This is a genomic window from Pseudomonas sp. ASL8 (genome assembly GCF_056680355.1).
Genome location: NZ_CM155278.1, coordinates 5,532,121 through 5,647,463, shown reverse-complemented (window position 1 = coordinate 5,647,463; position 115,343 = coordinate 5,532,121). Strand labels below are relative to the sequence as shown.

Sequence of the window (115,343 nt, the reverse complement as noted above, 5' to 3'; positions counted from 1 at the left end):
ACTTGCAGCGAATGGTCGAAGAGGGCAAGAAGCCTGAAGAGGAGTTTCTGATGATGATTTCAGACATCGAAATGCCCGAGATGGATGGGTATACCTTGACCTCGGCAATTCGCAACGATCCGCGCATGCAAAAAATACACATCATCCTGCATACTTCCTTGTCGGGCGTATTCAACCAGGCGATGGTCAAGAAAGTCGGTGCAGATGATTTTCTTGCCAAGTTCCGGCCTGATGAGCTCGCCGCCCGGGTAGTTGATCGGATCAACGCAGTGAAATAATCGCCAAAGGGCGCCGCCCTTTGGCTGTACGCAAGATTGTAAGAGGCGGTTTCTTTGTCTACAGGTAATTTGGATTTCGAACAGTTCCGGGTCTTCCTGGAAAAAGCCTGTGGCATTTTGCTCGGTGAGAATAAGCAGTATCTGGTCTCAAGCCGTCTCAACAAACTCATGGACCAGCAAGGCATCAAGTCGCTGGGGGAGTTGATTCAGCGAATCCAGGCTCAGCCTCGCAGTGGTCTGCGCGAGCAGGTCGTGGACGCAATGACCACCAACGAGACGCTCTGGTTTCGCGACACCTATCCGTTCGAAGTCATGAAGAACAAAGTGCTTCCAGAAGCGATCAAGGCCAGCCCGAACCAGCGCCTGCGTATCTGGTCAGCGGCATGTTCTTCAGGTCAGGAACCGTACTCGCTATCGATGACTATCGACGAGTTCGAGCGTAGCAACCTCGGTCAGCTGAAGCAGGGCGTGCAGATCATCGCTACCGATCTTTCGGGGTTGATGTTGAACAACTGCAAGACGGGTGAATACGACAGTCTGGCGCTGGGTCGTGGGCTATCCCAAGAGCGTCTGCAACGCTTTTTCGATCCCAAGGAAGCGGGGCGTTGGGCAGTCAAGGCGCCCATCAAGAGCCGGGTCGAGTTTCGCTCTTTCAACCTGCTCGACAGCTATGCAAGCCTGGGAAAATTCGACATCGTTTTTTGCCGCAACGTGCTGATCTATTTCTCGGCAGAGGTGAAGAAGGACATTCTGTTGCGTATCCACAGTACGCTTAAGCCCGGTGGCTACCTGTTTCTCGGGGCATCGGAAGCACTCAATGGTTTACCTGACCATTATCAGATGGTCCAGTGCAGCCCTGGGATCATTTACCAGGCGAAGTGATCGCTGCGCTAACAAAAGAGACCTTCGGGTCTCTTTTTTTGCATCAAGTAAACCGTTACGGCCCTTCTGGGAGGAAACGGCAATGGCGAGAAAACGGCGCTGTGATTGCCGCTTTACCCCCGCATAGCGGAAATGCCTTGCCGCTTTTCTGTCGTTGCCGCCCCCCGATAGCCCGCAAGCCCTTGGTTTATGGCACTGGCGAAGCTGGCACGCGGATTGCTTTGTGACTGATACGAAATTCAGGTCAGCCGCTAAAGGTTTCCCGACATGAGCATCAGCTTCGATAAAGCGTTAGGCATCCATGAGCAAGCCCTTGGCTTTCGCGCTCAGCGTGCAGAAGTCCTGGCCAATAACATCGCCAACGCCGACACGCCGAACTATAAGGCGCGAGACCTTGAGTTCTCGGCCGTGCTCGCAGCGCAAAGCGATAAAACCAAAAATGGCGCGTTTGGTCTTAAAACGACCAACACTCGGCACATTGACGCCGAAGGTCTGAGCGGTGGTGACGGGGCGCTGCTGTATCGCACGCCTAGCCAGCCTTCGCTTGACCAGAACACCGTCGATACGCAGGTTGAACAGGCCAGCTACGCGCAGAACGCCGTAGGCTTCCAGGCCAGTTTCACCCTGCTCAACAGCAAATTCAAAGGGTTGGTATCAGCCCTTCGTGGAGAGTAATCCATGTCCCTTGCAAGTGTTTTCAACATTGCCGGCAGTGGCATGAGTGCTCAGACCACGCGCCTGAATACCGTGGCCAGTAACATTGCCAACGCCGAGACGGTCTCGTCGAGCATGGATCAGACCTACCGCACCCGTCACCCCGTGTTTGCGACCGTGCTCCAGGGGCAGGGCAGCGGCGACAGCGGTTCGCTGTTCGGCAGTCAGGACGAAGCGGGTCAGGGTGTTCAGGTCAGCGGGATCATCGAAGATCCGAGCAACCTCGAAGCACGTTATGAGCCCACGCATCCGGCGGCTGACAAGAACGGTTATGTCTACTACCCCAACGTCAATGTTGTTTCGGAGATGGCCGACATGATCTCGGCCAGCCGCTCGTTTCAGACCAACGCGGACATTATGAATACCGCCAAAACCATGATGCAGAAGGTCCTGACCCTCGGTCAGTGATAAGAGGCGCAGTCGATGACAACTACTAGTAGCGTCGGTCAGTCGGTTCTGGATCAGCTTCAGAAGACGGCAAGCTCGAGCAGCACCAGCACTAGCACCACCAGCACAACGGGGACTGCTTCGCTGGGCAAGGATTCGTTCCTGCAACTGCTGGTCACGCAGATGAAGAATCAAGACCCTCTCAGTCCGCAGGACAACACGCAGTTTGTGTCCCAACTGGCCCAGTTCAGCAGCCTTGAGAGCATGCAGAACCTGAGCAGTACGGTTGATACGATTGCCAGCACTTATCAGTCGTCCCAAGCCTTGCAGGCTTCTTCTCTGGTAGGACGTTCGGTGATCGTCAGCAGCGGTTCGGCAGTGGTCGATACCACAAAAGGTCTGACCGGTTCAGTGGTCATCCCGGCGTCGAACTCGTCGACCACGGTCAAAATCTCCGATGCGAGTGGGAACCTGGTCGACACCATCGATCTGGGCGCGCAGGCGGCTGGCACTACCAGCTTTACCTGGAACGGTCAGAACAGCGATGGCACGACGGCGGCGTCCGGTACTTACAGTGTCGTCGCCACCGGTACTGCCAATGGTACGGCTACTGCCTTGAGCACCTACCTGCCAGCCACCGTCAACAGTGTGACGATGGGGGTCAGCGGTGCGGAAATGACGCTCAACCTGGCAGGCGGCAGCAGTGTTGGCTTGTCCAAAGTGCAAACAATCGGAATATAGAGCCGACTAGACGGCAAAGGAGTTGAGCATGTCATTCAATATCGGCCTCAGTGGGCTCTATGCGGCAAACAAAAGTCTCGACGTTACCGGCAACAACATTGCCAACGTTGCGACCACAGGTTTCAAGTCGTCCCGTACCGAGTTCCAGGACCAGTACGCCGCTTCGATTCGCGGTACTTCCGGCGGTACCACTGCAGGTAGCGGCGTTACCACGGCCGCCGTGTCCCAGCAATTCACGCAGGGCACTTTGACCACCGGCACCGGCCGCAGCCTTGATTTGGCGATTAACGGCAACGGCTTCTTCATGGTCAGCAATAACGGCGAAAAGCTTTATACCCGTGCCGGTGCGTTCTACCCTGACAAGAATGGTAACGTCGTCGACGCCTCCGGCAACAAGCTGCAGGGCTACGGTGTTAATGCTGCTGGCAATGTCGTGAGCGGTGTATTGACCGACCTGAAAATCGACTCGTCGAATCTGGCACCTAGCCCGACAGGTACCGTCACCATTGCGTCCAACCTGAATTCTTCTTCGGCAGTTCCGACCGTTGCGACGTTCGACCCGAGTGACGTGAACAGCTACACCAGCACGTTCAGCACGCCGCTCTACGACAGTCAGGGCAACGAGCACTCCATGAGCCAGTATTTCGCCAAGACGGGCACTAACGCCTGGACGATGTACACGTTGGTTGATGGTCGCAATGCCGCTGACCCTACGAGTACGGTGGCGGACTCGATGAACCTGACCTTCAAATCGGACGGCTCGCTGGACACCAGTACGCTGGCCACGACGGGTAATCTGACTGTCAATACTGACGGAACCTTTACCCTCGACAACTGGATGCCAGCGGCACAAGTGGGTACTACCGGCGTCTGGGCGGGCAACGGTGCTGCGGCCAAAGTGGCCGGTGTCAAGCTGGACATGCTCGCTACCACCCAAACCAACTCGGTCTCGGGCGCGATCACCAAGACTCAGGATGGCTTCTCAACAGGCCAGTTATCGGCCATGTCGGTTGACCCAACCGGTAACCTGTTTGCCACCTATACCAATGGTCAGTCGAAGGTCATTGGGCAAGTGTCGTTGACCAACTTCGCGAACGTTCAAGGCTTGGCTCCAGCAGGCGGTACGAGCTGGCGTGAAACCTACGCATCTGGGGTGCCGGTCACGGGAGCGCCGGAGTCGGGCACGCTTGGCAGTCTCACGGGTGAGGCGCTGGAGGACTCTAACGTCAATCTGACCAGTGAACTGGTCGACTTGATCAAGGCGCAAAGCAACTATCAGGCGAACGCGAAAACCATTTCGACTCAAAGCACTATCATGCAGACCATCATTCAGATGGCGTGATAAATATGCGTTGATACAGTGATGAATGAAGCCCCTTTTCGAAGGGGTTTTTTATTGGGTGCGATTTAGTACTTTTATCGTTGGTTGTCCAGTTACTATTGAGGCTTGTCGTCACGCCTTGAATGCGATCCAGGTAGGTAATTGCGCTCAAGTTAAGGTGTGGAAGTTATAGCTGATTCCTACTGTATATGTAGAAAATTCCTACTTTCGATAATGCGAGAATAAAAACTCAGAAAGAAACAGGCGGTACTTAAGCTTAAGTATTGCAAAGTTTTGCTGTGAAAAAATGCATTAACGAGAGCGTCGCTCAATACGGCACAGGAGTGTTTATGTCATTCAATGTTTCCCTGAGTGGGCTGCACGCTGCTCATAAAAGACTTGAGGTCGCCGGCAACAACATCGCTAACGTGGGGACTCATGGTTTCAAGTCGTCCCGTGCGGAATTTGCTGCGCTGTATTTAAGCGCGCAACTGGGCAGTGGACACAACGCTGTCGGTGATGGTGTTCGTCTGGCGAATGTCTCGCAAAATTTCAGCCAGGGTGGCGTTGATGCCAGTTCGGGTGGGGTTCTGGACATGCGTATACAGGGTAAAGGCTTTTTCGTGGTAAGCGACAATGGAGCGCTGAGCTATACCCGCGCCGGCGCGTTCAAAATGGACAAGAACGATTATATCGTTGATAACGAAGGCAACCGTTTGCAAGGCGATGGCGTAAACACCAAAGGTGATGTCGTCAATGGTGTACGCACTGACCTGAAGATCGATACCACTAACATGGTACCCAAGGCCACCGCCGAAGTGATCGAAACAATGAACCTTGATTCTTCTCAAGCCGCACTCTCGGCACTTCCAGTGTTTAATCCGGATGACCCGAGCACCTATTCGAAAGTGATAAATAGAACGGTTCAGGATAAAGGAATCGATGCGGTTGCGGAGGTCAGGGGCAAGGATGCGCAAGGGAATGAAATAGTGCTAATCCAGGCCCAGCCTGCCATTCCTCCTGCGGATCATGAGCTAAAACAGTATTTCGCTAAAACCGACGTCAACCAATGGGTTATGTACACCCTTGTTGATGGCCGTAATCCAGTGGATCACTCAGCGACCACGCCGCTGAAGGTAATGATTACGAAAAGCCCTGGCGGCAGCCTGTCATCGGCGGGCGAGGGTGAACATATCAAAAAAACAGGGGACACAGAGTTCACCCTGAACGGTTGGAAACCCGCCCAGCAGCTCAATGGTATTTGGGCTGCCAGTCCTGCGGCTAACAACGGATCGATTGTGCTTTCGTTGGACGATGGTGCAATCAACGGAGTTGACGAGGGTGACGTCGTGATGGGGCGTCGTGTTCCGATGTTCGACCCCAACGATGTCATGACGTTTAACAAGTCATTCGCGACCCCTGTCTACGACAGCTTGGGCAACCAACATGAGATGACTCAATACTTCGTCAAGGATGATACGAACAGTTGGAAAATGCATGTTCTCGTCAACGGTCGAAACCCGGCGGCCCCGGAGAAAACCGATCCGGCCTCGGCGCAGATAACATTCGATTCCTACGGGGCGGTGCAATCAATGACCGGCAGTCAAGGTCTTGCAGTGGCGAACCGGATATTGACCCTGGGGGGGTGGGTACCTGCCAAGGTGATTGACGGGGGTACCCATAACGAAAAGTGGGTATCCAACGGTGCCCGGAGCAGTTCGGGTGGTATTGCCATTGATTTGAACAAGCTCAGCCAACATAACGCGGAGACTGCGCGCGTTTCCGCTCAGCAAGACGGGCATGCGGCAGGCAATATCAACAACATCAGCATCGATATGAATGGCGTCCTGAGTGCTGGTTTCACGAATGGGCTGTATAAAAAAATCGGCCAGGTCACGCTCGCCAGCTTTGCCAATGAGCAAGGTTTACAGCCGGGAAGTCATACCCATTGGCGGGAAACAAATGCCTCAGGTATCGCCAATCTCGATGCGCCCAAGGTCGGTTCGTTGGGTGGTATTGTTTCGGGAGCGCTTGAGGGCTCCAACGTCGAATTGACCAACGAGCTTGTTGAACTGATCCAGGCGCAGGTCGCCTATCAGGCCAACTCTAAAGCCTTGTCTACAGAAGCGACGCTGATGCAGACACTGATTCAGGCGACGTGATTCCGGCCTTTGGCTGTGCTCCGTTCCGAGCGCTGGAGACGTAGCACAGCACACCTGAAGGAGTGGGTAGTACTTAAGCGAGTGAGGAAAGAGTAGAAGGTGCGAGAGAATGAAGGTTGCCCGCTAAGTCAATTGCGCCAGTATGGAGCAGGGCAGGTTGATGATGTCAATGTACCGGTCAGGTCCGAAAAGCCTTCAGTGAGGGACTTCTGTCGATGAATATTTCAAAAGACACTTCCTTAACATGACCCGATACGTTAGCTTTTGTGTGTGTGAGGTTGTAATGTGCTGGTCGGTAAGTAGAGGGGTGTGGTTTTTTGCGTAAGCGCCCAAAAAAACAGATAACTACTGGTTAAGTGTTGCGAGAAAATGAACTCTAAACTGAATATAGTGGATCTTGGTCGGGACGGCCTGCTCGATTATACGGTCCAGCAAATTTCCAATCTGATTCCCGATGGCAGGCATGCGCTGATCAGGCCAGTGCTGGACAGGTATTTTGATGAGGCGCTTGAGCGTGTAAGGCGCTGTGTTAATGCTGTGAAGACGTGGGAAGTAGATAGATTTTATTATTTGCACTCTACGCAATACTGTACGTATTTGTACTTTTTATCGAATACTATTTGGCGTGAGACGGGCAGCGCCGAAGTGCCAACAAAACTATTTCTTTTGAATAAAGCGCTTAATGGAATTGATCTGTTTTATGAAATAGATATGCCAGATATTTTTTTTATAGGGCATTCGACGGGTATCGTCTTGGCGAAGGCAGTGTACAGCGATTACTTTGTGATTTACCAGAATGCCACGGTGGGGAAAAACCATGGGGTTGCCCCGGTTATTGGGGAGGGGGTGATTATGTACCCTAATACTGCTGTTATCGGAAAAAGCGCCATTGGTAAAGGGGCGGTAATTTCTCAGGGCGTCAGTGTTATTAATGATGACGTTGCCAGTGGGTGCATGGTTTTTGCGTGTGCGGATGGACTTTTGTATAAACCCTGCAAGCGGAAAATCATTGAGGACTTTTTTCGTTTTTGATTTTCAAGCGATTTTAATCGAATGACCTCTGAATCGACGTTTTCAAGGTGGTCGTCGTTTCAGTCGCCATTTTATCCCGCCATTTACAGTGCCGACTTTCCCCCTTGCCGCAGCGACGTTTTCGGGTCGCGGTAGGAAGGGGCGCCATCTGCCATTCCTGCCGTGCCGCCCAAACAGTAATGCTGTTAACAGCGGCTGCTTACGTCAGCCTTTTTAGGGCTTTTTCCATTTATTACGCGGTAGGTGGATGATACACTTCTGCGTTTTCACGTAGGCCATAGCGGTCTAGGAATTATGTGTAAAGCACATGGAAACAGCTGGCAGGCTGCGTTAGAAACTTTATTGATGATCGAGGAATGACCGTGCGCCTGTTTCCATGTGTGATGTTGGGAGCGTTGGCACTGCAGATACATGCGGCCGAGCCGAAAACCGCTGAGCCCTCTACGCTAAGGCTGTCTACCTCAAGTGTCAGCGTGAAAGATTACTCTACTGACTTGATGCAACTTTATCGTGAGTCGCGTCTGGAGGACCCTCGTGTGCTGGCGGCCTATGCCCGTGCTGAGGCGGGCAAAGAGCATCAGCGTGAAGCGTTCGGCTCTTTGTTGCCACAAGTTACCGCGAACGCTGGCGCCAACCGTATCAAGCAGACGGATGCGCTCACGGACCAAATCTACAACAGCGAAAACTACAGCGTGGGTTTGAGCCAGGTTATCTATAACAAGGCCGTATGGGAAAACTTTCAGAGATACAAGAGCCTGGCGAAACAATCCGTCTCTGAATCTGAAGAAGCTCAGACTGAAGCCGCTGTCGATCTGGCGCAGCGCTATTTCACCTCCCTAGCAGCCGATGATGAGCTTGAATTGGTCCAGGCCGAGCGCCGTGCGACTCAGAAAAGCCTCGATCGGGTTAACGCCCTGTACCAGAAACAACTCGCCATGATCACCGACGTGCTCGACCTCAAGGCGCGTGTTGATTCCCTGGCAGCCCAGGAAGTGGGTGCCCGTAATCAGGTCAGTTTGAGCCGGGCTGCGCTGTCGGAAATTGTTGGTCGTCCGGTTACGGAAAAACTTAGCCGTATCCGAAGTGACGTGGAGTTGCAGGTTTCCACTGAGAGTCTTCAAAGCTGGGTCAATTTTGGCATGGCTGAAAACCCCACGCTCAAAGCCAACCAAAGCGCTGTCGAGGCTGCAGAGGCAGCCTTGCGCGGAGGTAAGGCCGGGCACTATCCAACCCTTGGTGTGAACCTGAGCGCGCAAAACACGACCGAAGGCTACAACAACACCCTGGCCCCGAAAACGGACAGTTATGTCGCCGGCCTGCAATTGTCCGTGCCCATTTACAGTGGAGGGTCAACGTCGGCGAGAGTGAGGGGGCTTTATCAGGATCACGTCTCTGCGGAGCAGCAACTGGAAGCAACACGTCGGCAGATTGTAAAAGAGATAACCAATGCGTATTTGACCGCTGATTCAAGCGTCGAAAAAATACGTGCCGACCGCAACGCCCTGGCGTCGGCCGAGCAATCGAGCATCGCCTCGCAAAAAGCATTTACCTATGGGGTGGTGAACGCCGTGGACGTCCTGACCAGCGTCCAGAATGAATTCAAGGCGCGTCGCGATTTGCTCAAAGCCCAGTATGACTTCATCACCAACCTGTTCATCCTCAACCGTTGGGCGGGCAAGGTGTCCAGCGAGAGCGTCGAAAGCGTCAATGTTTGGTTGAGTAATAGTAAGCCGGCCCCGGGTCCTCTTTAAAAAGAAAAACCCAAGGGGATCCCCTTGGGTTTTTCGTGCTGGCCCGGTCGAGGACTCCCCCTTCCAATCTATCTTTTCAGAACAATGCCCTGGCCTGTCGGCAGAGGAAATACGCGGTACCCTCTAGCGTCAAACCATTGATCTTCGATGATTTTTTGTTCGCGATAAACGCCGGCCCACTCGTAATCGTCCAAAATGATTACGCCGCCTGGAACCACTCGGTCAAACAGAGCATCCAGCACCGCTATCTCATATTCAGATGAATTCAGATCTATATGAAGATAAGCGATTTTCTCTGGGCTGTTGCCTTCAAGAGACTGTGGCAACAGGCCTTTAACAAGGTTGACCTGTTCGTAGCCATCAAAACGCTCCAGTACACGCTCGTACATGCCGAGCTTTTGCTCCTGGAACTGGTGCCCGGTAGGGTTGGTGTCAAACGTGTCGTAGCCCCAGAATGTTGTGGGGAAACTTTTTCCGCCAACATAATCCATCACCGTCTTGATGGCGGTGCCCATGTATACACCGCACTCGACAAAATCGCCGGGCAAATGCACACAGTGATAAGCCGCGCAGGCCAGGATATAACGACGCCAGGCAATGGCTTCGTCAGACGCATTTGTTTTGTTTTCTGTCCAGGACGTACGGAACGCCTCATCCTCAAAGGCTGAGTTATTTCGGGCCCAGGTAAAAAGATTGTCCCCAAGGTAGAACCCGGGTGCTACAAGCTTGACCACTTCGCCCATGAGTGCAGAGAATTTTTCCGGATCTGATATTCCCCAGCTGGTATCAACCTTAAAATTAAGAATGGCCTCTTTCGAGGCTACGCTTAGTTTTGGCAGCGGTAATTTTTTGCCTTTGGTAACGGTTGCTTTTGGCTTTGGCACATCATTCTCCATTTCAAACTCAGCAATCTGACTAAAGAGGTTATCAATTATGCGTACTTGATGATCCGTGCGAAACAGCGCGCTGTTATCGCGGCCAGTAACCAAGTGGGTTTTAATACGGTCCAGGCGAGCAGGCTGGGTCGCCAGCTCTACTGCCAAATGCTCGTAGTGCTCAAAATTGTTCACCACCAGTTCATTCAGCCCTAGATTGCTTAGCAAACTGCCTGCCATACGTGACGCGAACGCTCGACCCGAGCAAGTCAGAATGGGTAACCCCATCCACAACGCATCATTGGCGGTGGTGCCGCCGTTGAAGGGAAAGCAATCGAGAAACAGATCTGCCACACGGTAGCGAGCCAGGTAATCAGGCGGAAGCACCCGTGGTGCGAAGATCAATCGCTCGGTTGCAATGCCGCGATCTGCACAAAAGGCCAGTAGATTGGACTGGACCGATGCGTTGTCGGCCAGCAGCCACAGTACACTGTCGGGCACACGGAGCAGGATTTTAATCCAGACTTCGAACAGCTCCGGCGTGTATTTGTGATTGTTGTTGAAGGCGCAGAAGACGAAGGCATCTTCGGGTAGGCCACACTCGGCCCGGCTGGGCGTATTTCCAACCAGGCGATGGCGATCGCTCACCTGGAAAACTTCCGGCAGGTACAGTGGTTTTTCGGTGAAGTACGCCTGTTCCTGTTCGGGTAAAACATACTGGTCGCACAGTATGTAGTCGATAAACGGCATGCCACTGGTGCCCGGAAAACCGAGATAGGCTACCTGGACGGGGGCCGGTCGACGAGCCAGAATATTGATGCGTGCGCCGGCTGTCAGTCCCTGCAAGTCCACCAGGATATCGATTTCGGCTTCACGGATGCGTTGGGCAGCGGCCTCATCCGACAAATCACCTATAAGCACGTGGACATCCAGTGCCGAGATGACCCGTTGGCGCAAGGCCGAACCATCATTAGGGCTCCAGCAGAAACCGTAGACCTCGAAACGCTCACGGTCATGCAACTCCAGCATCTCGACGATCAGCATCGATACCGGGTGCAAGGTGAAGTCTGATGACAGGTAGCCTATCCGTAACTTTTTGTGACCATAGCCGGCCGGATTGGCCAAGGGTTCCAGACCCGGTGTGACTTTTTCCGCGATATAGCGTTGGGCCGCCTTCAATTGCAGTGCCGGATCGTCGGAGAGGTCAAGCATAGACAAGGCCGATGCTGCGTTCAGAATTGCTGCGGGTGTCAAACCTGGTAACTCAATCAGCACAGGCCAGCTACATTGTTTCTGGCGCAAATTCACCCAGTGATGGATGACATTGGGTTGATCCGGTTTGAGCAGCAGGCTGCGGGTAAGGGCCACCTCCGCATCGTTATAGCGCTTGCGCGTTTCCAGCAGCCGACCTCTGTTGTTAAGCGCCAGAATCAGCAGGTCGCGTTTGTCACCGCTCACTTCATTGGGTAAAGCCAGAAAGGCATCCCAGCTTTCCAGCGCCTCATCGAAACGTTGCTGTTTTTCCAGCGTCGTACCCAGGTTGAAAGCCGCTTGCAGAAAATCAGGTTGTTGCTTGAGAGCCTCGCGATAACTGTGCTCGGCAGCGATCAGTTCACCCGCCTCTACCTGCAAGACACCAAGATTGAAGAGCACGGCATGGGCCAGTGGCGATACGCCGTGACCGGTCAGCCACCGCTGGTATGCCTGTATGGCGCCAGCGTTATCACCCGCTGCGCTCAGGACAGAGGCTTCGTCAAACAAGGCGGCAACTGACGATTGAATCTGTTTCAGGGTTTTTTTCATCAAGCAATTCCACGTATCAACCCCGGATATCCGGGTAAAAAAACACCGAGCTTAAACTCGGTGTCGTGGAGAGTGAAGTGGTACCCGGCAGTCAGTCTGCCGGATACCGCAGTGTAGCGTCAGGCCGTGTATTCGCTGTTAACGGTATGAAGCCATGTGTGCAGCGCAGTGGTAACCCCTGTCAGAGAAATCATCGTCCCGGTTATCGAGCCGTCGCTTGTCACCTGAGCGGCAGTCAAGCTTTCTGCCTGAGTCTGGTCAAGCGCATTGAGTTGAGCCGATGTCATCGCATTCAACTGCGCAAAGGTGATCCCGTCCATCTGTCCTGTTGTCAGGCTGTGAATGGCGGCGGTTGACAAGGCTGCCACTGTGTTTGTCGTCAGCAGAGCGATCTGAGTAGAGGTCAGAGCAAGTGACTGAGTGTCGCTCAGAGCAACCTTAACTGCGCCAGCCTGAGTCGCGTCATTCAACAATGCACTTACATCCACGCCCAATGCGGCGATGTCGGAAGCCGTTAATGTTCCAACTTGACCTGTTGTCAACGCGTCGATCTGCGTTGTTGTCAGCGCACCCAGTTGAGCATCGGTCAGAGCGGTAATCTGGGTGGTGGTCAGCACTTCAATCTGGGCGGTGCCGAGCTTGGCCAGGTCGGCTGTTTCAATTGCACCCACCTGAGCCGTGGTCAAGGCACCTATCTGATCGGTGGTCAGGCCGGTGATGTTGGCAGTGGTCAGGCCAGCAATTTCGGTGAGGCTGAGCTTGACCAGATCGGCGGTCTCGATTGCACCCACCTGGGCCGAGGTCAAGGCACCCATCTGATCGGTGGTCAGGCCAGTGATATTGGCGGTGGTCAGGCCTGCAATCTGGTCGACGCTGAGTTTAACCAGATCGACCGTCTCGAAAGCACCCACCTGGGCCGAGGTCAAGGCACCCATCTGGTCTACGGTCAGGCCGGTGATGTTGGCGGTGGTCAGGCCAGCAATTTCGGTGAGGCTGAGCTTGACCAGATCGGCGGTCTCGATTGCACCCACCTGGGCTACGGTCAAGGCACCCATCTGATCGGTGGTCAGGCCGATAATGTTGGCGCCGGTCAGGCCGGCAATCTGGTCGACGCTGAGTTTAACCAGATCGACCGTCTCGAAAGCACCCACCTGGGCCGAGGTCAAGGCACCCATCTGGTCTACGGTCAGGCCGGTGATGTTGGCGGTGGTCAGCGCGGCAATCTGCGCGGTACTGAACTTGGCCAGATCGACTGTCTCGATCTCGCCCACTTGGGTCGAGGACAAGGCTGCGACTTGGCCGGCGGTCAGACCGGTGATGTTGGCGGTGGTCAGCGCAGCAATCTGGTCGGCGGTGAGCGCGGCCAGATCAGCAGTGATGATCGCACCCACCTGGGCCGAGCTGAGTTTGGCCACGTTCGCGGCTTCGATGGCACCTACCTGAGCTGAGCTCAAGGCGGCGATTTGCGTAATGGTCAGACCGATGATGTTGGCGGTGCTCAGCGCATCAATCTGGGCGGTGCTGAGCTTGGCCAGATCAGCTACCTCGATCGCGGCCACTTGGGCCGAAGTCAAGGCACCCATTTGATCGACGGTCAGACCGACGATGTTGGCAGTGCTCAGTGCGGCGATCTGGGCGGTGCTGAGTTTGATCAGATCAGCGTTCTCGATCGCGCCCACTTGGGCCACGGTCAAGGCAGCCATCTGGTCGGTGGTCAGGCCGAGGATGTTGGCGGTGCTCAGGCCGGCAATCTGGTCGACGCTGAGCTTGGCCAGGTCAGGGGTTTCGATCGCGGCCACCTGGGCCGAGGTCAAGGCACCCATTTGGTCTGCAGTCAGGCCGGTGATGTTGGCGGTGGTCAGAGCGGCAATCTGCGCGGTGCTGAGTTTGGCCAGATCGGCTGTCTCGATCTCGCCCACTTGGGTCGAGGACAAGGCTGCGACTTGGCCGGCGGTCAGACCGGTGATGTTGGCGGTGGTCAGCGCAGCAATCTGGTCGGCGGTGAGCGCGGCCAGATCAGCAGTGATGATTGCACCCACCTGGGCCGAGCTGAGTTTGGCCACGTTCGCGGCTTCGATGGCACCCACCTGAGCTGAGCTCAAGGCGGCGATTTGCGTGGTGGTCAGACCGGTGATGTTGGCGGTGCTCAGCGCATCAATCTGGGCGGTGCTGAGCTTGGCCAGATCAGCTACCTCGATCGCGGCCACTTGGGCCGAGGTCAAGGCACCCATTTGATCGACGGTCAGACCGACGATGTTGGCAGTGCTCAGTGCGGCGATCTGGGCGGTGCTGAGTTTGATCAGATCAGCGTTCTCGATCGCGCCCACTTGGGCCACGGTCAAGGCAGCCATCTGGTCGGTGGTCAGGCCGAGGATGTTAGCGGTGCTCAGGCCGGCAATCTGGTCGACGCTGAGTTTGACCAGATCGACCGTCTCGAAAGCACCCACCTGGGCCGAGGTCAAGGCACCCATTTGGTCTGCAGTCAGGCCGGTGATGTTGGCGGTGGTCAGCGCGGCAATCTGCGCGGTACTGAGTTTGGCCAGGTCGGCTGTCTCGATCTCGCCCACTTGGGTCGAGGACAAGGCTGCCACTTGGCCGGCGGTCAGACCGGTGATGTTGGCGGTGGTCAGCGCAGCAATCTGGTCGGCGGTGAGCGCGGCCAGATCAGCTGTGATGATTGCACCCACCTGGGCCGAGCTGAGTTTGGCCACGTTCGCGGCTTCGATGGCACCCACCTGAGCCGAGCTCAAGGCGGCGATTTGCGTGGTGGTCAGACCGATGATGTTGGCGGTGCTCAGCGCATCAATCTGGGCGGTGCTGAGCTTGGCCAGATCAGCTACCTCGATTGCACCCACCTGTGCCGAGGTCAAGGCACTCATTTGATCGACGGTCAGACCGACGATGTTGGCGGTGGTCAGTGCGGCGATCTGGGCGGTGCTGAGTTTGATCAGATCAGCGTTCTCGATCGCGCCCACTTGGGCCACGGTCAAGGCGGCTACTTGGCCGGCGGTCAGGCCAGCGATGTTAGCGGTGGTCAGGCCGGCAATTTGGTCGGTGCTGAGCTTGGCCAGGTCGGCGGTTTCGATCGCGGCCACCTGGGCCGAGGTCAGGACGCCCATCTGATCGGCGGTCAGGCCGGTGATGTTGGCGGTGGTCAGTGCGGCAATCTGGGCGGTGCTGAGCGCGGCCAGATCAGCATTCTCGATCGCGCCCACTTGGGTCGAGGTCAAGGCAGCCACTTGGCCGGCGGTCAGACCGGTGATGTTGGCGGTGGTCAGCGCAGCAACCTGATCGGCGGTGAGCGCGGCCAGATCAGCGGTGATGATGGCGCCCACCTGGGCCGAGCTGAGTTTGGCCACATTCGCGGTTTCGATGGCACCCACCTGAGCCGAGCTCAAGGCAGCGATTTGCGCGGTGGTCAGGCCAATGATGTTGGCGGTGGTCAGCGCGTCAATCTGAGCGGTACCGAGTTTGGCCAGGTCGGCAGTTTCAATTGCACCCACCTGGGCCGAGGTCAAGGCACCCATTTGGTCTGCAGTCAGGCCGACGATGTTGGCAGTGGTCAGTGCGGCAATCTGGGCGGTGCTGAGTTTACTCAGATCAGCGTTCTCGATCGCGCCCACTTGGGTCGAGGTCAAGGCAGCGACTTGCGCGGTGGTCAGGCCGAGGATGTTGGCGGCGCTCAGGCCGGCAATCTGGTCGATGCCGAGCTTGGCCAGGTCAGCGGTTTCGATCGCGGCCACCTGGGCCGAGGTCAAGGCACCCATTTGGTCTGCAGTCAGGCCGGTGATGTTGGCGGTGGTCAGCGCGGCAATCTGGGCGGTGCTGAGTTTGGCCAGATCGGCTGTCTCGATCTCGCCCACTTGGGTCGAGGTCAAGGCAGCCACTTGGCCGGCGGTCAGACCGGTGATGTTGGCGGTGGTCAGCGCAGCAATCTGGTCGGCGGTGAGCGCGGCCAGGTCAGCGGTGATGATGGCGCCCACTTGGGCCGAGCTGAGTTTGGCCACATTCGCGGCTTCGATGGCACCCACCTGAGCCGAGCTCAAGGCGGCGATTTGCGCGGTGGTCAGGCCAATGATGTTGGCGGTGGTCAGCGCGTCAATCTGAGCGGTGCCGAGTTTGGCCAGGTCGGCAGTTTCAATTGCACCCACCTGGGCCGAGGTCAAGGCACCCATTTGATCGGCGGTCAGGCCGACGATGTTGGCGGTGGTCAGCGCGGCAATCTGGGCGGTGCTGAGTTTGCTCAGATCAGCGTTCTCGATCGCGCCCACCTGGGCCGAGCTCAAGGCAGCGACTTGCGCGGTGGTCAGGCCAATGATGTTGGCGGTGTTCAGGCCGGCAATCTGGTCGATACCGAGCTTGGCCAGGTCAGCGGTTTCGATTGCGGCCACCTGGGCCGAGGTCAAGGCACCCATTTGATCGGCGGTCAGGCCGGTGATGTTGGCGGTGGTCAGCGCGGCAATCTGGGCGGTAGTCAAAGTAGCCAGATCGACTTTGGTGATCGAGCTCACTTGGGCCGAGGACAAGGCAGCCACTTGGCCGACGGTCAGGCCGGTGATGTTGGCAGTAGTCAGCGCGGCAATCTGGTCGGCGGTGAGCGCGGCCAGATCAGCGGTGATGATGGCGCCGATTTGGGCTGCGCTGAATTTGGCCAGATCGGCCACCTCGATAGCACCCACCTGAGTCGAGCTCAAGGCAGCGATTTGCGCGGTGGTCAGACCGATGATGTTGGCAGTGGTCAGCGCGGCAACCTGGGCAGTGCCGAGCTTGGCCAGATCGGCCGTCTCGATTGCACCCACCTGGGCCGAGGTCAAGGCACCCATTTGATCGGCGGTCAGGCCGACGATGTTGGCGGTGGTCAGTGCGGCAATCTGGGCGGTGCTGAGCTTGCTCAGGTCGGCTGTCTCGATCGCGCCCACCTGGGTCGAACTCAAGGCAGCGACTTGCGCGGTGGTCAGGCCGGTGATATTGGCGGTGCTCAGGCCGGCAATCTGGTCGACGCCGAGCTTGGCCAGGTCAGCGGTTTCGATCGCGGCCACCTGGGCCGAGGTCAAGGCACCTACTTGCGCGGCAGTCAGGCCGGTGATATTTGCGGTGGTCAGTGCGGCAATCTGCGCGGCGCTGAGCTTGCTCAGGTCGGCTGTCTCGATCGCGGCCACTTGGGTCGAGGTCAAGGTAGCCACTTGTGCGGTGGTCAGGCCGGTGATGTTGGTGGTGGTCAGCGCGGCAATTTGGTCGGCACTGAGCGCGGCCAGATCAGCGGTGATGATGGCGCCGACTTGGGCTGCGCTGAATTTGGCCAGATCGGCCACCTCGATAGCACCCACCTGAGTCGAGCTCAAGGCGGCGATTTGCGCGATGGTCAGACCGATGATGTTGGCAGTGGTCAGCGCGGCAACCTGGGCAGTGCCGAGCTTGGTCAGGTCAGCGGTGCCGATTGCACCCACCTGGGCCGAGGTCAAGGCACCCATTTGATCGACGGTCAGGCCCACGATGTTGGCAGTGGTCAGTGCGGCAATCTGGGCGGTGCTGAGCTTGCTCAGGTCAGCGGTCTCGATCGCGCCCACCTGGGCCGAGCTCAAGGCACCCACTTGCGCGGCAGTCAGGCCGGTGATGTTGGCGGTGCTCAGGCCGGCAATCTGGTCGACGCCGAGCTTGGCCAGGTCAGCGGTTTCGATCGCGGCCACCTGGGCCGAGGTCAAGGCACCCACTTGCGCGGCAGTCAGGCCGACGATGTTGGCGGTGGTCAGTGCGGCAATCTGGGCGGCGCTGAGCTTGCTCAGGTCGGCTGTCTCGATCGCGGCCACTTGGGTCGAGGTCAAGGTAGCCACTTGCGCGGTGGTCAGGCCGGTGATGTTGGCGGTGGTCAGCGCGGCAATCTGGTCGGCACTGAGTGCGGCCAGATCAGCCGTGATGATTGCGCCGACTTGGGCTGCGCTGAATTTGGCCAGATCGGCCACCTCGAGAGCACCTACCTGAGTCGAGCTCAAGGTGGCGATTTGCGCGGTGGTCAGACCGATGATGTTGGCAGTGGTCAGCGCGGCAATCTGGGCAGTGCCGAGCTTGGCCAGGTCAGCGGTGCCGATTGCACCCACTTGGGCCGAGGTCAAGGCACCGATTTGATCGGCGCTCAGGCCGACGATGTTGGCGGTGGTCAGTGCGGCAATCTGTGCGGCGCTGAGCTTGCTCAGGTCAGCGGTCTCGATCGCGCCCACCTGGGCCGAGCTCAAGGCACCCACTTGCGCGGCAGTCAGGCCGACGATGTTGGCGGTGGTCAGTGCGGCAATTTTATCGGTCGTCAGGGCAGCCAGATCGGCTGTCTCGATCGCGCCCACCTGAGCAGCGCTGAGTTTGGCCAGATCGGTCGCTTCAATCGCGCCCACTTGGGTCGAGGTCAAGGCTTTCATCTGCGCGGTGGTCAGACCGGCAATGTTGGCCGTGGTCAGCGCGATAATCTGGTTGGTCGTGAGCGTCGCCAGGTCGGCCGTGGTGATCGCGGCCACTTGGGCCGTACTCAAGGCCCCGATTTGATCGGCGGTCAGGCCCGCGATGTTGGCGGTGGTCAATGCAGCTATCTGGGCGATGCTGAGTTTGACCAGATCGGTCGTGGTGATCGCGGCCACTTGGGTCGAGGTCAAGGCACCTATTTGCGCGGCGGTCAGGCCAATGATGTTGGCGGTGGTCAGCGCGGCAATTTTATCGGTCGTCAGAGCAGCCAGGTCGGCTGTCTCGATCGCGCCCACCTGAGCAGCGCTGAGTTTGGCCAGGTCGGCCGTCTCGATTGCGCCGACTTGGGCCGAGGTCAAAGCTTTCATCTGCGCGGTGGTCAGGCCGGTGATGTTGGCGGTGGTCAGTGCGGCAATCTGATCGGTCGAGAGCGTCGCCAGATCAACCGTGGTGATTGCGGCCACTTGGGCCGAACTCAAAGCGGCCACTTGTGCCGTGGTCAGGCCGGCGATGTTGGCAGTGGTCAGGGCGGCAAGCTGTTCGGCGCTGAGCTTAGCCAGATCGGCCGTAGTGATCGCGCCCACCTGAGTCGAGGTCAAGGCTTTCATCTGTGCCGTGGTCAGGCCAGCGATGTTGGCGGTGGTCAGTGCAGCAATTTTATCGGTCGTCAGAGCAGCCAGGTCGGCTGTATCGATCGCCCCCACCTGAGCAGCGCTGAGCTTGGCCAGATCGGCCGTCTCGATTGCGCCCACTTGGGCCGAGGTCAGTGCCTTCATCTGCGCCGTGGTCAGGCCAGAGATGTTGGCGGTGGTCAGTGCGGCAATCTGATCGGTCGAGAGTGCCGCCAGATCGGCTGCGGTGATCGCGGCCAATTGGGCGGCAGTCAGAGCGCCTACTTGTGCGGTGGTGAGGCCAGCGATGCTGGCAGTGGTCAGCGCGGCAATCTGGACGACGCTGAGCTTGGCCAGGTCGGCAGTTTCAATCGCCGCCACTTGGGCGGAGGTCAATGCCTTCACCTGGTCGGTGGTCAGGCCGGTGATGTTAGCGGTGGTCAGCGCAGCAATCTGGTCGGTGGTGAGCGTTGCCAAGTCAGCCTTGGTGATCGCAGCCACTTGGGCGGCAGTCAGAGCGCTCACCTGGTCGGTAGTCAGGCCGGTGATGTTGGCGGTGGTCAGCGCGGCAATCTGGAGGACGCTGAGCTTGGCCAGATCGGCCGTCTCGATTGCGGCCACTTGGGTGGCGGTCAATGCCTTCACCTGCTCGGAGGTCAGGCCGGCGATGTTGGCGGTGGTCAATGCAGCAATTTTATCGGTCGTCAGAGCAGCCAGGTCGGCTGTCTCGATCGCACCCACCTGGGCAGCGCTGAGTTTGGCCAGGTCGGCCGTCTCGATTGCGCCCACTTGGGTCGAGGTCAAGGCTTTCATCTGCGCGGTGGTCAAACCGGCGATGTTGGCGGTGGTCAGCGCAGCAATCTGGTCGGTGGTGAAGGTCGCCAGATCTGCCAGGGTGATTGCGGCCACTTGGGTGGCAGTCAGCGTGGCGACTTGTGCAGTGGTCAGGCCGGCGATGTTGGCGGTGGTCAGCGCAGCAATCTGGACGGCGCTGAGCTTGGCCAGGTCGGCAGTTTCAATCGCCGCCACTTGGGCGGAGGTCAATGCCTTCACCTGGTCGGTGGTCAGGCCGGCGATGTTGGCGGTGGTCAGTGCAGCAATCTGGTCGGTGGTGAAAGTCGCCAGGTCAGCCTTGGTGATCGCGGCTACTTGGGCGGCACTCAGAGCACTCACCTGTGCAGTGGTCAGGCCAGCGATGTTGGTGGTGGTCAGCGCGGCAATCTGGAGGACGCTGAGCTTGGCCAGGTCGGCAGTTTCAATCGCCGCCACTTGGGTGGCGGTCAATGCCTTCACCTGGTCGATGGTCAGGCCAGCGATGTTGGCGGTGGTCAGTGCAGCAATTTTATCGGTCGTCAGAGCAGCCAGATCGGCTGTCTCGATCGCACCCACCTGGGCAGCGCTGAGTTTGGCCAGGTCGGCCGTCTCGATTGCGCCCACTTGGGTCGAGGTCAAAGCTTTCATCTGCGCGGTGGTCAAACCGGCGATGTTGGCGGTGGTCAGCGCAGCAATCTGGTCGGTGGTGAAGGTCGCCAGATCTGCCAGGGTGATTGCGGCCACTTGGGCGGCAGTCAGCGTGGCGACTTGTGCAGTGGTCAGGCCGGCGATGTTGGCGGTGGTCAGCGCAGCAATCTGGACGGCGCTGAGCTTGGCCAGGTCGGCAGTTTCAATCGCCGCCACTTGGGCGGAGGTCAATGCCTTCACCTGGTCGGTGGTCAGGCCGGCGATGTTGGCGGTGGTCAGTGCAGCAATCTGGTCGGTGGTGAAAGTCGCTAGGTCAGCCTTGGTGATCGCGGCTACTTGGGCGGCACTCAGAGCACTCACCTGTGCAGTGGTCAGGCCAGCGATGTTGGTGGTGGTCAGCGCGGCAATCTGGAGGACGCTGAGCTTGGCCAGGTCGGCGGTTTCAATCGCCGCCACTTGGGCGGAGGTCAATGCCTTCACTTGGTCGGCGGTCAGACCGGTGATGTTGGTGACGGTCAGTGCGGCAATTTTATCGGTCGTCAGAGCGGCCAGATCGGCTGTCTCGATCGCACCCACCTGGGCAGCGCTGAGTTTGGCCAGGTCGGCCGTCTCGATTGCGCCCACTTGGGCCGAGGTCAATGCTTTCACCTGCGCGGTGGTCAAACCGGCGATGTTGGCGGTGGTCAGCGCAGCAATCTGGTCGGTGGTGAAGGTCGCCAGATCTGCCAGGGTGATTGCGGCCACTTGGGTGGCAGTCAGCGTGGCGACTTGTGCAGTGGTCAGGCCGGCGATGTTGGCGGTGGTCAGCGCAGCAATCTGGACGGCGCTGAGCTTGGCCAGGTCGGCAGTTTCAATCGCCGCCACTTGGGCGGAGGTCAATGCCTTCACCTGGTCGGTGGTCAGACCGGTGATGTTGGCGGTGGTCAGCGCAGCAATCTGGTCGGTCGTCAGGGTTGCTAGGTCAGCCACTGTGATCGCGCCCACTTGGGCGGCACTCAGCGCGCCCACTTGGGCGCTGGTCAGGCCTGCGATATTGCCGGTAGTCAGCGAGGCAATCTGGACGGCGCTGAGCTTGGCCAGATCGGCAGTTTCGATCGCGGCCACCTGGGCCGAACTCAAGGCCTTTACTTGCGCGGTGGTCAGGCCGGTGATATTGGCGGTGGTCAGTGCGGCAACTTTATCGACAGTCAGGGCTGCCAGATCGGCTGTATCGATCGCACCCACCTGGGCAGCGCTGAGTTTGGCCAGGTCGGCCGTCTCGATTGCGCCCACTTGGGCCGAGGTCAAAGCTTTCATCTGCGCGGTGGTCAGGCCGGCAATGTTGCTGGTGGTCAGCGCAGCAATCTGATCGGTCGTCAGGGTCGCCAGATCTGTGGCAGTGATCGCGCCCACTTGAGCGGCGGTCAGAATGGCCACCTGCGCGGCGCTCAGGCCAGCGATGTTGGCGGTAGTCAGCGCAGCAATCTGGACGGCGCTGAGCTTGGCCAGGTCGGCAGTTTCAATCGCCGCCACTTGGGCGGAGGTCAATGCTTTCACCTGGTCGGTGGTCAGACCGGTGATGTTGGCGGTGGTCAGTGCGGCAACCTGGTCGGTGCCAAGCGCCGAAACCTGACTGGCCGTCAGTGAGGCGGTCTGGGCTTTGGACATCCAGCTAATTTGATCGGTCAAACCGGTAAAGTCGAGGTGGCTGATCTGAGCAGCAGTCAAGCCTGCAAACTGGGCCTGCGTCAGAGTAGCCAGTCCGTAAGTATTAATCTCGGTAATCGTGGCTGAGACGATCTGGGCGGCGGTTGTCGCTGTGGTAATTGCTGCCATTTTGCAACTCCTAGAAAAGCACGAAAATCAGGAATAAAGGGAAGGTAAAGAGTGGTTGCAGGCGCTGAGTGCGATACCTAGCCGTAATCGTCAGTGCCTGTCGCGAGGCTCTGGCGATCACGTTCTATAGCTAAGGGCAGCTGCATGAGATTACTCGCGAGTGAAGTGCAAACTCGCCTAAACATTTCGAGTAGAAGTGCTCGACTGAAGTCATGGAAGTAGGGAGGTTGAAGCCTGGTACTGCCTGCTTTAATCCAGTAACCGTATCGCATTCAGCTTCTTCAACCGCAGCGGTCTTGATGGCGTGCATGTTAGACATCCTTTGTTACGGTTGAAGATGGGCGTCAGTGGGTAACACTAAAAAGCACACTGGCAGCAATGGACGTACGTTCTCTGTTTATCTATCGGCCATCATTGTGCCTTCTTTAGGCCTTGGCGAAAAAATCTCGACGGATTTTGTATGGGCGTGTTCTGGGGTATGGGCCAGCGCTGCCGGGGCCCATTCGCCGGTCGATGGTTCGAATCTGGAGGGGGGCGCAGCACGTCCAGGCAGGGTTTTCGCGAGACTCGCAAGCAGCCTTCAGGCTCTTGTTATTGCTTCGGTTCTATCGTGCTATTCTCCCGCGCTTGCTTATCCAGACTGGCTGCCGAGTACGAGTAGTAGAAAATGACCTCCCCAAAGACAGATCTTCAGGCTGCCATTGCAGCCTGCAAAGGTAGCTTCATCTCGGTTGGCTTCTTCAGCCTGTTTGTTAATTTTCTGATGCTCGTTCCTTCCTTCTATATGCTTCAAGTCTACGATCGGGTGATGGGCGCGGGCAGCGAGTCGACGTTGTTAATGTTGACCTTGATCCTCATCTTGCTGCTGGCGACCATGGGCGCTCTGGAGTGGGTTCGCTCGCGGATCATGGTGCGTATCAGTACTCGCCTGGATAGTCTTCTTGGTGGGCGGCTGTACGATGCCAGCTTCAAACAGGCGCTGTATTCCGGGGGTATGAATGCTTCGGCGCAGCCGTTAAGTGACATGACCGGGTTGCGCCAGTTCCTCACAGGCAACGGGCTGTTTGCATTTTTTGACGCCCCTTGGCTGCCAATCTATCTAGCAGTGATGTTCATGTTTCATCCTTGGTTTGGCTGGTTTGCAGTCATTTGTGCCGGTCTGTTGATAGGTCTGGCCTACGTCAATGAACGGCTGACCAATAAGACCCTGGGGGATGCCAATAAGGAGAACCTCGCGGCCACCGCCTTCACTAACAAGAACTTGCGCAATGCTGAGGTGGTGGCGTCGATGGGCATGCTGCCGCAGTTGCGGCGCCGCTGGCAGGAAAAGAACAACAGGGTGCTGGAACTGCAAGGCCTGGCCAGTGACAGTGCTGGCACTATCACGGCTTTCTCCAAGACATTTCGCCTGCTTGTGCAGTCGCTGATTCTCGGCTTGGGCGCTTACCTGTCGCTAAAACAGGAAATCAGTGCAGGCATGATGACCGCCAGTTCTATTTTGCTCGGTCGTGCGCTGGGGCCAATCGATTTGATGATCGGTTCCTGGAAGGGTTTTATTTCGGCACGTTCGCAATATGGCCGACTTAACGAATTGCTGCTTAAGATCGACGCCGAGCCGGAGCGTATGCCGCTGCCGCCTCCGAAGGGTGATGTGAGTGTCGAATCACTGATCGTGACCCCGCCTGGCTCCCAGCAGGCGGTAATCCGTGGGGTGACTTTTCGTGTCGAACCTGGCGAGTCGGTGGGCATTATCGGCCCTAGTGGTGCTGGCAAGTCGACCTTGGCCCGTGCGCTGCTAGGCATCTGGCCGGCCTCTCATGGCAAGGTTCGCCTGGACGGCGCTGACGTGTCCAGCTGGAATCGCGACGAGCTCGGCCCTCACATCGGTTACCTGCCGCAAGATATTGAGCTGTTCGAGGGTACCATCAGCGAGAACATCGCTCGCTTCGGCGTGTTGGACCCGGCAGCGGTGGTTGAAGCTGCATGCATTGCCGGGGTGCATGAGCTGATCCTGCGCTTGCCGCAGGGTTACGACACGGTAATCGGCGTTAGTGGTGGTGCGCTCTCCGGTGGGCAGCGTCAGCGCGTTGGTCTGGCGCGAGCCGTCTATGGGAAACCAAAGCTGGTGGTGCTGGATGAGCCCAATTCCAACCTTGACGATCAGGGTGAGCAGGCACTGGCCGTGGCCTTGCAACAGCTTAAAGTGTCGGGCACGACATTGTTCGTGATCACTCACCGCCCGAGCATTTTGGCTGAAGTCGATAAACTGATGGTGCTGCGCGATGGCGCGTTGGTGATATTCGGGCCGAGGGTTCAGGTTCTGCTCGAGCTGCAGAAGGCTCAGCAGGCGGCCGCAGCATCGCAGCTTGCGGTCAGTCATGTGTAACGGGTGGGTGTGATGGGAGTAGACATGGACAAATCCGTACAGGCGGTCATGCCAAACGGGGTGCCGCAGCCGCAGATCAATGACGTACCTATTCGTCGCATTGGTTACCTGATCGTTTTCCTGACCTTTGGCCTGTTCGGTTCTTGGGCGGTTTTTGCCCAATTGGACAGTGCTGCATTGGCGCCGGGCGTAGTGACGGTGAAAACTCACCGCAAGACGGTGCAGCACCTTGAGGGCGGCATTATTAAAGCGTTGAATGTGCGTGATGGCGATGTCGTGCGGGCAGGAGATGTTCTGATCGAACTGGACGGCACCCAGACCCTGGCAGAGCTACAAGTGGTGCACAGCCAGCTGATTGCGGCTCGTGCCATGGGGGCGCGTCTGACCGCAGAGCGTGATGCTCTGGGAATGGTCACCTTTGCTCCGACGCCGGAGGGTAATGATCCGCGGGTTGTTGAGGCGCAGGAAAACGAACGGCACATCTTCATCGCGCGGCGTAACGCTCACTCGGGCGAGATCGACGTACTGAAAAAGCGCGTGATGCAGCTCAACCAGCAGATCCGTGGTTTTCAAGAGCTGATTGCCAGCAAGCAGCAGTTGGCTGACTCCTATAAGGAAGAGGTTGGCGATCTGAGTGCCCTGCTCAAGGAGGGCTTCGTCGACAAGCAGCGTCTGCGTGAAAAGGAGCGCAGCATGACCGGCCTGCATTCCGAGGTGGCGGATCTGAAGTCCTCCATTGCCCAAGCCAATCTGCACATCGGTGAAACCGAGCTACAAATCGCTCAGCAGCAGAAAAACTTCGTTTCTGAAGTGGTCAACCAGCTGGCTGAAGTGCAAACCCGGGTCTTCGACATGAGCGAACACTTGGCCACCTTGCAGGATCGTGCAAACCGCATCCAGATCCGTGCGCCTGAATCCGGCATGGTGCTAGGCATGAGGGTGCATACCTTGGGCGGCGTAATCGGACCTGGCACGCCACTGCTGGATATCGTTCCAGCCAGCGAGGGTATGATTGTAGAGGTGCAGATTTCGCCGATGGATATTGATCGTGTAGCGCTCGGCAAGTCGGCAAAAATTCGTTTCAGTGCCTTCAAGAAAGCCAGCACGCTTGTGATCATGGGGCAGTTGACGCGTGTTTCGGGAGATCGTCTGATCAACGAGCAGACGGGCGCTTCTTATTATCTGGGGCGTGTCGAGCTGACCGATAAGGGGCGAAAGGATCTTGGTGACTTGAAGCTGGTACCGGGGATGCCGGCAGAAGTCTTGATCAATACGGGCACGCACACCCTGCTGAGTTATTTGGTGCAGCCGGCGAGCAATGCTTTCGCCCGTTCGTTGCTCGAAGACTGAGCGCGTGAGTTGGGCCGCTCCTGCTAGATGGCGTGGGCGACGGACAGTCTTGGCGGGGGAGGCTGCTATTCAGGCCCAGTCCTGGGAGCTATTTAGCTCGGCCGCCCCCGATATCGGCAACTCGCGTCTCTGTAGGGGCCGTCAATCAGCTTGAATGCCGATTTTGGATTGACCCACTGCTTGCAGATAACCCGTGTCGCGCCTTGCCATTTGTACCAGGGCGCGGTGGCGGCTTGGGCCTGGATCGGGATGAAGGTCAGGCCGGCCACAAGTGAAAAAATCAAGCGGGTTTGAAGGGGCATATAAACCTCGTTGCAAGTCGATCGAATGTTATCGCGTCGGCCTCTTAGTATCCTGCTTTTGTTGCTGTCTCCCTCGGTGAGGGTTTTCTGACGGCAACATCCCCATCATTCGGCCAAATGCGGCAGTCCGCCGCCGCGTACGCCTGAACTGCGCTCTCTGTTCTGGCGTTTTCCCTCGTTAATGCTGGAAAATCAAGACGTTGTATGGTGAAAGATTAGTTGGTTCGAATATTGCTATAACGTTTTTAGAACAGCTACAGGCGGCAAACGTCTGTCAGGGGAGGAAAGACTGTGGACAAGTTGCTTTACGTGGCAATGAGCGGTGCGTCTGAGAACGCCATTGCACAGAAGGCTCATGCGAACAACCTGGCGAACGTCTCGACCAACGGTTTTCAGCGTGACCTTGAACAGGCGCGCTCGATCCCCGTGTTTGGTGAGGTCATGCCTTCGCGTGCCTATGCCATGAGTGAGCGTCCAGGGACTGATTTCTCAGGCGGCGCGATGATCGACACGGGGCGGGATCTGGATGTTGCCGTGAAAGGGGATGGCTGGATCGCGGTGCAGACCGCCGACGGCGGTGAGGCATACACGCGCTCCGCCAGTCTGAATGTCGATGCACTCGGTGTTTTGCGGGCTGGCAATGGTTTGCCGGTCATGGGCAATGGCGGGCCGATTGCCGTGCCGCCCGAGGAGCAAATCGAGATCGGTGCCGACGGTACTATCAGCGTTCGCTCGATGGGTGAAGGTCCAAAGGTGATGGCGCAGGTGGACCGGATCAAGCTGGTCAACCCTGACATGAAAAACATGGAGAAGGGTGCTGATGGCCTGATCCACACCAAGGACGGCAAGGCTGCGGGTGCCGACGGCACCGTTCAGGTCGAGTCGGGATTTCTGCAGGCGAGCAACGTCAATGCCGTCGAGGAAATGACATCGGTACTGACACTGTCCCGTCAATTTGAATTGCACATCAAGATGATGAAGACAGCTGAAACAAACGACGAGTCGATGGCTCGGGTCTTGCAGAACAGCTAAATATTGACAGCTTGCGCCGATAATCAGGCGCTTGAGGAGAGAAAGAATGCTTCCGGCACTTTATGTAAGCAAGACCGGTCTGGCCGCTCAGGACATCAACCTGACGACGATCTCCAACAACCTGGCGAACGTATCGACCACAGGTTTCAAACGTGATCGCGCCGAGTTTCAGGACTTGCTCTATCAGATCAAGCGTCAACCAGGCGCTCAGTCGACTCAGGACAGCGAGCTGCCATCCGGTCTGCAGCTGGGTACCGGTGTGCGCATTGTCGGAACGCAGAAAAACTTTTCGGCCGGCAGCCTGCAAACGACGGATCAGCCGCTCGATCTGGCAGTCAACGGACGTGGCTTTTTCCAGGTCATGCAGCCCGATGGCACCGTGGCCTACAGCCGCGACGGTACGTTCCACCTGGATAGCAACGGCCAGATCGTGACCGCCAATGGTTATGCCCTGGAGCCAGCGATTGTCGTCCCTGCCCAGGCACAGACGTTCACCGTAGGCCAGGACGGCACGGTGTCGGTGACCCTGGCAGGCGCCAACGCCACCTCTCAGGTGATCGGCAACCTGCAGACCGCCGACTTCGTCAACCCGTCCGGTCTGCAAGCGGTGGGCAGCAACCTGTTCCTGGAGACCGCTTCAAGCGGTGCTCCTCAAGTGGGTACACCGGGGCTGAACGGTTTTGGTACGACACAGCAGAACACCCTGGAAGCCTCCAACGTGAGCACCGTCGAGGAAATGGTCAACATGATCACCACTCAGCGCGCCTACGAGATGAACTCCAAAGTGATCTCCACCGCTGACCAGATGCTGCAATACGTGACGCAAAATCTGTAAGGCTCTGATGGGCCTGTTCGGCCTGTCGATACACCTGATCAATTGGATGGGGTGCCCGGTCGGCACCTGCTACACCGCGAGGTTTTAAGTGTCATGAAACGGCTTCTTGTTCTGCGGCTTTCCGTGCTGGTCGCTTCGCTCTGCGGAATCGCTCTCCTGGCGGGCTGCGTCGCGCCTGTGGCCAAGCCCAATGACCCTTATTACGCGCCGGTGTTGCCGCGCACGCCACTGGCCGCCGCCGCGAACAACGGTTCGATTTATCAGGCCGGTTTTGAGCAAAATCTCTACGACGACCGCAAGGCTTATCGGGTCGGCGACATTATTACCATCACGCTTTCCGAAAAAACCGCAGCGAGCAAGGCAGCCAGTTCCGGGCTGACCAAAAACAGCACTAACAGCATAGGTCTGACGTCGTTGTTCGGCGCTGGGGTGACCACCAATAACCCGGTGGGCAGTGGCGATCTGAGTCTGAACGCGGGCTATAACGGCGCGCGCACCAGCAAGGGTGATGGCAAGGCAGCCCAAAGCAACAGCCTGACGGGTTCGGTGACGGTCACGGTGGCTGACGTCCTGCCCAACGGTATCCTCGCGGTTCGCGGCGAGAAATGGTTGACCCTTAACACGGGGGATGAGCTGGTGCGTATCGCGGGCTTGATCCGTGCTGACGATATCGCCACGGATAACACGGTGTCCTCCACTCGAGTGGCCGATGCACGCATTACATATTCGGGTACCGGTTCGTTCGCCGATACCAGTCAACCGGGGTGGTTCGATCGGTTCTTCCTCAGCCCGTTGTTCCCTTTCTGATCGCGGGATAGACATGAATACGTTCAAGCAACTGATGGCTGCGGTACTGCTGTTATCCACAACATTCGGCGTTCATGCCGAGCGTTTGAAGGACATCGCCAGCATTTCCGGGGTTCGGACCAACCAATTGATCGGCTACGGCCTGGTGGTCGGTCTCAACGGTACCGGCGACCAGACCACGCAGACCCCGTTTACGCTGCAGACGTTTAACAACATGCTGGCCCAGTTCGGTATCAAGGTGCCGAGCGGCTCAGGCACCGTACAGCTGAAGAACGTCGCAGCGGTGGCGATATATGCTGATCTGCCGCCATTCGCCAAACCGGGTCAGATGGTCGACATCACCGTGTCGTCCATCGGTAACTCGAAAAGCTTGCGCGGCGGCAGCCTGTTGATGACCCCCATGAAAGGTATCGATGGCAACGTCTACGCCATCGCCCAAGGCAACCTGGTGGTGGGTGGTTTCGACGCCGAAGGCCGCGACGGTTCGAAGATTACGGTCAACGTTCCTTCGTCCGGCCGTATTCCGGGTGGCGCTTCGGTCGAGCGTTCGGTGCCAAGTGGATTCAATCAGGGCAATAGCCTGACCTTGAACCTCAACCGATCCGACTTCACCACCGCCAAGCGTGTCGTCGACAAAATCAACGACATGCTCGGTCCAGGCGTGGCTAAAGCGCTGGACGGTGGATCGGTGCGGGTGACTGCGCCACTGGACCCGAGTCAGCGGGTCGACTACTTGTCGATTCTCGAGAACCTGGAGATCGATCCGGGTCAGGCGGCGGCCAAGGTCATTATCAATTCGCGTACAGGCACGATCGTGATCGGCCAGAACGTCAAGGTTTCACCGGCAGCCGTGACTCACGGCAGCCTGACCGTGACCATCACCGAAGACCCGATTGTCAGCCAGCCGGGTGCGTTGTCCGGCGGTCAAACGGCTGTGGTGCCGCGTTCGCGGATCAACGCGGCGCAAGAGTTGCACCCGATGTTCAAGTTCGGCCCGGGTACCACGCTGGATGAGATCGTGCGAGCGGTCAATCAGGTCGGCGCAGCGCCAGGTGACTTGATGGCGATTCTCGAAGCCCTGAAGCAGGCCGGCGCGCTGCAAGCCGACCTGATCGTCATCTGAGGAGCTGAGTATGGACATGCCGAAAAGCGGAGTGTCGTCGGCTAGCGACTCAGGCGCTTATACCGACCTGAATCGTCTGAACGCCCTGAAAACGGGGGACAAGAACAGTGACGCTAACCTGAAGAAGGTGGCTCAGGAGTTCGAGTCGCTGTTCGTCAGTCAGATGCTCAAGTCCATGCGTTCTGCCAACGAGGTGATGGCCAAGGACAACCCGATGAATACGGCGGCGACTCGGCATTACCAGGACATGTACGACCAGCAGTTGTCGGTGAGCTTGTCCAAGCAGGGTCGTGGTATCGGCTTGCAGGATGTGTTGATGCGACAGCTGTCTAAAACCAAGGGTACTCATCCCTCTGAGTCTGCGGCTGGCAATCTGACAGCGACTACGTCGCTCAATAGGAGTCCGGCTTCGACGGTTTCGGATCAGAACAGTACAGCCCTGGCGACCAAAATCGCTCAGCGGCCGCTGTGGGCAACGCGTTCGGTTGCAGTGGACCATGCGCACGCTGCGACGACTGCCGCCGCTTCCGCCAGCGGCGCGGAGCGCAATGATGTGGCGATGCTCAACCAGCGCCGACTGTCGTTGCCAAGCAAGCTTGCTGACCGTTTGCTGGCGGGCATTGTCCCGGCCACAACAGTCGCAAGCGAAAGCAGTGTGAAAAATCGTATTGCGGCACCGGGTGCTGCTGGCGGCAGCGCCACATTCGCCGGCAACGGCGATTGGACTCAGGACCCGAACCTTTCCCTGTCGGCGCGTGCGCAGGGTCGCACAATAGCTCAGCCACCGCTGGCGCCGGGTGGTAAAGCGTTCCGTACTGCTGACGACTTTGTCGCGACCATGTTGCCGCTGGCCAAGGATGCTGCGGCGCGCATTGGCGTCGATCCGACCGTGTTGGTGGCACAGGCGGCCCTAGAAACCGGTTGGGGCAAATCGGTCATGCGTCAGCAGGATGGCAGCAGCAGCCATAACCTGTTTGGCATCAAAGCGCAGGGTAACTGGCAGGGCCCCGAAGCGCGGGCCATCACCAGTGAGTTTCGTGATGGGCAGATGGTCAAGGAGACGGCGGACTTCCGTTCTTACGACTCTTACTCCGACAGCTTCCATGACTTGGTCACCCTGTTGCAGAGCAACAATCGCTATCAAGGTGTGCTGAAGTCGGCCGATAACCCTGAACAGTTTGTGAAAGAGCTGCAGAAGGCCGGTTACGCCACGGACCCGGACTACGCCAGCAAGATTTCGCAAATTGCCAAGCAGATGAAGAGCTACCAAAACTACGCGGTAGTGAGCTCTTCCACGACTTTATAAGGCTTGAATCATGTCACTGATTTCAATTGGGCTCTCAGGGCTGACTGCTAGTAGTGCGGCGATCAACACGATCGGTAACAACACCGCCAACGTTGATACCGCAGGTTATTCTCGTCAGCAGACGATGACCGTTGCTTCGGCATCGCAGAGCATCGGCTCGGGCTTTATCGGCACCGGGACGACGCTGTCTGACGTACGTCGAATCTACAACAGTTACCTCGACAGCCAGTTGCAATCCAGTACTGCGCTCAACTCAGACGCTACGGCTTTCCAGGGGCAGGCCAGTGCGACTGATACGTTGCTGTCTGACAGCAGCACCAGTGTCTCGACCGTGCTGGCCACTTTTTTTACTCAGTTGCAGGGTGTCTCGACAACGGCAACCGATTCGAGTGCTCGAGCACAGTTTCTTACGACCGCCACAGCCCTCAGCGCCCGGTTCAATTCCACTTCGGCGCAATTGACCGCGCAGAACGCCTCGATCAATAGCCAACTAACCAGCCTGGCGGGGCAGGTCAATACGCTTTCGTCATCGATTGCGAGCTTGAACCAGCAGATCACTCAGGCCTCTGCCAGCGGCTCAACGCCCAATAGCCTGCTTGATGCGCGTAACGAGTCGGTACGGCAGCTCAATCAGCTGGTCGGCGCGAAAGTGGTGGATAACAACGGCAGTTACGATGTGTACATCGGTACTGGTCAGTCGCTGGTCAGTGGCACGACCGCTAATAGCTTGTCTGCGGTGCCAGGCACGAGCGATCCTTCGCAGTACAGTTTGAAGGTGAACTACTCACAGACCAGTTCTGACGTGACGTCGGTCGTGACCGGCGGCACCATCGGCGGTCTGTTGCGCTACCGCAGCGATGTATTGGCACCTGCCATCAATGAGTTGGGGCGTGTGGCGATGGTCGTTTCAGACCAGGTCAACAGTCAGCTGAACCAGGGCATCGACAGCAACGGCAACTTTGGTACCAATCTGTTCAACAGTATCAATGCTGCCGATCAGATCAATCAGCGCAGCCTTGCTTCGTCAGGCAATAGCGCTGGGTCGGGCAACCTTGACGTGACTATTGCGGACACTGGCAAACTGACTGCAAGCGACTATCAAGTCACCTTCACCAGCAGCACCGGTTACAACGTCAAGCGCCTGCCTGATGGTTCAAGTGTGGGGTCCTATGACCTCAGTACAACACCGCCTCCGGTGATCGACGGCTTTTCACTGTCGCTCAATGGCGGTGGTGCGAGCACGATGAACACGGGGGACAGTTTCAAAATCACCCCAACCCGTAATGCGGCGGCGGGTATTGCGACCGTGATGACAGACCCCAAGACCATCGCGGCGGCTGCGCCTCTGACCGCGACAGCAGGTGCGAGCAATCTGGGGACTGGCGTGATCACTCAGCCGACCCTGACCAGCAGTCTGGATATCTACAATTCGACCACCAGCGCAGACTTGCGCACTGCGTTGAAGGGTTCGACCCCGGTCAAGCTGGTCTTTGATGCAGCCAGCGGCGGAGCTCAAAGTTATCAGTTACTGGACGCCAAGGGGCAGCCGGTGCTCGACGGCTCAGGCACTGCCGTTACCGGCTCTATTGTGCCGGGGCAGAGTAATACGCTGAGTTTGTCAGTGGGATATACCGATGCCTCCGGCGCGGCACAGGCTTACAAATTCGAGATGACGGTGGCGGGTTCTCCGAGCCAGAACGACACCTATAGCATCAACCTGACCGGGGCGGGTTCTGCGGATAACCGCAACGCCCTGTCTGCATTGGATTTGCAGACCAGGCAGACGGTCGATGTCTCTTCGGCAAATAACGGAATGAGCCTGTCCGGTGCCTACGGCAAGCTGGTTGGAAACGTGGGTGCTCAAGCGAGTCAGGCCAAAAACGACAGCACCGCGACCACGGCAGTCCTGACTCAGGCCAAAGGCGCACGTGACGCGGTTTCTGGCGTATCGCTCGATGAAGAGGCTGCCAACCTGATCAAGTATCAGCAGTACTACACCGCTTCTTCGCAGATCATCAAGGCTGCGCAGAGCATTTTCAGCACGCTGATCAACAGTCTTTAAGGAGTCGTAAACCATGCGTATTTCAACTGCCCAGTTTTACGAAACCAGCGCCACAAACTACCAGCGCACGTATAACAATGTCATCACTACCGGTAACGAGGTCGCCAGTGAGGTCAAACTCAATACTGCGGGTGATGATCCAGTCGGCGCAGCGCGGGTTCTTCAGCTCTCGCAACAAAGCTCGATGCTGGACCAGTACAAGACCAACATCAGCACCGTCAACTCCAATATGACTCAGGCCGAAACTGCGCTGAGCAGCATCAATGATGCATTGCAGACGGCCAGAGAATTGGTGATCCGGGCCAGTAACGGCACGTTTACAGATGCCGATCGTAAAGCTAACGCGTCTGAACTCACCCAGCTCCAGGCCCAGATATTGGGCGTGATGAACAGCCAGGATGCTAATGGCCAGTATCTATTTTCCGGCGCTAAATCCACGACGGCGCCTTACGCGCTAAACAGCAACGGTAGCTACAGTTATCAGGGTGACCAGACCTCGATCAACCTGCCCATCGGCGACGGGCTCTCGGTGGCGGGCAATACCACGGGCTGGGATGCTTTCGAGCAGGCGATCAATACCACGCGCACATCGAGCACTCTGACGTCGCCAGCGGTGAATGACGGCAAAGTGAGTTTGTCGGGGGGGGTTGTCGTTTCCAGTTCAACCTACAATGACAAATTTGTTGCAGGTCAACCCTATTCAGTGGCGTTTCTCAGCAGTTCGCAGTTGAAGATCACCGATGCAGCAGGCAATGATGTAACTGCTGAAGCCAGTCAGGCAGGTGCTTTCAGTTCTGCAGATGCCTCGAATCAGCCCATCAGTTTTCGTGGCGTCAATTTGAACTTGAACATCAACCTGACGGACGCCGAGCGCACGACCACCGCCACCGCAGATACCGCCCTAGCAGGCCACAGCTTTCAATTGGCTGCCACGCCGAGCAGTATCAGTACGTCGCGTAGCCCGGGTAATCCTTCGGCCGCAACGATCACCGATGCATCTGTGGGCAGTACACCCGCGGACATGACTGCATACAACAACAGTTTCCCGGCGGGGGGGGCGATTCTCAAGTTCAGCAGCGCCACCGACTACGATCTCTATGCATCACCGTACACGTCAAGCAGCACACCGGTTTCCAGCGGCAGCTTGAGTGGTTCGACCGCTAACGCGTCTGGCGTCAATTTCACCGTCAGCGGCACGCCAGCGGCAGGCGATCAGTTTGTGGTCCAGACCAATACCCATCAGACTCAGAATATTCTAAATACGCTGACGTCCGTTATTACCGCGCTGAACACGCCTGCCGATGGCAATCCGGTTGCCATGCAGAAATTGAGCAGCTCGCTTGATTCAGCATTGGGTAACCTGACCAGTGGCACCGAGCAGATAAGTACTGCGATCAGCTCCGGAGGGGCACGTCAAAACGCGGCAACCAATCAAGGCGTCACCAATGACAGCCTGCAGGCATCCAACTCGACTAACCAGTCTGCGATTACTGCCTCCGACCCGGTAGACGCCATCGCTCGCCTGACGATGCAGAAGACCATGTTGCAGGCTATGCAATTGGTATTTACCCAGGTCTCCCAATTGAACCTGTTCAGCAAAATTTAAACGTCTGCCCGGAAGGTAGCGCGACCGTCGCTATCGCTACCGAGCGATAACCGTTCTTCAGCGGTTCAGGGGTTCACTCGACTGAGTGGGCGCCGACCGCTCGTGAGTCTGCGCCGTGAATCCAGTCCCCCTCGTCAGTATTGTCATCCCCGCTTTCAACCCGCGTTTCTTTAAAAAAGCATTGGGTGGCGCTTTAAAGCAAAGCTACGGCAACCTGGAAATCATCGTTTGCGACGACAGCCGCAGTGATGAGATCAAGGATATTGTCGAGTCATTTGCGGGATGTACTACGGTCTCCTTGCGCTACGTGCAAAACCCACAGCATTTGGGTTTTGCCGGTAACCTACAGGCTGGACTGAGGGAAGCGACAGGCGAGTTCATCAAGTTTCTGTGTGACGATGATCAGCTATTCCCTGCATGCATTGAGCGCCAGGCGCAAGTATTGGTCGAGCATGCGGATGTCAACTTGGTGTTTGCTCAACGGTTGTTCTGGGATGCTGATGATATTCAGCTGTCTGCCCGTCTGGAGAATACGCCGCTGGCGCCCACCAGTGGTTTGTTCAAGGGTGAGGATTTACTGGCGATTTTTGAGGCATTCCCCGTCAATTTCCTGGGCGGCCTCAGCAGTGCCCTGCTGCGCCGTCTGGATGTTCTGGAGTTTTTGCCGGCCTTGACCCAGCCCGGTCAGGGCTTTACGGCGCTGCTCGATTTTGCTCTGTACATTTGTCTGTTGCGACGCGGAAATATGGTTTCGTTGAACCTGATTCTAAGTGTCGAGCGTCTGTACCCGGAGCGCCTGAGTCGGCAGCAGCCAATGAGGGACGCGGCGACGACTGAAATGCAGTGGTTGGTACAAATGCTTAAAGCGCGTAGCGGTGAGTCGGCACCGGCTAGCGGTTGGGTTCGTTACGTGCCATTGAAGCGTGCTGGCGGGTTGTCGCGAGACTGGGAAGAGCTGCCTTTGAGCCGCATGCTCGGTACCAGGCAGTCCGCCCTGAAATGGCGTGTGGGCATCACCAGCGAGAGTTTTGCCGAGCTTTATGCGCAATGGCTGGTGTGCCGTACGCTTTCTGAACCTCAGCGCAAACTGTTGCCGGACATCCTTGCTGGTTGGCCGCAGCAGCCGAAAATTGTTCCGGTTATTATCGATGAACAGGCCAGCAGCGCCGGCCTTGAAACCACCCTCCAGAGCCTTGCCGGGCAGCTCTATCCTCCAGAGCTGGTGCTGGTGTTGTCCAGCGCCTGTGTTGAGGCCTCGCTCGATGGACGGGTTTTCAGCGTGCCACTGCAGGACAATTGGCAGCAGCAACTCAATGAACTCCTGCCACAACTCGAAGGCGCGCACTGGTTCTATTTACTGGGCGCCGGGGATCGTCTGGTGGAGTCTGCGTTGCTGGTGCTGGCCGAACGCATTGCCATGTCCCCGGGCGTCCTGTGCGTCTACAGCGACGAAGGCGCCCTGCGTGAGGGAGAGTCCCGCGAGCCGGTATTCAAGCCTGACTTCAACCTGGACATGCTGCGCAGCTATCCCTACGTGGGTCGGAATTTAGCCTTTCAGCGTCAGTGCGTCCTCGACTTGGGGGGCTTCAACCCGCTCTATGGCGCGCTTGCTGCCCAGGATTTACTCTGGCGCGTGGTCGAGAGTAAAGGCCCGCAGGCCATAGAGCATATTGCCGAGATTCTGCTGGAGTCGTCGTTTGCCCTTTCCCAGTGGCTGTCTTTGCCGGAAGTGGTCGAGCAAAATCCTCTGGTGTTGGCGGCGCATCTGCAGCGTATGGGTATTGCTCATGAAATTCGGTGCGGCAGCCTGCCGTTGCTCAATCGGATCGATTACCTTCACGCCACGCGGCCTCTGGTGTCGATCATCATCTCCAGCAGGGATCAGTTGGCGGTGCTGCAACGTTGTGTTGAAAGCCTGCTGGAAAAAACCGCCTATAACGAATACGAATTGTTGATCGTTGACAATGCCAGTGAAAGTGCCGACACCCGCGCCTGGCTGGCCAGTATGGCGCAGTTAGGCAGCGACAAATTACGTGTCCTGAACTATCTGCAGGAGCCCAATGTCGCGGCGATCCGCAATTTTGCAGCGCAGCAGGCACGTGGTGAGTACCTGCTGATGCTCAGCCCCTATGCGGTGATCACCAATGCTGACTGGCTGGATGCGTTGCTCAACCATGCGCAACGCCCAGAAGTCGGGGTGGTAGGCGCCAAGCTGTTCAATCCCGATGGCTGTGTGCTGCATGCCGGTTTGATTCTCGGTCTTCAAGGTCCGGTCGGTGTCCCGTTTTTCGGGGAGCCACTGTATGCCGCTGGCTACATGCAACGGTTGCAAGTGGCTCACGATTTGAGCGCCGTTGGTGACGCTTGCCTGATGGTGCGTAAACAGGTCTTCGACACTCTCGGCGGATTGGATAAGGTGAGCTTCGCGCAAACTTTCAGCGAGGTGGATCTGTGCTTGCGGGTGCGCGAAAAGGGTTATCTGGTGGTCTGGACACCCCATGCCCAACTGGCGTTGGGTGCCCAGCCTGTTGCGGTGCAGGATGACATTCTCGAAGAGCAACGGGGCGATGAGCAAAAAAAGTTCTACCAGCGCTGGCTACCGATTATTGCCAAGGATCCGGCTTATAACCCGAACCTGGCTCTCAATAATTCCAGTTTCAGCCTGGAGCCTGGGCTGAATACGGGGTGGAACCCATTCTCCAATCGCCAGTTACCGAATGTCCTTGCTTTGCCAATCAATGCCTCGGCGATTGGGCATTATCGCGTGACCCAACCACTTATCGAGTTGCAAGCGGCGGGCAGGGCAGTTGGGCGGATCAGCTATGACACACCCTCGATTGTAGAGGTTGAACGCCAGTCGCCTGACGTTATCATTTTGCAAGGGCGCTACAGCGAAGGGCCGATCAGTGAAATCATCAACCTTAAAACTTACTCCAACGCGCGGCGTATTTTCGAACTGGATGACTATGTCATCAGCCCTACGAAAAAAAATGCCCATATTCGTAATATGCCGGACAACATGGAGATGGAGCGTCTGGTTCGACGGGGTATCGGCTTGTGTGATCGAGTAGTGGTCTCGACTCAGCCACTGGCCGATGCTCTGTCGGACATGCACCACGACATTCGTGTTGTACCTAACATGTTGGCGCCAGAGTTGTGGGTCGGACTGTCCAGTGAGCGCCGCACGTCAAAAAAACCTCGGGTAGGCTGGGGGGGTGGCACCAGTCACTCGGGTGATCTGGAGATTATTGCCGAGGTCGTTCGCGAGTTGGCGAGTGAAGTGGATTGGGTGTTCTTTGGGATGTGCCCGGACGCGTTGCGGCCTTACCTGCACGAATTCCATGGGGTGATCGACCTTGCTGTTTATCCGGCGAAGCTGGCGAGCCTCAATCTGGATCTGGCGTTGGCGCCCCTGGAATTTCATATTTTCAATGACTGCAAAAGTAACCTGCGCTTGCTGGAGTATGGCGCTTGCGGATATCCGGTGGTGTGTACCGATACCGAGGCCTATCGAGGTTACCTGCCGTGCACCCGGGTAATCAGCAACAGTACCGAGGAATGGCTGCAGGCCATTCGCATGCACCTGGCTGACCCTGATGCCAGCTACCGCATGGGCGACGAGCTCCGTGAGACGGTGCTACGCGATTACATGCTGCGAGGAGATAACTTGCGGTATTGGGAGAATGGCTGGTTGGCGGATTAAGTTCTTCAGATTCCAAATGCAGCGGCACGTTAGCGAGCTGTCGGCTCGGACAGTACGAGCTGGCGCGTTTCCTGCACGTTTCCCCGTATATCGTCATAAAACATGCATTTCCGGCGTTGCCAGAAGAGCCATGAGCGGCGTTGAAGGTTTTATTCAGGTGGCCTGCAAAGCCCGTAAATGCTTGGCTGAGCCCTGTGGCGAACAAAAGGGGACAAGATGAAGGCAGTTATTCTGGCAGGGGGGCTGGGCACACGCATCAGCGAGGAGTCGCATCTCAAGCCCAAGCCGATGATCGAGATTGGCGGCAAGCCAATTCTCTGGCACATCATGAAGCAATATTCCGCCCATGGAATTCACGACTTCGTGATCTGCCTCGGCTACAAGGGTTACGCGATCAAGGACTTTTTCGCCAACTACTTCCTGCATACCTCCGACGTCACCTTCGACATGTGTAATAACCGCATGGACGTCCATCAGAATTACAGTGAGCCATGGCGCGTGACGCTGATCGACACCGGTGAGGACACCATGACCGGCGGCCGCTTACGTCGGGCCAGTCGTTACTTGGAAAACGAAGACGCGTTCTGTTTTACCTACGGCGACGGTGTTTCCGATCTGAATATCGGTGCGCTGGTGGACTTCCATTTTTCCCATGGGAAATTAGCCACCGTCACGGCAGTACAGCCGCCGGGTCGTTATGGCGCGCTGGAGCGCGACGGCAATCTGGTTCGTGGGTTCACCGAAAAGCCCCGTGGCGACGGTGGCTGGATCAATGGCGGCTTCTTTGTATTGTCGCCCAAGGTTCTGTCCCTGATTACCTGCGACGAGATGATCTGGGAGTCAGAGCCCTTGATGGGGCTGGCCGAGCAAGGGCAGTTGACGGCGTTTCAGCACGATGGTTTCTGGCACCCGATGGACACCCTGCGCGACAAGAATTACCTTGAAAACCTGTGGCAAAGCGGGGAGGCCCCGTGGAAGCAATGGGACTGAGCCCGGGGTTCTGGCACGGCAAGCGGGTTTTGCTGACCGGCCATACCGGTTTCAAGGGCAGCTGGTTGACCCTGTGGTTGAAAAACCTTGGTGCCGAGGTCAGCGGGTTTGCTCTGGATCCTTCGACTGAGCCGAGCCTGTTCGAGCTGGCTCGGGTCACTGAAGGCATCAACGATCAGCGCGGCGACTTGCGCGATCTCGGCGCTTTGCTTGAACTGATCGCAGAGGTCCAACCCGAGATTGTCCTGCATCTGGCGGCGCAACCGCTGGTACGTGAAGGCTACCGCGACCCGCTCGGCACCTATTCAAGCAACGTCATGGGCACGCTCAACCTGCTGGAGGCGATTCGCCAGATCGGTGGGGTACGTGCCTGTGTGCTGGTGACGACCGACAAGGTCTACGCCAACCAGGAATGGCTGTGGCCGTATCGTGAAAGTGAACCTCTTGGCGGACATGACCCCTACAGCAGCAGCAAGGCCTGCTGCGAGTTGCTCGCACAGTCGTATGCGGCCTCTTTCTTCCCGTCCGAGCGTTATGCCGAACACGGTTTGGCGTTGGCCACGGCGCGCGCCGGTAACGTACTCGGTGGTGGCGATTTCGCTCCCGAGCGTTTGATCCCTGATGTACTCAAGGCCTGGTCAGCTGGTGAGCCGGTGACCCTGCGCTATCCGAATGCTGTTCGCCCCTGGCAACATGCGCTGGAGCCATTGGCTGGCTACCTGCAATTGGCCGCAGGCCTATACGAACAAGGTCCGCAGTTCTCCGGTGCATGGAACTTCGGACCCGGCGAAAGTGATATGTGCAGTGTCGGCGAAGTGGTTGAGTTACTTGCCAGGCGTTGGCCGCAAGCACCGGGGTTGCGCATCGAGCCAAGCGATTTGCATGAAGCTGGCCTATTACGTCTGGACAGCAGTCGCGCCCGTCAGTTGTTGGCGTGGCAGCCGCGCTGGTCATTGCAACAATGCCTGGAGCAGACGCTGGATTGGCATTTGGCCTGGAAGAATGGCGAGGACATGCGTGAAGTAACACTTACTCAGCTGAATCTGTATCGGGGGCAATTATGAGTGAGTTTTTGTTGACCCCGCTACCGCTGGCCGGACTGTTCAACGTGCAGCACAAGCGCCATGAAGATCAGCGCGGGCACTTCGCCCGGCTGTTCTGTGAAGGCGGTTTGAGTGCCTTTGGCCAGCCGTTTCACATTCGCCAAATCAACCATTCCTGCACCCGCGAGCGGGGCAGTGTGCGCGGCCTGCATTATCAAAAAGCCGAACAACCGGAAGCCAAACTGATTACCTGCCTGCGTGGCGAAGTCTGGGATGTAGCAGTGGATCTGCGGCCGGACTCCGAGACGTTCCTGCACTGGCATGCCCAGCATTTATGCGCAGGGGATGGTCGCAGCCTGCTGATTCCGGCCGGCTTTGCTCACGGTTTTCAGACCTTGACCGATGATGCCGAGTTGCTCTATCTGCACAGTGCAGATTATGCCCCTGACCACGAGGGTGGTCTTTCTGTGCAAGACCCGCGGTTGGCGATAGCCTGGCCGTTGGCTGTCAAAAATCTGTCAGCACGGGATGCCTCGCATCCCGTGCTCGACCCTCAGTTCGTTGGAGTGCGTCTATGAACTGCCGAGGTTGCGGCACCCCATTGACCTTGTCGCTGATCGATCTCGGCACGTCGCCGCCTTCCAACGCCTACTTGCGTGCCGAACAGCTTGAACTGTCAGAGCAATGGGTGCCGTTGAAGGTGCAGGTGTGTCAGGAGTGCTGGCTGGTCCAGACCGAGGACTACACCAGCGCCGACAGCCTGTTCGACGCCGACTATGCCTATTTCAGTTCCTTTTCCAGCACATGGCTTGCGCATGCCGAGCGTTATGTCGCCGCAATGGTCGAGCGCTTTGGCCTGACGACGGACAGTCGGGTGGTGGAAGTCGCAGCCAACGACGGTTACCTGTTGCAATACGTGGCCAAGCGCGGCATCGCCTGCCTCGGCGTCGAGCCGACCCACAGCACGGCTAAAGCTGCGCGGGAAAAGGGGCTGGAGATTCGCGAACTGTTCTTCGGTCGAGAGACCGCTTTGCACTTGCTTGAAGAGGGTTGGTCGGCGGACCTGATGGCGGCCAACAATGTGCTGGCGCATGTCCCGGACATCAATGATTTCCTGAGCGGCTTTGCCACGTTGCTGAAGCCCACCGGTGTCGCAACCTTCGAGTTCCCGCACCTGCTGACGCTGATGGCGGGTGCTCAGTTCGATACCCTCTACCACGAGCATTATTCTTATCTGTCGCTGACGGCCGTGCAGCGTTTGTGCGAACGCAATGGCCTGGAAGTTTTCGATGTCAGCGAACTGCCAACCCATGGCGGCTCGCTGCGGGTCTTTGTCCAGCGCGCTGACGGCGTGCGTCGTACGCTGCAACCGGCGGTGCAGCATGTGCTGGGTGTCGAGCTGGCCGCCGGGGTGAAAACTCCCGGATTCTACGCAACGCTGGCCCCGGCCGCCGAACGCATCAAGCACGAACTGCTGCGTTTCCTGTTGCAGGCCAAAGCGGAAGGCAAACGCGTGGTCGGTTACGGCGCGGCCGCCAAAGGCAACACCTTGCTCAACTATGCCGGGGTCAAACCTGATTTGCTGGCCTGGGTCGCGGATGCCAACCCGCACAAGCAGGGCAAGTTCTTGCCGGGGAGTCGCATCCCTGTGGTTTCTCCCGAGCATATCGAAAAAGAAAAACCGGATTATGTATTGGTGTTGCCCTGGAATCTTCTGCACGAAGTCAGTGAGCAACAGGCGCTGGTTCGCGAGTGGGGTGGGCGCTTTGTCATCGCCGTGCCTGAGTTGATCATACTGTGAAGGGGTTGCATGTACTGGTCACCGGGGCGACGGGCTTTGTCGGTCGTCATCTGGTCAGCGCGTTGCTGGAGCGGGGCTGTTGTGTTCGCGCGGTTGCGCGTAATGCCGAGGTTGCGCAAAGCATGGCGTGGATCGATTCGGTCGAGTTTGTGGCCGCCGATATTCATGCGGCCGACCTGGATGTTGTCGCGCTGACCGAGGGCATTGATGTCCTGGCCCACCTGGCCTGGCCTGGCTTGCCGAACTATCAGGCGCTGTTCCATTTTGAGCACAACCTGTTTGCTGATTACGCGTTTATCAAACGGGTAATCGAGGCAGGGGTTTCTCAGGTGCTGGTCACGGGGACATGTTTCGAGTACGGAATGCAAAACGGTCCTCTCGATGAAGACGTCATACCGCAGCCGAGCAACCCCTATGGGTTGGCAAAAAATACGCTGCGCTTGTTCCTGGAAAGTTTTCAGCAAGAGCATCTGTTTACCCTGCAATGGGTGCGTTTGTTTTATTTACACGGCGCAGGGCAGAACCCCAACAGTTTGTTGGCCAGCCTGGACAGGGCCGTCGAGGCGGGTGATAAGTCTTTCAATATGTCCGCAGGCGAACAGCTGCGGGATTATCTGGCAATTGATACAACCGCCGGCTATCTCGCAGAGATACTGCTCCGGCGTGACTTTTCCGGCGTAATCAATTGTTGCAGTGGCCAGCCAATTTCGGTCAGAGCGCTGGTCGAGCAGCAACTGAGCGCACGGGGTGCTTCAATCGAATTGAATCTGGGCCATTACAGCTATTCGGCGCATGAGCCGATGGCATTTTGGGGCGTGACCGAGCGCCTGCAGCAAGTGCTTGCGCGGCCTTCATCCCTGCAAATGACTTGCTGTGCCGAGCGCGATAATTAAAAAATCACTGAATATGTTGGGCGATTCGTTGGTCGCGAGGAAGGTTATGCTAAATAATTATGCTGCTGAACAAGTATTACCACTGAGTGAGCGAATCACTATTGTGTTGATTACCCACAATAGGCCCGCTTTTCTACGGAGGGCGTTGCAGTTCTATCACGCCTATCCCTGCACGATTCTTGTTCTTGATTCGTCGCCTCAGGCCGCCGAAGGTATCTCTCAAGATTTTGCTTCGGTCAATTATCAGCACCTTCCGCAGTTTGCTTACTCGGGTCTTCAGGCCAAGATCACGTATGGCATGGGGCTGGTCACCACGCCATACATGGTTTTTGCTTCAGACGACGACTTCATGCTGCACAGCGCGCTGACGGAGTCGCTAGAGTTTCTCCAAAGCAATCCAGATTATGGTCTGTGTCATGGTTACTGCCTGATGTACCTGACTCTGGACAATAGGGTGAACTACTACCGACGCGACAAGAAAGTCTGTGAAGACTACGCGTCCGAACGTGGCCAGGACCGTGTGTTCGACTACTTGCATCAGTACATTCCACCTTTCTACGCCGTTCACCGCACTGCTCTATTGCGCGATTGGTATGCTGTTCTGCCAGAAGGCACCAGCTTTCAGTGGCAGGAAATCGGTCATGCGTTCTACATGCTGGCCCGTGCCAAAGCGCGGATCCTGCCGATTCCGTATGTGGTGCGTGAGATCAATTACGGTCAATCCGACCACAAGACCGAGGTGTATCACTCCCTGACATTTACTGATTCCACATCAGTAGCTGAACGCGAAGCTTTTGCCGAATTTCTGGCATCGCTGCCCACTGGCATCAAAGACCTCGACCATGAACAGGGCAAGCAGTTTGCGCTCGAGAGTTTTGCAGCGATGACCGACGCTCTACGGACGGGCAGATCATTGACGGCCGAGTTGATCTTCGATTCGACATGGACAGCCAATAGTGCGGAGCCGGTGCGACGTTTCGGGCCCAGGCAATATGTGGAAATGCCGTTCTACAACCAGGCGTTCTTTGATCAGTTGACTCACTTCGAGTTTCTGCTTCACGCGATGCCGGCTGGCCGCGTGCAGCTTCAGGGGCTGGAAGGTGTGTGGGCCCGGCAGGAGGACTTGCTGCGTGCGCGCAACAATGACACGGCCGAGAGCGTTGTCGACCGGTTGTGGCAGGCGCAGGACTGCAATATGTTCAACCGGCGCGTGGTCAAACGCTTGGCACAACAATTGGAGGATCTTGGTCAGCATGACGAAGCCAGCCTGATACTCGACTTGGGTCAGCGCCTGGACGCGGTGTTGCCTGCTGATTACCGCCAAACATTCGACAACATGCTCTCTGGTCGCTTGCTCAAGTGGCTGGACGCGCGAGGTCCGAATGCCGAAGAGTCGGAGTCGATCACCGAGTATCTGACGGCCCATGACGGAGGCCCTCAGTTCGGAATTTTGTTACTGGATCTGGATAATGACGTCGATAAACTGCAGGTCACTCTCGACAGTCTGGTAGAGGGAGGCTGCAAAAAATTCAAGATCGTGGTGTTCACCACCGGTGAACCACAGGCTGCGACCACCGCGCAAAACGTTCTGCATTTCGTCAAGGTTACTCAGGGCAACTACATTGACAAGTTGAATCAAGTGGCTGGCCAATCGTCCTGTGACTGGATGCTTTTGGTTGAGGCAGGAGACCAGTTTACCGCTGGCGGCTTGTTGCGAACCAGCCTGGAACTGCGGGCTGCCCCCGAGTGTCGTGCCGTGGCTGCGGATGAAATTCACCGTCAGCCCAACGGTGCGCTGGTCGATGTGTTCCGCCCAGGCTTCAACCTCGATTTGTTGCAAAGCCTGCCGACACTCATGGCGCGGCATTGGCTTATACGTCGTGATGTGCTGGTAGAGGCGGGTGGTTATTCGGCGAACTTCAGTAAGGCACTTGAATTCGATTTGCTGCTTCGGGTAATTGAACAGGGCGGTATGGCCGGACTGGCACATCTGGATGAACCATTGCTGATCTGCCAGGCCCCCGTTCTGGAAGACAATAACCATGAGCGCCTGGCGTTGATCCGGCACCTTGTGAACCGTGGCTATAAGGCGCAAATCAGTTCAGAGACGCCCGGAACCTGGCAGATTGATTATCGCCACACTGAACGTCCGCTGGTGTCGATCATTGTGCCGAGTAAGGACAATCTTCCGTTACTGGAACGCTGCCTGAACAGTGTCCTGCAAAGAACACGCTACCTGCGTTACGAAGTACTGATCGCCGACAACCACGGTCAATCCTCGGCGGTCTCGGCCTGGCTCGACGCCCAGCAGCAAAAAAATGGCAAGGTGCGGGTGCTCCGGTCCGAACAGAGTCTCAGTACGTCAGCGCTTTACAATCTGGCCTGCCAGCAGGCTCAGGGTGAATACCTGATCCTGCTGGCGGCGGAAAGTGAAGTGGTCAACCCGAACTGGATCGAGTCGTTGCTTAACCAGGCGCAGCGCCCTGAAGTGGGTGTTGTCGGTGCCAAGCTGGTCGATCGCGACGGCTGTGTGACTCAGGCCGGGCTTATTCTCGGCATGCATGGCGGGGTAGGTTCAGCCTTTGTCGGCGAACCGAAAGAGGCCAAGGGTTATTTGCATCGTCTGGTGGTTGAACAGAACTATTCGGCGGTCTCCGCTGCGTGCTTGATGGTCCGTAAAGAGCTGTATGAATCTGTTGGCGGTCTGGACGAAGCGCACTTCTCTGAGGCTTTCAGTGATGTCGACCTGTGCTTGAAAATCGGCCAGGCTGGCTACCTGACAGTCTGGACACCTCAGGTGCAGATCATTCATCCAGGCAACCTGCCTGAGTCGTCACAAGCCCTTGAGGCATTGCGCGAAAAATGGGCCGGACCGTTCCAGCATGATCAGGCCTATAACAAGAACCTGGCCCTGACCGGCAAGGGTTTTACCCTCGGCACCCCGGCCAGCGTCAACTGGACGCAATTGCTCGGTTAAGCCCGATACAGAAAAAGGACTCACGGCATGTTCAACGGCAAATCAATTTTTATCTCGGGTGGCACTGGCTCGTTCGGTCGCAACTTCATCCGCCGTTTGCTTGAGCAGTATCAGCCCAAGCGTGTCGTGGTGTTCTCTCGTGATGAGCTCAAACAGTACGAGATGCAGCAGACGTTCAACGCGCCGTGCATGCGTTATTTCCTGGGGGATGTGCGCGATGCCGAACGGCTGCGTCTGGCCATGCGCGGGATCGATTATGTGGTGCATGCGGCAGCTTTGAAGCAGGTGCCGGCTGCCGAGTACAACCCGACCGAATGCATCCGCACCAACGTCAACGGCGCGGAAAATATCATTGCTGCGGCCATCGACAACGGGGTGAAAAAGGTCATCGCCTTGTCAACCGACAAGGCTGCCAGCCCGATCAACTTGTATGGCGCAACCAAGCTGCTGTCGGACAAGTTGTTCGTTGCGGCGAATAACATTGCCGGTGACCAGCCAACGCGTTTCGCCGTCGTGCGGTATGGCAATGTGGCCGGTTCTCGCGGATCAGTCGTGCCGTTCTTTAGCAAGCTGATCAGCGACGGTGCGCGGGAGTTACCGATCACCGACGTGCGCATGACGCGTTTCTGGATCACTCTGGATCATGGTGTGCAGTTCGTGCTCGACAGCTTTGCGCGCATGCACGGCGGCGAGGTGTTTGTGCCGAAAATTCCGTCGATCCGGATTATCGATCTGGCTCTGGGCATGGCCGAGCATCTACCGCACAAAAATGTCGGGATTCGTCCCGGTGAAAAACTCCATGAGTTGATGGTGCCGCTCGACGATGCGCGAATGACCCTGGAGTTCTCCGATCACTACACCATCCAGCCGTCGATTCGTTTTACCAACGTCGACGTCGACTATGCCGTTAATGGCCTCGGTGAGTGTGGTGCCCAAGTCGACGAAACCTTTGAGTATCGTTCCGATACCAATCCAGAGTTTTTGAGCGTGGGGCAGATCGCGGATCTGCACGCTGAGCTGCACTCATGACTTCATACTCGATTCCCTATGGGCGACAGAGCATCGACCAGGCGGATATCGACGCGGTGGTGGAGGTTCTCAAGTCGCCGTGGCTGACTCAGGGCCCAACCATTGAGCGCTTTGAAGCGGCAATGGTTGAGCGTTGTCAGGCAGATTTTGCAGTTGCGGTGTGCAATGCCACGGCGGCACTGCATATCGCCTGTCTGGCGGCAGGCTTGGGCCCCGGTGATCGGCTATGGACCACGCCTAATACCTTCGTCGCCTCCGCCAACTGCGGGCGTTACTGCGGCGCCGATGTGGACTTCGTCGATATTGATCCACACACTTGGAACCTCGATGCCGGCTTGCTGGCGCAAAAACTCGAAGCCGCCGAGCGCGTCGGAAAACTGCCAAAGGTGGTGGTGGCGGTGGCATTCTCTGGTCAGAGCTGCGACATGCACGCCATTGCCGGGCTCGCCGAACGTTACGCATTCACCTTGATCGAAGACGCCGCGCACGCGGTCGGGGCGTCTTATGACGGACGCCCAGTGGGTTGTGGCGCGCATGCGACGATGACAGTCTTCAGCTTTCACCCGGTGAAGATTATTACCTCGGGTGAAGGCGGTATGGTCCTGACCAATCGGCCAGAGCTTGCCGAGCGTTTGCGTCGGCTGCGCAGTCATGGCATTACCAGCGATCCGTCGCAGATGTCGGTACCCAGCCAAGGGCTTTGGTACTACCAGCAACTGGAGTTGGGTTTCAATTATCGGATGACCGACCTGCACGCGGCATTGGGCCTTTCGCAGTTGGCCAGGCTCGACGGTTTTATCGCGAGACGGCGCCAATTGGCCGCGCGTTATGAGCGACTGTTGGCTGAACTTCCGTTGGTGTTACCCACTGCGCAGGCAGGCGCCGAATCTGCTTGGCATCTGTATGTGGTGCGTGTGCGGTTTGATCAAGTAAAACTTAGCCAGCGAGACCTTTTCGATGCGTTGAGAGCTGCCGGAATCGGTGTGAACCTGCACTATATTCCGGTGCATTTACAGCCTTACTACCGCGAGTCAGGATTCGCTGATGGCGATTATCCAGAGGCCGAGCGTTATTTCGGCGAGGCGGTCACTTTGCCGCTGTTCCCGGACCTGACTGACGAGCAACAAGACTATGTGATCGAGCAGTTGCATAGCCTGCTTGGCTAAGTGCTTTGCCCCGATCCGTTGATGAGAGCAGTGCATGCGTGAATTAAGTGAGCAAGAGCAGTTCTGGCGGGGTGAGTTTGGTGATCAATACGCGGGGCGCAATCAGGGGCAGCCGCTGATCGCTGCCAATCTGGCGTTGTTTACCAAAGCGCTGGCGCGAACCTCACGGCTAGAGAGTCTGTTGGAGTTGGGCACCAACACGGGCAATAACCTGCAAGCGTTGCATCAGCTATTGCCAACGTGCGTGTTACAGGGGGTCGAGATCAATGCTCAGGCTCAGGCCTGTGCGCAGGCACTGGGGATTGCGGATGTATGGCATGGCTCGTTGTTCGACTATCCACATGATCGGACTTTCCAATTGACCCTGAGCAAAGGCGTACTGATTCACCTGGCGCCTGAACTGCTGCCCGCGGCTTACGCTCAGCTGTACCAACTGAGTCAACGCTATATCCTGATTTGCGAGTATTACAACCCGGTGCCGGTAGAGGTGTCCTATCGCGGTAACAGCGGCAAGTTGTTCAAGCGTGATTTTGCCGGGGAGATGCTTGATCGCTACAGTGATCTGCACCTGCTCGACTATGGGTTCAGTTATCACCGCGATCCGCAGTTTCCGACCGATGACATCAACTGGTTTCTATTGGAAAAGCGTCCGTGACAGCTGTAGCGATCATCCCTGCGCGGGGCGGCAGCAAGCGGATCCCGCGCAAGAATCTCAAGCTGTTCAACGGCCAGCCGATGATTGTCTGGTCGATTCTGGCTGCGCTGCGGAGTGGCCTGTTCGATCAGGTTGTGGTCAGTACCGACGATGAAGAAATCGCTGCGATCGCCAGGACTCACGGTGCGTGGGTGCCCTTCATGCGCCCGGCACAATTGGCCGACGACTTCACCGGGACGGCGGCGGTGATCATGCATGGGCTGGCGACACTGCAGGAGCAGGGGCACTCCTTCGATTACGCCTGTTGTATCTATGCCACAGCGCCTTTGCTGCAAGGGCGCTATCTGCGTGAAGGCTTGACGACCCTCGAGCAGAATCCGGGAAAATCCTTTGCCTTTTCCGTGTGCGAATTTGGCTTTGCCGTGCAGCGCGCCCTGAGCCTGAATGAGCAGGGTGCCCTGGAGCCACTGTATCCGCAGTACCGGGAAACCCGATCCCAGGATCTGCCCGTGGCCTATCAGGACGCCGGACAGTTTTATTGGGGTCGTACCGAGGCGTGGTTGCGTGGCGATGTAGTGTTTTCTGAGCAGAGTTTGCCGGTGATCTTGCCCCGGCATCTGGTCCAGGACATCGACAGCGAAGAAGACTGGACCCGCGCCGAGTACCTTTATGCGGCGTTGCTGGCTGGCGGGGAGTTGGAGTCGTGAGAGTGCTGATCCGCGCGGATGCTTCACACGCCATCGGCAGCGGCCATATTGCGCGGTGCCTGACCTTGGCCAAGGTGTTGCGTGATGGCGGGCACGACGTGGCTTTTGCCTGTCGCTTATTGCCTGGGCATTTGCTCGATCATCTCGCGACTCAAGGGTGGCGCGCTTATGGGTTGCCTGCGACGTACGCTGAGCAAGCCAATGCCGGGCAAGACATCGAAGCTGCGTTGCCTTGGCAGGCGGACATTGCGGCACTGCAGCGGTTGCTGACGGTAGAGGAGGCGTTCGACTGGATCATCGTCGATCACTATGGCCTCGATCATCATTGGCAGACCGCCGCCCGACAATGGGCACCACGGATCGCCGCAATCGATGATCTGGCCAACCGCCGTCATGCCGTTGATCTGTTGCTCGACCAGAACTTCAGCGGTACGCCGAGCGCTTATGCATCGTGGGTGGGGTCCGAGTGCCGAACGTTATTCGGCCCACGCTTTGCCATGATTCGCGATGAGTTCAAGCGCGATCCCGTGCCGATTCAGGCCCGGGCGCGTCGGGTTTTGGTGAATTTCGGCGGCTTCGATGTCGCAGGGGAAACCTGGAAAGCGATGTTGGCGCTGAGTGAACTCGATGTGCTGGAAGTCGACTTTATTGCGGGCACCGGTAACCCCGAGTGGGCGCGGATGCAGGCACTGGCCTCAGGACGTCCCACTTGGCGATTGCAAACCCACACGGACCAGTTCGCTGAATTGATGGCGCACGCTGATCTGTTTGTCGGCGCGGGCGGCGGTACCAGTTGGGAGCGTGCAGCGTTGGGACTGCCAACGATCTGTATCGCGGTGGCGGCCAATCAACAGGCCAACGCTGAACGTTTGGCTGAGGTCGGCGCGCACCTGTACCTGGGGCCGCGTGACCAGGTTTCTGTTGAGTCATTGCGTCAATCGATCAGTGTGTTGTTGGCCAACCAGGGTTTGCGCCGGAGTTTTGCCGAGCGCTCTCGCCAGTTGGTCGATGGCCGTGGCGCACGTCGTGTGGCAGCGGCCTTGGCTGGAGAGGTTCTGCAATTGCGCCCGGCGACGATGGACGACGCACGTCTGCTGTTCGATGGGCGCAACGCTGAGGAGGTCCGGCGCTGGTCGGTGGAGTCGCACGCCATTGATTGGGCCAGTCATCTGATCTGGTTGGCTGCCACCCTCGTGAATGACCAACGCCTGCTGCTGGTTGCAGAAACGGTCGATGGGCCGGTGGGCGTGCTGCGCTATGACAGGGTGGATACAAGGGCCGAAGTATCGATCTACCTGTTCGAAGGGCGGTTCGGTCTAGGCTGGGGCAGGGCGCTACTGGCCGGAGGGGCGCGATTCATCAAGCGTCACTGGCCGCAACTACGAGTGATCGATGCGCAGGTGCTGCCGGCCAATCAGGCGTCGATCAACCTGTTTCGCGATGCGGGCTATCGGCAGAGTGCCTGCCGTTTCGAGTGCGTCTTAAAGGATCATGCCGATGACTAGTTTCAAGATAGGCTCGCGTTCGATTGGTGCCGATACCGCGCCTTTCATCATCGCCGAGATGAGTGGCAACCATAACCAGTCGCTTGAGTTCGCGCTACAGATTGTCGAGGCGGCGGCCAAGGCCGGTGCTCACGCCTTGAAACTGCAAACCTACACCGCCGACACAATGACCCTGGACCTTGATCACGGCGAGTTTTTTATCAAGGACCCCAATAGTCTGTGGGCGGGGTCGTCCCTCTACGCGTTGTACGAGAAAGCCCACACACCCTGGGAGTGGCACGCGCCGATTTTTGCCCGGGCCAAAGCGCTGGGGATGCTGGCATTTTCGACGCCATTCGATGACAGTTCGGTGGACTTTCTTGAAAGCCTGGATGTGCCAGCTTACAAAATCGCCAGTTTCGAAAATACCGATTTACCGTTGATTCGCCGGGTCGCGTCGACCGGCAAGCCGTTGATCATCTCGACTGGTATGGCGAGCATTGCCGAACTGGACGAGACGGTCCGTGCAGCCCGTGCTGCCGGTTGCAAGGACCTGGTCTTGCTCAAATGCACCAGTACTTATCCGGCCTCGCCAGAAAACAGTCACGTGCGCACTATCCCGCATCTGCGCGATTTGTTTGGTTGCGAAGTGGGGTTGTCCGATCACTCCATGGGCGTTGGCGTTTCCGTGGCAGCCGTGGCGCTCGGGGCGACGGTGATCGAAAAGCATTTCACTCTGGATCGAGCCGCCGGCGGGGTGGACGCCAGCTTCTCTCTTGAGCCAGCCGAAATGGCCAGTCTGGTCATTGAAACCGAACGTGCCTGGCAGGCCATGGGGCACGTGCATTATGGCGTTACCGAGGCCGAGCGCCCGTCACTGGCCTATCGCCGATCACTGTATGTGACTCGGGATATGGTCGCAGGTGAAGTCTTCAGTGCTGACAACCTGAGAGCCATCCGTCCGGGCTTTGGATTAGCCCCAAAACACCGCGATGCGCTCATCGGGCGATGCGCTGGACAAGCCTTGAAACGGGGTACACCTCTTGACTGGTCGTTGGTCGAATAACGGCTTCTGTGGCTGATTCGGCAAAATAGCGTGACCTGCGAGTCATAACGCGCATCTTCACTGTATTGTATTAATAGGGAATGATGGCGCTTGGCTCTTTGTTAGCCTGGCGATAGCCATTTATTCTCTTCACTGTCGGTCCTTGGGGACGACAGGAAATCTCTGTTGGCCAGCGCTCTCGATTGCAGAGAACGGTGATATTCAGCTGTTTATTATTGGGAAGCCATAATGATTGGCATAAAAAGCATAGCGAGTTACGTGCCCGTAGCCGGCGTCGATAACTACGCACAAGGTGCTAAGTTCGCCAAGGATGAAGAGTTCATTCTGGGCAAGATCGGTTCTGCTTTCCTGCCGCGTAAAGATGAAGGCCAGGAAACCTCCGATCTGTGCGTCGAGGCCGTCAACGCCTTGTTTGCAAAGAATCCTGACCTCAAGCGCGAATCCATCGACGTGCTGATCGTCGTTACCCAGAACGGCGACGAAGAGGCCTTGCCCCACACGTCTGCCATCGTTCAGGACAAGCTCGGCCTGTCGACCCATGTGGCCGCGTTCGATATCTCCCTCGGGTGTTCGGGCTACGTCTACGGTCTCTATGCGCTCAAAGGCTTCATGGATGCCGCAGGGCTGAAGAACGGTCTGTTGGTGACCTGCGACCCGTACTCGAAAATTGTCGACCCCGAAGATCGCAATACCACCATGCTGTTTGGCGATGCTGCGACGGCCACGTGGATGGGCGAGGGGGCTGACTGGCAGTTGGGCAAGGCCAAGTTCGGCACCGACGGTTCCGGCGCACCGCACCTGAAAGTCAGCAACGGCGTATTTTTCATGAATGGCCGTCAGGTCTTCAACTTCGCGTTGCTTAAAGTGCCCGCGCACCTGCACGAGTTGCTGGATGAGTCTGGCTTGCACTCGGACGACATCGACGCGTTCTGTATTCACCAGGGCAGTGCGGCGATTGTCGATGCTGTGGCCCGGCGTTTCGAAGGCGACCCAGAGAAGTTTCTCAAGGACATGCTCGAAACCGGTAATACCGTTTCTTCGAGCATTCCTTTGTTGCTGGAAAAACACGTGCTCGACAGCGAGTGGAATCGGGTTGCGTTGAGTGGCTTTGGTGTCGGCTTGTCCTGGGGCTCGGCGATCATTCATAGGTCTTGATCGCATAAGCTTCTAAAATGGCGCTTCAGGTGAGTTAACCTTGAGCGCTATTTTTTTGCGTACGTTTTGAGTGAGGCAGCATGAGCGAGAGCTTTCAGCAAAATGCCGAGGTGCTTCAGGCGCGCTGGCCGGAGGTGTTCTCCCGGTTGTTGGCTGAAGACCGCGAATCATTGCAGGCCGAACTGGTGGAAGGGTTGGGTTCAACCCTGAGGATTTCCGGTATTCAGCTGACCAGCCGCCATGACCGCACCGCCGAAGCCCGCCTGCAAGCGGCCAGTCTGCCACCTGAGAGTCCGATGCTGCATGTGTACGGCACGGGTCTGGGTGATCTGCAGCAGGTCTTGCTGGAAAATCCCGAGCTACTGCGGTTGCAGGTGCACATTCTTAACGGTGGGCTGTTCGCTTTGGTTCTTGGTCTACTTGACCAAACGCCCTGGCTCAGCGATCCGCGGGTCGAACTGAGCTATGCCGCCGATTACCGGGAAATCCAGTTGCCGTTCTTTGCGCTGCCATCCGAGTTGGAATTGGCGGATGAATTTAATGCCCGGATTCGTGATCGACTAATCAGCGAAGTGCACCTGAGCTTCAATAACCGCGAGTTCGATCCGCAATCGCCGCTTATTCTCCAGCGCTTGCAGGACAGCCTGGAGCTGTTGCGCAGTGATCGTGATATCGCTGAGCTGTTCGGCTCGCAGGTGGGCCAGGAAGTCTATGTGATCGGTACGGGGCCGAGCCTTGAACACCACTTCGAAAAGCTTCTGGCTATTCGTGCGCAGGCACAGCGGCCTCTTTTTGTTAGTGTCGATACGGCCTATCGGCCGTTAATTGAGCACGGCATCAAACCGGACCTGGTGGTGAGTATCGATAAGGGGATCACTGCTCGGCACTTGCCGCCGCCGGACTCCGATTCTATCCCCTTGGTGTATATGCCAATGAGTGATCCGCAGGTGCTCCAGGCCTGGAAGGGCCCGCGCTATGTCGGCTATTCCGCCAGTCCGATCTATGCCGCGCTGCGCCAGCAAATTGCCAAAGCGCAGTTGTACGTTGGCGGCAGTGTGCTTCACCCCGCAGTGGATCTGGCGGTGAAGATGGGTGCGGCGAAAATCACCTTGTTCGGAGCCGACTTTGCCTTCCCGATGAACAGAACTCACGCCGGTTGGAATGATGGCGAGCTAGGCCCAGGGGTTGATCTCGCCAAGCACTGGGTGCTCGACGGTCATGGGCAGCGCGTCAAGACGCAGCTCAATTTCCGTCGCTACCTGGGCGAGCTGGAACGTTACATTGCCGGGCATCCAGAGGTGCGCTTTTTTAACAGCAGCCGGGCAGGCGCGATGATCGCCGGTACGGCCTATGACCTGGAGTTCTGCCAATGAGCTCGCATGCGCAGTGTGTCCTCGACTGTCGGCAGTGTGCCGGGCTGTTTCGTCTTGGGCGTAATGTCGAGGCGGCATTGGCTATGGTCGACGTGTTCGACCACGCGCAGAGCCTGTTAAGTCGGGGCTCGCCAGCATTGCAACAACAATGGTTGCAGCTATTGCCGCCGATGCTGGCCTGCCAGGAAGGGCTGGACTGGTTGGGGTTGGCTGACTACCTAGAGTATGAGTTGGTGGCGTTACTCGAGAGTGAATCGTAGTTCGGGCGCGTTCAGGTTGCCCGGTCGACGCTTTTGCATAGATGTGTCCCTTGCTCGACTCCCCATCACGACCCCGTTCCGGATACGTCACGAATTTTTCTCTCGTCCCCGCTCGAAAAATGTGTGAGGGGAGGCTTTTTTCGATTTTTTTTCATCTTTTTTTGCAAAAAAATTCGTAAAAAATAAAACCTTTGAAAATCCACGCTTATAACCGAAACACCCTACAAATGTCGGGTATGTAATTGTTCTAATTCCCAAACAGTCTTAAAAAGCCTGTTAAAGCCGCTTGTAATTTTTCCGATAAACATTTTGTAGGTTTTCAGGGCGTGCCGGATGCAGCCTGTTTTTGGAAGCCCGCAATCTCTTTTTTGCGAGGAATTTCACAATGGCTTTAACCGTAAATACCAATGTCGCGTCGTTGTCTGTTCAGCGAAATCTGAACCGCTCTTCTGATGCCGTCAGTACATCGATGGCGCGTTTGTCTTCAGGCTTAAGGATTAACAGCGCCAAGGACGATGCCGCAGGCATGCAGATCGCGAGTCGCCTGACGACCCAGATTAAAGGGATGACGGTTGCGGCCAGAAATGCGGGCAATGCAATTTCCATTGCGCAAACGGCGGAGGGGGCGTTGCAGGAGTCGACCAACAACCTGCAGCGGATGCGTGAGCTGGCGATTCAATCGAAAAACGGCGACAACAGTCAGAAGGAGCGGGATGCACTCAATTCCGAGTTCAATCAGTCGGTTCAAGAGCTGACCCGTCTTTCGAAGAGCACCACGTTCGGTGGTGGTTTAAAGCTGCTGGATGGCAGTGCCGGGACGATGACGTTTCATGTGGGCGCCAACGTGGGGAGAACTGAGGAGATCAGCCTGTCGCTCTCGGACGACTTTTCTGCCGAATCGTTGTTTATAGCGGCTAAGAGTGCTGCTGCTGTGCTGGGCGATGATAAGACTACCGGCTCGGTAGAGGTTGTAAAGGGCGAGTACACGGCTCTTGCGATTGATGGGCGCGGAAGTCGAAATCTATTGCCGATCAATGTGACGGAAAAAATGACTGATGATGCTCAACAGAAAAATACAGCACTTGCTGCTGCTGAATCTGCGCTGGGTGCGATTGATGCGGTTGCTGATCCTGCTGCCTATACGGCTCAACAAGCCGCTGTGGCTACCGCAAAAACGGAAGCTGATGGTGCGACGACAATTTTAAAGGACGCAACCGAACTGGATAAAAAGAGCAAACCGCTCAACGATCAAGCCATGGCCGACAACATCGAGGCAACTATCATGTCCATCGACAAGGCCCTAGAAACCATTGATGCCGCTCGTTCCAATCTGGGTGCCAAGCAAAACCGCTTCGCCAGCACCATTTCCAACCTCAACAACATGGTAAAGAACACCACGGCTGCGCGCGGCCAAATCGAAGATGTCGACTTCGCCTCGGAAACAGCCGAACTGACCAAGCAGCAAACGCTGCAACAAGCTTCGACGGCCGTCTTGGCTCAAGCCAACCAGCTACCGGCCGCAGTTCTTAAATTGCTGCAATAAAGAGAACGCCTTCGGGCGCATGTTGAATCCTGGTATCCGGTCACGGATGCCAGACCTCAAAACGGTTGGAGATGTGGGGGTGGTGTGAGGTTGCAGGTCGTTGAAGAGAGTGGGGGAGATGCTCTGCAGCCCCCGACAACTGTAGGGATGTCAGAGTGGTGGCAATATTTTTTTAAAAACCCCTCAAGCTCCTTGCTATCTCGACGATAACTATTACGAAGGTTCTCTAGGCCACACCCGGCGGTTGCCAGGGCCGGAAGCCGCAGTACCCAACCATTGAGGAACTCATCATGTCTTTAAGCGTAAACACCAACGTTACATCCTTGGTTGTTCAGAGAAACTTGGGCAACGCAGCGAACGCCCTCTCTACCTCGATGACTCGCTTGTCTTCCGGCCTGAAAATCAACAGCGCTAAAGATGACACCGCCGGCCTGCAGATCGCTACTCGTATGAGCAGCCAGGTTCGTGGTCAGACCGTGGCAGTGAAAAACGCCAACGACGGTATTTCGATGGCTCAGACCGCTGAAGGCGCTCTGCAAGAGTCAACCAACATTCTGCAACGTATGCGTGAACTGGCTGTACAGGCACGTAACGGCACCAACGGCACTGCTGACCAGGCTGCAACCAACTCAGAATTCGCTCAGATGTCTGACGAACTGACCCGTATCTCTGCCAGCACTAACTTGAACGGCAAGAACTTGCTCGACGGTTCTGCCGGTACCATGACCCTGCAAGTGGGTTCCAACGTAGGTACGGCTAACCAGATCAACCTGGTCCTGAGCAGCAAGTTTGACGCTGCCAGCCTCTCCGTTGATAGCGGTACTCTCGTACTGACCGGTACCAGTGGCTCTGCTGGCACTGCTGGTGAAGCAGGCTTCAACATTGACAACGCGATCACTGCAATCGATGCGGCTATCACCTCAATCGGTATAACTCGCGCAAACTTGGGTGCTTCCCAAAACCGTCTGACCAGCACCATTGCCAACCTGCAGAACATCACGGAAAACGTGACCGCTGCACAAGGTCGCGTGCAAGATACCGACTTTGCTGCTGAAACTGCTCAGTTGACTAAAAGTCAAACCCTGCAGCAAGCGTCCACCGCTGTGTTGGCTCAAGCCAACCAGTTGCCTTCTTCTGTACTGAAGCTGCTTCAGTAATTTCAGAATGAGTTTGGCGGGAGGGTGCGCTTGTCGTGCTCTTTCGCTTTTTTACTTTAGGAGGTTATGGACATGGATATGAGTGTCAAGCTGAACGTGTCTTACCCCGCTGCGGCACCGCCGAGCAGTGCTGCTAATAAGCCTGCTGTGACGCCTAGGGCCGATAGTGTGGCGGCGGTGCCTGCGAGTAAGGACGTGGACTCGAGTAAGTTGAAAACAGCTGTTCAAGAGATTGAGAAATTCGTTCAGTCGGTCAAACGCAATCTGGAATTTTCGATTGACGAAACGTCCGGCAAAGTTGTGGTAAAAGTGATCGCCAGTGAAACGGGTGAGGTGGTCAGGCAAATTCCTTCGGAAGAAGTGCTGAAGTTGGCAGACAACTTGAGTAATGCAAGCAGCGTATTGTTCAACGCAAAAGCTTGAAGTTGGCATGAATAATGTCTGCATATTCTTTTGTTCGTTATAGTGGTCAAAAGACCGACGAAAAACTGAAAGGAGACGCACATGGCAAGTCCAATCGTTCCCAGTACAGGTCTTGGCTCGGGCCTTGATATTGGTTCTATTGTCACTGCATTGGTCAATGCCGACAAATCGGCCAAGCAGACGCAGATCAATACTCAGACGACCCTCACGACGTCGAAAATTTCCGGCGTGGGCTCGCTGCAAAGCGCGCTGACTGCCTATCAAACGGCGTTGACTAACCTTGGTAGTGCCACTAGCCCGGCCTTTTCTGGCTTTGCGGCGACCTCATCGACCCCTACAGCCCTGACGGCGACCTCGGACAACACCGCGGTTAATGGCAGTTACAACATTGTTGTTCAGAATTTGGCTACCAGCTCCAAAGTCGCTACGGCGTCTTTCTCTGGAGGTGCTACCAGTGCTATTCCGAGTGGTAACTTGACTATCACTCAAAATAGCACTGCTACCAGCTTCACTATTCCGGCGAACTCAACTCTGCAGTCGGTTCGTGACTTGGTCAATACCCAGACAGCCACCAGCGGCGTCAGTGCCAACATCGTGACGGACAGCACGGGTGCCTCGCGTCTGGTATTTGGCTCTACGACCACGGGTGCTGGCTCGGATATCACCACCACCAGTGATGTCGCAGGGCTGACTATTGTCGCTGATGCCAAGCTCGACTCAACAACCCCTGGCAGTGCTGGCTATATTGGCAGTCAGGCGGTTGATGCAAATCTCACTATTGATGGATTGGCGGTCAAGAGTTCGTCCAATACGGTGAGCAATGCAATCAGTGGCCTGAGCATGACACTGGTTTCGGCTAACAGTTCGACGGTGACGGTTGCGAGCAATACCGATGGCTTGAAAACCTCGCTGCAGTCCTTTGTCGATGCCTACAACACAGTGGTCAAAACCATTACCTCCTTGACTAAGGCCACTGCGGACAGCAATGGCAAGCTCACCGTTGCGGCGGCAATGACCGGTGATTCTCTGCCGCGGACATTGTTGGCTTCTTTGCGTGATGAATTGGTTACGCCTGGTCCGGGTAGTCAGTTGTCGGTACTTTCGCAGTTGGGTATCCAGACGGACCAGAAGGCCGGTACGCTGACCTTCGACAGCACCAAGTTCACGACGGCGATGACCAACAAGAGTCTGGGCGGTCAGGTTCAGCAGCTGTTCAGCGGTACCACCAGTACCAATGGCCTGCTTGCGCGTATGGGCGCGGTCCTTACGCCCTATACCCAGGCTGGCGGCATTCTCGCTACCCGTTCGAGCAGTTTAAATACGCAGAAGAATGCCCTCACCACCCAGCAGGCTGCGCTGGATCTGCGGGTGACCAATATGACTGCCGCGTTGACAGCTAAATACAACGCGATGGACTTGTTGGTGGGCCAGATGAAGGCGACTTCAACCAGTATCACTTCATTCTTCACTGCGTTGAGCGCATCGAAGACGGGCTGATCGCCGTCTCTACGCAAAAAGCCCGGCTGCGTAAATGCAGCTGGGCTTTTTGGCTTCTGGCCTAAAGTTTTGGGGCGTTGCGTCGATACCTTGGGTATATGAACTCTTGAGTTTTGATGAGGTAGAACATGAATCCGATGTTAGCTCTTCGGCAGTATCAGAAGATTGGCGCGCAAGCCCAGACTTCCGAAGCCAGTCCCCACCGTCTCGTGCAAATGCTGATGGAAGGCGGTCTGGATCGTATCGCTCAAGCCAAAGGTGCGATGGAGCGTAAGGACATTCCTGGCAAGGGTATGTTGATCAGTAAGGCCATCGGCATCGTGGGCGGTTTGCGCGAAGGTCTGGATCTGGAGAAGTCGGCTGACTCTCTGGGTAATCTGGACAACCTCTACGTCTATATGATGAAGCGCTTGGCTGAAGCCAATATTTACAGCGACCCGAAAGCCCTGGACGAAGTCAGTGACTTGCTGGGCACGGTCAAGGATGGCTGGGATGCCATCGCGACCCTATAGCCTGCTATGTCGAGGAGATCATCATGAGTGCTGTACTGCAGCGTATCGAAGAAACCCGTGAAGCGTTGGTCGGTGCATTGGCTGAACGCGACTGGGAGGCTATTGGGCAGCTGGATCTGGCTTGCCGCGCTTGTGTTGACGATGTGATCAGCGAGGTTCCGCTAAACGAAACCGAAGTGAGAGGCAATCTGGAGCGCTTGTTGGGGGTATATCGACAGCTGATTGAGGTTGCTACGGGTGAGCGTCAAGCAATCGTCGATGAGATGACGCAGATCCAGCAAGCGAAAACCGCAGCAAAGGTTTACCATCTGTTCGGTTGACGCTTGGTTGATCGAAAAAAATAAATTCGCCATAAATTTGACTGTGCGCGGATTTTTGACTTAACTAGTGCGGTTTACTATTTTCTGACGTCTAAATCGCCATATGGGTCGTAGACGCCAAGCTTGCCCCCATTTCATGGGCATTGAGTTTGACTAGGGAAGTTGCTATTGCATGTGGCGTGAAATCAAGATTCTGCTGATTGATGACGATAGCCTGCGCCGCCGCGATATGGCGGTCATTTTAAATTTTCTTGGCGAAGAAAATTTGTCCTGCTCAAGCCTTGATTGGCAGCAGGTCGTCGGTTCTCTGACCTCTACCCGAGAAGTGCTTTGCGTGCTGGTGGGCGAAGTGAGCGCTCCGGGTACTCTTCAAGGACTGCTTAAGACCATCGCTGCCTGGGATGAGTTCCTTCCTGTCATGTTAATGGGAGAGTTTTCTTCCTCCGACCTGCCAGATGACTTGCGCCGTCGTGTGTTGTCGTCTCTGGAAATGCCGCCCAGCTACAGCAAACTGCTCGATTCCCTGCACCGAGCCCAGGTTTATCGTGAAATGTACGATCATGCCCGTGAGCGTGGTCGTCATCGTGAACCGAACCTGTTTCGCAGCCTGGTGGGTACCAGTCGCGCGATTCAGCATGTTCGGCAAATGATGCAGCAGGTTGCCGACACTGATGCCAGCGTGCTGATCCTCGGCGAGTCCGGTACTGGCAAGGAAGTGGTCGCGCGCAATCTGCACTATCACTCCAAGCGTCGCGATGCGCCGTTCGTTCCCGTCAACTGCGGTGCAATACCCGCCGAGCTGCTGGAAAGCGAACTGTTCGGCCATGAGAAGGGTGCGTTTACCGGGGCGATCACCAGTCGTGCCGGGCGCTTTGAGCTGGCCAATGGCGGCACCTTGTTCCTCGACGAAATTGGCGACATGCCGCTGCCTATGCAGGTCAAGCTGTTGCGTGTGCTGCAAGAGCGCACCTTCGAGCGGGTCGGCAGCAACAAAACGCAGAGCGTCGATGTGCGAATCATTGCGGCGACACACAAGAATCTCGAGCACATGATCGAGATTGGTACGTTCCGTGAAGACCTCTATTACCGTTTGAATGTATTCCCGATCGAAATGGCCCCGTTGCGCGAGCGTGTCGAAGACATTCCGCTGCTGATGAACGAATTGATTTCGCGTATGGAGCACGAAAAGCGTGGCTCGATCCGTTTCAACTCGGCGGCCATCATGTCGCTTTGTCGTCACGCCTGGCCGGGCAATGTTCGCGAGCTGGCCAATCTGGTCGAGCGCATGGCGATCATGCATCCCTATGGGGTGATCGGCGTTGTCGAGTTGCCGAAAAAATTCCGTTATGTCGACGATGAAGACGAGCAGTTGGTTGATAGCTTTCGCACTGACCTGGAAGAGCGGGTCGCTATCAACGGTCACACGCCCAACTTTGCTTCCAGCGCCTTGTTGCCACCTGAAGGTCTTGATCTCAAGGACTATCTGGGTGGGTTGGAGCAGGGCCTGATTCAGCAGGCATTGGACGATGCTGGCGGCATTGTGGCGCGCGCTGCTGAGCGTTTGCGTATTCGCCGTACAACGCTGGTGGAAAAAATGCGCAAATACGGCATGAGCCGGCGTGATGGGGATGAACAGGCGGAGGATTGACGCTTCTATTCTTCTCGGATAATCAAACCCCTGATAAATCAGGGGTTTTTTTTAGGCACGGGTATTGCTATGTCTCTTGCTACATACCGTTTAATGACGGTTCGCCATGCGAGAGACCACTATGCCCCAGGCCGCCCAGATGTCTTCTGCCCTTTCTTCTTATGAAGCGCAGCCGTCCCTCGAGCCGGAAAACCGGACCGGGCTTGAGCAGGCGTTCTCGCGGTTCGATCAGATGTCGAGCCAGTTGAGTGACTCCTACAGCTTGCTTGAAGCACGGGTGACGGAGCTCAAGGGGGAACTGGCAGTCGTCAGCGCTCAGCGAATGCAGGAATTGGCGGAAAAAGAACGTCTGGCTAATCGCCTGCAAAACTTGCTCATGCTGTTGCCCGGTGGGGTCATTGTCATGGACGGTCAGGGCGTGGTGCGTGAGGCCAACCCTGCTGCGCGCGACCTGTTGGGTGAGCCACTGCTGGGCATGCTCTGGCGGCAGGTGATCAGCCGGTGTTTCGCGCCGCGCGAAGATGATGGTCACGAAGTGTCTCTCAAGGATGGGCGACGCCTGTCCATCGCGACGCGTTCACTGGATGCGGAACCGGGGCAGTTGGTGTTGCTCAATGACTTGACCGAAACCCGTCATCTGCAGGGCCAGCTTGCTCGCCACGAGCGCCTGTCTTCGCTGGGGCGGATGGTCACCTCGCTGGCTCATCAGATTCGTACGCCCCTGTCCGCAGCCTTGATCTATGCCAGCCATTTGGCCGAGCAGGAGTTGCCGGTGGCGACTCAGCAACGTTTTGCCGGACGCTTGAAAGAGCGTTTGCACGAGCTTGAGCATCAGGTGCGCGACATGTTGGTCTTCGCGCGTGGCGAGTTGCCGATGACCGATCGTCTTGCACCCGACCTATTGTTCCAGGCCTTGCAGGCGGCGGCGCAAACCCATGTGCAAGGTCTATCGGTACGTTGGCAGTGCGACAGCCGCGAAGGCGCGTTGTTGTGCAATCGCGACACGCTGGTGGGCGCGTTGCTGAATTTGATTGAGAACGCGGTGCAGGCCAGCGCAGGAAAAACGCGCTTGAAAATCCATCTCTACAGCCGCGATAACACGGTGCGTTTATGCATCAGTGACAACGGCAGCGGGATCGACGCCTCGGCACTGGCGCGCATCGGCGAGCCTTTCTTTACCACCAAGTCCACCGGCACCGGACTAGGGTTGGCGGTGGTCAATGCAGTCACCCGTGCACACCAGGGGCAACTGCAATTTCGCTCTCGTCCCGGTCGCGGCACGTGCGCGATTGTCACCTTGCCTTTGATTCCGGGTACCCGTGACGCGGGAGTGAACTGATGGCAATCAAGGTTTTGCTGGTCGAGGATGACCCTTCACTGCGTGAGGCGCTGGGTGAAACCTTGATGTTGGCCGGGCACGACTTCCGTGCCGTCGGTTCGGCTGAAGAGGCGCTTGAGGCCGTGGCTGAGGAGTCCTTCAGTCTGGTGGTAAGTGACGTCAACATGCCTGGCATGGATGGTCATCAATTGTTGAGCGTGTTGCGCAGCCGTCATGCGCAATTGCCCGTGCTGTTGATGACCGCGCACGGCGCGGTCGAGCGTGCGGTGGATGCGATGCGTCAGGGCGCCGCGGATTATCTGGTCAAGCCTTTCGAGCCCAAAGCACTGATGGAGCTGGTAGCACGGCACGCACTGGGTCGCCCCGGACCTGCTGACAGCGAGGGGCCGGTGGCTTTCGAGCCGGCCAGCGCGCAATTGCTGGATCTGGCTGCTCGAGTGGCCAGAAGCGATTCGACGGTGCTGATTTCCGGTGAGTCCGGTACGGGCAAGGAGGTGTTGGCGCGTTTTATTCACCAGCAGTCTACTCGGGCTAACAAACCGTTCATTGCGATCAATTGCGCCGCGATCCCGGACAACATGCTTGAAGCGACGTTGTTCGGTCATGAGAAAGGATCGTTCACCGGCGCCATCGCGGCGCAGGCTGGCAAGTTTGAACAGGCAGATGGCGGCACCATTCTGCTGGATGAGATTTCTGAAATGCCCCTCGGTCTGCAAGCCAAATTGCTGCGTGTGCTTCAGGAGCGGGAAGTGGAGCGGGTGGGTGGACGTAAGCCCATCGTCCTGGATATTCGTGTGCTGGCAACCACCAACCGCGATCTGGCCGCAGAAGTGGCGGCAGGGCGTTTTCGCGAAGATCTTTATTACCGGATTTCGGTGTTTCCGCTGGCTTGGCGACCACTGCGTGAGCGGACTGCCGATATTCTGCCGCTGGCCGAGCGGTTGCTGTCCAAGCACGTCAATAAAATGAAACATGCCGCCGTACGATTGTCGGCGGACGCGCAAGCCTGTCTGATCGGCTACCCGTGGCCAGGCAATGTCCGCGAGCTGGATAACGCGATTCAGCGGGCATTGATCCTGCAGCAAGGTGGAGTGATTCAGGCACAGGATTTCTGTCTGGCGGGCCCGGTAACGGCTTCGCCAGTGCCGGCGTTGGGCGTTCCGACGCAGCCGCGGATTGTCGCGCCGGCACCGATGCCTTCAGTGTCAGTGCCTCCCGTCGATGGTGTGGCGTCACACAACCAAGTCGGCGAATCTGCCGGGGCGTTGGGTGATGACTTGCGGCGTCGCGAGTTCCAGATAATCATCGACACCCTGCGCGCTGAGCACGGCCGCCGCAAAGAAGCTGCGGAACGCTTGGGTATCAGTCCTCGGACCTTGCGCTACAAACTGGCGCAAATGCGCGATGCAGGGATGGATGTTGAAGCGTCTCTATTCGCTACTTGATGCCGTGTGGTGTATAAGGCGCACCGCATCACGCTATTCGCAGGCTGGCGCGTGTTCCTACAGACTTCATACTATTGGATGTGCAGGTTGCGGCTAAAGGCCATCACTTGGCTGGCACTCTTGTTGCTTTGTCATATATAACCGCGTAATGAGTGTCAAAAATCTGCGGCCCCTAGTGAGAGAAACGTCATGAGCCAAGGTGTTGAATTTAATCGCTTGATGTTAGACATGCGCTCCATGCAAATGGACGCCATGGCTATGCCAAAAGCAATAAGCACCCCGGAAATCGGCGCCAGCAGCTTTGCCGATATGCTTGGCCAGGCCGTCAACAAGGTCAACGATACTCAGCAAGCCTCTAATCAATTGTCGAATGCGTTCGAAATCGGCAAAAGCGGCGTTGACCTCACTGACGTGATGATCTCTTCGCAGAAAGCGAGCGTCTCGTTCCAGGCGTTGACCCAGGTCCGCAATAAACTGGTTCAAGCGTATCAAGACATCATGCAGATGCCGGTTTAAGGACGTATTGAGTCATGGCTGAAGCAGTCACCGATAACGTGCCGGCCAAATCGGGTGCCCCTCAAGGTAAGCCGCCGTTGTTTGGTTTGTCCTTTCTGGAAAATCTCTCCGAGATGACCATGTTGCGTCAGGTTGGCCTTATGGTCGGTCTGGCAGCGAGCGTGGCGATTGGTTTTGCCGTGGTGCTCTGGTCCCAGCAGCCTGATTATCGGCCGCTGTACGGCAGTCTGGCCGGTATGGACGCCAAGCAGGTCATGGACACGCTGGCAGCCGCTGATATCCCTTACACCGTCGAGCCGAATTCTGGCGCCTTGCTGGTCAAGGCCGATGACTTGCAGCGTGCCCGGATCAAACTGGCTGGCGCGGGCGTAGCGCCAGGCGACGGCAACATCGGCTTCGAAATTCTCGACAAGGACCAGGGTCTGGGTACCAGCCAGTTCATGGAAGCCACGCGCTATCGTCGCGGGCTTGAAGGCGAGCTTGCCCGGACCATCTCCAGCCTCAATAACGTCAAGGGTGCACGCGTGCATCTGGCGATCCCGAAAAGCTCGGTGTTCGTGCGTGACGAGCGTAAGCCGAGCGCTTCGGTGCTGATCGAGTTGTACGCCGGTCGCTCATTGGAGCCGGGCCAGGTCATGGCGATTATCAACCTGGTGGCAACGGCGGTTCCCGAGCTGAGCAAGTCGCAGATTACCGTGGTCGACCAGAAGGGCACGTTGCTGTCCGACCAGACTGAAAACTCCGAATTGACCATGGCCGGCAAGCAATTTGATTACAGCCGCCGCATGGAAAACATGCTCACCCAACGTGTACAGAACATCCTCCAGCCGATTCTGGGTAATGATCGCTACAAGGCCGAAGTCTCGGCCGATGTGGATTTCAGTGCCGTTGAGTCGACAGCTGAAAGCTTCAACCCTGATCAACCTGCGTTGCGCAGCGAACAGTCGGTCGACGAACAGCGTTCGTCCGGTGGTGGCCCCCAGGGCGTTCCGGGCGCGCTGAGCAATCAGCCGCCTGGTCCGGCCAGCGCGCCTCAGCAGGCGGGTGCGGGTGCTGCGGCCGCAGGCTCCATACAGCCGGGGCAACCGCTGCTCGATGCAAATGGTCAGCAGATCATGGACCCGACGACCGGTCAGCCGATGTTGGCACCTTATCCAGCGGACAAGCGTAAGCAGTCGACCAAGAACTTTGAGCTGGACCGTTCCATCAGCCACACCAAGCAGCAGCAGGGTCGGGTGAACCGCTTGTCTGTGGCGGTGGTGGTGGATGATCGGGTCAAAGTCGATCCCAAGACAGGCGAGACAAGTCTCACGCCTTGGAATGCCGACGAATTGGCGCGTTTCACCCGGCTGGTGCAGGACGCAGTTGGGTTCAATGCCAGTCGCGGCGACAGCGTCAGCGTGGTCAACGTGCCATTCTCCACCGATCGTGGCGAAGTGATTCCTGATATTCCGTTCTATTCCCATCCGTGGTTCTGGGACATCGTCAAACAAGTGCTGGGTGTGTTGTTCATCCTGGTGCTGGTGTTCGGTGTTCTGCGGCCGGTGCTCAACAACATTACCAGTGGCAAGAACCGGCAACTGGTTGGCGCCGACGGTGATGCTGAACTCGGCGGCATGGGCGGTCTGGGCGGCGAACTGTCCAATGATCGCGTCAGCCTTGGCGGCCCGCAAAGTATTTTGTTGCCTAGCCCAAGCGAGGGTTATGACGCACAGTTGAACGCAATCAAGAGCCTGGTGGCTGAAGATCCAGGTCGTGTGGCTCAGGTCGTGAGAGAGTGGATTAACGCAGATGAGTGACAATCGAGCGCTTACCGCCAAGATGACCAAGGTCGACAAGGCTGCCATTCTCTTGCTCTCCCTCGGTGAAACCGATGCCGCTCAGGTGCTCCGGCACATGGGGCCTAAAGAGGTTCAGCGGGTCGGTGTCGCCATGGCGCAAATGCGCAATGTGCACCGCGAGGAAGTCGAGCAGGTGATGAGCGAGTTCGTCGAGATCGTCGGCGACCAGACCAGTCTCGGCGTCGGCTCCGATGGTTATATCCGCAAAATGCTGACCCAGGCCTTGGGCGAAGACAAAGCCAACGGCCTCATCGACCGGATCTTGCTGGGGGGTAATACCAGTGGTCTGGACAGCCTGAAATGGATGGAGCCTCGGGCGGTTGCGGATGTGATCCGCTATGAACACCCGCAAATTCAGGCCATCGTTGTGGCGTATCTCGACCCGGATCAGGCTGGTGAAGTGCTCGGTCATTTCGATCACAAGGTACGTCTGGATATCATTCTGCGTGTCTCCTCGCTCAACACCGTGCAGCCGGCGGCGTTGAAGGAGCTGAACCAGATTTTGGAAAAGCAGTTCTCCGGCAATTCCAACACAGCGCGCACCACCTTGGGCGGCATCAAGCGTGCGGCCGATATCATGAACTTCCTCGACAGCTCCATCGAAGGCCAGTTGATGGACTCGATCCGCGAAGTCGATGGGGACCTGTCCGGTCAGATCGAAGACCTCATGTTCGTGTTCAACAACCTTTCCGATGTCGACGACCGTGGTATCCAGGCGTTGCTGCGCGAAGTGTCTTCCGATGTGCTGGTGTTGGCGCTCAAGGGCTCCGACGAAGCGATCAAGGAAAAAATCTTCAAGAACATGTCCAAACGTGCTGCCGAATTGTTGCGCGACGACCTCGAGGCCAAAGGCCCGGTGCGCGTCAGCGATGTGGAAACCGCGCAGAAAGAAATCCTCACTATTGCTCGCCGTATGGCCGAAGCCGGAGAAATCGTTCTCGGTGGCAAGGGCGGCGAAGAGATGATCTGAGGATCACTACATGTTTAGCTCCAACAAAGAGCCGCCCAGTGATCTGATCCGTGCCAAGGATGTCGGCGGTTTTGATGTCTGGTCGTTGCCCAGTTTCGACCCTCACCGTGAAGCGCCGCCAGAGCCTGAACCGGTTGAGGCAGAGCCGGCGGAGATGGAAGAAGTGCCTCTGGACGAAGTCCAGCCGCTGACCCTTGAAGAGCTGGAAGGCATTCGTCAGGAAGCCTACAACGAAGGTTTTGCCACGGGTGAGAAAGAGGGTTTTCACAGCACCCAGCTCAAGGTCCGGCAAGAGGCCGACGTAGCCTTGAGCGCCAAGCTTGCGAGCCTTGAACAATTGATGGTCCACCTGTTCGAGCCTATCGCCGAGCAGGACACGCAGATTGAAAAGTCGCTGGTCGAACTGGTAGGGCACATTACCCGGCAAGTCATTCAGCGCGAGTTGACCACTGACTCCAGTCATATCGGTCAGGTATTGCGCGACGCCTTGAAGCTGTTGCCAATGGGCGCGCAGAACGTACGCATCTTCATCAATCCTCAGGATTTCGCCCAGGTCAAAGCCCTGCGTGAACGCCATGAAGAAACCTGGCGCATCGTCGAAGACGATACCCTTCAGGCAGGTGGTTGCCGGGTCGAAACCGAGCACAGCCGGATCGACGCGACCATCGAAACCCGTATCTCGCAAGCGTTGGCGAAAATGTTCGATCAGCTGCACGATCAGGCTTTGCACCCTGCGCCTGCTGACATGAGCCTCGATCTGGATGCAGTCGTCGACGCCCCCGTCATTGCAGATGACGCCTCTCCTGAAAAAGCAGGCCCAGATGCGCCTTGACCGAACCAGCTTCGGCAAGCGTCTGGGTTCCTACGTCGAAGCCATCGAACTGGCAGGTCAGCCGGTGGTGGAAGGTCGTTTGTTGCGCATGGTCGGTTTGACCCTGGAAGCCGAAGGCTTGCGGGCTGCGATGGGCAGTCGGTGCCTGGTGATCAACGATGACAGCTATCACCCGATGCAAGTCGAAGCCGAGGTGATGGGTTTTTCCGGGTCCAAAATATTTCTGATGCCGGTGGGCAGTGTTGCCGGCATCGCTCCGGGTGCGCGGGTTGTGCCGCTGGCCGATACCGGTCGTTTGCCGATGGGCATGGGGATGCTGGGTCGGGTCCTCGATGGCGCCGGACGTGCGCTCGATGGCAAAGGCGGAATGAAAGCCGAAGACTGGGTGCCTATGGATGGCCCCACCATTAACCCGCTCAAGCGCAACCCGATCAGCCAGCCCCTGGATGTGGGTATTCGCAGTATCAATGGACTATTGACCGTCGGCCGTGGTCAGCGTCTCGGTCTGTTCGCCGGTACCGGCGTGGGCAAGAGCGTGCTGCTCGGGATGATGACGCGCTTCACCGAAGCCGACATTATCGTGGTTGGCCTGATCGGCGAGCGGGGGCGTGAGGTCAAGGAGTTCATCGAGCATATCCTCGGCGAAGAGGGGCTCAAGCGCTCGGTCGTGGTCGCTTCACCCGCCGATGATGCGCCCTTGATGCGGATGCGGGCGGCCATGTATTGCACGCGCATTGCCGAATACTTTCGCGACAAGGGCAAAAATGTCCTGTTGCTCATGGATTCGTTGACTCGATTCGCTCAGGCTCAGCGGGAAATCGCTTTGGCCATTGGCGAGCCGCCCGCCACCAAAGGTTATCCACCGTCGGTTTTTGCCAAATTGCCCAAACTGGTGGAGCGCGCCGGCAATGCCGAGGCTGGGGGCGGCTCGATTACTGCGTTCTATACCGTGCTGTCTGAAGGTGACGATCAGCAGGATCCGATTGCCGATGCCGCACGGGGTGTGCTCGACGGGCACATCGTGTTGTCCCGTCGTCTGGCCGAAGAAGGGCATTACCCGGCGATCGACATCGAGGCGTCCATCAGTCGGGTCATGCCTTCGGTGGTCAGTCCTGAACACATGGGGCAGGCTCAGCATTTCAAACAATTGTGGTCGCGCTACCAGCAGAGTCGCGACTTGATCAGCGTCGGTGCCTACGTGGCCGGTGGTGATCGGGAAACCGACATGGCGATTGCCTTGCAGCCAACGTTGGTGCGCTACCTGCGCCAAGGGCTCAATGACAACGAGAGCCTGCAGGAGAGCAAGGCGCGTCTCGCCGCGGTGTTCAATCCCGCAGCGGGCGGCTGATAAGCCATGGCCTCAAGTCGAGCGGTACGCCTGGCGCCGGTGGTGGACATGGCTGAAAAGGCAGAGCGCGCAGCGGCTCAGCGCCTGGGGCACTTTCAGGGACAGGTCAGGCTGGCTGAGACCAAACTGGCCGAACTCGAACGTTTTCGTCATGAGTATCAGTTGCAGTGGATCGACAAAGGCGGCAGCGGGGTATCGGGGCAGTGGCTGATAAACTATCAAAGCTTTCTCAATCAGCTGGAAACCGCTGTGGCTCAGCAACAGAAGAGCCTTGCCTGGCATCAGGAAAACCTCGGCAAGGCTCGGGGCGCTTGGCAGCAGTGTTATGCGCGGGTCGAGGGGTTGCGCAAGCTGGTTCAGCGCTACATTGATGAAGCGCGGCAGCTTGAAGACAAGCGCGAACAAAAGCTTCTCGACGAACTTTCCCAGCGCTTGCCCCGCCACGATCAATTTTAGTGCAGGTAATTGAATTCATTAGGGTTGCTGCTAATGCAGCAGAATGCTAAACCTTTCTCACCGTGTCTGTGTTAACCCAAGGAAGCCTCCAATGTCCGTAAACTCCGAGCTCTCTCACGACGGGCAAGAACTGACCATCTTCATCGAGGGGCGCTTTGATTTCGCCGCACATCAAGATTTTCGCGATGCCTATGAGAGCGTTGCCGGGACTCCGCAGCGCATCGTTGTCGATCTAAAGGGCACGAGTTATCTGGACAGTTCCGCGCTGGGCATGCTGTTACTGCTGCGTGACCATGCAGGGGGTGAGCGTGCGAAGATCCGGCTGATCAACTGCAACGCCGACGTGAACACCATTCTGACCATCTCCAATTTCTCAAAACTGTTTCAGATCGGCTGACTTGTGCTAACCCTACCTGAAAGCCTGTGCGTGCTGATTGCTGACGACAACGCCAGTGATCGCCTGCTACTCACGACCATTGTCCGTCGCCAGGGCCATACAGTGCTCAGCGCCAGCAATGGCCTGGAAGCGTTGGCGTTGTTTGAAAAAGAGCGTCCGCAGTTGGTGCTGATGGATGCTTTGATGCCGGTGATGGACGGTTTTGAGGCCGCGCGCCGAATCAAACAGGTGGCAGGCGAAGCGCTGGTGCCCATCATTTTCCTCACCTCGATGAGCGAAAGCGAGGCGTTGGTTCGATGCCTTGACGCAGGGGGCGACGACTTTCTCGCCAAGCCCTACAGCGAGGCGATCCTCACCGCGAAGATCAATGCCATGGAGCGCTTGCGGCGATTGCAGGAAACGGTCCTGGAGCAACGTGACCAAATCGCCAGGCATCATGGCTATTTGCTTAATGAGCAGCGAGTAGCCAAAGCAGTCTTTGATCAGGTAGCGCACTCTGGCTGCCTGAGTGCGCCGAACATCCGCTACCTGCAATCGCCCTATGCCTTGTTCAATGGCGATCTGTTGTTGGCTGCATACACGCCTGCCGGCAACATGCACATTTTATTGGGCGACTTTACCGGCCATGGTTTGCCCGCGGCGGTAGGGGCGATGCCCTTGGCTGAAGTGTTTTACGGCATGACCGCCAAGGGGTACGGCCTGACCCAAACCTTGCGGGAAATGAACGCCAAGCTAAAACGCATTTTGCCCGTGGACATGTTTTGCTGCGCGACCCTGCTGTCCGTGAACTTCAATTTGCAGCAAGTGGAAGTGTGGAACGGTGGTCTGCCTGATGGCTATCTGCATCACGTTGCCAGCGGGGAGCGCACGCCGCTGGTGTCGCGGCATTTGCCATTGGGTGTGTTGGACCCGGCTCGCTTCGATTACAAGACCGAAGTGCACCCGTTGGCCTTGGGTGACCGGATTTTCCTGTTGTCCGACGGCGTACTCGACACCAGCGACAACGATGATCAGCTGTTTGGTGTCGAGCGATTGCAGGCGGTGTTCGCTGCCAATCGCCAGCCGGACGAGCTGATCAATGAAATCCAGCATGCCTTGGACGGCTTCCGTGGGCAGGCCCGGGATGATGTGAGCATGGTCGAAATCAGCCTGGTAGACCCGGCCCTGCTGGGGCCTCCGACGGTGACGTACTCGGACAGCGGTGAGTCCAGCCCACTGGACTGGTCGGCGAGCTTCGAGTATCGCGCCACGACGCTCAAACGTTTCAACCCTTTGCCTTACTTGTTGCAGTTGCTGTTGGAAGTCCATGGTCTGCGCAGTCAGAGCGGGCCGCTGTACAGCGTGCTTGCCGAGTTGTACACCAACGCGCTGGAGCATGGCGTGCTGGGTCTCGACTCGGAGCTAAAGCGCGATGCCTTGGGTTTTGCCCGGTACTACCGGGAGCGCAATGAGCGCCTGGCGAGTCTTGAAGACGGTTATGTGCGCCTGCACTTACAGATTGTGCCGCGCGGGCAGGGCGGTCATTTAACGATACGCGTTGAAGACAGCGGTGCTGGATTCGACGTCGATCGTGTTTTGGCGCTGTCGGCGCAGACGCATGAGTTATCAGGGCGAGGCCTCAACCTGGTACGCGAATTGAGTGAGCATTCCCACTGGTCGGAGGATGGACGCACAGCGTGCGTGGAATTTTCCTGGGGGGCTCTGGCATAATCAAATGATTCTTGATCAAGGAGCGAACAAGTGTCAGTGACTCATCTGGACTACCGTGTATTGGGCGGCTTGCAAGAAGTGATGGAGGCCGAATATCCCATCTTGCTCGATACGTTTCTTAAAGACTCCGAACAGCGTCTGGTGCAACTGCACCATGCACGTGCTGCGCAGGCGCCTGGTTTGCCAGCGCTGGGCATGGCTGCTCACAGCCTCAAGGGCAGCAGCGGCAACATGGGGGCGACACGGTTGGCTGAGCTGTGCCAGCAGCTCGAAGAGCGTGCTCAGTGCAATGAGCTGACCGGAGTCGATGAGCTGCTCAGGAAAATCGACGTTGAATTCATCACGGTCCGGCGTTTGTTCAACGTTGAGCGCCAGCGTTTCATCGGTCAGGGCTGAGGCTAGCTGAAGCTGGCCCGCCCCTTGCTTGGTGACTTGGTAATTGTGCCCGTACGGAGACTGACATGCCCCTTGCCACTCACCCGCTTCTTCAGGCTACTGCCGTAGCCAAATCCCAGTCGGCTGTCGCCAGCAGTGCGGCAAAACCTGCTGAGACCGGCAAGGAAGACACTTCCAGCTTTGCTCGAGTGTTTGCCAGGCATGCGCAGCCCAAGCCTGTGGAGAGCAATGACACCCGCACAAAAGCTGTCCACGACAAGCCCGATGCAGGTAACAGCAAGCAAGCGGTGAGCGATACATCTGCCGCTTCCACCTCGGCGGTTGCCGATAGCGGCAAATCTTTGCCTGCCGATAACGTCAGCGAAAAGGCGGATGATGCGGGTAAGGACGCGTCGGGCGACAAGGCGACCGACCCGGCGCTGAGCGATGTTGCGCCCGTTGATCCGACCCTTGATCCAGCTGCCTTGCAGGCGCTGGTCGTCCAGCCGGCTGCCGAGCCTGTTGTGCCGGTCGCTACCGCTGTTGAGCCTCCGGTCGAAGTGCCGGTAGCCGTGACTGCTGCGGTAGCCACGCTGCCGCCGGCTGTCCCCGTCCCCTTCCCGGTCGCGGACACGGGTTTCGACCCCGCGACTGATCCTCTGGCAGGGTTGCCTGCCGTGCAAATGGCCCTGGAGCAAAGTGCCAGAGCCTCAGGGTCGGCGCCCGTGCCTGCGACATCTACCTCCGCGCAGGCTGCCGCGAAAGCATCTCCCGCTCAAGCCGATGCGGATCCCTTCCAGGTCATCGCCAATAACCTGACAGTCCTCGCGGATCAGCCGTCCACTGATGGCGCAGGTACTGAGGGTGGCGATAAGGCCTTTAAAGGTCTTATTGAAGACGGTTTGAGCGACGTCAAAGCTTCGGCCAGTGACACTCGGATCGATGATTTTGCCAATCGCCTTGCCGCCCTGAGTCAGGCAGTTCAACCCAGGGCGGCGGCAGCTTCGCCTTTGCCGTTGGCCCAGCCATTGGCCATGCACCAGAGCGGTTGGAGTGAGGGGATCGTGGATCGGGTCATGTATCTGTCCAGCCAGAACCTGAAGTCAGCAGACATCCAGCTTGAGCCTGCCGAGCTGGGTCGCCTGAATATTCGCGTCAATATGGCGCCTGACCAGCAGACCCAAGTCACGTTCATGAGTGCCCATGTCGGTGTGCGTGAAGCGCTGGAAGCGCAGATGCCCAAGCTGCGTGATTCGTTTACTCAGCAGGGGTTGGGCCAGGTTGAGGTCAATGTGTCTGACCAGTCCCGTGGCTGGAATGGGCAAGGGCAGGACCAGCAGCAGGCTAGCCAGGGGCAGCGAAGTGGTGGCGTGAGGAATGGTGGTTCTGATCCAGTCAACGGCCTCGATGACGGATCCATTCATGATGTGGCGCATGCTGTCAGTCAGCCAATGCAAGTCATCGGCTCTAGCGAAGTGGATTATTACGCTTGATGCTGTAACGCGCTATGTGAAAGTGCGTTGTAGGCGCGTGCTTGTGGCTGCGCGCGCCGCGACGGCGGTGTGCCGGCACGCCGCATCAAGCCCTTTGTGGATGAGTTTGCGCCTACAGAATGAAACCCTCTGTCGATCCTGTCACGCATCTGGCATAACACTTGCTCTGCCTCTGTCACGCATTGGTGAACCCCCGAATAGTGACGGATTATTGGCATGGCGAAGACCGAAGCAGTGAAAGACCCCGCAGCGAAAGGCAAACTCAAGCTCATTATTATTATTGTTGTGGCATTGTTGCTTGCGATCGGCTTGTCGGTCGGCGCCACATGGTTCTTTTTGCACTCGTCCCAAAGTAAGCCCGAGCCAGCCGTAGCGGCCAGCAACGTCAAGGCGCCTGCGATTTTCGAGCCTATGACGCCAGCCTTTGTGGTCAATTTCAACCAGAACGGTCGTCAGCGTTATATGCAGGTCAGTATCACGCTGCTGGCACGTAACCAGGGTGACCTGGATGCGCTGAAAGTCCATATGCCGGTTATCCGCAACAACCTGGTCATGCTCTTCTCCGGGCAGACTTTCGACTCTTTGGCGACGCCAATCGGTCAGGAAATGCTCCGTCAGAAGGCCACCGCCAGCGTCCAGGAAGTGGCGCAGAAAGAGGTTGGCAAGGTGGTGGTTGAACAATTGCTTTTTACTAACTTCGTACTGCAGTAGGACCACGACATGGCCGTGCAAGACCTGCTGTCACAGGATGAGATCGATGCGCTGCTGCACGGTGTCGACGACGGTCTGGTCCAGACCGAAAGCGTCGCCGAACCCGGCAGCGTCAAAAGTTATGACCTGACCAGTCAGGATCGTATCGTCCGGGGGCGGATGCCGACCCTGGAGATGATCAACGAGCGTTTCGCCCGGTATACCCGTATCAGCATGTTCAACATGCTGCGCCGCTCCGCGGATGTGGCGGTGGGCGGTGTGCAGGTCATGAAATTTGGTGAGTACGTGCACTCGTTGTACGTACCGACCAGTCTCAATCTGGTCAAGATGAAGCCGTTGCGCGGCACTGCGTTGTTCATTCTGGACGCCAAGCTGGTGTTCAAGCTGGTGGACAACTTTTTTGGCGGTGACGGGCGGCATGCCAAGATCGAGGGTCGTGAGTTTACGCCGACCGAATTGCGCGTGGTGCGCATGGTGCTCGAGCAAGCATTCATCGATTTGAAAGAAGCCTGGCAGGCGATCATGGAGGTGAGCTTCGAGTACATCAACTCCGAAGTGAATCCGGCCATGGCCAACATCGTCGGCCCTAGCGAGGCGGTTGTAGTCTCGACGTTCCATATCGAACTCGATGGCGGTGGCGGCGACCTGCACGTGACCATGCCTTACTCGATGATTGAGCCTGTGCGCGAAATGCTCGATGCCGGTTTCCAGTCGGACCTGGATGATCAGGATGAACGCTGGAGCAAAGCCTTGCGTGAGGACCTGCTGGATGTTGCTGTGCCACTGAGTGCCGTCGTCGCCCGTCGCCAATTGCGCCTGCGCGACATTCTGCACATGCAGCCGGGTGACGTGATTCCCGTGGACTTGCCTGAAGAGCTGGTCATGCGTGCCAATGGCGTGCCGTCGTTCAAGGTCAAGCTGGGTTCGCACAAGGGGCATCTGGCGCTGCAAGTTATTGAACCAATTGAACGCCGCTGACCTTTACCGTCAGCGTGAATAATGTGATGTGTTAACGAATCAATGCCCGCCGAGGACAACTGATGGCTGATGAAAACGAAATAACGTCTGCTGAAGATCAGGCATTGGCCGATGAATGGGCAGCTGCGCTGGGTGAATCCGGCGATGCCAGCCAGGATGACATCGACGCGTTGCTTGCAGCCGATACTGGTCGTTCCTCTGCCAGTCGCTTGCAAATGGAAGAGTTTGGCAGCGTGCCAAAGAACAACGCGCCCGTAACGCTGGAGGGTCCAAACCTGGATGTGATTCTGGATATCCCGGTATCGATTTCCATGGAAGTGGGCAGTACCGACATCAATATTCGCAACCTGCTGCAGCTTAACCAGGGTTCGGTGATCGAACTCGACCGGTTGGCCGGTGAGCCGCTGGACGTGCTGGTCAACGGCACGCTGATTGCTCACGGTGAAGTGGTTGTGGTCAACGAAAAGTTCGGCATCCGCCTGACTGACGTGATCAGCCCAAGTGAACGCATCAAGAAGTTGCGTTGAATGAATAGGCTCCTCGGTGTGATGCTCGCCTTGCCGTTAAGCGCGATGGCTGCGGAGCCTGCAGTTCAGGCTGCTGCGCCGCAAGTCAGCAGTGCATTGGGCAGTGGGGTGGGCGGTCAATTGACGCAATTGGTATTGGGCCTGTTGCTGGTGATTGGCCTGATCTTCGGGTTGGCCTGGTTGCTGCGTCGCGCCCAGAGTGCCGGCCCGCGCAACGGTCAACTCATCGAGTTGCTGGGCTCGCGCGCACTGGGTCCGCGTGACCGGCTGGTGCTGGTGCAAGTGGGCAGCGAGCAGATTTTGCTCGGGATTACGCCCGGACGCATCACGCCCTTGCATGTGCTCAAAGAGCCGCTGCAAGTGCCCGATACCTCGCAGGCCACACCGGAGTTTGCCCAGCGTCTGATGGAGCTGCTGGGCAAGGATCATAAGGATAAGAAGTAATGGGCGCGTTGCGCATAGTCTTGACGTTGCTGCTGGTGCTGGCAGCGCCTTTGGTGTTCGCGGCTGATCCACTGTCGATACCTGCGATTACTTTGTCCAGCGGTGCCAACGGTCAGCAGGAATATTCGGTCAGCCTGCAGATCCTGTTGATCATGACGGCGCTGAGCTTCATTCCTGCATTCGTCATGCTGATGACCAGCTTTACCCGGATCATCATCGTTTTTTCGATTTTGCGTCAGGCCCTGGGTTTGCAGCAGACACCGTCGAACCAGATACTCACCGGCATGGCGCTGTTTCTGACCATGTTCATTATGGCGCCGGTGTTTGATCGGGTGAACCAGGATGCATTGCAGCCCTATCTGAGTGAAAAACTTACCGCGCAGGACGCGGTGCTCAAGGCTGAGGTGCCGATCAAGGACTTCATGCTGGCGCAGACTCGACAGAGCGATCTGGATTTGTTCATGCGACTTTCCAAACGCACCGATATTTCCAGTCCTGATCAGGCGCCGCTGACCATCCTGGTCCCGGCGTTCGTGACCTCGGAACTTAAAACCGCGTTCCAGATCGGGTTCATGATCTTCATCCCGTTCCTGATTATCGACCTGGTGGTTGCCAGCGTATTGATGGCGATGGGCATGATGATGCTGTCGCCGCTGATTATCTCTCTGCCCTTCAAGATCATGCTGTTTGTACTGGTGGACGGATGGGCCTTGATCATCGGCACGCTGGCGAGCAGCTTTGGCGGGATCTCGCCATGACTGACGGGGAGCGTGCGCAATGACGCCTGAAGTCGCTGTCGACCTGTTTCGTGAAGCGTTATGGTTGACCACGATGATGGTCGCCATACTGGTGGTGCCCAGTCTGATCGTGGGGTTGTTGGTCGCCATGTTTCAGGCCGCAACGCAGATTAACGAGCAGACGTTGAGCTTTCTGCCTCGTCTGTTGGTAATGCTGATTACCCTGATCGTCGTGGGACCTTGGCTGGTTCGGGTGTTCATGGAGTACATCCTGTCGCTGTACGGCAGTATTCCGCAGTTGATCGGTTAGCAACGTGCCCTCCGTGCTTGCCCTGACTGACGCGCAGATCGGGACGTGGGTAGCGAGTTTCATGCTGCCTTTGTTCCGGGTCGCGGCAGTACTGATGACGATGCCGATCTTTGGCACAACGCTGGTGCCAAAGCGTGTGCGTCTATATTTCTCGGTGGCGATTACCGTAGTGATTGCCCCCAGTCTGCCGCCGATTCCCGAAGTCCATGCGCTGGATCTGAGCGCGCTGCTGCTGATAGGTGAGCAGATCATCGTCGGTGCAATGCTCGGCTTGTCCCTGCAATTATTTTTTCAGGCGTTCGTGATTGCCGGACAGATTGTCGCGGTACAAATGGGCATGGGCTTCGCCTCGATGGTCGATCCTACCAACGGCGTGTCGGTGGCAGTGATCGGGCAGTTTTTTACCATGCTGGTGACCTTGCTGTTCCTGGCTATGAATGGCCATTTGGTGGTTTTTGAAGTGCTGGTGGAAAGCTTTACCACGCTGCCGGTCGGCAGTGGGCTGGATCTCACGCACATTTGGGAGCTGGTTGGTCGCTTAGGGTGGGTGTTGGGCGCCGGCTTGCTGCTGGTCTTGCCAGCCATTACGGCGTTGTTGGTGGTGAACGTTGCATTTGGGGTCATGACGCGTGCTGCGCCGCAGTTGAATATCTTCTCTATCGGCTTTCCGCTGACGCTGGTGCTGGGCATGGTGATCCTGTGGATTACCCTCGGCGACATTCTCAATCAGTATCAGCCGTTGGCGGTGGAAGCCTTGCAGTTGCTACGCAGTCTGGTTAAGGCCCGCTGACATGGCTGAGAACGAGAATGGCCAGGATAAAACAGAAGACCCCACGGCCAAGCGGGTCAAGGAGTCTCGCGACAAGGGTGAGACGACCCGCTCCAAAGAGCTCAACACCCTGGTCATCATGATGGCGGGGGCAGGCGGATTGCTGGCGTTTGGTGGTCAGCTGGCGGAAATGATGCTCGAGTTGATGCGGATCAACTTCACGCTTCCGCGTGAAGTGATCATGGATGACCATTACATGGGGCTGTATTTTCTCAACGCTGGCAAGGCGGCGCTGGTGGCGATCCAGCCGCTGATGCTGACCATGGTTCTGGCGGCGCTCATCGGCCCTATCGCGCTGGGAGGCTGGCTGTTTTCTACTGACACAATGGTGCCCAAGTTCAGTCGAATGAACCCGCTGTCCGGGATCAAGCGCATGTTTTCCGTTCAGGCATTGGTCGAGCTGATCAAGGCATTTGCCAAGTTCTTCATCATTCTGATCGTGGCGTTGGTGGTGCTGTCCAAGGACAGGGGTGATCTGGTCTCCATCGCCCATGAGCCATTGGAGTTGGCGATCATCCACAGCGTGCAGGTGGTAGGTTGGAGTGCGTTATGGATGGCGTGCGGGTTGATCATTATCGCGGCGGTGGATGTGCCATTCCAGCTATGGGAAAGCCATAAAAAGCTGTTGATGACCAAGCAGGAGGTGCGTGACGAGCACCGAGACAGTGATGGGCGGCCAGAGGTCAAACAGCGGATTCGTCAGCTGCAACGTGAGATGTCCCAGCGCCGGATGATGACGAAGATCCCTGATGCCGACGTGATTATCACCAACCCGACGCACTTTGCCGTGGCGCTGAAATATGACCCCGAGCAGGGCGGGGCGCCAATGTTGCTGGCCAAGGGCAGTGATTTTCTGGCGTTGAAAATTCGAGAAATCGGCGCCGAGCACAACATCCTCCTCCTTGAATCGCCCGCTTTGGCGCGTTCGATTTATTACTCCACCGAGCTGGATCAGGAAATTCCTGCTGGCCTGTATCTGGCGGTGGCGCAGGTGTTGGCGTACGTCTATCAAATCCGCCAGCATCGCGCAGGCAAGGGCAAGCGCCCGGACCCATTGGGCGATATGCCGATCCCGAGCGATCTGCGGCGTGATTCATAAGCGCGCACACAAGTTTGCGCAGCGAACCCATAGTTGGAAAGCTTCTTGCACTGACCTCGCTACGTCGCTTGATGGCGTCAAAAGTTTGATTTAGCAGGCAGGAAAAGAATTGGTGGATCGCTCTCAATTAATCAACGCTGCACGCAGCAACCTGCTAGGCCTGGGTCGTGGGCAGTTGGGTGTGCCGTTGCTGCTGTTGGTCATGTTGGCAATGATGATGTTGCCGATGCCTCCATTTCTGCTCGATGTGTTTTTCACGTTCAACATTGCGCTGTCGATCGTCGTCCTGCTGGTCTGCGTGTACGCCCTGCGACCACTGGACTTCTCTGTATTCCCCACCATTTTGCTGGTTGCCACGTTGTTGCGCCTGGCGCTGAACGTGGCGTCGACGCGGGTGGTCATGCTTCACGGTCAAGACGGTCACGCCGCTGCCGGTAAGGTGATTCAGGCCTTTGGTGAGGTGGTGATCGGTGGCAACTACGTCGTCGGTATCGTGGTTTTCGCGATTTTGATGATCATCAACTTCGTCGTTGTGACCAAAGGTGCCGGGCGGATTTCCGAAGTGAGTGCCCGCTTTACCCTCGATGCGATGCCCGGCAAACAGATGGCCATCGACGCAGACCTCAACGCAGGCTTGATCGATCAGCCAGAAGCCAAACGCCGCCGTCTGGAGGTCGCTCAAGAGGCTGAGTTCTATGGTTCGATGGACGGTGCCAGCAAATTCGTGCGCGGCGATGCGATTGCCGGTCTGTTGATTCTGTTCATCAACCTGATTGGTGGCGTGGCCGTCGGTATTTTCCAGCACAACATGTCCTTCGCCGATGCCGGCAAGGTTTACGCGCTGTTGACCATTGGTGACGGTTTGGTGGCGCAATTGCCATCATTGCTACTGTCCACCGCTGCGGCAATCATGGTGACCCGAGCTTCCGGTTCGGAAGAGATGGGCAAGCAGATCAATCGGCAGATGTTTGCGTCCCCCAAGGCGCTGGCCGTGGCCGCAGGCTTGATGATAGTCATGGGGCTGGTGCCGGGCATGCCCCACCTTTCCTTTATCAGTCTGGGGCTGGTGGCCGCTGGAGCTGCTTATCTGCTCTGGAAAAAGCAGAACATGGTCAAGGTCAATGCGTTGCAAGAGGTTCAGCGCCAGCAGGACCTCTTGCCTTCACCAACGCGAGCTCAGGACTCAAAAGAACTCGGTTGGGACGATGTCACGCCGATCGACATGATTGGCCTGGAAGTGGGCTACCGCTTGATTCCTCTGGTGGATCGCAATCAGGGCGGTCAGCTCCTGGCGCGAATCAAGGGCGTGCGTAAAAAGCTTTCCCAGGAGTTGGGCTTTTTGATGCCGACCGTGCATATCCGCGACAACCTTGATCTGGCGCCCAGCGCCTATCGTCTGACACTGATGGGTGTGACCCTGGCTGAAGCCGAGATTTACCCGGATCGCGAACTGGCGATCAATCCGGGGCAGGTCTTTGGCACGCTCAACGGGATTACCGCCAAGGACCCAGCGTTCGGTCTGGAGGCGGTGTGGATCGAAGTCAGCCTGCGCAGCCAGGCGCAATCGCTCGGTTACACCGTGGTGGATGCCAGCACGGTGGTGGCGACTCACCTCAATCAGATTCTGTACAAACATTCTCATGAGCTGATTGGCCATGAAGAAGTTCAGCAATTGATGCAGTTATTGGCCAAAAGCTCGCCCAAACTGGCCGAAGAACTGGTGCCAGGTGTCCTTTCGCTCTCGGCATTGCTCAAGGTGTTGCAGGCGCTGCTTTCCGAACACGTCCCTGTCAGGGATATCCGCAGCATCGCAGAAGCCATCGCGAACGCGGCACCTCGGAGTCAAGATACTGCCGCGCTGGTCGCTGCGGTGCGTGTCGGGCTGTGTCGCGCTATCGTCCAAAGCATTGTAGGGGCTGAGCCGGAGCTGCCTGTCATCACCCTTGAGCCAAGATTGGAACAAATATTGCTAAATAGTCTTCAGAAGGCTGGTCAGGGTCAGGAAGAGGGCGTTCTTCTCGAGCCAAGCATGGCTGAAAAGCTCCAGCGTTCGTTGATTGATGCTGCCCAGCGCCAGGAAATGCAGGGTCAGCCAGTGATTTTGTTAGTCGCAGGCCCGGTTCGCGCCATGCTGTCACGATTTGGACGGTTGGCTGTACCGAACATGCATGTTCTGGCGTATCAGGAAATTCCTGACAATAAGCAAGTCACCATCGTCGCGACTGTCGGGCCCAACGGCTGAGGTAGTGAGTCATGCAAGTTAAGCGTTTTTTCGCCGCCGACATGCGTCAAGCCATGAAACTGGTTCGTGATGAGTTGGGCGCTGACGCCGCTATCATTGGCAACCGGCGGATTGCCGGTGGTGTAGAGCTGACTGCTGCCCTGGATTACAAACTTTCCGCGCTGGCGCCGCGTGTGCCGAACATTGAACTCGAAGACGAGTTGCGCAAAACCCAATCGCGCATCGTCTCGGCTCAGGCTGAACTCGGCACCCGTGGCGACAGTGATTCATCGATCAATCGCCAGCTTTACTCCGGCCTGCCGTTGACCGCTGGAGACTCGCACATCGAGCCTACGTTCAGCGAGCCGCCACGTCCGGCCGCTCCGGCCCCATCCGCTGAGCCCGTCGCCGGGCATCATGCTTACGAGTCCATGCGGTTTGAATTGAACGGCCTGCGCGAACTGCTTGAAGTGCAGCTTGGCTCGCTGGCCTGGAATCAACTGCAGGGCAGCCGGCCGCAGCAAGCCAACCTGTGGCGCCGCCTGCAACGCATTGGCCTGTCGGGTCCGTTGTCGCGGGACCTGTTGGCAATGATTACTGATATTGAAGAACCCCGTCAGGCGTGGCGCATGTTACTGGCCCACCTGGCACGGATGATCGTGACGCCCGACGTCGAACCTCTGGAAGAGGGTGGGGTGATCGCCATGGTCGGTCCGGCCGGCATGGGCAAGACCACGACGCTGGCGAAACTGGCCGCGCGGTATGTCTTGAAATATGGTCCGCAAAATATTGCACTGGTGAGCATGGACAGCTATCGGATTGGTGCCCAGGAACAACTGAAAACCCTGGGACGTATTCTCAATGTGCCGGTCACTCATATCGATCCGGGCCAGTCGCTTGGCCAGGCGCTAGAGCCATTGGTACGCAAGCGCGTGGTCTTGATCGACACCGCCGGCCTGCAGGCCAGCGATCCAGCACTGCGTCTGCAGCTGGAAAGCCTCGCCGGGCGTGGTATCAAGGCGCGTAATTATCTGGTGCTGGCAACAACCAGCCAGAAACAGGTCCTTACTGCGGCATACCACAGCTACAAACGCTGCGGTCTGGCCGGCTGCATTCTCACCAAGCTGGATGAAACCGCCAGCTTGGGTGAGGTGTTAAGCCTGGCAATCAGTCATGAATTACCGGTGGCCTATCTGACGGATGGGCCACGGATACCGGATGATTTGCACTTGCCGCGCCGGCACCAATTGGTGAGTCGAGCGGTCAGTGTGCAAATGCAGGAAGAGCCGAGCGAGGAAGCTATGGCGGATATGTTCGCGGATCTTTATCACAGCCCGAACAAAAGGGTTGGGTAAAGCAAGACACTGGAATGTACCTACATCATGGTCTGCCTTGCTTTGTTCTCTCAACGAACTCGCAGTCAGTAATGTGGCCTCGGTCTAAGCAACACAAGGTAAAGAAATAACATGGGCAGCATGCATCCCGTACAGGTTATCGCGGTGACCGGTGGCAAAGGTGGCGTCGGCAAGACCAACGTGTCAGTGAATCTATCACTGGCTCTGGCTGAGCTCGGTCGGCGCGTCATGCTGCTGGATGCCGACCTGGGTCTGGCTAATGTCGATGTGTTACTCGGCTTGACCCCCAAACGTACCCTCGCCGACGTTATCGAAGGACGCTGCGAGCTTCGCGACGTGCTGCTTCAGGGCCCAGGCGGGATTCGTATCGTGCCGGCTGCGTCCGGCACCCAGAGCATGGTTCACCTGACGCCAGCACAGCATGCCGGGCTGATCCAGGCGTTCAGTGATATCGGCGATAACCTCGATGTGCTGGTGATTGACACAGCCGCGGGCATCGGTGAATCGGTCGTCAGCTTCGTGCGCGCTGCCCAGGAAGTATTGCTGGTGGTGTGTGATGAGCCGACCTCGATCACCGACGCTTACGCGCTGATCAAGCTGCTCAACCGCGATTACGGGATGAACCGCTTCCGGGTGCTTGCCAACATGGCACAAAGCCCTCAGGAAGGCCGCAATCTGTTCGCCAAGTTGACCAAGGTCACTGATCGCTTCCTGGATGTCGCCCTACAATACGTCGGCGCCGTGCCTTACGACGAATGCGTGCGCAAAGCCGTGCAGAAGCAGCGCGCTGTGTATGAAGCGTTCCCGCGCTCGAAGTGCTCCCTGGCATTCAAAGCCATCGCGCAGAAAGTCGACACGTGGCCGTTGCCGGCCAACCCGCGCGGGCATCTGGAATTTTTCGTTGAGCGGCTCGTACATCCAGCGAGTGCAGGACCGGTGCTATGACAGCCAGCGGCTATCGCATGTACAGCAAGGCGTCAAAAGACTCCCAGTACGAGCTGATCGAGCGTTATGCGCCGCTGGTCAAACGCATCGCTTATCACCTGCTGGCGCGTTTGCCAGCCAGTGTGCAGGTCGAGGACCTGATCCAGGCAGGCATGATTGGCCTGCTGGAAGTCTCGACCAAGTACGACGCCACCAAGGGTGCGAGTTTCGAGACCTATGCCGGGATTCGTATTCGTGGCGCCATGCTCGATGAAGTGCGCAAGGGCGATTGGGCCCCGCGTTCGGTGCATCGCAATACACGCATGGTCAGTGACGCAATTCGGGCAATTGAAGCTAAAACCGGTCGTGACGCTAAAGATCACGAAGTTGCGGCCGAACTCCAATTGAGTCTCGATGATTATTACGGGATTTTGAATGACACCTTGGGCAGCCGACTGTTCAGTTTCGACGATCTGTTGCAGGACGGCGAACATGAAGGGCTGCACGAGGACGGCGCAAGCGCTCACCTTGAGCCGTCGCGCGATCTGGAAGATGAACGCTTCCAGGCCGCGTTGGCAGATGCGATAGCCAATTTGCCGGAGCGTGAGCGACTGGTATTGGCGCTGTACTACGACGAGGAGCTGAACCTCAAGGAAATTGGTGAAGTGTTGGGGGTCAGCGAGTCGCGGGTCAGCCAGTTACACAGCCAGTGCGCAGCTCGTTTGCGAGGGCGTTTGGGGGAATGGCGAGCGCGTTGACAGACAGTGCGTGGCCCTTGGTGGTTTCGCGCTATCTGCAGGCCGGCTGTGCAAAGCGTTGCGTGCGAAGAAGATAAGACTAGGCAGGAGCCGGTCAGTCAGGGTCCTGTAAAGCCTGCTGTGCCAGCGTCCCGACCTGTTGATTTACCAAGCTCGTCGTCGTTTTCGTGCAGCCGTTGTGTGCTGCGCCGGTTTTTGATTGAACAGCGTATTCAGGTGCTGAATGCGTTAAAGACTGCTTGGAGGTCGAATTGAACAAGAACATGAAAATCCTCATCGTTGATGACTTCTCAACGATGCGGCGGATCATAAAAAACCTGTTGCGTGACCTGGGGTTTACCAATACGGCTGAAGCGGATGACGGGACTACCGCGTTGCCGATGCTGCAAAGCGGGAGCTTCGACTTTTTGGTGACTGACTGGAACATGCCTGGCATGTCCGGCATCGATCTGTTGCGTCATGTGCGTGCAGATGAACGCCTCAAGCATCTACCGGTGTTGATGGTAACGGCTGAAGCCAAGCGTGATCAGATCATCGAAGCCGCTCAGGCTGGTGTGAACGGTTATGTGGTCAAGCCTTTCACGGCTCAAGTGCTGAAAGAAAAGATCGAAAAGATCTTCGAGCGCGTCAATAGCTGATGTTTGCCGCGAGGGCTCTATGGAGCACACAGAATCGTCATCGGGCGACTTTGAGTCGACCCTGAAAAAACACGCACACGAGTTGGTCGATAGCCTTGAAAAGGGCCGGTTCGGCGATGCGGCGCAACTGATTAACGAGCTTAACAAGGCCCGCGACAGCGGCCTGTATCAAGAAGTCGGCAAACTTACCCGCGAACTGCACAGTGCGATCGTCAACTTTCAGATTGACCCGAACACGCCGCAAGCCGAAGAAGTCTCGCAGATCAATGATGCTACCGAGCGGCTGTCCTATGTGGTCAGGCTGACTGAGGCAGCGGCCAACCGCACCATGGATCTGGTGGAACTCAGTACACCGTTGGTGAACGGAGTTGGCGCCGAGGCTGCAGCCCTGAGTGCCGATTGGGGACGCTTCATGCGTCGCGAAGTCGGTGCTGAAGAATTTCGTGAACTGGCCCGACGTGTCGATGGTTTTTTGACGCGCAGCGAAAAGGAAACCCGGGAAGTGTCGGGCCACCTCAACGATATTTTGCTGGCTCAGGATTACCAGGACCTTACCGGTCAGGTGATCAAGCGCGTGACCCAGTTGGTTACGGAAGTTGAAAGCAACCTGCTCAAGCTGGTGCTGATGGCCAGTCAGGTCGATCGCTTTGCCGGGATCGAACATGACCATCAATCGATGCGCGCAGAAAAAGAACAAGAAAAACATCTGTCTCAGGGTGAAGGTCCGCAGATTCATGCCGATAAGCGTGATGACGTTGTGTCCGGACAGGATGATGTTGACGATCTGCTATCCAGCCTGGGCTTCTAGGTCGGTTGATGGTTAATTTTAGGGAGCACCCCAATGAGCTTCGGCGCCGATGAAGAAATCCTTCAGGATTTTCTGGTAGAGGCCGGCGAGATTCTCGAGCTATTGTCCGAGCAGCTGGTCGAGCTGGAAAGCCGACCAGATGATGCGGAATTGCTCAATGCAATTTTTCGCGGTTTTCACACTGTAAAAGGGGGCGCCGGCTTCCTCCAGCTCCATGAGCTGGTGGAGTGCTGCCACATCGCCGAGAACGTCTTCGACATCCTGCGCAAGGGTGAGCGGCGGGTCGACTCGGAATTGATGGACGTGGTCCTTGAAGCATTGGATGCGGTCAATGGCATGTTCACTGAAGTGCGTGAGCGCACTACGGTGACCCCGGCCACGCCCGAATTGCTGGCTGCATTAGCACGACTGGCAGCGCCAGCATCTGCCGATGAGATCGCTGCGGCAGCGCCCGTCAGCGTCGAAGAGCCACCTGCTGAGGCTGCAGGCGACATCACCGATAACGAATTCGAACAACTGCTCGATTCGCTCAACGCCGTCAAGGCGCAAGCGGCCGCGTCAGCCGCTGCGCCCGCGGCGGTTGCGATGCCTGCTATTGACCCCAATGCCAGCGACGAGATCAGTGATGCTGAATTCGAATCGCTGCTTGATCAGTTGCACGGGAAAGGCCAGTTCGCCGCCGATGCCGCGCCTGTTCAGGCTGCGCCTGTGGCAACCGCGGCAGCGAGCAATGAGATCACCGACGACGAATTCGAAGCACTCCTCGATCAGTTGCACGGAAAAGGTTCGTTCGTAGCCGATGCACTGGAGCCTGCGGTACTGGCTCCAGTGGCCGTCGCCAAGGCGCCTGCAAGTGCTCCGGGCGGCGATCAAATCTCCGATCACGAATTCGAAGCGTTGCTTGATGAGCTGCATGGCAAAGGCAAGTTTGAGCCTGATGCCGTTGTGGCAGCGGTTGCTCCAGCGCCAGTCGTGGCTAAAGCCGCCGTGGTTAAGGCGTCTGCGCCTGCGCCGGCCAAGGCTATTGCTGCAGCCCCAGCCCCGGCCAAAGCGCCGGTGCCGGTGCCGGAGAAGCACGCGGCGTCTGAAGCCGAAACCACGGTGCGGGTCGACACTGCACGCCTCGACGAAATCATGAACATGGTCGGCGAGTTGGTGTTGGTGCGTAACCGCCTGGTTCGTCTGGGCCTCAACAGTGGCGACGAAGCCATGTCCAAGGCGGTGTCGAACCTTGACGTGGTCACGGCTGATCTGCAGACCGCGGTGATGAAAACCCGCATGCAGCCGATCAAGAAGGTCTTCGGGCGCTTCCCGCGTCTGGTCCGCGACCTTGCACGTCAGTTGAAGAAAGAGATCAATCTGGAACTGGTCGGCGAAGAAACCGACCTGGATAAAAACCTGGTCGAGGCGCTGGCCGATCCGCTGGTCCACTTGGTACGCAACGCCGTCGACCACGGCATCGAAACCCCGGAAGAGCGTGACGCGGCGGGCAAGCCTCGGTGTGGTCGTGTGATTCTGGCGGCCGAACAGGAAGGCGACCACATCCTGCTGTCGATCTCCGATGACGGCAAGGGCATGGACGCCAACGTGTTACGTGCCATCGCCGTGAAGCGTGGGGTGATGGACAAGGACGCTGCGGATCGCTTGAGCGAAACCGATTGCTACAACCTGATCTTCGCGCCGGGCTTCTCGACCAAGACCGAGATTTCTGACGTGTCCGGACGCGGCGTGGGCATGGACGTGGTGAAAACCAAGATCGCCCAACTCAATGGCTCGATCAACATCTACTCGACCAAGGGCCAGGGGTCGAAGATCGTCATCAAGGTGCCGTTGACCCTGGCGATCATGCCGACCCTGATGGTGATGCTGGGCAATCAGGCTTTTGCCTTCCCGCTGGTCAACGTAAACGAGATTTTCCACCTCGACCTGTCGCGGACCAACGTCGTCGACGGCCAGGAAGTGGTCATCGTGCGCGACAAGGCTTTGCCACTGTTCTATCTCAAGCGTTGGCTGGTCGCCAAGGCCGCTCACGAAGAGCAGCGCGAAGGTCATGTTGTGATCCTGTCGGTCGGCACGCAGCGTATCGGTTTTGTCGTCGATCAGTTGGTGGGCCAGGAAGAAGTCGTCATCAAGCCGCTGGGCAAAATGCTTCAGGGAACACCGGGTATGTCGGGCGCCACCATTACCGGTGACGGTCGAATTGCCTTGATTCTCGATGTACCAAGCATGCTCAAGCGTTACGCTGCACGGCGTATTTGATTCTGGGGCTGCGGGCCGCTTTTGGTGCCCGCAGCACCTAATGGAGTGTTTATGGCAGTCAAGGTCCTGGTGGTGGATGATTCAGGTTTCTTCCGCCGCCGCGTCTCGGAAATTCTTTCTGCGGACCCGAATATCCAGATAGTCGGCACGGCGACTAACGGCAAAGAAGCCATCGAGCAAGCGCTGGCGCTGAAGCCCGATGTGATTACCATGGATTACGAGATGCCGATGATGGATGGCATCACGGCAGTGCGTCACATCATGCAGCGCATTCCGACACCGGTCTTGATGTTCTCCTCGCTGACCCATGAAGGTGCCCGGGTTACGCTGGATGCGCTGGATGCGGGTGCGGTCGATTTCCTGCCCAAAAACTTCGAAGACATCTCGCGCAACCCCGAAAAGGTCAAACAGCTGCTGTGCGAGAAAATCCACACTATTTCCCGCAGCAACCGTCGTTTCACGGGATACAGCACTCCGACGCCGCAGGCGGCTGCGCCATCGGGCGCCAGTTCCGCGCTGTCCACGGCCAGCAGCACCTTGAGTGGCGGGTCGACGACTTCCCGTGCTGCACCCGTGCGTTCGGCGGCTTCGCCGACAAGCGCTTCCTCGACGTACGTGCCATCGCATGCTTCGCCTGCTCCAAAGCGCAAGGCCTACAAGCTGGTGGCAATCGGTACATCAACGGGTGGCCCGGTGGCATTGCAGCGCGTGTTAACGCAACTGCCCGCCAGCTTCCCTGCACCTATCGTTCTGATCCAGCACATGCCGGCAGCGTTCACCAAGGCATTCGCCGAGCGCCTGGACAAGCTGTGCCAGATCAGTGTCAAAGAAGCCGAAGACGGTGATATTTTGCGTCCGGGCCTGGCATTGCTGGCCCCTGGCGGCAAACAAATGATGATCGATGGTCGTGGCGCGGTGAAGATTCTGCCCGGCGACGAGCGCTTGAATTACAAACCCTGTGTGGATATTACCTTCGGTTCTGCAGCCAAATCCTACGGTGACAAGGTGTTGGCGGTGGTACTGACCGGCATGGGGGCCGATGGTCGCGAAGGTGCTCGCCTGCTCAAGCAGGGTGGCAGCCATATCTGGGCGCAGGATGAGGCAAGCTGTGTGATTTACGGCATGCCCATGGCGATCGTCAAAGCTGACCTGGCGGATGCGGTGTACAGCCTGGACGAGATTGGCAAGCATTTGGTCGAGGCCTGTCTCTGATGGATGTGCTGAGCCTGATTGGGATCATCCTGGCGTTTGTCGCCATCATCGGCGGCAATTACCTGGAAGGCGGACACCTGAGCGCATTGCTCAATGGTCCGGCGGCCTTGATCGTGCTGGGCGGTACTCTCGCGGCGTCGCTGCTGCAGTCGCCCATGAGCTCTTTTATGCGCGCCCTGCAGATTGTTGGCTGGATTCTGTTTCCGCCACGCATCGACTTGCCGGGCGGTATCGACCGTGTCGTCAACTGGAGCCTGACTGCGCGCAAGGAAGGGTTGCTCGGGCTTGAAGCCATCGCCGACGGGGAACCCGATACCTATTCGCGCAAAGGCTTGCAGCTGCTGGTCGATGGTGCTGAGCCCGAAGCGATTCGGAGCATTCTGGAAGTGGACTTCATGACCCAGGAAGCACGCGATATTCAGGCGGCCAAGGTTTTTGAAAGCATGGGTGGCTACGCGCCGACCATCGGCATCATCGGTGCGGTCATGGGCTTGATCCATGTGATGGGCAACCTTGCCGACCCGAGTCAGTTGGGCAGCGGGATTGCCGTGGCATTCGTCGCGACCATTTACGGGGTGGCTTCAGCCAACCTGATTTTGCTGCCGATCGCGAGCAAGCTCAAAGCGATTGCCCTGCGTCAGTCGCGTTATCGCGAAATGTTGCTCGAAGGCATTTTATCCATCGCCGAGGGCGAGAACCCGCGCTCGATCGAATTGAAGCTTCAAGGGTTCATGGAGTGATGCAATAGCCATGGCCCGCCGTCGCCGCCCCGAAGAGCATGAAAACCACGAACGTTGGCTGGTGTCCTACGCAGACTTCATCACCTTGCTGTTTGCCTTTTTTGTGGTGATGTATTCGATTTCATCGCTCAACGAGGGCAAGTACAAGGTGCTGTCGCAGGCCTTGAATGGTGTCTTCAGCGATGCCGAGCGCAGTCTCAAACCGATTCCTATCGGTAACGAGCAGCCGCTGTCGATCAGGCCGTCAGAGCCGGTTATCAAGGACAGCGAAGAGGTCGATGCGGGCTTGTCGTCAAGCTCGGTTGACCCGCTGCAGGCGATTTCGGACGATGTGCGCAATGGCTTTGGCGATTTGATCAAGTCCAATCAGTTGACGGTCCGCGGCAATGAGCTGTGGATTGAGATCGAGCTCAACTCCAGTCTGTTGTTCGGTAGCGGCGATGCCATGCCCAGTGACATGGCGTTCAATATCATCGAGAAGGTCGCGAAGATTTTGCATCCCTTCGACAATCCGGTGCACGTTGAAGGCTTCACCGATGACCAGCCGATCCGCACGGCGCAATACCCGACCAACTGGGAGTTGTCCTCGGCGCGGGCGGCAAGCATCGTGCGCATGTTGGCAATGGATGGGGTTAACCCGGCACGCATGGCATCGGTGGGTTACGGCGAGTTTCAGCCGGTGGCTTCAAATACCACGGCCGAAGGGCGTGCCCATAACCGGCGCGTGGTGCTGGTGATTTCACGCAATCTGGAGGTGCGCCGCAGCCTTACAGGCTCTGGCACTGCCAATGCAAAACCGGATGCCGCGTTGAGGCGAGCTGGCACACAAACTGCACCGACCCATCGTACGCAGCCGGTAAGTGGGAACGCCGTCAATTCCCCGTCACCCGCCTTATAGTCAATTCTCGGTATGGCAAACGTCATGTCGGGAGGAAAAGCACAATGAGAGTCTGGGCAGTAGCCAATCAAAAAGGTGGCGTCGGTAAGACCACCTCTTCCATCGCTTTAGCCGGCTTGCTGGCAGAGGCGGGCAAGCGCGTGGTCGTTGTCGATCTCGACCCTCATGGTTCCATGACCAGTTACTTCGGGCATAACCCCGACACGCTGGAACACAGCGCTTACGACCTGTTTCTGCACAAAGGTGTCGTGCCTGATGGTCTGCCCGGTCAGTTGCTCTTGCCTACCAGCGATGAGCGCATTTCCCTGTTGCCATCAAGTACAGCGCTGGCGGTGCTGGAGCGTCAGTCGCCGGGGCGAAGTGGCCTGGGGCTGGTGATTGCCAAAAGCCTGGCCCAGCTGTGGCAGGATTTTGATTACGCCATCATCGACAGCCCGCCATTACTTGGCGTGTTGATGGTCAATGCTTTGGCGGCCAGTCAGCAGTTGGTCATTCCAGTGCAAACCGAATTCCTTGCGGTCAAGGGCCTTGAGCGCATGGTCAACACGCTGGCGATGATCAATCGTTCGCGCAAACAGGCGCTGCCTTACACCATTGTTCCGACCTTGTTCGACCGCCGCACGCAGGCGTCCATGAGTACCTTGAGGGTGCTGCGCGACAACTACCCGGAAAACATCTGGAAGGCGTATGTGCCAGTGGACACGCGTCTGCGCGACGCCAGCCGGGCCGGGTTGACGCCTTCGCAGTTCGACAACAAAAGTCGTGGCGTGGTGGCCTATCGGGCGCTGCTCAAAGACCTGCTTTCCCAGCAACTTGTTGCTCAGGTCGCTTGAGGTGTTGGTGCATGACTCTCGGACACATTCAAGTCGGGCGCCAGCGCAGCCGATAACAAGAAACAGTGAAGGTTATTTCTACGGAACTCGTTTATGGGCACCCTTATGAGCCGCCCTGTCGATATAGCAACACGGCCACAATTGGCGCTGCAGTCTTATCTGGATGCCCTGCTGCAGGAAGCGACTGAAGAGCTGACGCTCAGCTCCAGTCTTGACGAATTCCAGGCGGCGGTCCTTGAAGAGCAGGCTCGCGATGCTGTGGTTCGCGTGGCGCTCGATTCGCCAGTGGTTGCGGTTGTCGCACCTGTGCCGGTTGCCGTTATCGCCGACGTTGCACCGCTGGAACCTGTTTTAAAACCGGTTGAGACCCCGGCTGTGGCCTTGGTTGAACCTGTGGTCGAGGTGCATCTTGCGGCCGGTCATCGCACGCCGCCGCCATCGTCTGCTGACGGTAGGCCGGCATGGGCTGCCGAACCGTTCGAATGCCTGTTATTCGATGTCGCCGGGCTGACCCTGGCCGTTCCGTTGGTGTGTCTGGGCTCGATTTATTCACTGGCAGGGCAGGAGTTGACGCCGCTGTTCGGTCAGCCGAACTGGTTTCTGGGCATTCTGCCCAGTCAGAGCGGCAACCTGAAGGTGCTCGATACCGCACGTTGGGTCATGCCGGACCGTTATCGCGACGATTTACGTCAGGGCCTGCAATACGTTATCTCGGTTCAAGGCTATGAGTGGGGGCTGGCGGTGCATCAGGTCAGCCGCTCGTTGCGCCTGGACCCGAACGAAATCAAATGGCGCACCCACCGCAGCCAGCGTCCCTGGCTGGCGGGCACAGTGATCGAACATATGTGCGCGCTGTTGGATGTTTCCGAATTGGCCGAGCTGATAGCCAGTGGCGCGGTCAAGCAAATGCACACCATCAAATAATCACAGGGCGGTGCAAAGCACCGTCTGCACAGCACACACTTGAGGGGTTAGGGTATGAATAGGTCGTCAGCACAGGGTTCCGAAGATCCTATCCTGCAGTGGGTTACCTTCCGTCTGGACAACGAGTCTTACGGCATCAACGTGATGCAGGTTCAGGAAGTGCTGCGCTATACCGAAATCGCCCCTGTGCCAGGCGCGCCAAGCTATGTGCTGGGGATCATCAACCTGCGCGGCAACGTTGTGACCGTGATCGACACCCGTCAGCGTTTCGGCCTGAGCCCGGTAGAAGTCAGCGACAACACCCGCGTCGTGATCATCGAAGCCGACAAGCAAGTGGTCGGGATTCTGGTTGATAGCGTGGCCGAAGTGGTTTACCTGCGTCAGTCCGAAGTCGAAACTGCGCCGAACGTAGGCAATGATGAGTCAGCCAAGTTCATTCAGGGCGTGTGCAACAAAAACGGTGAATTGCTGATCCTCGTCGAGCTGGACAAGATGATGTCCGAAGAAGAGTGGTCCGATCTGGAGAACATCTGATTGATCTTAGAGGTTGCTGTCATTTTTCTGGGCCTTCTCTGGGCGTTGTCGCTGGTGCTGTTCCTTGCGTACAGCAAGCGCCAGCGGTTGTTGGTTGCGCAGCAGGTCGAGGATGACGTGTTGCGCGATCAACGGCTCAAGGAGCTGGCCAGGCGCCTGGATGACTACCAGAGCGGCACCATTCGCATGGGTGAAGACCTGCACGAACTGCGCGCGGTGGTTGGGCCCTTGCCTGACAAATTGATCCAGCTCGAACAGCGCGACCCTTCCAGCCTGTCGTTTGCCCAGGCAGCACGACTGGTCGGCATGGGCGCGAGTGCCGATGAACTGACCCAGTCGTGTGGCCTGACTCAGGCGGAAGCTCGGCTCATGAGCAAAATGCACCAGTCGCCAGGGCGCAGGTTGGGCATGGAAGAGTCCGATAACTAAACCGTGCTGCGTCGTTTTCAGGCGGTCGGCGTTATATCTCTTTCCACGGGCGGTGCATCTGGATCCTGCCCTTCGGGAAATTTGCCTTTGAGGTGCCAGGCGAACGCGATGATTTCGGCGATGGTGCGGTACAGGGCCTCGGGAATGCTGTCGCCCAGTTCCATGCGAGCCAGTAATTTGACTAGCTCGGCATTCTCATAGATAGGCACGTCATATTCCCGGGCGATGGCCAGGATCGCCTCGGCCAGTTGGTCATTGCCTTTGGCGGTAAGCGTGGGGGCGTGTTGTCCGTCGTAGCTGAGGGCAATTGCCTGGCGCGGAGTGTGTTCGGGTGGAGTCATCAGGCGGTCTCGTCGATCCAGCGTTGTTCCAGGGCGGTGCGCGGCCCTTGTGGCGGCGTGCCCTGACGGCACGCCAGTTCGCCTACGGTCAGGCCTGATGCGATCAAGCGCTCGCGCAGGTGGTCCAGTTCCCGGGCAATAAGGTTCGCGCTTTCAGCGCGTTCGGCCCATAGCTGACTGGACAGGCTGCCTCTGATCAATTGCGCCTGGACCTGTAATGGCCCCAGTGGCTCAAGATCAAACGCCAGTTCAACCCGCCACAGTTTTTCCTTCGCAGGCTTGACGGTATTGTCGTCCTTGTCGGCTGGCTCGTCCTTGTCCGGCGTTTCTTCACGCTGCAATTTGACCTGCAAAGGCACGATGTCCTGCAGGTTGCGCATAGGTATTTCCAGCTGCCAGGTGGTCAATTGAGTTCCGTCGGCGGTCGTGCGGGTCTGTTCCAGGCCTGACAGTTGATGGCTTTGCAGGCGCGACACGGCGGCGGCGGCAAGTTTGAGCAGGGTCTCCAGGTCTTCGCCGCGTTCCCCATTCATGTTGCGCGTGGGCAGGGGGAAGCTACTCGGTTGCGCGCGAGGACTGACCAGGCCCAGCGTGCCCAAGGCGCTACGGATCATGCTGGGCATGACGCGAGCCAAGGTATTGGCGGCTGCAGCTGCGTCGTAATTACTGTTGCCGGGCAGACCGGGAAGAATTTGCGCTATCAGGCGCATCAGGTTGGCCTTCAAGTCCGGGGCTGCGGCGGGGTTCTGACCACTGAGTAATTTGGCTTCAAGGAACAGTCCGCTGCCGTTCAACGCCTGCGCGAGCGCTTTTGGGTCTGCGAGTTGACGGATATCCGGCAGGTCGTCCAGCAGGGTCTCGATGCTGGCACGCAGGTTTGGTGGCAGATCGCCGTCCTGCTGGACGGTTTGCAGCGCTTTGATCAGCCCGTCCAGCGAACCTTGGCGGCTTTGCTGGACGCTCAGTTGTTGCGCAACTGCCAACTGGTCGAGCCGACCGCTCAGCGGGACGAAGTTCAGCGCCTGCGTCCCCTGGACTTGCGCACTGAGCAGGCTGCCGACGGTCAACGGCTTCGGGCTGTCCACTGTCAGGCTGGCACCGGCCAGCAGGGTGTTGAGCAAGCTGATTACGTTCCGATACAGCGCCGGTTGGCCAGCGCTTTGCGCAAGCGCCTGGCTACTCATTACGGTGCCCTGTAACAAGGTGCCAACCGGTAATTGTTTGGTGTCGATACTCGTCAGGCTGGCGACGGCGGCGCTCAAGCTTTGCTGCACAGTGATTGCCAGGCTGCTCGGCGTTGGCTGAGTGACGATCAGGTTGGCGCCGGCGGGTAGAGGCTGCTGGCTGATGGCCTCTACCAATGCTTGGCGGCCACCGTCCAGCGTCAGCCGCATCAGCACTTGAAACGCCTGATCGACCGGTTTCAGGTTCACGACTTCGGCCTTGACTGACTCGCCAGCGGCCAGCAAACCGTCCACAGGTTGTATCAATTTGAGAATTTCATTCGGCGTGATGCCCGCTTTCACCAGAACGGCGGTCGGGGCAAGCGGTGCAAGGCTGCTGATGTCGCCTGTCATTGGTTACAACCTGTCGAAATTGCCCTCTTGGTATCAGGACATGACATGTATAATGCCGCCCCGTCTACGGTGGCGCGCATAAGAATCTCTGCGATCCACGGTTTCAGGCTGGATGTTCATTTAATCGTCATCAGTATAACGGCTGCTGTTTAGCCGACTTGAACCGCTCAGCTCTTGATCAAAAGAAAAGGTCAGCCATGCCCAGCCCTCTTCTAGAAGCCGTGGCGCTTGCTTGCGAGCGTGACTGGCGGATGCTCTTCGAGAATCTCGAATTGCGTCTGGCCGCCGGTGACATGCTGCAAATCAGTGGCCCGAACGGCAGCGGCAAGACCAGTCTGCTGCGGTTGTTGGCCGGTTTAATGCAGCCCACCTCAGGGGAAGTCCGGCTCAACGGTCAGCCTCTGGCGCAGCAACGAACCGAGCTGGCACGCAATCTGCTCTGGATAGGTCATGCCGCAGGCATCAAGGACCTGCTGACCCCGGAAGAAAACCTGACCTGGCTCTGTGCCTTGCACCGTCCCGCCGAGCGCGATGCGATCTTGCAGGCGCTGGAATCAGTTGGCCTGCGCGGTTTTGAGGATGTGCCGTGTCACACCTTATCGGCCGGGCAGCAACGACGAGTGGCATTGGCGCGTCTGTATCTGGCAGGACCACCGTTGTGGGTTCTGGATGAGCCCTTTACAGCCCTCGACAAACAAGGTGTGGCCCAACTTGAAGAACATTTGGCCAAACATTGCGAGCAGGGTGGAATGGTCGTGTTGACCACCCACCACACATTGACCCGGATTCCTGCCGGCTATCGGGACCTTGATCTGGGGCATTGGGCCGTATGAGTCACGTTTTTACCCTGTTGGTCGCCCGTGAAGCGCGTCTGCTATTTCGCCGTCCGGCGGAATTAGCCAACCCGCTGGTGTTTTTCGCAATTGTGATCGCCATGTTTCCGCTAGCCGTTGGCCCGGAGACTCAATTGTTGCAAACCTTGTCACCGGGATTGGTCTGGGTGGCGGCGTTATTGTCAGTCCTGCTCTCGCTTGACGGGCTGTTTCGCAGTGATTTTGAAGACGGTTCTCTGGAGCAGTGGGTCCTTTCGTCGCACCCCCTGGCTCTTCTAGTTCTGGCTAAGGTACTGGCACACTGGGCGTTTTCCGGGTTGGCGCTGGTATTGTTGGCACCGTTGCTGGCGCTGATGCTGGGTCTGCCCGGTGAATGTGTCCCGGTGTTGCTGATTTCGCTGCTGCTGGGCACGCCGGTATTGAGCCTGCTGGGTGCAGTGGGCGCGGCGTTGACGGTAGGCTTGAAACGCGGTGGACTGTTGTTGGCGTTGTTGATTTTACCCTTGTACATCCCGGTATTGATCCTTGGCAGTGGCGCGTTGCAAGCGAGCCTGCAAGGGATGCCGGCAACGGGTTATCTGCTCTGGCTTGGTAGCCTGACCGCCTTGGCAGTGACCCTGACACCTTTTGCAATAGCGGCTGGGCTGAAGATCAGCGTCGGCGAATAATTGAGGTTCTGATCACCCCCGCATACGACGGCTGGCGATCAGTAAAGACCCTGGATGCACCGTGATGAAAGGCAACGTGATGAAAGTCAGCATCAGTTGGGCCTGGTTCCACAAACTGGGCTCACCTAAATGGTTTTATGGCATCAGCGGGCGAATGCTGCCCTGGCTGAGCATCGCCGCCGTGTTACTGATCGGCATCGGCCTGGTATGGGGGCTGGCCTTTGCGCCGCCTGATTATCAGCAGGGCAATAGCTTCCGTATCATCTATATCCACGTCCCTGCGGCCATGCTCGCTCAGTCTTGCTACGTGATGCTCGCGATCTGTGGTGTGGTCGGGCTCGTCTGGAAGATGAAGATTGCCGACGTCGCGCTGCAATGCGCTGCGCCCATCGGTGCCTGGATGACCGCTGTGGCGCTGGTCACCGGCGCCATTTGGGGTAAACCGACCTGGGGTTCGTGGTGGGTCTGGGATGCGCGACTAACGTCGATGTTGATCCTGCTTTTTCTGTACTTCGGTCTTATTGCGCTCGGTCAGGCAATCAGTAACCGTGACAGCTCGGCCAAGGCCTGCGCGGTGTTGGCGATTGTGGGTGTGATCAACATCCCGATCATCAAATATTCGGTGGAGTGGTGGAACACCCTGCATCAGGGCGCGACCTTCAGCCTCACCGAGAAACCGGCGATGCCAGCCGAGATGTGGCTGCCGTTGCTGTTCATGGTGTTGGGCTTCTACTGTTTCTTTGGCGCGGTGCTGTTGATGCGTATGCGCCTTGAAGTGCTCAAGCGCGAAGCGCGTAGCAGCTGGGTCAAGGCCGAAGTTCTGAAAAGCCTGGGCCATGTCCCGGTCAAAGGAGCCCCGCTGTGAGTTTTGCCTCCTTCAGTGATTTTCTCGCCATGGGTCACCATGGTTTATATGTCTGGTCGGCCTATGGCATCAGCCTGTTGGTCCTGGCCCTCAACGTGGCGTGGCCGGTGCTGGCGCGTCGGCGTTACCTGCAACAAGAGGCGCGACGTTTGCGCTGGGAGAATAAGAAGTGAATCCGCTGCGTAAAAAACGTCTGTTGATCATCGTCGCGATTCTGGCAGGGGTCGGCATTGCCGTGACCCTGGCCTTGAACGCGTTGCAGCAGAACATCAACTTGTTCTACACCCCGAGCCAGATCGCTAACGGCGAAGCGCCACATGACACCCGTATTCGTGCAGGTGGCATGGTCGAGAAAGGATCGCTGCAACGCTCCGGCGATTCACTGGATGTCAGGTTCATCGTCACCGACTTCAACAAGTCGGTGACCATCACGTATCGCGGCATTCTTCCGGACTTGTTCCGTGAAGGGCAGGGCATCGTCGCGCTGGGAAAAATCAACGCCGATGGCGTGGTTGTCGCCGATGAAGTACTCGCCAAACACGATGAAAAATACATGCCGCCGGAAGTGACCAAAGCGCTGAAAGACAGCGGCCAGTCGGCGCCCATGACGTCCACCACACCATCCAAACAGGGCTGAAACCATGATTCCCGAACTCGGCCATCTGGCCATGATTCTGGCGCTGTGCTTTGCCATCGTGCAGGCAATCGTGCCGTTGATCGGTGCCTGGCGCGGCGATCGCCTTTGGATGAGCCTGGCCCAGCCGGCCGCTTGGGGGCAGTTCGCTTTCCTCATATTCTCCTTCGCCTGCCTGACCTACTCGTTCATGACCGATGATTTCTCAGTCGGTTATGTGGCCAATAACTCGAACAGCGCCTTGCCCTGGTATTTCAAGTTCAGCGCGGTGTGGGGTGCTCACGAAGGTTCGTTGCTGCTGTGGGCCTTGATCCTCGGCGGCTGGACCTTCGCCGTGTCGATCTTCTCCCGGCAATTGCCGCAAGTGATGCTGGCGCGTGTACTGGCGGTGATGGGTATGATCAGCGTCGGCTTCCTGCTGTTCCTGATCCTTACGTCCAACCCGTTCTCGCGCATCCTGCCGCAAATACCGGCCGACGGCCGCGACCTCAACCCGTTGCTGCAAGACATTGGTCTGATCGTGCATCCGCCAATGCTGTACATGGGCTATGTCGGTTTCTCAGTGGCCTTTGCCTTCGCCATCGCCGCCTTGCTCGGCGGACGTCTTGACGCTGCCTGGGCGCGCTGGTCGCGACCATGGACCATCGTCGCCTGGGCTTTCCTCGGCATCGGTATCACCCTCGGTTCCTGGTGGGCTTATTACGAACTTGGCTGGGGTGGCTGGTGGTTCTGGGACCCGGTGGAAAACGCTTCCTTCATGCCATGGCTGGTGGGCACTGCGTTGATCCACTCTCTGGCGGTTACGGAAAAGCGTGGCGTATTCAAAAGCTGGACCGTGTTGTTGGCGATTGCTGCGTTTTCGCTGAGCCTGCTGGGGACTTTCCTGGTGCGCTCCGGTGTGCTGACCTCGGTGCATGCATTTGCGTCCGACCCGGCCCGTGGCGTGTTTATCCTGATTTTCTTGCTGACAGTCGTCGGCGGCTCGCTGACGCTATTCGCCTTCCGCGCGCCGGTGGTCAAAAGCCACGTGGGTTTTGCCCTGTGGTCGCGTGAAACCCTGTTGCTGGGCAACAACCTGGTGCTGGTGGTTGCTGCGTCGATGATTCTGCTGGGCACCCTGTACCCGCTGGTACTCGATGCACTGACCGGTGCCAAAATGTCGGTCGGTCCTCCGTACTTCAACGCGTTGTTCGTGCCGTTGATGGCGCTGCTGATGGCTGTGATGGCGGTCGGCATGGTGGTGCGCTGGAAAGACACGCCGGTCAAATGGCTGGTGAGCATGCTTGCACCGGTGCTGGTCGGCAGTGCCATATTGGCCATCGTGGCCTGCTTCGTACTTGGCGACTTCCAATGGGCAGTGCTGGCGACCTTCATGCTTGCGGCCTGGGTATTGCTGGCGGGCGTGCGCGACCTGCTGGACAAGACGCGACACAAAGGTTTGATCAAAGGTGCTCGCGGCTTGACCCGTAGCTATTGGGGCATGCAAGTGGCCCACATCGGCATTGCCATCTGCGCACTGGGTGTGGTCCTGTCCAGCCAGAACAGTGCCGAACGCGACCTGCGCATGGCGCCGGGCGAATCGATGGAGCTGGGCGGCTATATGTTCGTTTTTGAGGGCGCCAAGCATGTTCAGGGCCCGAACTTTACCTCCGACAAAGGCACTGTCCGTGTGCTGGAAAACGGTAAGGAAGTCACCGTCTTGCACCCTGAAAAGCGTCTGTACACCGTGCAGCAGTCGATGATGACAGAAGCGGGCATCGATGCCGGTTTCAGTCGTGACCTGTACGTTGCCCTTGGCGAATCGCTGGGCGATGGCGCTTGGGCGGTACGGGTTCATGTCAAGCCATTTGTGCGCTGGATCTGGTTCGGCGGCCTGTTCACCGGCTTTGGCGGGCTGTTGGCCGCGATGGATAGGCGTTACAGGGTCAAGGTCAAAAGCAAAGTGCGCGACGCGTTGGGCCTGTCGGGAGCTGCGGTATGAAGCGCTGGATTCTGCTGGTGCCGCTTGCGCTGTTTTTGGGCATGGCGGCGTTTCTCTACCGGGGTCTGTACCTTGATCCGGCTGAGTTGCCGTCAGCGATGATCGGTAAACCGTTCCCAGCGTTCTCGCTGCCGGAGGTACAGACCGGCAAAATCATCACCCAGGCCGACTTGTTGGGAAAACCTGCTTTGGTCAACGTCTGGGGCACCTGGTGCATCTCCTGCCGTGTTGAACACCCGGTATTGAACAAGCTGGCCGGGCAGGGCGTGGTGATTTACGGCGTCAACTACAAGGACGTGAACGCCGACGCACTGAAATGGCTGAAGGAGTTTCACAATCCTTATCAGATAAACATTCGCGATGACGCTGGCAGCCTTGGTTTGAACCTGGGCGTGTACGGCGCACCGGAAACCTTCCTGATCGACAGCAAGGGCGTGATTCGCCACAAGTACGTCGGCGTGATCGACGAGACCGTCTGGCGTGAAAAGCTGGCCGGGCTGTATCAAGGCTTGGTCGATGAGGCCAAACCATGAAGCGTTGGTTTGCAGCGGCTGTTTTAAGTGTCGGGCTGGCTAATGTGGCGCAGGCCGCCATTGATGCCTACGAGTTTCGTGATGAAGCCGAACGCGCCCGTTACAGCGAATTGACCAAAGAGCTGCGCTGCCCTAAATGCCAGAATCAGGACATCGCCGACTCTAACGCGCCGATTGCCGCTGACTTGCGCAAAGAGATCTACCGCATGCTGGGCGAAGGCCAGAGCAATCAGCAGATCATCGACTTCATGGTCGATCGCTACGGTGACTTTGTGCGCTACAAACCGGCGCTCAATTCAAGCACCTGGTTGCTCTGGTTCGGTCCCGGGATCTTGCTGATGGGTGGCGTGCTGGTGATGGGTGTGATCGTGATGCGTCGGCGCGGCAAGCGTGCCGAGGGTGCGGACGTTCTTTCTGACGAGGAGCGTCAGCGCCTCGACCAACTGTTGGATAAAAAACACGAATGATTGATTTCTGGCTAGCTGCCGGCCTGCTGTTGCTGGTGGCCCTGAGTTTCTTGTTGATCCCTGTTCTGCGCGGCCGTCGTGCGCAAAGCGAAGAGGATCGTACCGCGCTTAACGTTGCCCTGTATCAGGAACGCCTTGCCGAGCTACAAGGTGAGCAGGATGAGGGTGTGCTCTCTTCGGCGCAGATGGACAGTGGCCGTGCCGAGGCCGCTCGTGAACTGCTGGCTGACACCGAAGGCGCCGATATCCCACGCACCTCACGCTTGGGCAAGCCCTTGCCGTTGCTGGCTGCGTTGCTGGTGCCGGTACTGGGTTTGGCGCTGTACCTGCATTTCGGTGCCAGCGACAAGGTCGAACTGACCCGCGAGTTTGCCCAGGCCCCGACGTCACTGGATCAAATGTCCAACCGCCTGGAACGCGCGGTAAAAGCCCAGCCGGATTCGGCCGAAGGCATGTACTTCCTCGCTCGCACCTACATGGCTCAGGAGCGTCCAGCCGATGCGGCGAACATGTTCGAACGTGCCGTGGGGTTGGCAGGACGTCAGCCGGAGCTGCTCGGACAGTGGGCTCAGGCGCTGTATTTCGCGGGCAACAAGCAATGGTCGGCGCAGATTCAGGCCCTGACCGATGAAGCACTCAAAGCTGATCCTAACGAAGTCACCAGCCTGGGGCTGCTGGGTATCGCAGCGTTTGAAGGCGAGCGTTATCAGCAATCCATCGACTACTGGAAGCGTCTGTTGGCCGTACTGCCTGCCGAAGATCCTTCCCGTTCTGCGCTCGAAGGCGGTATCTCGCGTGCCGGTGACAGGTTGGTGGCGAGCGGTGGCAAAGTGGCTGTGACACCGACAGTTGTCGCAAAAGCCGCGGGTTCCCCAGCGGCCGACAATAAGGTTGCCGGGCTGCTCAAGGTTCGTGTCGATCTGACGGCAGCAGTCAAAGCCAGCGTCCAGCCGAGTGACAGTGTGTTCATCTTCGCTCGCGCGACCTCAGGCCCACCGATGCCGTTGGCCGTCAAACGCCTGACCGTGGCGGACCTGCCAGCCGAAGTAGAATTGGCTGATGCCGATGCAATGATGCCACAACTGAAACTGTCGAACTTCCCGGAAGTCCAACTGGTCGCGCGGGTGTCCCGTGCCGGTCAGGCGACCAAGGGTGAGTGGATCGGTCGCAGCAAGCCGCTGGCCAGCAGCACCACGGCCCAGCAAGCATTGACCATCGACAGTCCAGATCAGTAGAGAGAACGTCCCATGACCGCTGTCGCACGCATCACCTTATTGAGTCTTGTCCTTGGCTTGAGTGCGTGTGCCGTCCAGCACCCCACGGGACCACAAAGCAGCGAACCGATACCGACACTGCCCAGCAAACCGCAACAGGGCAAACCGCACACTGCGCCGCAGACGTCTCCCCAGCGTCCGGCGCCCGCCACAGGCCCAAAAACCTCCGCCCACTTCGCTCCGCCACCGGGTGGCAACAGCCACTGGGATGCACGCCTAGGTGTGCATGTACTGGATGACGAAGCCGATACCTTCTACCGTCAGCGCACTTACTACCACTGGAACAACGGCTGGAGTTGGTCGACCGGGCGTAACGGGCCATGGCAGGCGACAGATGCCAATGGCGTGCCGCCGGGGTTGGGGCGTCAGTACGGTCATTGAGTAGGCGTAATAAAAAACGGCGACCCTAGGGTCGCCGTTTTTTATTACAATATTTTCAGTCTTTTCCTACATTTTTCTTCTGTACTTGAAACTACCTATATAGGAGATTATTGCCAGTTATTTGTTTGACAGAAATATACTTCCGTACGCTCGCTTGCGATTGGGGAATGCAGTGAAATATTGGATCGCGGTAACGCTGATGGTAATGGCTGCGTCTCATGCTTCGGCTGAGTCCTGCGACTATGTAACACCAGGCACGGTATACCTGCCTTATCATAAAGGTGCCCATACGCCTGTCTATTTCTCAAAGTATCAGTTTAATTTGCCCAGTCAACCTGACGTGCTGTTGAGTGGTGATGGGTTTATGGCAAGTTATCCGAATCGGGATTATATAGGACAGCAGCATATAGATCCGGAGCCATGGAGCGATCAACTCGGCAGGTTCACATCGCGTCCCGTCAGCGTGGTGGATTTGTATCGTTTGATATACGGCATCTTACCCACGAATAACCTTAATGCGGCAGAACAGGATGAGGTGCAGCTTCAGCGCTCACTCCTGAAACTGGATTGCAATGCGAACGTTACGGTATATCGCGTGGGGGGCACAGTTGATGTTGTTTTGCAGGTCAGGCAGGTGGAGACTGGATTTCATACTCTGTTGCTTCTAAGTGATGAGGGGGTTGAGCTCATTACATTGCGACGGCCTATGAAGGAAGTTATGCAGGTTATTGCCAGTATTAAACGGAGAAGGTAGTTGTATGATGGATCATCAAGATAAAGAGGCGCTTCGCGAAATATTGATAAGCTGGTACGGTCCGCAGGCGGAACATTGGCCGATGAGTGAGTCTATGTTGAAAACAGTGATTACAATGCTTGATGAGATGCACAACTGTACGGCTACGATGCATTTTGTGCCGAATCCAGTTGGGCCGGGCAATGCGGTGTCTCAATTGGCAAAATCATATTTAAAAAAGCTCCTGTCGGTGGCAAGATCCAATGCGAAGGTTTATCTTGTTTGTGCTAGAGCGACTATCCTCAGTTATAAAACCCAAGTGCATATGGCTGCAGAAGGGTTGTGATTTCGCAAGTGAATAAAAAACGGCGACCCTAGGGTCGCCGTTTTTGTTTATGCGGTGGGGCTTATTTCACCGTGTAAATCTGGTCGAAAATACCACCGTCACTGAAGTGGGTTTTTTGCACGGTGCGCCAGTCGCCGAAGGTTTTCTCTACCGAGAGGAAGTCGACTTTAGGGAAGCGGTCGTTGTATTTGGCCAATATGGCCGGGTCACGTGGGCGCAGGTAGTTGGCGGCTGCGATTTCCTGGCCTTCCGGGGACCACAGGTATTTCAGGTATTCCTCGGCAAGGGCACGGCTACCTTTCTTGTCGACGACTTTATCGACCACGGTCACAGGTGGCTCGGCTTCGGCTGAAACGCTTGGGTAGACCACTTCGAACTGATCCCGACCAAATTCCCGGGCGATCATTTCGGCTTCGTTTTCGAAGGTCACCAGCACATCACCAATCTGGTTGGTCATGAAGGTGGTCGTGGCACCACGGCCGCCGGTGTCGAGTACAGGCACATTGCTGAACAACTGGCCGACGAACTTTTTCGCGGCCGCTTCATCACCGCCATTCTTCAGGGTGTAACCCCACGCCGACAGGTAAGTGTAGCGACCGTTACCCGAGGTTTTCGGGTTGGGTACGATCACCTGAACGCCATCCTTGACCAGGTCTGGCCAGTCTTTCAGAGCTTTAGGGTTGCCCTTGCGCACGATGAAAACCGTGGCTGAGGTGAACGGCGCGCTGTTGTTCGGCAGGCGAGTGACCCATTCTTTCGGCACCAGACCACCGTTGTCGGCCAGCGCGTTGATGTCGGTGGCCATGTTCATGGTGATGACGTCAGCCGGCAGGCCATCGATGACGGAGCGGGCCTGTTTGCTTGAGCCTCCGAAGGACATTTGCAGGGCGACGTTCTCATTGTGTTCGGCTTGCCAGTGCTTCTGGAACGCGCTGTTGTAGTCTTTGTAGAAGTCGCGCATCACATCATAGGAAACGTTGAGCAGGGTAGGGGCGGCTTGGGCCACGCTGCCGAAGGCCAGGCCTGCGGCCAGAAGTGAGGCGCCAAAAAATTTGTTCACTGCGCATTCCTTATTGGAGGTGTGGGTGAGGCTGCTGATGGGGCGAGTGGCTCATTGCTGGCGACTATAGCCGGGTGGCTATAGTCATTTAAATACTCAAAAGCAATTTGCTTATGCTTTGTTCTCATCTTTGGGAAACAAGGCGTTGCCACACCGCGCGCAAAACGCCGCACTGGGCTGGTGGTCGTTCTTCGCGCAGACCGGACATTTGTGTTCCAGTTGTTCGCCCCGCATGGCGTTGGCCAGTTCGGCAGTGAAGATCCCGGTGGGCACCGCGATGATGGAGTAACCGGTGATCATCACCAGCGACGACAACATTTGCCCCAGCGGTGTCTTGGGCACAATGTCGCCGAAGCCTACTGTCGTCAGCGTGACAATGGCCCAGTAGATCCCGATGGGGATACTGGTGAACCCGTTTTTCGGGCCTTCGATCACATACATCAGCGTGCCGAAAACAATGACCAGCGTAGAGACGGTGGCCAGGAAAACGATGATCTTCTGCTTGCTGCCACGCAGCGCCGCGAGCAGGTAGTTGGCCTGCTTGAGGTAATGACCGAGCTTGAGCACCCGGAAGATCCGTAACATCCGAATGATACGAATGATTAGCAGGTATTGAGCGTCGCTGTAATACAGCGAGAGCGCGCCAGGCACAATCGCCAGCAGGTCGACCAAGCCATAAAAGCTGAAGGCATAGCGCAACGGTTTGGGCGAGCAGTACAGGCGCAGCCCGTATTCAATGGCGAATACCAGGGTGAAACCCCATTCGAGATACGCCAGCAGATCAGCATAGTCACGATGAATACTTTCGATGCTGTCGATGATCACCACGACCAGGCTGCTCAGAATGATCAGCAGCAAGGTTTTGTCGAAGCGTCGGCCCGCGACCGTATCGGTCTGGAAAATGATGATGCGCAGCTGTTCCCGCCAGCCTTTGTTGTTGTCCATGGGTTATTTCCGAATTGAGTATGCGCAGAGCCTAGGAGCTTTCCGGTCACCAGCGCAACCGATGATCGAACGCTGACGCCTGCAACAGGCGGGCGCTGGCTTGAACCAACCGGCGGGCGAGGATAAAAGGTGCGGTCAAGGTGGGCAGGGCATGGACAAAGTATCGCCTGCGCGGTGTCGATGGCAGAGCGGGATCTCTTACAGGTTATGTATCAGTCGCAGTGTCACTTATCGAGTTCACACCCTTTGAGCACCAACCGGATGATGGTCTGCGCGGCGGCTTCGTAGTCGCTGTCGTCGAGTTTGGCTTTGCCGGTGACGGTGGAAATCTGCCAGTCGAAGTCGGCGTAGGTCTGGGTCGCGGCCCAGAGGGTGAACATCAAGTGGTGCGGGTCGAGCGGTGCGATCTGACCGCTGTCGATCCAGGACTGAATGCAGTCGATGTTGTGTCGGGCCTGGCTGTTGAGCTGTTCGACTTGCTCGGCAGTCAAGTGCGGTGCGCCGTGCATGATCTCGCTGGCGAACACCTTCGAGGCGAACGGCAAGTCGCGGGATATGCGGATTTTCGAGCGAATGTAGCCACTCAGCACCTCAGCTGGCACGCCGTCGCGATTGAATGGCGTCGATGCCTGGAGGATCGGCTCGATGATGCTTTCGAGCACCTCGCGGTAGAGGTTGTCCTTGGATTTGAAGTAGTAGTAGACGTTAGGTTTTGGCAGCCCGGCCTTGGCCGCGATATCGCTGGTCTTGCTGGCTGCGAAACCCTTGTCGGCGAACTCTTCACTGGCTGCGCGCAGGATCAGTTCTTTGTTACGCTCGCGAATGCTGCTCATGAACCAGAGTTTTCCTTGCCTGTGCCAGCGGTTGCGCATGGTAGCACCGGTTTTGCGGCAGGCTCAAGATTGCCCGGTAGGGCACAGGTCGCGCGGCTCAAGTGCCTTGGATCAATCGATCAGTGGGTCTGCGCACCCTTGTCGATCCATGCGCCGATCAGGTCACGTTCTTGTTGGGTCATCTGGGTGATATTGCCCAGCGGCATGATCTGCGATATGACGGCCTGGGCCTGGATGCGCGGTGCCAGTTGCTGGATTTGTTGCGGGGTATCGAACATCACGCCGGCGGGCGCCGTGCTGAACAGCGGGCTGGTCGGCTTGGCCGAATGGCACACCGCGCAGCGTTCCTGAATCACGCTGTGGACCTTGTTGAAGTCGACACCGCTGGCGCGTGCTGCAGATGCCGCGTCAGTCGACATTTGCGCTGGGCCAGTGACATACGCCAGGCAGATCATGCCTAGCGCGGCAACGGGCAGGGTCCAGGCGAATGCGTGGCTGTTGTGGCGGGTATTGAAGTAGTGGCGAACCAGGACCGCCAGTACCGCGATTCCGGCCAGGATCAGCCAGTTGTATTGACTGCCGTAAGTGCTCGGGAAGTGGTTACTGATCATGATGAACAGCACGGGCAGGGTGAAGTAGTTGTTGTGCCGGGAGCGCAGTAAACCTTTGGCGGGCAGGCTGGGATCCGGCGTGCGGCCATCAGCGATGGCGGCCACCAATGCGCGCTGGGCGGGCATGATGATGCGGAACACGTTGCCGACCATGATCGTGCCGATAATGGCGCCCACATGCAGGTACGCGCCGCGACCGCTGAACACTTTACTGAAACCGAACGCGGCACCAATCAGCAGCACGAACAGGATCAGGCCGAGCAGGGCGGGGCGCTTGCCCAGTGGCGAGTCGCACAGCACGTCGTAGATGAACCAGCCAGCGATCAGCGAACCGATCCCGATGGCGATGCCTTCGACGCCCGAAATACTGCTGCCAGGGGCGAGTAAATAAAGCGTCGGGTTGGCGTAAAACACCACGCCCATCAGCGCTACGCCGGACATCCAGGTGGAATAGGCTTCCCATTTGAACCAGTGCAGGTTATCGGGCATGGTCGGCGGAGCGAGTTTGTATTTTTCCAGGTGGTAGATGCCGCCACCATGGATGGCCCACAAATCGCCGGCCAGCCCGTCACGCGGGTTGACCCGGTTGAGGTTGTTTTCCAGCCAGACGAAATAGAACGACGCCCCAATCCAGGCTACGCCGGTAATCATATGAACCCAGCGCACGCTCAGGTTCAGCCATTCCATCAAATGTGCTTCCACAGTGTTGACCTCTTGCCTGTCACCCCTTACGGGTGTTCAGACCTTTCTTGTTGGTGGGGGTCGAGGAACAGACACTGGTCCTCATCGAAAAAATGCTCATCGCAGTTATTGCCAGTTCCACTGCGATCAACCACCAGGAAATCATCCCGCTTTTCGATCGTCAGCACCGGGTGGTGCCAAACGCCGCGATGGTAATTAATGCCCTGCCTGCCATTACTGATGAAGGCTCGGACCCACTCCGACTCAGGTGCATCGCCAAGGGGCGCAACCACGATCAGAAAGGGGTTGCCGAGCAGCGGTATGAACGCCTGACTGCCCAGCGGATGCCGCTCCAGCATGCGCACGGTCATTGGCATCTGCAACGCCTCGGCGCGGAAGATGCTGATGATCGCCTTGTCATCCGACGCGGCAGTTTCAACCTCGGCCAGACGATGGAAACGCATGGTCGAGCCATTGTTGATCATGAAGTGCGCGCTGCCATCGGTTTCAATCACATCACCGAAGGGGGCGAACGCTTCTTTGGTCAGGGGCTCGATCACTAGTGTGCGCATGCTATTTCTGTCTCTGAAAATATTGTTGTAGGAGCGCGGGGGACGCCTAGTTCTTGCCCGCGATCGCTTCGGAGTCGTGCTCGACCATAGCAGTCGCAAAATCAGCGAGTTCGATTCTGACAGTAGAACGGTGCTCAGCATTTTTGGGACCACTTTGCGGTCCATCGCGGGCGCGGGCAAGCGCGCTCCTACAGTATTACTTCGCTACTTTACCCAACACCCGCAACCGACTCACGCCCCCATCCGGGAACACGTTCAACCGGATGTGGGTGATTGGGCCCAAGGCTTTTATCTGTTCGGCGAATGTATGTTCGGCGTGCATTTCCAGCTTCTGGGCTGGCAGCAGTTCGCGCCAGAACAAACTCTGGGTTTCGATCTGGCTGTCCGTCCCGCCTTTGACGAACGCGGCCTGAATCGAACACGTGTCCGGGTAGTTGCCCTTGAAGTGCAGGGTGTCGACGATGACTTTTTCAATTTCGCCGGCATGGCCCAAGGCGACGATCACCCAGTCATTGCCCGGCGTGCGTCGACGCGCGGTTTCCCAGCCGTCGCCCATGTTGATCCCACGGCCCGGGTTCAGGATATTGCTCATGCGCCCGTAATGCTCGTCGGAGCAGGCCAGTGCGCGGCCACCATTGAGGGCAGCAGCGAGGTCGAGTTGTTCGTTGTCACTCACGGCCGACCAATCGCGGAACGGAACACCGTACACCCGCAGACGTGCCACGCCGCCGTCCGGGTAGATGTTGAAGCGTAAGTGGCTGAACGCCTGATCATTACTGATCTCGTGGAAGTGGTGGCTGTTGCCTTGCAACTCGACGGCTGACAGTACTTCAGTCCACGGGGTGTTTTCGTCCGGCTCGCCAGTGGTCAGGAAGCACGCTTCCAGCGAGGCCGAGGGCGGAAAGTTACCGGTGAAAAATGAGGTGTCGATGTCTACGCCCTTGATCGAGCCGGGCACACCCAGGCGGATCACGGCGCTGTCATAACCTTCGAAGCGCTTGCGGCGTGACTCCCAGCCGTCCATCCACTTGCCGTTGTCATCGAACACGCCCTCTTTCCAGACGGCCGGGGTCGGCTGGAACAGGCGGTTGGCGTCCGCGAACCAGTCATCGGTGACCGAGATGATTTTGGTGCCCAGACGGGCGTCGGCCAGGTTGACGAACTTCTCGAACGGTGCGGCGTAAGCTTTCATTGTTCTTGTCTGCCTCTGCAAAAATTGGCGTGGGATAGGGCGACTATAAGTGCTGCAAACGGAACATCGCGATCTTGTTGATTTCCGCCAGCGCGCAGGCGAACTCGGTGTCCACCGGGTTATGAATGCGCGTTTCGAAAGCGGCGAGGATCTGATGCCGGTCACTGCCTTTCACCGCCATGATGAAGGGGAACGCGAACCTGGCCTTGTAGGCGCTATTCAGCTCGGTGAAGCGCTGAAACTCTTCGGCCGAGCATTGGTGGATACCGGCGCCCGCTTGCTCATGCGTGCTGGCTTCAGTCAGTTGGCCCTGCACGGCGGCTTTGCCAGCAAGGTCCGGGTGAGCGTTGATCACGGCCAGTTGCCGGGCATGATCAGCGCTCAACAGGATGTTGCTCATACGGGCATGCAAGGTCTCGATCTGGTCCAGGTCTGAGCCCTGGCCCAAGTCGTAGGCTTGCTCGGCCACCCACGGTGAATGCTCGTAGATGTCAGCGAAGGCGGCGACGAACGCTTCACGACTCAGAGACGATGGCGTCAGTGTCTGAAAGCAGCTCATGGCGCGTTCTCAGTATTCTGATAAGGATGTTCGGCGTACCAGTGCCGGGCGATATCGACGCGCCGGCTGAACCAGACCTGCTCGTGGCCCTTGGCGTATTCGATAAAACGCTTGAGCGCTGCCAGTCGCGCCGGGCGCCCGATCAGCCGACAGTGCAGGCCGATGGAGAGCATTTTTGGCGCCTCGGCCCCTTCGGCGTACAGCACGTCGAACGCATCCTTGAGGTACTGGAAAAACTGCTCGCCATTGTTGAAGCCCTGCGCCTGGGTGAAGCGCATGTCGTTGGTGTCCAGGGTGTACGGGATCACCAGGTGCGGCTTGCCGGTGGGGTTATTCGGTTCCCAGTAGGGCAGGTCGTCGTCATAGGTATCGGAGTCGTAGAGAAAGCCACCTTCCTCCATCACCAAGCGGCGGGTATTGGGCCCGGTACGGCCGGTGTACCAGCCCAGCGGGCGTTCACCGGTAATCTCGGTGAGGATGCGAATAGCCTTGAGTATGTGTTCGCGCTCCTGGGCCTCATCCATGTACTGGTAGTCGATCCAGCGATAACCGTGGCTGCAGATTTCGTGACCGGCCGCGACCATGGTGCGGATCACTTCCGGGTAACGCTGTGCGGCCATGGCCACGGCGAAGACTGTCAGCGGGATATCGAATGCTTTGAACAGCTTGAGCACGCGCCACACGCCGGCACGGCTGCCGTATTCGTAGAGCGATTCCATGCTCATGTTGCGCTCGCCCTGCAGCGGTTGGGCCGACACCATTTCTGACAGGAACGATTCGGATTCTTTATCGCCGTGCAGAATATTGCGCTCGCCGCCTTCTTCGTAATTGAGCACGAAAGACAGCGCGATGCGGGCATTTCCCGGCCAGTGAGGATGGGGCGGGTTGTTGCCGTATCCGATCAGGTCCCGTGGGTAGTCAGCACTCACAGCAGTCTTCCTTATGTGCGTGTTGTCAGTGGCGGCGGTTGCCAGGGCAATCCAGGCCGGCGCCACCGCGATGGCTCGATTGTATACAACTCTTAAATCGTTTTGTAAGCCTGGTTTTTAGCGTTTTTCCATGAGCCAGTGCTTGCAAGAAACTTGCCTGAGTGATCAGTTTATATCTGCAAGAGGGCTTGATTGCGTGATTATTGGCCGAAACAGGTGTCTCCATGCACTCCTCGTCATGCCGCTCTAAAAAGCGATATTTATTGTGTACAATTTTTTTGGTAAATGTCTTAATTGCTCATCGCTGCTCTTAACCCTGGCACCACAAGGGTGCGGTCTGAGCTTCCAACTGAGCTTCCAATTGACTGCGCGAGGCGCTGACGAGCAATGGGACGATTGACGACGCATGTATTGGATGCCGCCCACGGCTGCCCGGGTAGCGCTATCAAAATCGAGCTGTACCGGGTCGAAGGTGAACGCCTGGAGCGGGTTGCCAGTGCGGTGACCAACGCCGATGGCCGCTGCGATGGGCCTTTGTTACAGGGCGATGATTACCGTTCGGGCGTCTACCAATTGCAATTCCATGCCGGTGACTACTACCGGGCACGGGGCGTAGATTTGCCTGATCAACCGTTCCTTGATGTGGTGGTTCTGCGGTTCGGGATTGATGCCGCGCAGGATCACTATCACGTGCCCCTGTTGATTTCGCCCTACAGCTACTCGACGTATCGCGGCAGTTAGTCGCTGCCGGGTAGCTCCCCTCGCTACCTCTGGCCCGCTCACGTTGCGGGCTCTTTTCCGTCTGGAAAAGAGATAACCAATATTTATGTAGTCATTGCGCTCAGACGGGCTTGGGCACACTTCCGGGTCTAATCAATTCCGGAGTGATCCATGATTTCAATGACGCAAGCCCCCGCAGACCTCCTGACACAAGATTACGAAGACATTCCGTCTGTCGATGCTTTGCTGTACCGCCGGATCGTATCGTTTGGCAGCTTGCCGCCCGCGTATTTCGTCGCCTTGTGCGAAGAGAAAGTAGCGCTGTATGACAACCGGATTCAGGCATGGATCGGGGAGGAGGGCGAGCGCGTAAAGCCCTTGGCCGAGTACCGCCGTTTTCACGCTGCCTTGCATACCGCCTCGGTGTCGATGCAAGCAATCACGAGCACCCTGAGTGCCAGTACAGCGCAGCTTATCAATGAAAAAGAGGCCGGGTTGATCGAGTATCGCGAGCAAGCGTTGCTCAGTGAAGCGCAGCTTCAGGCCTATGAGGGCTCGATCAGCGCTGTCGAGCTGACGCACATCCAGCAAGCGGTTGGCACGCTTGACCCTCTTGCCGAATCAGTGCGGGTGACTGACCTGGGCATTGCTGTCGGCGAAACGGTTCATGCCCTGAGCGGCGTTCTGATTTTTACCACGCAGCAGGCGCTCGATACGCCTGATGCCGAAGGGTCCGCACTGTTATTCATGCCGGGGAAAGGCGGTGGACTACAGAAGTTCTCATCGTTGCAGGCGCTCAAAGATGACGTGCAGTTCACCTTGCAGTCGGGCCTGGATACGCCGTTCTGGCGGCATCTGTCTGCCCTGTCGCGAGGTGCGGCAATGGACGAGGCCAAGACCGGTTCTCTGGAATTGATCACGCGTGTCATCACTGCGCCAGCCATGACCCACAGCGTGCACGTGCAGATTGAAAGCCTTGAAGCAGCGACTCGCGCGGCCACCGATGGCCAGCGCTTTTTTGCTGACGCCAGCAACGAGGAGGCCACGCTGAGTCGTTTGTATCTGGAGTTGACGGACAACCTGCAGGTCCATCGTAACGACGCGCGGGACCAGGCCATCGACCGAGTGGCCGAGCAGCAACGAACCGGTGAATTAGTCGAGCAGATGCCGCAATGGCTGCTGCACGCCCCGGTCGATATTCGCCGTGAATATGGCCAGCGGTTGAGC

The 115,343-nt window shown here is 57.4% G+C and carries 102 protein-coding genes (2 of these 102 only partly in view); 89 read left to right on the top strand and 13 right to left on the bottom strand.

Annotated features, from left to right (window positions below; all coding sequences use genetic code 11):
* The 9 genes from AC1MEA_RS25845 to AC1MEA_RS25805 form a co-directional block, all read left to right on the top strand.
* On the top strand, positions 1 to 278 hold the 3' portion of the coding sequence (locus AC1MEA_RS25845; protein ID WP_219060404.1) for a chemotaxis protein CheV. The gene continues 652 nt to the left of window position 1, outside the view; the window shows 278 of its 930 coding nt (coding positions 653-930); its start codon lies beyond the left edge, outside the window; the stop codon is at positions 276 to 278.
* A 54-nt stretch (positions 279 to 332) separates the two neighbouring features.
* Entirely contained in the window at positions 333 to 1,160 is an 828-nt protein-coding gene (gene cheR, locus AC1MEA_RS25840) for a protein-glutamate O-methyltransferase CheR (RefSeq protein WP_449636305.1), read from the top strand.
* A gap of 267 nt (positions 1,161 to 1,427) precedes the next feature.
* Complete coding sequence (flgB, locus tag AC1MEA_RS25835; protein WP_219060406.1) at positions 1,428 to 1,835, top strand: flagellar basal body rod protein FlgB; 408 nt, start codon at positions 1,428 to 1,430, stop codon at positions 1,833 to 1,835.
* Between the two features lie 3 nt (positions 1,836 to 1,838).
* A complete protein-coding gene (flgC, locus tag AC1MEA_RS25830; RefSeq protein ID WP_449636306.1) occupies positions 1,839 to 2,282 on the top strand; it encodes a flagellar basal body rod protein FlgC in 444 nt (147 codons plus the stop codon).
* Between the two features lie 15 nt (positions 2,283 to 2,297).
* Positions 2,298 to 3,002, top strand: coding sequence for a flagellar hook assembly protein FlgD (locus AC1MEA_RS25825; protein WP_449636307.1), 705 nt, complete (start codon positions 2,298 to 2,300; stop codon positions 3,000 to 3,002).
* A gap of 28 nt (positions 3,003 to 3,030) precedes the next feature.
* A complete protein-coding gene (gene flgE / locus AC1MEA_RS25820; protein ID WP_480916307.1) occupies positions 3,031 to 4,344 on the top strand; it encodes a flagellar hook protein FlgE in 1,314 nt (437 codons plus the stop codon).
* 329 nt (positions 4,345 to 4,673) lie between these two features.
* A complete protein-coding gene (locus AC1MEA_RS25815) occupies positions 4,674 to 6,485 on the top strand; it encodes a flagellar hook-basal body complex protein (RefSeq protein WP_480916306.1) in 1,812 nt (603 codons plus the stop codon).
* Positions 6,486 to 6,854: 369 nt separating this feature from the next.
* Positions 6,855 to 7,517, top strand: coding sequence for an LbetaH domain-containing protein (locus AC1MEA_RS25810; protein ID WP_480916305.1), 663 nt, complete (start codon positions 6,855 to 6,857; stop codon positions 7,515 to 7,517).
* Positions 7,518 to 7,873: 356 nt separating this feature from the next.
* The gene (locus tag AC1MEA_RS25805) at positions 7,874 to 9,268 is read left to right on the top strand and encodes a TolC family outer membrane protein (protein WP_480916304.1); all 1,395 of its coding nucleotides are present in this window, start codon (positions 7,874 to 7,876) and stop codon (positions 9,266 to 9,268) included.
* Positions 9,269 to 9,336: 68 nt separating this feature from the next.
* On the opposite strand, the gene AC1MEA_RS25800 is transcribed toward AC1MEA_RS25805, so the two are convergent.
* Together AC1MEA_RS25800 and AC1MEA_RS25795 are read right to left on the bottom strand one after the other, a co-directional pair.
* On the bottom strand, positions 9,337 to 11,946 hold the full coding sequence (locus AC1MEA_RS25800; RefSeq protein ID WP_480916303.1) for an O-linked N-acetylglucosamine transferase family protein: 2,610 nt from the start codon (positions 11,944 to 11,946) through the stop codon (positions 9,337 to 9,339).
* A gap of 119 nt (positions 11,947 to 12,065) precedes the next feature.
* Positions 12,066 to 22,280 (bottom strand): beta strand repeat-containing protein, encoded by a 10,215-nt coding sequence (locus tag AC1MEA_RS25795; RefSeq protein WP_480916302.1) that lies wholly within the window; start codon positions 22,278 to 22,280, stop codon positions 12,066 to 12,068.
* 667 nt (positions 22,281 to 22,947) lie between these two features.
* Here AC1MEA_RS25795 and AC1MEA_RS25790 point away from each other — a divergent pair.
* Positions 22,948 to 24,666 (top strand): type I secretion system permease/ATPase, encoded by a 1,719-nt coding sequence (locus AC1MEA_RS25790; RefSeq protein WP_449633111.1) that lies wholly within the window; start codon positions 22,948 to 22,950, stop codon positions 24,664 to 24,666.
* A gap of 24 nt (positions 24,667 to 24,690) precedes the next feature.
* Complete coding sequence (locus AC1MEA_RS25785) at positions 24,691 to 26,016, top strand: HlyD family type I secretion periplasmic adaptor subunit (protein WP_480916301.1); 1,326 nt, start codon at positions 24,691 to 24,693, stop codon at positions 26,014 to 26,016.
* Positions 26,017 to 26,108: 92 nt separating this feature from the next.
* Here the strand turns inward: AC1MEA_RS25785 and AC1MEA_RS25780 are convergent, their stop codons facing one another.
* Positions 26,109 to 26,318, bottom strand: coding sequence for a hypothetical protein (locus AC1MEA_RS25780; protein ID WP_449633113.1), 210 nt, complete (start codon positions 26,316 to 26,318; stop codon positions 26,109 to 26,111).
* 291 nt (positions 26,319 to 26,609) lie between these two features.
* On the opposite strand from AC1MEA_RS25780, the gene AC1MEA_RS25775 reads away from it, so the two are divergent.
* The 64 genes from AC1MEA_RS25775 to AC1MEA_RS25460 all read left to right on the top strand — a co-directional run bounded on the left by AC1MEA_RS25775 (position 26,610) and on the right by AC1MEA_RS25460 (position 95,381).
* Complete coding sequence (locus AC1MEA_RS25775) at positions 26,610 to 27,350, top strand: flagellar basal body rod protein FlgF (protein WP_480916300.1); 741 nt, start codon at positions 26,610 to 26,612, stop codon at positions 27,348 to 27,350.
* A gap of 46 nt (positions 27,351 to 27,396) precedes the next feature.
* Complete coding sequence (gene flgG / locus AC1MEA_RS25770; protein WP_449633115.1) at positions 27,397 to 28,185, top strand: flagellar basal-body rod protein FlgG; 789 nt, start codon at positions 27,397 to 27,399, stop codon at positions 28,183 to 28,185.
* 93 nt (positions 28,186 to 28,278) lie between these two features.
* Positions 28,279 to 28,992: a flagellar basal body L-ring protein FlgH gene (gene flgH, locus AC1MEA_RS25765; RefSeq protein ID WP_449633116.1), complete on the top strand. Its 714-nt coding sequence runs from the start codon at positions 28,279 to 28,281 to the stop codon at positions 28,990 to 28,992.
* 13 nt (positions 28,993 to 29,005) lie between these two features.
* Positions 29,006 to 30,115, top strand: coding sequence for a flagellar basal body P-ring protein FlgI (locus AC1MEA_RS25760; protein ID WP_449633117.1), 1,110 nt, complete (start codon positions 29,006 to 29,008; stop codon positions 30,113 to 30,115).
* A gap of 10 nt (positions 30,116 to 30,125) precedes the next feature.
* Positions 30,126 to 31,421 (top strand): flagellar assembly peptidoglycan hydrolase FlgJ, encoded by a 1,296-nt coding sequence (gene flgJ, locus AC1MEA_RS25755; RefSeq protein WP_480916299.1) that lies wholly within the window; start codon positions 30,126 to 30,128, stop codon positions 31,419 to 31,421.
* Positions 31,422 to 31,431: 10 nt separating this feature from the next.
* Positions 31,432 to 33,483, top strand: a complete 2,052-nt coding sequence (gene flgK, locus AC1MEA_RS25750; RefSeq protein WP_449633119.1) for a flagellar hook-associated protein FlgK — start codon at positions 31,432 to 31,434, stop codon at positions 33,481 to 33,483.
* A 13-nt stretch (positions 33,484 to 33,496) separates the two neighbouring features.
* A complete protein-coding gene (locus AC1MEA_RS25745) occupies positions 33,497 to 35,089 on the top strand; it encodes a flagellar hook-associated protein 3 (RefSeq protein WP_449633120.1) in 1,593 nt (530 codons plus the stop codon).
* Positions 35,090 to 35,204: 115 nt separating this feature from the next.
* On the top strand, positions 35,205 to 38,792 hold the full coding sequence (locus AC1MEA_RS25740) for a glycosyltransferase (protein ID WP_480916298.1): 3,588 nt from the start codon (positions 35,205 to 35,207) through the stop codon (positions 38,790 to 38,792).
* Between the two features lie 216 nt (positions 38,793 to 39,008).
* Positions 39,009 to 39,782: a glucose-1-phosphate cytidylyltransferase gene (gene rfbF / locus AC1MEA_RS25735; protein ID WP_449633122.1), complete on the top strand. Its 774-nt coding sequence runs from the start codon at positions 39,009 to 39,011 to the stop codon at positions 39,780 to 39,782.
* Complete coding sequence (gene rfbG, locus AC1MEA_RS25730) at positions 39,764 to 40,846, top strand: CDP-glucose 4,6-dehydratase (protein ID WP_480916297.1); 1,083 nt, start codon at positions 39,764 to 39,766, stop codon at positions 40,844 to 40,846. Before rfbF ends, rfbG begins: the two co-directional genes overlap by 19 nt.
* Entirely contained in the window at positions 40,843 to 41,403 is a 561-nt protein-coding gene (locus AC1MEA_RS25725) for a dTDP-4-dehydrorhamnose 3,5-epimerase family protein (protein WP_480916296.1), read from the top strand. Before rfbG ends, AC1MEA_RS25725 begins: the two co-directional genes overlap by 4 nt.
* Positions 41,400 to 42,626: a methyltransferase domain-containing protein gene (locus AC1MEA_RS25720; RefSeq protein ID WP_480916295.1), complete on the top strand. Its 1,227-nt coding sequence runs from the start codon at positions 41,400 to 41,402 to the stop codon at positions 42,624 to 42,626. Before AC1MEA_RS25725 ends, AC1MEA_RS25720 begins: the two co-directional genes overlap by 4 nt.
* A 5-nt stretch (positions 42,627 to 42,631) precedes the next feature.
* Positions 42,632 to 43,519 (top strand): NAD-dependent epimerase/dehydratase family protein, encoded by an 888-nt coding sequence (locus AC1MEA_RS25715; protein ID WP_449633336.1) that lies wholly within the window; start codon positions 42,632 to 42,634, stop codon positions 43,517 to 43,519.
* Positions 43,520 to 43,565: 46 nt separating this feature from the next.
* Entirely contained in the window at positions 43,566 to 46,496 is a 2,931-nt protein-coding gene (locus tag AC1MEA_RS25710; RefSeq protein ID WP_480916294.1) for a TIGR00180 family glycosyltransferase, read from the top strand.
* 27 nt (positions 46,497 to 46,523) lie between these two features.
* Positions 46,524 to 47,525: a UDP-N-acetylglucosamine 4,6-dehydratase (inverting) gene (pseB, locus tag AC1MEA_RS25705; protein WP_219060421.1), complete on the top strand. Its 1,002-nt coding sequence runs from the start codon at positions 46,524 to 46,526 to the stop codon at positions 47,523 to 47,525.
* A complete protein-coding gene (gene pseC / locus AC1MEA_RS25700; RefSeq protein ID WP_219060422.1) occupies positions 47,522 to 48,691 on the top strand; it encodes a UDP-4-amino-4,6-dideoxy-N-acetyl-beta-L-altrosamine transaminase in 1,170 nt (389 codons plus the stop codon). Before pseB ends, pseC begins: the two co-directional genes overlap by 4 nt.
* A 34-nt stretch (positions 48,692 to 48,725) precedes the next feature.
* On the top strand, positions 48,726 to 49,346 hold the full coding sequence (locus AC1MEA_RS25695; RefSeq protein ID WP_480916293.1) for a pseudaminic acid biosynthesis-associated methylase: 621 nt from the start codon (positions 48,726 to 48,728) through the stop codon (positions 49,344 to 49,346).
* Positions 49,343 to 50,053, top strand: a complete 711-nt coding sequence (pseF, locus tag AC1MEA_RS25690; protein WP_480916292.1) for a pseudaminic acid cytidylyltransferase — start codon at positions 49,343 to 49,345, stop codon at positions 50,051 to 50,053. Before AC1MEA_RS25695 ends, pseF begins: the two co-directional genes overlap by 4 nt.
* The gene (pseG, locus tag AC1MEA_RS25685) at positions 50,050 to 51,558 is read left to right on the top strand and encodes a UDP-2,4-diacetamido-2,4,6-trideoxy-beta-L-altropyranose hydrolase (protein WP_480916291.1); all 1,509 of its coding nucleotides are present in this window, start codon (positions 50,050 to 50,052) and stop codon (positions 51,556 to 51,558) included. Before pseF ends, pseG begins: the two co-directional genes overlap by 4 nt.
* Entirely contained in the window at positions 51,551 to 52,603 is a 1,053-nt protein-coding gene (gene pseI, locus AC1MEA_RS25680) for a pseudaminic acid synthase (RefSeq protein ID WP_480916290.1), read from the top strand. The genes pseG and pseI overlap by 8 nt, the downstream gene beginning before the upstream one ends.
* A 228-nt stretch (positions 52,604 to 52,831) precedes the next feature.
* Positions 52,832 to 53,758, top strand: a complete 927-nt coding sequence (locus AC1MEA_RS25675) for a ketoacyl-ACP synthase III (protein ID WP_449633128.1) — start codon at positions 52,832 to 52,834, stop codon at positions 53,756 to 53,758.
* An 80-nt stretch (positions 53,759 to 53,838) separates the two neighbouring features.
* A complete protein-coding gene (locus AC1MEA_RS25670) occupies positions 53,839 to 55,131 on the top strand; it encodes a motility associated factor glycosyltransferase family protein (RefSeq protein WP_449633129.1) in 1,293 nt (430 codons plus the stop codon).
* Complete coding sequence (locus AC1MEA_RS25665) at positions 55,128 to 55,391, top strand: hypothetical protein (protein WP_480916289.1); 264 nt, start codon at positions 55,128 to 55,130, stop codon at positions 55,389 to 55,391. The genes AC1MEA_RS25670 and AC1MEA_RS25665 overlap by 4 nt, the downstream gene beginning before the upstream one ends.
* Positions 55,392 to 55,776: 385 nt before the next feature.
* Positions 55,777 to 56,934 (top strand): flagellin N-terminal helical domain-containing protein, encoded by a 1,158-nt coding sequence (locus tag AC1MEA_RS25660; RefSeq protein WP_480916288.1) that lies wholly within the window; start codon positions 55,777 to 55,779, stop codon positions 56,932 to 56,934.
* Between the two features lie 290 nt (positions 56,935 to 57,224).
* Positions 57,225 to 58,091: a flagellin domain-containing protein gene (locus AC1MEA_RS25655; protein ID WP_480916287.1), complete on the top strand. Its 867-nt coding sequence runs from the start codon at positions 57,225 to 57,227 to the stop codon at positions 58,089 to 58,091.
* 72 nt (positions 58,092 to 58,163) lie between these two features.
* Entirely contained in the window at positions 58,164 to 58,514 is a 351-nt protein-coding gene (locus AC1MEA_RS25650; protein ID WP_480916286.1) for a flagellar protein FlaG, read from the top strand.
* Between the two features lie 81 nt (positions 58,515 to 58,595).
* The gene (gene fliD, locus AC1MEA_RS25645) at positions 58,596 to 60,011 is read left to right on the top strand and encodes a flagellar filament capping protein FliD (RefSeq protein ID WP_449633133.1); all 1,416 of its coding nucleotides are present in this window, start codon (positions 58,596 to 58,598) and stop codon (positions 60,009 to 60,011) included.
* Between the two features lie 128 nt (positions 60,012 to 60,139).
* On the top strand, positions 60,140 to 60,523 hold the full coding sequence (gene fliS, locus AC1MEA_RS25640) for a flagellar export chaperone FliS (RefSeq protein ID WP_449633134.1): 384 nt from the start codon (positions 60,140 to 60,142) through the stop codon (positions 60,521 to 60,523).
* 23 nt (positions 60,524 to 60,546) lie between these two features.
* Positions 60,547 to 60,843 carry a flagellar protein FliT gene (gene fliT, locus AC1MEA_RS25635; protein ID WP_219060435.1) on the top strand — a complete coding sequence of 99 codons (297 nt, stop codon included), beginning with the start codon at positions 60,547 to 60,549 and terminating at the stop codon, positions 60,841 to 60,843.
* 172 nt (positions 60,844 to 61,015) lie between these two features.
* Positions 61,016 to 62,491: a sigma-54 dependent transcriptional regulator gene (locus tag AC1MEA_RS25630; RefSeq protein ID WP_480916285.1), complete on the top strand. Its 1,476-nt coding sequence runs from the start codon at positions 61,016 to 61,018 to the stop codon at positions 62,489 to 62,491.
* A gap of 139 nt (positions 62,492 to 62,630) precedes the next feature.
* Complete coding sequence (locus AC1MEA_RS25625) at positions 62,631 to 63,830, top strand: sensor histidine kinase (RefSeq protein ID WP_480918223.1); 1,200 nt, start codon at positions 62,631 to 62,633, stop codon at positions 63,828 to 63,830.
* Positions 63,830 to 65,275, top strand: a complete 1,446-nt coding sequence (locus AC1MEA_RS25620; RefSeq protein WP_449633135.1) for a sigma-54-dependent transcriptional regulator — start codon at positions 63,830 to 63,832, stop codon at positions 65,273 to 65,275. The genes AC1MEA_RS25625 and AC1MEA_RS25620 overlap by 1 nt, the downstream gene beginning before the upstream one ends.
* A gap of 189 nt (positions 65,276 to 65,464) precedes the next feature.
* Entirely contained in the window at positions 65,465 to 65,791 is a 327-nt protein-coding gene (fliE, locus tag AC1MEA_RS25615; RefSeq protein WP_219060438.1) for a flagellar hook-basal body complex protein FliE, read from the top strand.
* A 14-nt stretch (positions 65,792 to 65,805) separates the two neighbouring features.
* Entirely contained in the window at positions 65,806 to 67,590 is a 1,785-nt protein-coding gene (gene fliF, locus AC1MEA_RS25610; RefSeq protein WP_219060439.1) for a flagellar basal-body MS-ring/collar protein FliF, read from the top strand.
* A complete protein-coding gene (gene fliG / locus AC1MEA_RS25605) occupies positions 67,583 to 68,602 on the top strand; it encodes a flagellar motor switch protein FliG (protein ID WP_322180023.1) in 1,020 nt (339 codons plus the stop codon). Before fliF ends, fliG begins: the two co-directional genes overlap by 8 nt.
* A gap of 10 nt (positions 68,603 to 68,612) precedes the next feature.
* On the top strand, positions 68,613 to 69,434 hold the full coding sequence (gene fliH, locus AC1MEA_RS25600; protein ID WP_480916284.1) for a flagellar assembly protein FliH: 822 nt from the start codon (positions 68,613 to 68,615) through the stop codon (positions 69,432 to 69,434).
* The gene (gene fliI / locus AC1MEA_RS25595) at positions 69,424 to 70,782 is read left to right on the top strand and encodes a flagellar protein export ATPase FliI (RefSeq protein WP_219060442.1); all 1,359 of its coding nucleotides are present in this window, start codon (positions 69,424 to 69,426) and stop codon (positions 70,780 to 70,782) included. The genes fliH and fliI overlap by 11 nt, the downstream gene beginning before the upstream one ends.
* 6 nt (positions 70,783 to 70,788) lie before the next feature.
* Entirely contained in the window at positions 70,789 to 71,238 is a 450-nt protein-coding gene (fliJ, locus tag AC1MEA_RS25590) for a flagellar export protein FliJ (RefSeq protein ID WP_219060443.1), read from the top strand.
* Between the two features lie 91 nt (positions 71,239 to 71,329).
* On the top strand, positions 71,330 to 71,635 hold the full coding sequence (locus AC1MEA_RS25585; RefSeq protein WP_449633137.1) for an STAS domain-containing protein: 306 nt from the start codon (positions 71,330 to 71,332) through the stop codon (positions 71,633 to 71,635).
* A gap of 3 nt (positions 71,636 to 71,638) precedes the next feature.
* On the top strand, positions 71,639 to 73,345 hold the full coding sequence (locus AC1MEA_RS25580; protein WP_480916283.1) for a SpoIIE family protein phosphatase: 1,707 nt from the start codon (positions 71,639 to 71,641) through the stop codon (positions 73,343 to 73,345).
* A gap of 81 nt (positions 73,346 to 73,426) precedes the next feature.
* The gene (locus AC1MEA_RS25575; RefSeq protein WP_480918222.1) at positions 73,427 to 73,741 is read left to right on the top strand and encodes an Hpt domain-containing protein; all 315 of its coding nucleotides are present in this window, start codon (positions 73,427 to 73,429) and stop codon (positions 73,739 to 73,741) included.
* 65 nt (positions 73,742 to 73,806) lie between these two features.
* A complete protein-coding gene (locus AC1MEA_RS25570; protein ID WP_480916282.1) occupies positions 73,807 to 75,213 on the top strand; it encodes a flagellar hook-length control protein FliK in 1,407 nt (468 codons plus the stop codon).
* Positions 75,214 to 75,429: 216 nt separating this feature from the next.
* Positions 75,430 to 75,924 (top strand): flagellar basal body-associated protein FliL, encoded by a 495-nt coding sequence (fliL, locus tag AC1MEA_RS25565; protein ID WP_219060448.1) that lies wholly within the window; start codon positions 75,430 to 75,432, stop codon positions 75,922 to 75,924.
* A 9-nt stretch (positions 75,925 to 75,933) separates the two neighbouring features.
* Positions 75,934 to 76,902 (top strand): flagellar motor switch protein FliM, encoded by a 969-nt coding sequence (gene fliM, locus AC1MEA_RS25560; protein ID WP_449633140.1) that lies wholly within the window; start codon positions 75,934 to 75,936, stop codon positions 76,900 to 76,902.
* A 62-nt stretch (positions 76,903 to 76,964) separates the two neighbouring features.
* Positions 76,965 to 77,429 carry a flagellar motor switch protein FliN gene (gene fliN / locus AC1MEA_RS25555; protein WP_219060450.1) on the top strand — a complete coding sequence of 155 codons (465 nt, stop codon included), beginning with the start codon at positions 76,965 to 76,967 and terminating at the stop codon, positions 77,427 to 77,429.
* Positions 77,430 to 77,873: a flagellar biosynthetic protein FliO gene (fliO, locus tag AC1MEA_RS25550; RefSeq protein ID WP_219060451.1), complete on the top strand. Its 444-nt coding sequence runs from the start codon at positions 77,430 to 77,432 to the stop codon at positions 77,871 to 77,873. It begins immediately after the preceding gene.
* The gene (gene fliP / locus AC1MEA_RS25545; RefSeq protein ID WP_219060452.1) at positions 77,873 to 78,631 is read left to right on the top strand and encodes a flagellar type III secretion system pore protein FliP; all 759 of its coding nucleotides are present in this window, start codon (positions 77,873 to 77,875) and stop codon (positions 78,629 to 78,631) included. Before fliO ends, fliP begins: the two co-directional genes overlap by 1 nt.
* Positions 78,632 to 78,650: 19 nt before the next feature.
* Positions 78,651 to 78,920: a flagellar biosynthesis protein FliQ gene (fliQ, locus tag AC1MEA_RS25540; protein WP_219060453.1), complete on the top strand. Its 270-nt coding sequence runs from the start codon at positions 78,651 to 78,653 to the stop codon at positions 78,918 to 78,920.
* Between the two features lie 4 nt (positions 78,921 to 78,924).
* A complete protein-coding gene (fliR, locus tag AC1MEA_RS25535) occupies positions 78,925 to 79,710 on the top strand; it encodes a flagellar biosynthetic protein FliR (protein WP_449633142.1) in 786 nt (261 codons plus the stop codon).
* A gap of 1 nt (position 79,711) precedes the next feature.
* Positions 79,712 to 80,848, top strand: a complete 1,137-nt coding sequence (gene flhB / locus AC1MEA_RS25530) for a flagellar biosynthesis protein FlhB (RefSeq protein WP_480916281.1) — start codon at positions 79,712 to 79,714, stop codon at positions 80,846 to 80,848.
* A 112-nt stretch (positions 80,849 to 80,960) separates the two neighbouring features.
* Positions 80,961 to 83,090, top strand: coding sequence for a flagellar biosynthesis protein FlhA (gene flhA, locus AC1MEA_RS25525; RefSeq protein WP_449633144.1), 2,130 nt, complete (start codon positions 80,961 to 80,963; stop codon positions 83,088 to 83,090).
* 11 nt (positions 83,091 to 83,101) lie between these two features.
* Positions 83,102 to 84,424 carry a flagellar biosynthesis GTPase FlhF gene (gene flhF, locus AC1MEA_RS25520; RefSeq protein ID WP_219060457.1) on the top strand — a complete coding sequence of 441 codons (1,323 nt, stop codon included), beginning with the start codon at positions 83,102 to 83,104 and terminating at the stop codon, positions 84,422 to 84,424.
* 111 nt (positions 84,425 to 84,535) lie between these two features.
* Entirely contained in the window at positions 84,536 to 85,369 is an 834-nt protein-coding gene (gene fleN / locus AC1MEA_RS25515; RefSeq protein WP_219060458.1) for a flagellar synthesis regulator FleN, read from the top strand.
* Positions 85,366 to 86,106: an RNA polymerase sigma factor FliA gene (fliA, locus tag AC1MEA_RS25510; protein ID WP_219060459.1), complete on the top strand. Its 741-nt coding sequence runs from the start codon at positions 85,366 to 85,368 to the stop codon at positions 86,104 to 86,106. Before fleN ends, fliA begins: the two co-directional genes overlap by 4 nt.
* Before the next feature lie 263 nt (positions 86,107 to 86,369).
* Positions 86,370 to 86,744 (top strand): chemotaxis response regulator CheY, encoded by a 375-nt coding sequence (locus AC1MEA_RS25505; protein ID WP_219060460.1) that lies wholly within the window; start codon positions 86,370 to 86,372, stop codon positions 86,742 to 86,744.
* 19 nt (positions 86,745 to 86,763) lie between these two features.
* Positions 86,764 to 87,552 carry a protein phosphatase CheZ gene (locus AC1MEA_RS25500; protein ID WP_219060461.1) on the top strand — a complete coding sequence of 263 codons (789 nt, stop codon included), beginning with the start codon at positions 86,764 to 86,766 and terminating at the stop codon, positions 87,550 to 87,552.
* Between the two features lie 33 nt (positions 87,553 to 87,585).
* Positions 87,586 to 89,811: a chemotaxis protein CheA gene (locus AC1MEA_RS25495; protein ID WP_480916280.1), complete on the top strand. Its 2,226-nt coding sequence runs from the start codon at positions 87,586 to 87,588 to the stop codon at positions 89,809 to 89,811.
* A 51-nt stretch (positions 89,812 to 89,862) separates the two neighbouring features.
* Positions 89,863 to 91,023 carry a protein-glutamate methylesterase/protein-glutamine glutaminase gene (locus AC1MEA_RS25490; RefSeq protein WP_480916279.1) on the top strand — a complete coding sequence of 387 codons (1,161 nt, stop codon included), beginning with the start codon at positions 89,863 to 89,865 and terminating at the stop codon, positions 91,021 to 91,023.
* The gene (locus AC1MEA_RS25485; RefSeq protein WP_219060464.1) at positions 91,023 to 91,763 is read left to right on the top strand and encodes a flagellar motor protein; all 741 of its coding nucleotides are present in this window, start codon (positions 91,023 to 91,025) and stop codon (positions 91,761 to 91,763) included. Before AC1MEA_RS25490 ends, AC1MEA_RS25485 begins: the two co-directional genes overlap by 1 nt.
* A 10-nt stretch (positions 91,764 to 91,773) precedes the next feature.
* Entirely contained in the window at positions 91,774 to 92,661 is an 888-nt protein-coding gene (gene motD / locus AC1MEA_RS25480) for a flagellar motor protein MotD (protein WP_480916278.1), read from the top strand.
* A gap of 44 nt (positions 92,662 to 92,705) precedes the next feature.
* Positions 92,706 to 93,494 (top strand): ParA family protein, encoded by a 789-nt coding sequence (locus AC1MEA_RS25475; RefSeq protein WP_480916277.1) that lies wholly within the window; start codon positions 92,706 to 92,708, stop codon positions 93,492 to 93,494.
* A gap of 105 nt (positions 93,495 to 93,599) precedes the next feature.
* Positions 93,600 to 94,418, top strand: coding sequence for a CheW domain-containing protein (locus tag AC1MEA_RS25470; RefSeq protein ID WP_480918221.1), 819 nt, complete (start codon positions 93,600 to 93,602; stop codon positions 94,416 to 94,418).
* Positions 94,419 to 94,472: 54 nt separating this feature from the next.
* The gene (locus AC1MEA_RS25465; RefSeq protein WP_449633148.1) at positions 94,473 to 94,952 is read left to right on the top strand and encodes a chemotaxis protein CheW; all 480 of its coding nucleotides are present in this window, start codon (positions 94,473 to 94,475) and stop codon (positions 94,950 to 94,952) included.
* Complete coding sequence (locus AC1MEA_RS25460; RefSeq protein ID WP_219060468.1) at positions 94,953 to 95,381, top strand: DUF2802 domain-containing protein; 429 nt, start codon at positions 94,953 to 94,955, stop codon at positions 95,379 to 95,381.
* Between the two features lie 17 nt (positions 95,382 to 95,398).
* Here the strand turns inward: AC1MEA_RS25460 and AC1MEA_RS25455 are convergent, their stop codons facing one another.
* Positions 95,399 to 95,722: an EscU/YscU/HrcU family type III secretion system export apparatus switch protein gene (locus AC1MEA_RS25455; protein WP_219060469.1), complete on the bottom strand. Its 324-nt coding sequence runs from the start codon at positions 95,720 to 95,722 to the stop codon at positions 95,399 to 95,401.
* Complete coding sequence (gene fliK / locus AC1MEA_RS25450; RefSeq protein WP_219060470.1) at positions 95,722 to 97,299, bottom strand: flagellar hook-length control protein FliK; 1,578 nt, start codon at positions 97,297 to 97,299, stop codon at positions 95,722 to 95,724. Before fliK ends, AC1MEA_RS25455 begins: the two co-directional genes overlap by 1 nt.
* A 197-nt stretch (positions 97,300 to 97,496) precedes the next feature.
* On the opposite strand from fliK, the gene ccmA reads away from it, so the two are divergent.
* The 12 genes from ccmA to AC1MEA_RS25390 all read left to right on the top strand — a co-directional run bounded on the left by ccmA (position 97,497) and on the right by AC1MEA_RS25390 (position 106,014).
* Positions 97,497 to 98,132 (top strand): cytochrome c biogenesis heme-transporting ATPase CcmA, encoded by a 636-nt coding sequence (gene ccmA, locus AC1MEA_RS25445; RefSeq protein WP_219060471.1) that lies wholly within the window; start codon positions 97,497 to 97,499, stop codon positions 98,130 to 98,132.
* A complete protein-coding gene (gene ccmB, locus AC1MEA_RS25440) occupies positions 98,129 to 98,800 on the top strand; it encodes a heme exporter protein CcmB (RefSeq protein WP_219060472.1) in 672 nt (223 codons plus the stop codon). The genes ccmA and ccmB overlap by 4 nt, the downstream gene beginning before the upstream one ends.
* A 79-nt stretch (positions 98,801 to 98,879) precedes the next feature.
* Positions 98,880 to 99,665, top strand: coding sequence for a heme ABC transporter permease (locus tag AC1MEA_RS25435; RefSeq protein ID WP_480918220.1), 786 nt, complete (start codon positions 98,880 to 98,882; stop codon positions 99,663 to 99,665).
* Positions 99,662 to 99,838 carry a heme exporter protein CcmD gene (ccmD, locus tag AC1MEA_RS25430; RefSeq protein ID WP_219060473.1) on the top strand — a complete coding sequence of 59 codons (177 nt, stop codon included), beginning with the start codon at positions 99,662 to 99,664 and terminating at the stop codon, positions 99,836 to 99,838. Before AC1MEA_RS25435 ends, ccmD begins: the two co-directional genes overlap by 4 nt.
* The gene (gene ccmE / locus AC1MEA_RS25425) at positions 99,835 to 100,302 is read left to right on the top strand and encodes a cytochrome c maturation protein CcmE (protein WP_219060474.1); all 468 of its coding nucleotides are present in this window, start codon (positions 99,835 to 99,837) and stop codon (positions 100,300 to 100,302) included. Before ccmD ends, ccmE begins: the two co-directional genes overlap by 4 nt.
* 4 nt (positions 100,303 to 100,306) lie before the next feature.
* Entirely contained in the window at positions 100,307 to 102,280 is a 1,974-nt protein-coding gene (locus tag AC1MEA_RS25420; protein WP_219060475.1) for a heme lyase CcmF/NrfE family subunit, read from the top strand.
* On the top strand, positions 102,277 to 102,813 hold the full coding sequence (locus AC1MEA_RS25415) for a DsbE family thiol:disulfide interchange protein (protein WP_480916276.1): 537 nt from the start codon (positions 102,277 to 102,279) through the stop codon (positions 102,811 to 102,813). The genes AC1MEA_RS25420 and AC1MEA_RS25415 overlap by 4 nt, the downstream gene beginning before the upstream one ends.
* Positions 102,810 to 103,280: a cytochrome c-type biogenesis protein gene (locus AC1MEA_RS25410; protein ID WP_219060477.1), complete on the top strand. Its 471-nt coding sequence runs from the start codon at positions 102,810 to 102,812 to the stop codon at positions 103,278 to 103,280. The genes AC1MEA_RS25415 and AC1MEA_RS25410 overlap by 4 nt, the downstream gene beginning before the upstream one ends.
* Positions 103,277 to 104,515 carry a c-type cytochrome biogenesis protein CcmI gene (ccmI, locus tag AC1MEA_RS25405; protein ID WP_480916275.1) on the top strand — a complete coding sequence of 413 codons (1,239 nt, stop codon included), beginning with the start codon at positions 103,277 to 103,279 and terminating at the stop codon, positions 104,513 to 104,515. The genes AC1MEA_RS25410 and ccmI overlap by 4 nt, the downstream gene beginning before the upstream one ends.
* A 12-nt stretch (positions 104,516 to 104,527) precedes the next feature.
* Positions 104,528 to 104,935: a hypothetical protein gene (locus AC1MEA_RS25400; RefSeq protein WP_480916274.1), complete on the top strand. Its 408-nt coding sequence runs from the start codon at positions 104,528 to 104,530 to the stop codon at positions 104,933 to 104,935.
* Positions 104,936 to 105,107: 172 nt separating this feature from the next.
* The gene (locus AC1MEA_RS25395) at positions 105,108 to 105,689 is read left to right on the top strand and encodes a hypothetical protein (RefSeq protein ID WP_480916273.1); all 582 of its coding nucleotides are present in this window, start codon (positions 105,108 to 105,110) and stop codon (positions 105,687 to 105,689) included.
* A 4-nt stretch (positions 105,690 to 105,693) separates the two neighbouring features.
* Positions 105,694 to 106,014 (top strand): hypothetical protein, encoded by a 321-nt coding sequence (locus tag AC1MEA_RS25390; protein ID WP_480916272.1) that lies wholly within the window; start codon positions 105,694 to 105,696, stop codon positions 106,012 to 106,014.
* A gap of 61 nt (positions 106,015 to 106,075) precedes the next feature.
* On the opposite strand, the gene AC1MEA_RS25385 is transcribed toward AC1MEA_RS25390, so the two are convergent.
* The 8 genes from AC1MEA_RS25385 to puuE form a co-directional block, all read right to left on the bottom strand.
* Positions 106,076 to 107,074: a sulfate ABC transporter substrate-binding protein gene (locus tag AC1MEA_RS25385; RefSeq protein ID WP_480916271.1), complete on the bottom strand. Its 999-nt coding sequence runs from the start codon at positions 107,072 to 107,074 to the stop codon at positions 106,076 to 106,078.
* Positions 107,075 to 107,185: 111 nt separating this feature from the next.
* On the bottom strand, positions 107,186 to 108,019 hold the full coding sequence (locus AC1MEA_RS25380) for an ion transporter (RefSeq protein ID WP_449633154.1): 834 nt from the start codon (positions 108,017 to 108,019) through the stop codon (positions 107,186 to 107,188).
* A gap of 224 nt (positions 108,020 to 108,243) precedes the next feature.
* Entirely contained in the window at positions 108,244 to 108,852 is a 609-nt protein-coding gene (locus tag AC1MEA_RS25375; RefSeq protein WP_219060483.1) for a TetR/AcrR family transcriptional regulator, read from the bottom strand.
* A 119-nt stretch (positions 108,853 to 108,971) separates the two neighbouring features.
* Complete coding sequence (locus tag AC1MEA_RS25370) at positions 108,972 to 110,165, bottom strand: urate hydroxylase PuuD (protein ID WP_480916270.1); 1,194 nt, start codon at positions 110,163 to 110,165, stop codon at positions 108,972 to 108,974.
* 26 nt (positions 110,166 to 110,191) lie between these two features.
* Complete coding sequence (locus AC1MEA_RS25365) at positions 110,192 to 110,716, bottom strand: ureidoglycolate lyase (protein WP_480916269.1); 525 nt, start codon at positions 110,714 to 110,716, stop codon at positions 110,192 to 110,194.
* A 196-nt stretch (positions 110,717 to 110,912) separates the two neighbouring features.
* On the bottom strand, positions 110,913 to 111,908 hold the full coding sequence (gene alc, locus AC1MEA_RS25360; RefSeq protein ID WP_219060486.1) for an allantoicase: 996 nt from the start codon (positions 111,906 to 111,908) through the stop codon (positions 110,913 to 110,915).
* Between the two features lie 43 nt (positions 111,909 to 111,951).
* The gene (uraD, locus tag AC1MEA_RS25355) at positions 111,952 to 112,467 is read right to left on the bottom strand and encodes a 2-oxo-4-hydroxy-4-carboxy-5-ureidoimidazoline decarboxylase (protein ID WP_480916268.1); all 516 of its coding nucleotides are present in this window, start codon (positions 112,465 to 112,467) and stop codon (positions 111,952 to 111,954) included.
* Positions 112,464 to 113,396: an allantoinase PuuE gene (gene puuE, locus AC1MEA_RS25350; protein WP_480916267.1), complete on the bottom strand. Its 933-nt coding sequence runs from the start codon at positions 113,394 to 113,396 to the stop codon at positions 112,464 to 112,466. The genes uraD and puuE overlap by 4 nt, the downstream gene beginning before the upstream one ends.
* A gap of 387 nt (positions 113,397 to 113,783) precedes the next feature.
* Here puuE and uraH point away from each other — a divergent pair, with 387 nt between their 5' ends.
* Together uraH and AC1MEA_RS25340 are read left to right on the top strand one after the other, a co-directional pair.
* Positions 113,784 to 114,137: a hydroxyisourate hydrolase gene (gene uraH / locus AC1MEA_RS25345; RefSeq protein WP_219060489.1), complete on the top strand. Its 354-nt coding sequence runs from the start codon at positions 113,784 to 113,786 to the stop codon at positions 114,135 to 114,137.
* A 150-nt stretch (positions 114,138 to 114,287) separates the two neighbouring features.
* On the top strand, positions 114,288 to 115,343 hold the beginning of the coding sequence (locus AC1MEA_RS25340) for a dermonecrotic toxin domain-containing protein (RefSeq protein ID WP_480916266.1). Its footprint extends 3,018 nt past the window's final position; 1,056 of the gene's 4,074 nt are visible here — the first part of the coding sequence; it begins with the start codon at positions 114,288 to 114,290; the stop codon falls past the right edge of the window.

Excerpts from the sequence above, each read along its gene's own strand:
- AC1MEA_RS25400 (WP_480916274.1), top strand. The coding sequence starts at position 104,528 with ATGACCGCTGTCGCACGCATCACCTTATTGAGTCTTGTCCTTGGCTTG.
- fliO (WP_219060451.1), top strand. The coding sequence starts at position 77,430 with ATGAATAGGCTCCTCGGTGTGATGCTCGCCTTGCCGTTAAGCGCGATG.
- AC1MEA_RS25695 (WP_480916293.1), top strand. The coding sequence starts at position 48,726 with ATGCGTGAATTAAGTGAGCAAGAGCAGTTCTGGCGGGGTGAGTTTGGT.
- AC1MEA_RS25570 (WP_480916282.1), top strand. The coding sequence starts at position 73,807 with ATGCCCCTTGCCACTCACCCGCTTCTTCAGGCTACTGCCGTAGCCAAA.
- flhB (WP_480916281.1), top strand. The coding sequence starts at position 79,712 with ATGGCTGAGAACGAGAATGGCCAGGATAAAACAGAAGACCCCACGGCC.
- fliP (WP_219060452.1), top strand. The coding sequence starts at position 77,873 with ATGGGCGCGTTGCGCATAGTCTTGACGTTGCTGCTGGTGCTGGCAGCG.
- fliF (WP_219060439.1), top strand. The coding sequence starts at position 65,806 with ATGGCTGAAGCAGTCACCGATAACGTGCCGGCCAAATCGGGTGCCCCT.
- flgG (WP_449633115.1), top strand. The coding sequence starts at position 27,397 with ATGCTTCCGGCACTTTATGTAAGCAAGACCGGTCTGGCCGCTCAGGAC.
- AC1MEA_RS25650 (WP_480916286.1), top strand. The coding sequence starts at position 58,164 with ATGGATATGAGTGTCAAGCTGAACGTGTCTTACCCCGCTGCGGCACCG.
- AC1MEA_RS25710 (WP_480916294.1), top strand. The coding sequence starts at position 43,566 with ATGCTAAATAATTATGCTGCTGAACAAGTATTACCACTGAGTGAGCGA.
- AC1MEA_RS25435 (WP_480918220.1), top strand. The coding sequence starts at position 98,880 with ATGAAAGTCAGCATCAGTTGGGCCTGGTTCCACAAACTGGGCTCACCT.
- AC1MEA_RS25760 (WP_449633117.1), top strand. The coding sequence starts at position 29,006 with ATGAATACGTTCAAGCAACTGATGGCTGCGGTACTGCTGTTATCCACA.
- fliS (WP_449633134.1), top strand. The coding sequence starts at position 60,140 with ATGAATCCGATGTTAGCTCTTCGGCAGTATCAGAAGATTGGCGCGCAA.
- AC1MEA_RS25380 (WP_449633154.1), bottom strand. The coding sequence starts at position 108,019 with ATGGACAACAACAAAGGCTGGCGGGAACAGCTGCGCATCATCATTTTC.
- AC1MEA_RS25800 (WP_480916303.1), bottom strand. The coding sequence starts at position 11,946 with ATGAAAAAAACCCTGAAACAGATTCAATCGTCAGTTGCCGCCTTGTTT.
- AC1MEA_RS25585 (WP_449633137.1), top strand. The coding sequence starts at position 71,330 with ATGTCCGTAAACTCCGAGCTCTCTCACGACGGGCAAGAACTGACCATC.
- AC1MEA_RS25805 (WP_480916304.1), top strand. The coding sequence starts at position 7,874 with ATGACCGTGCGCCTGTTTCCATGTGTGATGTTGGGAGCGTTGGCACTG.
- flgJ (WP_480916299.1), top strand. The coding sequence starts at position 30,126 with ATGGACATGCCGAAAAGCGGAGTGTCGTCGGCTAGCGACTCAGGCGCT.
- AC1MEA_RS25620 (WP_449633135.1), top strand. The coding sequence starts at position 63,830 with ATGGCAATCAAGGTTTTGCTGGTCGAGGATGACCCTTCACTGCGTGAG.
- AC1MEA_RS25500 (WP_219060461.1), top strand. The coding sequence starts at position 86,764 with ATGGAGCACACAGAATCGTCATCGGGCGACTTTGAGTCGACCCTGAAA.
- AC1MEA_RS25665 (WP_480916289.1), top strand. The coding sequence starts at position 55,128 with ATGAGCTCGCATGCGCAGTGTGTCCTCGACTGTCGGCAGTGTGCCGGG.
- AC1MEA_RS25725 (WP_480916296.1), top strand. The coding sequence starts at position 40,843 with ATGAGTGAGTTTTTGTTGACCCCGCTACCGCTGGCCGGACTGTTCAAC.
- fliT (WP_219060435.1), top strand. The coding sequence starts at position 60,547 with ATGAGTGCTGTACTGCAGCGTATCGAAGAAACCCGTGAAGCGTTGGTC.
- ccmI (WP_480916275.1), top strand. The coding sequence starts at position 103,277 with ATGATTGATTTCTGGCTAGCTGCCGGCCTGCTGTTGCTGGTGGCCCTG.
- fliK (WP_219060470.1), bottom strand. The coding sequence starts at position 97,299 with ATGACAGGCGACATCAGCAGCCTTGCACCGCTTGCCCCGACCGCCGTT.
- ccmA (WP_219060471.1), top strand. The coding sequence starts at position 97,497 with ATGCCCAGCCCTCTTCTAGAAGCCGTGGCGCTTGCTTGCGAGCGTGAC.
- alc (WP_219060486.1), bottom strand. The coding sequence starts at position 111,908 with ATGAAAGCTTACGCCGCACCGTTCGAGAAGTTCGTCAACCTGGCCGAC.
- fliE (WP_219060438.1), top strand. The coding sequence starts at position 65,465 with ATGAGCCAAGGTGTTGAATTTAATCGCTTGATGTTAGACATGCGCTCC.
- pseB (WP_219060421.1), top strand. The coding sequence starts at position 46,524 with ATGTTCAACGGCAAATCAATTTTTATCTCGGGTGGCACTGGCTCGTTC.
- AC1MEA_RS25465 (WP_449633148.1), top strand. The coding sequence starts at position 94,473 with ATGAATAGGTCGTCAGCACAGGGTTCCGAAGATCCTATCCTGCAGTGG.
- AC1MEA_RS25505 (WP_219060460.1), top strand. The coding sequence starts at position 86,370 with ATGAAAATCCTCATCGTTGATGACTTCTCAACGATGCGGCGGATCATA.
- uraH (WP_219060489.1), top strand. The coding sequence starts at position 113,784 with ATGGGACGATTGACGACGCATGTATTGGATGCCGCCCACGGCTGCCCG.
- AC1MEA_RS25785 (WP_480916301.1), top strand. The coding sequence starts at position 24,691 with ATGGACAAATCCGTACAGGCGGTCATGCCAAACGGGGTGCCGCAGCCG.
- AC1MEA_RS25390 (WP_480916272.1), top strand. The coding sequence starts at position 105,694 with ATGATGGATCATCAAGATAAAGAGGCGCTTCGCGAAATATTGATAAGC.
- fliN (WP_219060450.1), top strand. The coding sequence starts at position 76,965 with ATGGCTGATGAAAACGAAATAACGTCTGCTGAAGATCAGGCATTGGCC.
- flgB (WP_219060406.1), top strand. The coding sequence starts at position 1,428 with ATGAGCATCAGCTTCGATAAAGCGTTAGGCATCCATGAGCAAGCCCTT.
- AC1MEA_RS25475 (WP_480916277.1), top strand. The coding sequence starts at position 92,706 with ATGAGAGTCTGGGCAGTAGCCAATCAAAAAGGTGGCGTCGGTAAGACC.
- motD (WP_480916278.1), top strand. The coding sequence starts at position 91,774 with ATGGCCCGCCGTCGCCGCCCCGAAGAGCATGAAAACCACGAACGTTGG.
- AC1MEA_RS25825 (WP_449636307.1), top strand. The coding sequence starts at position 2,298 with ATGACAACTACTAGTAGCGTCGGTCAGTCGGTTCTGGATCAGCTTCAG.
- AC1MEA_RS25485 (WP_219060464.1), top strand. The coding sequence starts at position 91,023 with ATGGATGTGCTGAGCCTGATTGGGATCATCCTGGCGTTTGTCGCCATC.
- fliD (WP_449633133.1), top strand. The coding sequence starts at position 58,596 with ATGGCAAGTCCAATCGTTCCCAGTACAGGTCTTGGCTCGGGCCTTGAT.
- AC1MEA_RS25670 (WP_449633129.1), top strand. The coding sequence starts at position 53,839 with ATGAGCGAGAGCTTTCAGCAAAATGCCGAGGTGCTTCAGGCGCGCTGG.
- pseC (WP_219060422.1), top strand. The coding sequence starts at position 47,522 with ATGACTTCATACTCGATTCCCTATGGGCGACAGAGCATCGACCAGGCG.
- AC1MEA_RS25720 (WP_480916295.1), top strand. The coding sequence starts at position 41,400 with ATGAACTGCCGAGGTTGCGGCACCCCATTGACCTTGTCGCTGATCGAT.
- AC1MEA_RS25490 (WP_480916279.1), top strand. The coding sequence starts at position 89,863 with ATGGCAGTCAAGGTCCTGGTGGTGGATGATTCAGGTTTCTTCCGCCGC.
- fliH (WP_480916284.1), top strand. The coding sequence starts at position 68,613 with ATGTTTAGCTCCAACAAAGAGCCGCCCAGTGATCTGATCCGTGCCAAG.
- AC1MEA_RS25415 (WP_480916276.1), top strand. The coding sequence starts at position 102,277 with ATGAAGCGCTGGATTCTGCTGGTGCCGCTTGCGCTGTTTTTGGGCATG.
- fliI (WP_219060442.1), top strand. The coding sequence starts at position 69,424 with ATGCGCCTTGACCGAACCAGCTTCGGCAAGCGTCTGGGTTCCTACGTC.
- fliJ (WP_219060443.1), top strand. The coding sequence starts at position 70,789 with ATGGCCTCAAGTCGAGCGGTACGCCTGGCGCCGGTGGTGGACATGGCT.
- uraD (WP_480916268.1), bottom strand. The coding sequence starts at position 112,467 with ATGAGCTGCTTTCAGACACTGACGCCATCGTCTCTGAGTCGTGAAGCG.
- flgE (WP_480916307.1), top strand. The coding sequence starts at position 3,031 with ATGTCATTCAATATCGGCCTCAGTGGGCTCTATGCGGCAAACAAAAGT.
- AC1MEA_RS25575 (WP_480918222.1), top strand. The coding sequence starts at position 73,427 with ATGGAGGCCGAATATCCCATCTTGCTCGATACGTTTCTTAAAGACTCC.
- AC1MEA_RS25655 (WP_480916287.1), top strand. The coding sequence starts at position 57,225 with ATGTCTTTAAGCGTAAACACCAACGTTACATCCTTGGTTGTTCAGAGA.
- AC1MEA_RS25625 (WP_480918223.1), top strand. The coding sequence starts at position 62,631 with ATGTCTTCTGCCCTTTCTTCTTATGAAGCGCAGCCGTCCCTCGAGCCG.
- fliQ (WP_219060453.1), top strand. The coding sequence starts at position 78,651 with ATGACGCCTGAAGTCGCTGTCGACCTGTTTCGTGAAGCGTTATGGTTG.
- ccmB (WP_219060472.1), top strand. The coding sequence starts at position 98,129 with ATGAGTCACGTTTTTACCCTGTTGGTCGCCCGTGAAGCGCGTCTGCTA.
- fliL (WP_219060448.1), top strand. The coding sequence starts at position 75,430 with ATGGCGAAGACCGAAGCAGTGAAAGACCCCGCAGCGAAAGGCAAACTC.
- AC1MEA_RS25660 (WP_480916288.1), top strand. The coding sequence starts at position 55,777 with ATGGCTTTAACCGTAAATACCAATGTCGCGTCGTTGTCTGTTCAGCGA.
- AC1MEA_RS25745 (WP_449633120.1), top strand. The coding sequence starts at position 33,497 with ATGCGTATTTCAACTGCCCAGTTTTACGAAACCAGCGCCACAAACTAC.
- flhF (WP_219060457.1), top strand. The coding sequence starts at position 83,102 with ATGCAAGTTAAGCGTTTTTTCGCCGCCGACATGCGTCAAGCCATGAAA.
- AC1MEA_RS25495 (WP_480916280.1), top strand. The coding sequence starts at position 87,586 with ATGAGCTTCGGCGCCGATGAAGAAATCCTTCAGGATTTTCTGGTAGAG.
- fleN (WP_219060458.1), top strand. The coding sequence starts at position 84,536 with ATGGGCAGCATGCATCCCGTACAGGTTATCGCGGTGACCGGTGGCAAA.
- AC1MEA_RS25375 (WP_219060483.1), bottom strand. The coding sequence starts at position 108,852 with ATGAGCAGCATTCGCGAGCGTAACAAAGAACTGATCCTGCGCGCAGCC.
- AC1MEA_RS25675 (WP_449633128.1), top strand. The coding sequence starts at position 52,832 with ATGATTGGCATAAAAAGCATAGCGAGTTACGTGCCCGTAGCCGGCGTC.
- AC1MEA_RS25815 (WP_480916306.1), top strand. The coding sequence starts at position 4,674 with ATGTCATTCAATGTTTCCCTGAGTGGGCTGCACGCTGCTCATAAAAGA.
- pseI (WP_480916290.1), top strand. The coding sequence starts at position 51,551 with ATGACTAGTTTCAAGATAGGCTCGCGTTCGATTGGTGCCGATACCGCG.
- AC1MEA_RS25630 (WP_480916285.1), top strand. The coding sequence starts at position 61,016 with ATGTGGCGTGAAATCAAGATTCTGCTGATTGATGACGATAGCCTGCGC.
- rfbF (WP_449633122.1), top strand. The coding sequence starts at position 39,009 with ATGAAGGCAGTTATTCTGGCAGGGGGGCTGGGCACACGCATCAGCGAG.
- AC1MEA_RS25410 (WP_219060477.1), top strand. The coding sequence starts at position 102,810 with ATGAAGCGTTGGTTTGCAGCGGCTGTTTTAAGTGTCGGGCTGGCTAAT.
- fliG (WP_322180023.1), top strand. The coding sequence starts at position 67,583 with ATGAGTGACAATCGAGCGCTTACCGCCAAGATGACCAAGGTCGACAAG.
- fliM (WP_449633140.1), top strand. The coding sequence starts at position 75,934 with ATGGCCGTGCAAGACCTGCTGTCACAGGATGAGATCGATGCGCTGCTG.
- AC1MEA_RS25420 (WP_219060475.1), top strand. The coding sequence starts at position 100,307 with ATGATTCCCGAACTCGGCCATCTGGCCATGATTCTGGCGCTGTGCTTT.
- AC1MEA_RS25455 (WP_219060469.1), bottom strand. The coding sequence starts at position 95,722 with ATGACTCCACCCGAACACACTCCGCGCCAGGCAATTGCCCTCAGCTAC.
- fliA (WP_219060459.1), top strand. The coding sequence starts at position 85,366 with ATGACAGCCAGCGGCTATCGCATGTACAGCAAGGCGTCAAAAGACTCC.
- flgH (WP_449633116.1), top strand. The coding sequence starts at position 28,279 with ATGAAACGGCTTCTTGTTCTGCGGCTTTCCGTGCTGGTCGCTTCGCTC.
- flgC (WP_449636306.1), top strand. The coding sequence starts at position 1,839 with ATGTCCCTTGCAAGTGTTTTCAACATTGCCGGCAGTGGCATGAGTGCT.
- AC1MEA_RS25810 (WP_480916305.1), top strand. The coding sequence starts at position 6,855 with ATGAACTCTAAACTGAATATAGTGGATCTTGGTCGGGACGGCCTGCTC.
- AC1MEA_RS25780 (WP_449633113.1), bottom strand. The coding sequence starts at position 26,318 with ATGCCCCTTCAAACCCGCTTGATTTTTTCACTTGTGGCCGGCCTGACC.
- AC1MEA_RS25365 (WP_480916269.1), bottom strand. The coding sequence starts at position 110,716 with ATGCGCACACTAGTGATCGAGCCCCTGACCAAAGAAGCGTTCGCCCCC.
- AC1MEA_RS25470 (WP_480918221.1), top strand. The coding sequence starts at position 93,600 with ATGAGCCGCCCTGTCGATATAGCAACACGGCCACAATTGGCGCTGCAG.
- flgK (WP_449633119.1), top strand. The coding sequence starts at position 31,432 with ATGTCACTGATTTCAATTGGGCTCTCAGGGCTGACTGCTAGTAGTGCG.
- AC1MEA_RS25795 (WP_480916302.1), bottom strand. The coding sequence starts at position 22,280 with ATGGCAGCAATTACCACAGCGACAACCGCCGCCCAGATCGTCTCAGCC.
- AC1MEA_RS25790 (WP_449633111.1), top strand. The coding sequence starts at position 22,948 with ATGACCTCCCCAAAGACAGATCTTCAGGCTGCCATTGCAGCCTGCAAA.